This window comes from Pseudomonas citrullilanati (assembly GCF_030580855.1).
Lineage (GTDB): Bacteria > Pseudomonadota > Gammaproteobacteria > Pseudomonadales > Pseudomonadaceae > Aquipseudomonas > Aquipseudomonas citrulli.
Genome location: NZ_JAUQOP010000019.1, coordinates 1 through 98,245, shown reverse-complemented (window position 1 = coordinate 98,245; position 98,245 = coordinate 1). Strand labels below are relative to the sequence as shown.

Genomic DNA, 98,245 nt, shown 5'->3' with positions numbered 1-98,245 from the left:
CGTTTGTGGCTGCGGGATTGTGGGAGAAATGCTTGATCGCGACGGCAGCACCTCGGTCCATCAGAAGGACCGCGTTATCGTTCGTCGCGAGCAAGCTTTGCTCCCACAGAAAGCTATCGCTCCGACAGCAGGCTTGAGGAGAATCTGGAAATGCTGCAAGTCGACAAGCTGCACCAGTACTACGGCGGTAGCCACATCCTGCGGGGCCTGTCGTTCGACGTGAAGGTCGGCGAAGTGACCTGCCTGCTGGGTCGCAACGGCGTGGGCAAGACCACCCTGCTCAAATGCCTGATGGGCCTGTTGCCGGCCAGGGAAGGCGCGGTGAACTGGGAAGGCCAGGCCATCACCGCCTTCAAGCCGCACCAGCGGGTCCACGCCGGCATCGCCTACGTGCCCCAGGGCCGGGAGATTTTCGGCCGGCTGACGGTGGAAGAAAACCTGCTGATGGGCCTGTCGCGCTTTCCCGGTTCGCAGGCCAAGGAAGTGCCGGCGTTCATCTACGAACTGTTCCCGGTGCTGCTGCAGATGAAGCACCGCCGTGGCGGCGACCTGTCCGGCGGCCAGCAACAGCAGCTCGCCATCGGCCGGGCCCTGGCCAGCCGTCCGCGGCTGCTGATCCTCGACGAACCCACCGAAGGCATCCAGCCCTCGGTGATCAAGGAGATCGGCCTGGTCATCAAGAAACTGGCCGCCCGCGGCGACATGGCGATCTTGCTGGTGGAGCAGTTCTACGACTTCGCCGCCGAGCTGGCCGATCAGTACCTGGTGATGTCCCGGGGCGAAATCGTGCAGCAGGGGCGCGGAGAAAACATGGAGGCCGAGGGTGTGCGCGGGCTGGTTACGATCTAGTCTGTAGCCTCCTGACAATCATCAGAAATCATGAACCTACCCCTGTCCGCGACAAACCTGTTCACCCCCCGTTGGCACGCCGAGCTGGACCTTGGCTATGCCCGTTTCGGCGACAGTACACGCCCGGTCCAACGCCGCCATGCAGGCCCGTTGCGGGTACAGAAGCACCTCTACGCCGAAGGCCCCGAGGTGTGCCAGCACATCATCGTCCATCCGCCGGGCGGGATTGCCGGCGGTGACCGCCTGGACATCCGCGCCCACGTCGGCACGGGCGCCTGGGTGCAACTGACCAGCCCCGGCGCGGCCAAGTGGTACCGCGCCGCCAGCCCGGCGTACCAGCACCTGGCCCTGAGTGTCGACGCCGGGGCGACGCTGGAATGGCTGCCCCAGGAAACCATCGTCTTCAGCGCGGCCCAGGCCGAGCTGCGCACCACCGTCGACCTGCACGGCGACGGGCGCCTGTTTTACTGGGACATGGTCGCCCTCGGCCGGCCGGCCAGTGGCGAGCGCTTCGACCTGGGGCATTTCCAGTCGCACCTGGACATTCGCCGCGACGGACAGTTGCTGTGGCACGAACGCCAGCGCATTGTGGGCGGCGATGGCTTGCTCGACTCCCCGATCGGGTTGGGCGGCGACCCGGTATTCGCCACCTTGCTGGTGACCGGCGAAATCGATGGCGCATTGCTGGAGCAGTGCCGATCCCTGGGCCATGACGTTCGTGGCGACCTGACCCAATTGCCCGGCCTGGTCGTGGCGCGGTGTCTGGCGAGCGAAGCGTTGCTGGCGCGGGGATGGTTGATCGAATTGTGGCGCTTGCTCAGGCCGGCGTTGCTGGGGCGCGAAGCCGTGCCCCCGAGAATCTGGAGTACCTGAATGGCTTTGCTGTGGGATCAACACTGTGCAAGCAATGACTGTCTGTGGGAGCAAAGCTTGCTCGCGATAAACGATAACGCGGTCCTTCTGATGGACCCAGGTGCTGTCGCGAGCAAGCTTTGCTCCCACAGGCTTTGCTCTCACAGGTGTTGTTCCCACAGGTGTTGTTCCCACAGGGGTACCTGTTTTGAGCCCTAATTTTCTATCTGCCCTTATGGATTGCACATGGACCTGACCCCACGCGAAAAAGACAAGTTGCTGATCTTCACCGCCGGCCTCGTCGCCGAGCGGCGGTTGGCCCGTGGTCTGAAGCTCAATTATCCGGAGGCCATGGCCTACATTTCCGCGGCCCTGCTCGAAGGCGCCCGTGACGGCCAGACCGTGGCCGAGCTGATGCACTACGGCACCACGTTGCTGAGCCGCGAACAGGTGATGGAAGGCATCGCGGAGATGATCCCGGAGATCCAGGTCGAGGCCACATTTCCCGACGGCACCAAACTGGTCACCGTCCACCAGCCCATCGCCTGAGGTCGCACCATGACTTGCCACGTTCGTGATGCCCAACCCGCCGACCTGCCGGCGATCCGCGCCATCTACAACGACGCTGTGCTCAACACCACCGCGATCTGGAACGACCGGACCGTCGACCTGGACAATCGCCAGGCATGGTTCGCCGCCCGGCAAGCCCAGGGCTACCCGGTGCTCGTCGCCGTCGATGGCGAGGCGAATGTGCTCGGCTACGCTTCGTTCGGCGACTGGCGGCCGTTCGACGGTTTCCGCCACACCGTGGAGCACTCGGTGTACGTGCGCAGCGACCAGCGCGGCCAGGGTATCGGCCCGTTGTTGATGGGTGCCCTGATCGAACGCGCGAAGGCCGGCGGCAAGCACATCATGGTCGCCGCCATCGAAAGCGGTAACGCCGCCTCGATCCGCCTGCATGAGCGGGCCGGTTTCGTCATCACCGGGCAAATGCCCCAGGTGGGCACCAAGTTCGGCCAGTGGCTGGACCTGACCTTCATGCAGTTGAACCTCAACCCCGGAGCCCCCGCGCCGGCTGCCAACCAGGAGTGAACCCCGATGAACGCCGCCCAGTTGCGTCGAGTCCACGCTGAAAGCTTTGCGCATTATCGCCAGGGCCTGATCGACCTGTTGCTCGACGCCGTCGGCCATGGCGCCAGCGTGGGGTTCATGGCCGACCTCGACGCCGCCCAGGCCCGCGCCTACTTCGATGAGGTCCAGGCCAGTCTCAACCAGGGCAGCCTGTTGCTGTGGGTGGTGGTCAAGGACGAGCAGGTGCAGGCCAGTGTCCAACTCGCGCTGTGCCAGAAACCCAACGGGCTCAACCGCGCCGAGGTGCAGAAGCTGCTGGTACGCGGCGAGGCCCGGCGTCGCGGCCTCGGCCAACAGTTGATGAATGCCCTGGAGCTCGGCGCGCGCCAGTACAAGCGTGGCCTGTTGTACCTCGACACCGCGGCGGGCTCCGACGCCGAAGCCTTCTACCGCGCCATGGGCTACACCCGCGTCGGCGAGCTGCCCGATTACTGCCAGAACCCGGACGGAGCCTATTCGCCGACCGCCATCTACTTCAAGACGTTGGGACAACCACAATGATTCCAGGCCAATACCAGGTCCAGCCCGGCGACATCGAACTCAACGTCGGCCGCCGCACGCTGACCCTGACTGTCGCCAACAGCGGCGACCGGCCGATCCAGGTCGGCTCGCACTACCATTTTTTCGAAACCAATGACGCCCTGGCCTTCGACCGCGCCGCCAGCCGCGGCATGCGCCTGAACATCCCGGCCGGCACTGCCGTGCGCTTCGAACCGGGACAGAGCCGGGAGGTGGAGCTGGTGGACCTGGCCGGACATCGCCGGGTGTTCGGGTTTGCCGGGCGGATCATGGGCGATCTGTAAGTCATTGGGTGTCTGCACTGGCCTCATCGCGAGCGAGCTCGCTCCCACATTTGTCCGCGTTCTCCTGTGGGAGCGAGCTTGCTCGCGATGTGAGCAGAGCGAACAGTTCCGAAATCAATTGAATCTCAAGGCAAGCACATGAAAATCTCCCGCCAAGCCTACGCCGACATGTTCGGCCCCACCGTCGGCGACAAGGTCCGCCTGGCCGACACCGAGCTGTGGATCGAAGTGGAAAAGGACTTCACCACCTACGGTGAAGAAGTGAAGTTCGGCGGCGGCAAGGTGATTCGCGATGGCATGGGCCAGGGCCAGTTGCTGGCTGCCGAGGTGGTCGACACGCTGATCACCAACGCGCTGATCATCGACCACTGGGGCATCGTCAAGGCCGATGTCGGCCTCAAGGACGGGCGCATCGCGGCCATCGGCAAGGCCGGCAACCCGGACATCCAGCCCGACGTGACCATCGCCATCGGCGCCAGCACCGAAGTGATCGCCGGCGAAGGCATGATTCTCACGGCCGGCGGCATCGACACCCACATCCACTTCATCTGCCCCCAGCAGATCGAAGAAGCGCTGATGAGCGGCGTCACCACCATGATCGGCGGCGGCACGGGCCCGGCCACCGGGACCAACGCCACCACGTGCACCTCCGGCCCGTGGCACCTGGCGCGCATGCTCCAGGCCGCCGATGCCTTTCCGATGAACATGGGTTTCACCGGCAAGGGCAACGCCAGCCTGCCCGAGCCACTGGTGGAACAGGTCAAGGCCGGGGCCATCGGCCTGAAGCTGCACGAGGACTGGGGCACCACGCCGGCGGCCATCGACAACTGCCTGGGCGTGGCCGACCAGTACGACGTGCAAGTGGCGATCCACACCGACACCCTCAACGAATCGGGCTTCGTCGAAACCACCCTGGCCGCGTTCAAGGGCCGCACCATCCACACCTACCACACCGAAGGTGCCGGGGGCGGTCACGCGCCGGACATCATCAAGGCCTGTGGCTTTGCCAATGTGTTGCCCAGTTCCACCAACCCGACCCGGCCCTTCACCCGCAACACCATCGACGAACACCTGGACATGCTGATGGTCTGCCATCACCTGGACCCGAGCATCGCCGAGGACGTGGCGTTCGCCGAAAGCCGCATCCGCCGCGAGACCATCGCCGCCGAAGACATCCTCCACGACCTCGGCGCGTTCTCGATGATCAGCTCCGACAGCCAGGCCATGGGCCGCGTCGGCGAAGTCATCACCCGCACCTGGCAGACCGCCGACAAGATGAAGAAGCAACGCGGCGCGCTGCCCGGCGATGGCGAAGGCAACGACAACTTCCGCATCAAGCGCTACATCGCCAAGTACACCATCAACCCGGCGATCACCCACGGCATCAGCCATGAAGTGGGCTCCATCGAAGTGGGCAAGTGGGCCGACCTGGTGCTGTGGCGCCCGGCGTTCTTCGGCGTCAAGCCGACGCTGATCCTCAAGGGCGGGGCGATCGCCGCCAGCCTGATGGGCGACGCCAATGCCTCGATCCCGACGCCGCAGCCGGTGCATTACCGGCCGATGTTCGCCAGCTTCGGCGGCTCGCGCCATGCCACCTGCCTGACCTTCATCAGCCAGGCCGCCGCCGAGGCGGGACTGCCGGAGCAGTTGGGCTTGAAGAAGCAGATCGCCGTGGTCAAGGGTTGCCGCGATGTGCGCAAGACCGACCTGATCCACAACGACTACTTGCCGCGTATCGACGTCGACCCGCAGACCTACCAGGTCAAGGCCGACGGAGTCTTGCTGTGGTGCGAACCGGCCGAGGTGTTGCCGATGGCGCAGCGGTACTTCCTGTTCTGAGGTGAAATGGCGAGGGTGCGTGCTCCCTCGCCATGGGCCCTGGCGCTACAGGTCGGTGCTGTTCGCCAACGCGTCCAGCTCGGTTCGCGTCAACGACTGGATCAGCTCGGCCTCCTGGATCTTATGGTGCAGGTCCAACGCCTCGGACTGACCGACATAATCGGCTTCTTTCAAGAGGCCACCCGCCCTCGCCTCGTCCAGCTTGATCTGCTCGGCAATGAGGCTGTCCGTCAACGCCTGGAAGGACGGCCCGTGTTGCTGCTTCAAATAGTCGACCCAGAAATCCCGGCCCACCAGGGCCTGGAACTGCTGGGGTGAATCGTCCAGCGCCAGGATTCGAGCGGCCGCGGCGTCCAGTTCGCTACGCGCAACCTCCCCCAAGAGGGCAAAGTCCGCGCCCGATGGCTGCCCGGGCAGCGCCAAGCGTTCCTTGAGGCCCATCCGGTAAGCCAGGCGCACCTCGACTTCTTCTATCAGCGCCAGGTTTTCGAGCTTCTCCTGGCTTGAGAGATCGAGGCGAGCATTGATGGCGTCACGACGCCGCTGGATATCCTGCAGGGCAATCCGTTCCACTTCGTCGAGACGGAACAGCCCCTTGGCCAAGTCGACGAGGGCTGCCGCTTCATCCCGGCCGGACGCCAGGGCCTTGGCGTCGTGGATCATCAAGCGGATTTCCAGGTAGCTGAACGACAACGCGGCGCGATCCTCACAGGCTGGCCGTCCGGCCCAGTCGAACAACTCGCGCCGCAAGTCGGTGGAGCGCGCCGCCGCTTCGAGCATTCGCCAGACCCGGGCCTGGAGGTCCGGATAATCTTTCCGACCCTGGTAGGATTCGGCCAACCGGCTCAACAGTTCAAAGAACTCCTCCGACCCGGCGTCACCCGACAGGCTTAGCCATACAGCGATTCTGTCCGTCAGCACCGGGCCGGACAGGCCCCGGGTCCAAAACTGCACATTCGCCCGGCCGACCGACGCGGCATACCCAAAGGCGTCGGGCAAGCGCTGGAGGGCCCAGTCGGGATGCAACAGCGAAAGGCTTGCCCAGTAGTCGCTCAAGCGCGCCTGGGTCCTTTCGCTCAGCGGGTTGCCCTGCAACAGCGTGCCACGGTTGATCAACGCCCTGGCGTAGGCCTGCCCGGCCAGCGGGTCCAGCAGCTCATCCGGCACCTCTGTCAGGCGGTTATCGCGCAAGTCGAGTTGCTGCAGTGGCTGGTCGCCCAGGCCGCGGGGCCAGGTGTCGATCCCGGTTCGCCTGAGCCCCAGATGACGCAGCTCGCGCAAGGCGCTGAAATCCGGCAGCAGCGCCAGGGGGTTGCGCTCCAGAAACAGGATCTCCAAGCGGGTGAGATCTTGCAGGATTCCGGCACCGCCAGGGGTCAGGGTGATCGAGTTCGTTCCAAGGTTGAGCCGGGTCAGGCCGGTCATCCCCCGCAGTGCTTCGGGCACCTCGGTCAGCCGGTTACCGGTGAGGTCCAGCCAGCGAACGGACGGGAACAGGGCGAGAAAATGTTCCAGGCGACTCAGTGACAACCCCATGCCAGAAAGTCCCAGCACGCCCACATGACTGAAGTCGGCCGTCAGGTCCGGCAGTGTCCCGACGTTCAACCAAGTCAGGTCAAGTTCATAGCCGACGCTCTCACCCCCCTCCGCCAACAGGAACCTGGACTGGCGCCTCCAGCATTCCACGATCTGTTCAGCGACGACTTGCCTGGCCGTCCTTGGCACGTCTTCGCTGAAAGGGGGCTCGACGTCGCGCCGTGCCGGGGTAGCGACCCAACGGTCCAGGTCCCGACGCAGCATCTTCAGTTCGACCTTGCGGCGCTTGAGTTCCATGACCGCACCATCGCCCAGCGATTCCAGCAGCGCCCGGACCTGCTCGGTGGAATACCCCGGGTACAAGTCCCGGACCCGGCTCTCCGGCGATGGCCCCAGCCCCAGGCGTTCGCGCAGGCCGCCCATCGGGTAGCCGACCTTGCCCGACGCCAGGCGCATCGGTGACTTGAAGGTAGGCTTGAGCGCGGGCATCTCCAGCCGCTTCGCCAGTGCATCGCGGTCCAGTGGGGTTGCCCCCATGGCGTCTTTCAACAAACCGGCGTGATGAATCGAAGGCCGGCCCATGGCCTGGCGTTCGGCATCCGGCAGGGCGTGTTGCAGGGCCTCGTAGATATCGCGCCAATGGCTTAATTCATTACCCTTGTCGTCGAAGGCCTTGTAGTGATCGTCGTCCCGTACCACGAGCTTGACCTGCCGCGCGTCCCGCGGCCCGATGCTGTCGATCAGCGCGCCCGACACCGTGCCCTCGCGCAACTCGATACGTACCGTGTCGCTCCAGCCGGGCAAGGTTTGCAACGTCGCCAGCACCAGCCGAGGGGTATCCGCCGTGGCCAGCATGGGTTGGTACATGCCCTCGTAGGCCCGGTTCAGGCGCACCCCGCGCTGGTAATGGCGCAGTTCCTCGGCGATGCGCAGCGGAATGGGTTTGGTCTGGTGGGCGTCGGCAAAATCCCACGCTTCCATGTGCTGGCGTTCGTCCGGGCTGGCCAGGCCCAGGACCTGCTCGATGGCCGCCGTCGGCACCGAGGGAAAACGCGACTTGAGCAGCGCGACGTAGGGGTCGGTCGGCACCTTGCGCCGGGCGTAGAAATCGTTGAGCACCTGCACCTTGTCATTCGCCAACGCCTTGGCGAGTTCGCCACGCAACTGCCGGACGCGGGCGGCCATGTTCGTCTTCGCGATCGGCGGCCTCGTGGCGGCCAACACATCGACGCCCACGGCATCCGCAGCCTCGATCAGTCGTTCCAGGACCGACGCCGCCTGCAGGTCGCCTTCGGCCATGACTATCTCGCGCACCACCAGCGTTCCCTCGGAGGGACGGACATAGGTCCACCGGTCCCGGCCGGCCCCGTCGACCACCCTCAACTTCAGCCCCCGCGGCCACGGCCCGTAGCGCGTGAGCAGATACAGTTGGCCCATCGGGTCGGCCTGCCCATGACGCAGGGGCTCGTCGCCCTGCAATTGGCTGATGAACCGTTCGATCTTCCGACACAGGCCAAAGCGTTCGAGGGTGTCCGCCAACAGCACCGGCACCGGCTCGCCCTCGACATGCACGCGCCGCAGCACCGCCTCGGGCGTGGCACTGGCGAGGCGGATCTGTTCCAGTTCAATGTCGCTGAAGTCCTGGACCATCGGGCCCAGGCGCCGCATCAACGTGGTCCCTTCCCAGCCCAGCGGGCGCTCCAGTTCATGGTGCCAGGCGCCGCTGCCGTTGTGGGTCAGCTCGGGTTGGTAAGCCTGCGGATTGGAAGGATGGCGAATGCGATAGCGCAGGGTCTGCGGCTCGTACTCCACCTGGTAATAGCGTTCGTCCAACGACAGGAGCTGGCGATCGTCGACCCGGTACAAGCCTTGGGCGTCCGGGGACGCGTCCACCGGCGGCTCGATCTCACTGCGGTAGGGGTCGAGGTCAGGCCGCCAGAGACGCGATTCGCCATTGGCCAGTTGCACCGCTTGCAGCCCGTCCACGGTGCTCGACCACTGGATATGCGGCAGCACCGCGGCACCGGTGGCAATGAAGGCGGTGTTGAGGGCGACACTGGAGAAATGCGCCCACATTTCGCGGATCTCGCCTTGCTCGAACGCTTCGATGCCTTCGAAGGCTTCATCGAGCATTTGCACGGCCCCCACTGTCAGCATCAGCGGCCCCAACCCCGGCACCACGAACGCCGCCAGGTTGAACACGTCGACCACCGCATTCAGGTAACTGTCCAGGCGCGCCAGGCGGGCCTTGCGGTCTTCGTCGCCGGTCGGCACCGCCACCGCACGTGCGTCGGCCAGAATCTTCTGGGTCTGCCGCAGGCGCAGCGAGTCCCATAAATCCCCGGTCATGGCGGACGTATCGATGGGCAGGTGGCGCAACGGCGGTTTGAGCGGGTAATCGACCTGCTCACCGGGCTGGGCCGCAGGTTGGTAGAGCTGCTGGAACTGGCGGAAAAATATCCCCTGTTGCCGCAGCGGCAAGAAGCGGCTGAAGAAGCGGCGGTAGGCGATGCGGTGCAGGCGTTGCCGTAGCTCGGCCATGAACTCGCCACTGGACGCATATTCCTTGAGCGGGTGCTCGGGATCGCCCGGCAGATAGGCCACGAGCCGAACCACCCGACGACTGCGCTCACGGTCGGGACCGATCAACACAGGGCCGACCAGTTCGATGCCGAAGACGTTCAGGGTGGTGAAGGTAACGGCTTGCCCATCCAGGGTGATCGCGCCAGCGCCATCCATGACCTGTTGCAGCATCCGCCAGGCGCTCGGGCTGATGTCGCCCTTGGCCAGGGCGACCTGGATGTCCAGCGCCATCGCCTTGCGGTGGTACTCGCGCAATTGACGCTCCAGTCGTCGGCGTGTGGCGTCCTTCGGCTGCACGATCGCGGCGACGTGTTCCTGGTATTGGCGCCCCAGGTCGAGTTGGCGGCACAACCGGGCAAAGGCTTCGGGCGCGATCGGCAACGCCCCGGCGCGAAAGGCCTCGGCGGACGGCATGACGTCCCCCTGGGCAACGGGGCGCACCCGGGTAATGAGGCTGCAGTCGTCGCAGGCGGGCTTGAGCGTTTCGTCGGGCTCGAAGTTGGCCAGCGCCGCCTCCAGCAGCGAAGTACCGCGGTATTCGTAGCGATCGAAACGAGCGCCCTCGTCATCCAGCACCAGCGCGCCAAACAGGTCATCACGGGTCTTGCGCACGTATTTGCGGACGAAGTAGACCTCGTTGACATTCAACGAGCGCTTGAAGGCCTGCTGGATCGCCTGGTCGAGCAGCGGTTCGGCAAAGGCCCGGATATCCTGGATTTCGCTCAACCGGTTGTCGATAGCGCTCAAGCGATCGCGGTAGCGGGAGTGGCTGTCTTTCAGGCTGGCCCGGGTTTCGAGGGACGCTTTGGCGTACCAGTCGGGCAGTTCCAGGGAATGCGCGTCCAGCTCCTGCTGGCGCTGCGCGGTGGCCTGGTGGTACCAGGCGGGAATGCGGCTTCTGAGCAGATCGAGATGCCCGCCACGGGCGTCGGCGAGAGGGGGGGTGGGGCCAGGCATGAAGGGTCATCCTTTGATGGAAAACCCGAGCCTAACCAGCACCCTCCCGGTGAATGCGGTAACTATCTATGGCCTATGGCGCTGGCTGTCACTCCACCAACCGTCCCAACCGCTGCTTGAGCATGCGGTTTTCGCTGCGCAGTTGCTGCACCTCTTCCAGCAGGTCGAGCGCCAGGGCGACGCCTTCCCATTCCAGCTCCAGCTCGCGGCGCAATTTGGCCGCGCGGCGAGCCAGGACCAACTCGTAGTCGGTGAACCGCCAGTCCGTCGGCGCCGAACCGTGGGGTTCGAGGATGCCATGCTCGACGATCTCGATCACATGGACATCGGCCAACGCCGCGGCTTCGCAGAATTCCAGCAGGTTCAGTTCAATGATCGGGTTGTTCATGTTCTGCTTCTCCCAATACTTTCACTGTCGAGTCTAGTGGCCTGTGTGGCAGGTCAGAAATTCTCCCGCGGGTCGAACGCGGCCTTCTTCGCCAATTCCGCCCACAGCGCCTTGACCGATTCGTCGCTGGCCTTGGGCATCACGGCCTTGAGCTGCACGAACAGGTAGCCGCGCTCGCCGGCCTTGTTGCGCAGGCCGTGGCCCTTGGCGCGCATGCGCTGGCCATTCTGGCTGCCGGCCGGGACCTTGAGGTTGATCTTGCCGGTGAGGGTCGGGACCGCCACTTCCGTGCCCAGCGCCAGCTCCCACGGCGCCAGGGGCAAGGTGATGATCAGGTCCTGGCCCTCGACGTCGAACTTGGGATGCGGGGCGAAGCGAATGGTCAGGTACAAGTCGCCATTGGCGCCGCCACCGATGCCCGGTGCGCCCTGGCCCTTGAGGCGGATGCGTTCGCCGTCGGTCACCCCCAGCGGGATCTTCACGTTCAGGCTCTTGCTGGTGTTGCTCACGTGCTGGCCGGCCGCGTTGTATTGCGGCACCTGGAAACTGACTTTCTTCGAGTCGCTCGACAGGGTTTCTTCCAGGAAGATCGGTAATTCCATTTCCACGTCTTGCCCTCGACGGCCGGCGCTGCGACCTGATTGTCCGCCACCGAACCCTGAACCGCGATTGCCGAAGATCGAACTGAAGAAGTCCGAGAAGTCCCCGCTGTCCTGGCCACCGAAACCGCCACGGCTCTGCCAGCCCGGCGGGCCCTGGAACGGCTGGCCGTGCTGGCCATAGCGGCGCAGGTCGTCGTATTCGGCGCGCTTGTCGGCGCTCTTCAGCGCTTCATAGGCTTCGGAAACGTCCTTGAACTTGGTTTCGGCGTCCTTTTCCTTGCTCACATCCGGGTGGTACTTGCGCGCCAATTTGCGATAGGCGGCCTTGATCGTGGCGTCGTCCGCCGTCGGCTCCACACCCAGGATCTTGTAATAGTCTTTGAAGTCCATCTAAGCATCACCATCCGTTATCGATGTCGCACCGCCACGCACAGCCTGCCCGAATGAGCGGACAACGGTTTGACCGATCTCAAGATTGGGACCGGGCGGCGCATCAGAAGTTTATCGGCAGCCGGCGGCGGTTCTTGTACGCGCCCTGTGGCTACCAGGCCCATGCCAGCAAGTTTGGGGGTCATCGTCGGTCTTTCAAGGCCGGCGTCGGCAAATTAGCGGATAGCCGGCCTTCGAATCCGGGCCGCACTGGCATACACTGCGCGGCCGTTTTTTTAGCCGGAACCGCAAAGACATGAAAAACGCATCCCCAGCCCGTGCCTGCGGCATCGACTTCGGCACGTCCAACTCCACCGTCGGCTGGCTGCGCCCCGGCATGGAAACGTTGATCGCGCTGGAGGACGACAAGATCACCCTGCCGTCGGTGGTCTTTTTCAATCTCGAGGAACGCCGGCCGGTGTATGGCCGACTGGCCCTGCACGAGTACCTGGAAGGCTACGAAGGCCGGCTGATGCGCTCGCTCAAGAGCCTGCTGGGTTCCAAGCTGATTAAGCACGACACCAGCGTGCTGGGCACGGCGATGCCGTTCAAGGACCTGCTGGGGCTGTTCATCGGCCAGCTGAAGCAGCGCGCCGAAACCGCCGCCGGTCGGGCATTCGAAGAAGTGGTGCTGGGTCGCCCGGTGTTTTTCGTCGATGACGATGAACTGGCCGACCAGGACGCCGAGAACACCTTGGCGGACGTCGCCCGCGCCATCGGCTTCAAGGAAGTGTCGTTCCAGTACGAGCCCATCGCGGCCGCCTTCGATTATGAATCGACCATCACGAAGGAAGAGTTGGTGCTGATCGTCGACATCGGCGGCGGGACCTCGGACTTCTCCCTGGTGCGCCTGTCACCCCAGCGGCGCGCCCACGACAACCGCCACGACGACATCCTCGCCACCGGCGGCGTGCACATCGGCGGGACCGACTTCGACAAGCAATTGAGCCTGCAAGGCCTGATGCCGCTGTTCGGCTACGGCAGCCGGATGAAAAGCGGCGCCTACATGCCCACCAGCCACCACATGAACCTGGCGACCTGGCACACCATCAACGCGGTGTATGCGCAAAAATCCACCCTGGCCCTGAACAGCATGCGCTACGACATCGAGGACACCGGCGGCATCGACCGCCTGTTCAAGTTGATCGAACAGCGCGCCGGGCACTGGCTGGCCATGGAAGTCGAAGAAACCAAGATCCAGCTGACCCACACCGACCAGCGCCATGTGGCCCTGGACCGGATCGAGCCGGGCCTGAGCGTGGACCTGAGCCGGGCGCTGTTCGAATCGGCCATCGACGGCCTGCTGGAACGGGTGCGCGAAAGCGTCACGCAATTGCTCGGCGCGGCCAACGTCGGCGTCGACCAGGTCGATACGGTGTTCTTCACCGGCGGCTCCAGCGGCATCCCGGCGCTGCGCAACAGCGTCTCGGCGATGCTGCCCCGGGCCAAGCACGTCGAAGGCAACATCTTCGGCAGCATTGGCAGCGGCTTGGCGATCGAGGCGATGAAGCGCTACGGCACGCAGGACTGACCTGACACCGAGGCGCCTGTATCGCGAGCAAGCTCGCTCCCACAGCTGGCCGGGTTTCTTCAGAAGGAATGCGGTTGACTGTGGGAGCGAGCTTGCTCGCGATGGCGTCAGATCAGAAGCCACATCCACCGGATCAAACCATCCCCACCTGCTTCAACTCGCTCTTGAGATAGGCATAGTAGATCGGCCCCGCCACCACCCCCGGCAGGCCGAACGCGGCTTCGAACACCAGCATCGCCATGAGCAGTTCCCAGGACTTGGCGCTGATCTGGCCGCCCACGATCCGGGCGTTGAGGAAGTATTCGAGCTTGTGGATCACGATCAGGTAGCCCAGCGCCGCCACCGCGACCCAGATCGACAGCGACAGGCCGACGATGGTGATCAGGGTGTTGGACATCAGGTTGCCGATGACCGGCAGCAACCCCAGCAGGAACGTCATCACGATCAGGGTCTTGGTCAGCGGCAGCTTGATGCCGAACAACGGCAGCACCACCGCCAGGAAGATCCCGGTGAAGAAGGTGTTGAGCAGGGAAATCTTGATCTGGGCGAAGACGATGTTGCGAAACGCCTTGACCAGCAGGTTCAGGCGATCGAACAACGCGGCCGCCAGGGGCTTGCGCTTGGTCAGGTCGGGGATGCGCTGCAAGGCGACGATGGCCCCCAGCACCATGCCGATCAACAGCGTCACGAACATGTGGGCCGCGTCCTTGCCCACCAGTTGCAGTTCGCTCAGGTGCTTGCTCATCCAGGCGCCAATCGCCACCCGGAACTCGGCGGCGCTGGCCGGCAGGTAGGCGTCGATGAACGGCGGCAACTGCCCGCGGGCGCGGTCGACCACTGCCATGAACTTGTCCAGGGAGGCGCCCGGGTTTTCCGCTTCATGGAGCAGGAAACTGATGGCCCCGGCGAAGATCAACGTCAGCACGCTGACCACCAGCGTGCCCAGCAGCGCCACCGCCAGCCAGCGGGCCCGCCGGCCCTCGATCAGTCGTTGCAACTGCGGGGTGAGCATGTTCACCAACTCGAACACCAGCAAGCCGGCCAGCAGGCTCGGCAACAGGCGCAGCGGCAGCACCAGCAACAACCCACCGAAGATGATCACCCAACTGATCACCAACAACACATGACGCTGAGAAAACGTTGGCATACAGCCTCAAAGCAAAACGGCGTGAAAGGATCGGCAGTCTGCCAGCCTTCCGCCGACAGCACTAGGCATTGTATCGGCCGATCCGGGTCGCAATTCAGCGGTTTTTTTGCAGCTTTCGCCGTCCCCATCGCGAGCGATGCGCGCTCCCACAGTCGATCAGCGTTGCCAATCCCTCGTGGGAGCGAGCCTGCTCGCGACAAGGCCCATGGATTCAACGCCTATTTCTTCTTCAGGCATTCACTCATGAACGCCTTGCGGGCATCGCCCTTCAGGGCCTGGGTCGTGGCCGTGGCGTTGCAGGTTTTCATGCGTTGCTGCGGGGTGCTCGAATCGGCCTTCAGGCAGCTGCTCATGAAGGCCTTGCGCTCATCGCCCTTGAGCGCCTTGGCGGTGGCGTCGGCGTTGCAGGTGGTCATCCGGGTCTGCTGCGCCGTCGCGGCGAAGCCCTGGGAACACAGCAGCAAACCGATCATCAACAGAGGGACACGCAGCATCTTCATGACGTCTTCTCCTGAATGCCGCACGGGCGTGACGGCGATGAATCCAGTGTAGACAACCCAGGCGACTAGTGGCCTGTACGGTTAATTCGGGTACTCAAATTCGAGTGCCAGGGTTTGCCACGCAAGGCGCCATGACGAGTCGTAGCCAGCTACGGCGAGGAATGGCAACGCAGCGAGGCAAATTCTGGCGCCGAAGTTGAGTGCACGAATTAGCCACACAGGCCACTAGACGCCCGCCGCTTTCAAGCGCTCGGCATGCTCGACGAACAGGCGGATCGGCTCGGCGCCCTTGCCCACCAGCCCCAGCGATTGGTTGACGATGTCGAAGTGATCCAGCGGATAGTCATCGCGGATCACCGTGCCCAGGTGCGAACTGTAGCGCCCGACCATGCCATCGCATTGGCCCGCCTCGCGCACGAAGGTGCGGGCGAACAGGCGACAGCTGCGATGGGTGCCATCGAACAGGTTGCGGCCCCTGTCGGTCTTGCCCGGCTGCAAGGTCCCGGACCACGAGTAATAACGCACCCCATCGACTTCCTCCGGCCCGTGCCCGCCCCAGGTGGACGGCAGCCCCTGGGGATAAAGCTGGTTGAACCGCGCCACGCCCGCCGTCGTCAGGGAGTCATGGGAAGCCTGGATATCCACCGGCAGCCGAGGCCCGTGGTAGGCGGTGTCCAGCACGCTCATCAGGGCATTGACCAGCCTCAGCAAGGCGCTGAGCAAATGCCCCTTGGCGCTGTCGGCGGGGTAGTGGCGCTGCAGGTAATCGGCCAGCTCCGAGCCATGGTTGGGGCCCGCCACCGAGGTGACCGACGCCACCAGGTCCGGGCGCTTCGCGGCGGCATAGCGGGCCGTGAGGCTGCCCTGGCTGTGGCCGATCAGGTTGACCTTCTGCGCACCGGTCTGGCGCAGGATCTCGTCGATTCGCGCCAACAATTGCTCACCCCGCACCTGCGACGAATGCAGCGGCGACACCTTCACCGCCACCACCACGGCGCCTTCGCGACGCAACGCCGACACGATCCCATACCAATACGGATACAGCACCAGCCGGATGAACCCGAGCATGCCCGGGACCAGAACCAACGGGTAGCGCGTGGCACAGCGTTGCGACATGGGGGACATCCTTGTGGTCAGAGAGGGAGGACAAGGCCAGCTTAGGCGTCCTTCATGACGCCTCACCTTCATTGTAGGCGCTGGCACATTTCATAAAACTTTTGCGTCGCTCATCACTCCCAACCTTGTAAGCGATCACGCCCCGAGAGCGTGACGCTCCCCGACCGGATCAGCCTCCAGGAGAATGAGATGAGCGACATGCACTTATCCGATGTAACCACCCTGCGCGAACGTGCGCGACAGAACGTGCAGAACGGCGCCGTGACCGAGGGCTACAGCGCCGATCGACAAGAAGTCATCCGCCTGCTCAACGAAGCGCTGGCCACCGAACTGGTGTGCGTGCTGCGCTACAAGCGCCACTACTACATGGCCACCGGCCTCAAGGCGAGCCTGGCGGCCAGTGAGTTCCTCGAACACGCGAACCAGGAAGCCGAGCACGCCGACAAGCTGGCCGAGCGCATCGTGCAGCTGGGCGGCGAGCCGGAATTCAACCCCGACCTGTTGAGCCGCAACTCCCATGCCCAGTACGTCGCGGGCAACACCCTCAAGGAGATGGTCTACGAGGACCTGGTGGCCGAGCGTATCGCCATCGACAGCTACCGGGAAATCATCCAGTACATCGGCGAAAAAGACCCCACCACCCGGCGCATCTTCGAAGACATCCTGGCCCAGGAAGAAGAACACGCCGACGACATGGCCGACATTCTGGCCGATCTGTAATACACCTGAGGGCCCCTTCGCGAGCAAGCCCGCTCCCACACTTGAACCGCATTCTTTCTGAAAGAACTCGGTCAACTGTGGGAGCGGGCTTGCTCGCGAAAGGGCCCTAAGCCTCACAGCAATCTGTCTGCTAGCGCGTCGGCTTGACCGTCACCGGCGCCTTGCCCGCCTTCATCTGTTCCAGCAACGGCGCACACTGGTTCGGCTCGCCACCGCTGGGCGCCACCAGCGCCAGCAAACCGGCCGCCGGTGCGGCGATCACCCCCAGCGCCACCATGCCGGCGCCGCGCAACATCAGCGGCACCGCCTTGACGCCGGCGGAGGGCTTGGCAAAAGGGCCGCGCACATACAGCGGCGAGCGCAGGGAAATCAGGCGCCAGCCCTTGGATTCCGGCGAAATGGTCAGGTCCAGTTGTTCGGTGGCCATGTTCGCCGTGCCGTCGATGTAGATGATCGCGTTCTCGGTGTCGAACACGAACAGGCGGCTGGTCGCCAGGCCCGTCTTGATGTCGAAGTCGGCCGCCGCGCAATTGATCTTCACTTCCTTGTCGCCAAAGATTTTCCCCACCACGTAATTGCCGACGTTCAGCCCCGCCAGCTCCATCAGTTCCCGGCTGATGGCGCCATCGTTGATGAGCATTTTCAGCGTGCCGTTGGCGGTGCCCAGCAACGCCGCCACCGAATTGCCGCGCCCGCTGATATCGGCGTCGCCGTTCAGTTCGCCGAAGCTGGTCTTCATCGGCTCGAAGCCAGGAAACAATTGCTTGAGCTTGAAGCCTCGCGCGGTCAGCTTCGCCTGGCCTTCGAGCGGTTGGGTGTGGCCATTGAGGCGGATCTGGGCATCGAGCCGGCCACCAGCCACGCCAAAACGCAGGGGCTCCAGGCTCAACTGTCCATCAGTGAGCACCAGGTGGGTGTAGAGGTCGGTGAACGGCAATTGCGCGCTGTGGACAATGCGTTTGCCGGTGAACTCCACGTCGGCGTCCATTGCGCTCCAGCGCTCGGTGCGAAACGTTTCCACCGGCAAGACCTTGTCGGCCGGCTGTTTGCTGGCGCCGCCCCGGGCCTTTTGCTCGGCGTTGGAATCGGCGCCGATCAGCGGCGCCAGGTCGCTGAACAGCAGTTGGTTGGACACCAGCGCGCCGCTGAGCTTGGGCCGCGGCTGGCTGGCGACATAGGCGAGGTTGCCGTGGATGTCACTGTCACCGATCTTGCCGTTGAAATCCTCATAGCGAAACAGCGCCCCGCCCGGCTCATGGAGCTTGGCGACCAGGCGGCCGTCGGTGGCGTAGGGCGGCGAATCCGGCAGGGTCACGCCGGTCAGCGGATAGAGATGGGCGAGGCTCGTGCCGGACAGCTTCAAATGCAGGTCGAGGGCCCCCAGGTTCATCGGGTCGGTCAGCGTACCGGCCAGTTCGACGCGGGTGTCGGCGATCCTGGCCTGGGCCTGTAACGGGAAAGGCCGCGAGGCATCCTGCAACGCCAGCAGGCCACCGACCTTGCCCGAACCGTTGAGCGCCTGCCCGTGGTATTGGCCGTCGACCTTGAAGGCAAACGCGTAGTCCTGTGGCGCCGCCCCTTGCTCCTGGGCTTTTCTGGCGGCCTTGTCACCGACGATATCGCTGAACGCGATGGGCTTGCCCAACGGATCGATCAACAGGTCGAGCCGGGTCTTGAGCGTCTGGTCGTCGAGGCTGACGTGGCCCTTGTCGAAACCGATGGCGCCGATGTCCACCACCCAGCTGGATGGCTCGGCGTCCGGGTCTTTCGGGTCGAACTGGAATGTCCAGTTGGCGCGCCCATCGGCCAAGCGTTGCAGGCTGGCGTTGGGTTCAGTCAGGTCGATACGCGGGATGGCCACCCGCCGGCCCAGCAGGGCCAGGGGCGAAATCCGCAATTCGACACGCTTGAGCGTGGCCATCTGCGGGGTTTTCGACCAATCCGGGTTACCCAGGCTCAAGTCCTCGGCCACCACATGAGGCCAAGGCAGCCAGGCCCGCCAGCCCCCCTCCTCCAATTCGCGCCGCCAGACCACCGCCAGGTTACCGTTGATGGCGAAGGGTCGATGCAATTCCTCGGACACCTTGGCGTTGAGCGTGGGCTTGATGCGGTTCCAGTCGAAGAACACGATCACCAGCACCAACACGGCCAGCAGGACTACAAGGCTGGCAAAGCTCCAGGCGAGGATTTTCGAGGTGCGCGTCATGCACGAGGCTCCTGATACAAGTCGGCGTCCAGACGGCGGCGCCGGGAAAAAGGCGAGCCTGTTAACCGGCTCGTTATGAAAGGTCAGACTGGCAAAGCGGCCAACAGGTTTAACACCGTGGCCGCCGCCGGCCTAAAAAAATCTCGAATTGCTGACCGATCCGTCAGCAAACTGTTACCGCACCCGCACGTTCGTGACGCAGCAATGGGTACAAAATACCCACTGCGGTGCAAAACCGCACCTTGGAAACGCCCGTCCTAGAGCCCTCGCCCAGAACAATCAATTCCGTTGATTATTACCATTGCGTTTATGAACTTTTATATCGACTTATCGAGAGTAGCATTGCCCTCGTACCCACTTTATCGCCCTCCCAAGGAGCACTGATCATGAAACGCCAATTACTGATGAGCCTGTCCCTTTCCCTGCTGGCCTCGACTGCCTTCGCACTGCCAGCCTCCGAACAGGCCACCCCGCAAGTCAAGGACAGCCACTCCGTCTACAGCCAGACCGTTGCCGAAGGTGGCCGTGATCGCCTGGAAGAAAAAGGTCTGGTAGAAGGTGGTGGTGACCGGACGACGCAAGGCGCAAGCCTCGCTGAAAGCGGTGGTGACCGCACCCCGCAACAACAACGACGCGAAGGCCTGGCAGCCGACGGCTCCGACCGCACCCCACTGGGTGAAGCGCTGGCAGCCGACGGTGGTGACCGTGTGATCGAACGCAACGGCACTGTGAGCTAAGCCCATGGCGGCCTTGAAAAAAGCCCGATTCCTGCAATCGGGCTTTTGACTTTCCAGCCCCGCGTTTCCCCGCTTGATCCCCTTCTACCGTTCGACGTCGACAAAGCCGATTTGCTAGAGTGCGTCGCTCCCATGACTCGGAAGTCAGTCCTGCGATGCTGCCCCGCGCCGAACAGAAACAACAGACCCGAATAGCCCTGATGGACGCGGCCCGCCATTTGATGGAGTGCGGCCGGGGATTCGGCAGCCTGAGCCTGCGGGAAGTCGCCAGGACGGCGGGCATTGTCCCCACCGGGTTCTACCGGCACTTCGACGACATGGACCAGCTCGGCCTGGCACTGGTCAGCGAAGTCGGCCAGACCTTCCGCGAAACCATCCGCCTGGTGCGCCACAACGAATTCGTCATGGGCGGCATTATCGATGCGTCGGTGCGCATCTTCCTCGACGTGGTGCAGGCCAATCGCTCGCAATTCCTGTTCCTCGCCCGCGAGCAGTACGGCGGCTCCCTGCCGGTGCGCCAGGCCATTGCGCGACTGCGCGAAGGCATCAGTTCCGACCTGGCCGCCGACCTGGCCTTGATGCCCAAGCTGCAGCACCTGGACCTGGCGGCGTTGAGCGTCATGGCTGACCTGATCGTCAAGAGTGTGTTCGCTACGCTGCCCGACATCATCGATCCGCCGGCCCAGGCCTTGCCTGCGCACCTGACGCCCCAGGCGAAAATTACCCAGCAATTGCGGTTCATTTTCATCGGGCTCAAGCATTGGCAGGGCTTGGGCAGCACGGAGTAGCGTGCAGATAAAATTCCGCGAGCCGCATGCCCCTTGTGGGAGGGAGCCCGCTCGCGAAGACGCCCCACCACCCATCCCCCTGATGCACCGTTTTTCGCGCGGCATCGCGTTTGCTGACCACTCATCAACACCGCCAAGCCACAAAATGGTGCACCACCCCACCTTCACGCACCAACTCGAAACAAAACACCTCCCCCCACAAGAAACTTCGCACCGTTTTCGACGGCCATTTCCTACACCCACTTCGATTGGCAAGCCCCTTGCTCTAAACACAGCATTGCCCATTGCTGGAAGCCTTCCGATGTTGGTGATTCATCGCAGGATCGACCCTCAACCCCGCTGGGACGCCGAGCTGCACCTGACCTATGACGCCCGCAGCAAGAGTCGCCTGCGCTGTTTCAGTGCCGAGGGCGAGGACGTGGGACTGTTTCTGGAGCGTGGCCAGCCGCCGTTGTACGACGGTGAATACCTGCAGGCCGAGGACGGACGGGTCGTGCGCGTGTGTGCCCGGGACGAGCAGTTGCTCCACGTGACCTGCGCCAATGCCTTCGAATTGACCCGCGCCGCTTATCACCTGGGCAATCGGCATGTCGCCCTGCAAGTGGGCGATGGCTGGTTGCGTTTGCTGGACGATTACGTGCTCAAGGCGATGCTCGAACAACTGGGGGCCCGCGCCGAAGCCATCGAAGCGCCGTTCCAGCCGGAACATGGCGCCTATGGCGGCGGCCATCACCATTCCCGGCACGGCGAGGAAGCGTTCAATTATGCGCCGCGCCTGCATCAGTTCGGCGTGCGCACATGAACCCGGCCTGGGCGCTGTTGCGCCTGGCCAGCCCACAATTGCCCATCGGCGGCTACAGCTATTCCCAGGGCCTGGAGATGGCGGTGGAGAACGGCCAGGTCAACGATACCGACACCGCGCGGCGCTGGATCGCCGACCAGTTGCTGCTCAACCTCGCCCGCTTCGAAGCGCCGTTGCTGCTGGCCCACTGCACGGCGGCGGCCGGCGACGATTGGGCGGCCTTGCGGGGCAACGGCGAACGACACCGCGCCAGTCGCGAAACCCGCGAGCTGTATCAAGAGAGCCGGCAGATGGGCTACTCGTTGCGACAACTGCTCAACGGTTTGCCGGAACTCGATAACGCCGCCCGGGGCTTTCTCGACACCACCCCCGAACCGCACCTGGCCCTGTGCTGGGCCCTCGCTGCCCGCGCCTGGCAGATCACGCCCCAGGATGCGCTCGCCGCGTGGCTGTGGAGCTGGCTGGAGAACCAGCTGGCGGTGCTGATGAAAACCCTGCCGCTGGGCCAGCAGGCCGCCCAGCGCCTGACCAGCGAGCTGCTGCCGTTGCTGCAGCAGGCCCAGCGCACCGCTTCAAGCATCGACCCCGACCACCCTGGCAGCGCCGCGTTCGGCCTGTCCCTGGCGTGCATGGCCCATGAGCGCCAGTACAGCCGCCTGTTCCGTTCCTAGGAGAGACCCATGAACACACAACCCCTGCGCGTCGGTATCGGCGGCCCGGTGGGCTCCGGCAAGACCGCCCTGACCCTCGCCCTGTGCCTGGCGCTGCGCGAGCGCTACAACCTGGCGGTGGTCACCAACGACATCTATACCCGCGAAGACGCCGATTTCCTGGTGCGCAACGAAGCCCTGGCGCCGGAGCGGATCATCGGCGTGGAAACCGGCGGCTGCCCACACACGGCGATTCGCGAAGACGCGTCGATCAACCTGGAGGCCGTGGACCAATTGAACCGGCGCTTTCCGGGCCTGGACCTGATCCTGGTGGAGTCCGGCGGCGATAACCTCTCGGCGACCTTCAGCCCTGAGCTGTCGGACCTGACCCTCTATGTGATCGACGTTTCGGCCGGGGACAAACTGCCGCGCAAGGGCGGGCCGGGCATCTGCAAATCCGACCTGCTGGTGATCAACAAGATCGACCTGGCGCCGCTGGTGGGGGCGTCCCTGGAGATGATGGACAGCGACACCCGGCGGATGCGCAACGGCAACCCCTTCGTGTTCAGCAACCAGAAAACCGGCCAGGGCCTGGACGAAATCATCGCTTTCATCGAACGCCAAGGCCTGCTGACCAGTGCCTGATTTTTCGACATTTCAACAAGGAAGCCGCCCCATGACACTCAAACGCATCCTCGCCGCCTTCACCCTGCTGCTGGCGCCGACCCTGGCCTTCGCCCACCCCGGCCACGGCGACAATGGACTGATCGCCGGCCTCGGCCACCCCATCGGCGGGCTCGACCATCTGCTGGCGATGCTCGCGGTCGGCTTGTGGGCGGCCCAGCAACAGGGCGCCGCACGCTGGGCCCTGCCCTGCACTTTCGTCGGGGCCATGCTGGCCGGCGGCTTGCTGGGCTTCGAAGGTTTCGGCCTGCCGGCCCTGGAAGGGGGCATCGCCGCCTCGGTCCTGGCCCTCGGGCTGGCGGTGGCCCTGGCGGTGCGTCCGCCCCTGAGCCTGGCGATGGCGGCGACGGCGCTGTTTGCGCTGTTCCATGGCGTGGCCCATGGCTTGGAATTGCCGGACATGTCGAGCCCGTGGGCCTATGCGGCGGGCTTCGTCGCGGCGACGGCGGCGTTGCACGGTCTGGGGTTTGCCCTGGTGCGGGTGTTGCCGCGAGCGGCAGCGCCATGGGTTCGATTGGCCGGGGCAGCTTCGGCCGCGGCTGGGGTTTGGTTGCTGGCGGGCTGACTTATTAGCGCCTGCCGGGCCGCCATCGCGAGCAGGCTCGCTCCCACAACCTGTACAGCGTGGGAGCGAGCCTGCTCGCGATGACAGACTTGCAGGCGCTCGCTATCTGAAGCCGATCACTCTGCTACCATGTCGCGCAATCACCCCCCTGCCGTGACGACGCTCGCCAATGCCTGATGCTTCCCGCCCCGCTCCCCCGCCTGAATTGATCGCCCTGTTCGCCACGGTGCGCCGGCATTTTCACCAGGTGATCGTGCCGATGTGGCAAGGACCGGGCTGGAACGCCGCGCTGGCGCTGCCTTATGAATCCCTGGACGCCGACCATGCGCCGCTGCCGCCCCAGCGCTATCGCGCCATGGCTTGTGCACGGCAGCTGTATGTGTTCGCCAGCCTGATTGGCGAAGTCCCCCAGGCCGAGGAACGGGCCAGTGCATTGTTTCGCTCGCTGCAGCGGCATTTCCACGATGCCGAACACGGGGGCTGGTTCTACAGCATCGACCCGCAAGGGGCACCGCTGGACACCGGCAAGGACCTCTACACCCACGCCTTCATCCTGTTCGCCTGCGCCCACTACTGGGACAAGGTGCGCGAGCCGTTGGTGGAGTCGGTGCTCAATGCCGCCCTGGAAGTCATCGCCCGACGCTTCGCCACCGGCGACGGCCTCTACGAAGCCAGCCTCCAGCGCGATTGGTCGACCCAGGCATCGGGCCCGTTGCAAAACCCGTTGATGCACCTGGCCGAAGCCTTTCTCGCCACCCTCGCGGTTCGAGAAGACGCCCACGTCCAGCGAGCGCTGGTGAGCCTGTGCGATGGGATGCTCAAGCGTTTCATCGAGCCGACGCTGGGGGTGATGATGGAGAAACCGCTCAAGGCTGTGGATAACTGGTTCGAGCCGGGACACCAGTTCGAGTGGTATTTCCTGCTGGCGTCCTCGCCCCTGTTGCGCGATGGCGCGTTGCATGCCGCGTTGTCCCGAAGCTTTGGCTATACCGAGCAACAGGGCGTGAACCCGCAGTCCGGCGCGGTGTGCGCCATGCTCGCGCTGGCGCCCCACGCCACCGTGCGCGAAGCCACCCAGCGCATCTGGGCCCAGGCCGAGTACCTGCGCGCGCTGACCCAGCGTCCAGCCAGCCAGGAAGCCTTGCTGCGCCAGCTACAGGCCCTGCAACAGCACTTCCTGCATGTCGGGGGCTGGAACGAATGCCTGGACGCCCATGGCGTCGTCAGCCGCCGCGACATGCCCTCGACCACGCCGTATCACCTGCTGACCTGCTACCGCGGGTTGGCCGACTACCTGGCGTAAGCCCCACCGCCCAACCCGCCAGCGATCAAGCCTTGTTGCGCTCGATGGCGAACCCGGCCCAGGTCTGGCTCACCGGCATCAGCTCCAGGCTGTTGATGTTGATATGCGCCGGTGTGTTGAGCACCCAGTAGATCGTCTCGGCGATGTCTTCTGGCTGGATCGGCTCGGCGCCGGCGTAGGTCGCGTCATAGCGGGCCTGGTCACCGCCGAAGCGCACCAGCGAGAACTCGCTTTCGCACAGGCCCGGCTCGATATTGCTCACCCGCACGCCCGTGCCTTGCAGGTCGCAACGCAGGTTCAGGGAGAATTGTTTGACGAACGCCTTGCTCGCGCCATACACGTGGCTGCCCGGGTACGGGTAGTTGCCAGCGATGGAGCCCAGGTTGATGATCCCGGCGCCGCGGCCATGGGCGATCAGGCGCGGCAGCAACAGGCGCGTGCTGTAGAGCAGCCCCTTGACGTTGGTGTCGACCATGGTGTCCCAGTCATCGAGGTCGCACTTGGGGGCCGGATCGACGCCCAGGGCCAGGCCGGCGTTGTTGATCAGCCCACGCAACGTGGCGAAGGACGGTGGCAGGTTGGCGATGGCGTCTTCCATGGCCTTGCGGTCGCGCACGTCGAGCACCAGGCCGTGGACTTCGGTCTGCTTCGACAGCTCGGCGCAGAGGGCATTGAGGCGTTCTTCACGACGACCGGTCAGCACCAGTTTCCAGCCGGCCTCGGCGAAACGACGGGCGCAGGCTTCACCAAAACCGGACGTCGCGCCGGTGATAAACAGGGTGTTGGACATCGTGTTCTCCTTGCTTGGGCTTGAACCGCTCATTGAAATGAAAATCGGCCCACAGCATGCCCGGCCCGGCAGGGCCGGGGCAAGGCTTGTGAAAAGAGGATGCTCGCCCGTGATTGCTCATAAAACAACCAATCAACGCCAAGCCTTGCCCAACAAGGCCTGCAGCCGGTTGCGCGCACCTTATCCACAGGCACGTCCACAATAACCGGGGGCAACTGCAAAAGCGCCAGGCCGCTGTGCACAAGGCTTCGCGAGGTGTTTGGAATTTTTTTTCGCTTGACCCCGCAACGAAGGTTGTGCAGTTCGGGATCTCTGCTATAAGCCACCGCCCCACGAGGCGATGGCGCCAAGCCAGCAACCACGGCCTTCAGCGCGGTCTTTCCAGAGTTTAGTCACAGAGTTATCCACAGGCTTGCCCACACACTTTCACGCCTCAGGCCGAGCAGATAAAAATGTTGACAACCGCCGTCACCGCTCGCCTGAAAACCCCTGATCAAAAATCGATCACTGCCCTGCAGGCCACGGAATAAAAGGCTTGCAGCCAGCTACTCCCACGTTACCCACAGCCGGTTCCACAGCAAACGGGGACAAGTCAAAACTGTGACAAAACAACTGTTTGCGGCGACTTTATGTCGCGGTTTCGCAGGGGTCCGGGATTGTTGTCCACAATTCGGGCAGAGGCCGAAATCCCCTGTGGGAGCTGGCTTGCCCGCGAAGACGGGGTGTCAGTCGACTTCAATGAGTCTGATACACCGCTTTCGCGGGCAGGCCCGCTCCCACAGGGATCCGTGGCGGTAATAAAAAACCGGCGATCGCTCGCCGGTTTTTTATTACCGCAATCGCCTCAATGCCCGCCCAGGTACGCGTTGCGCACCTCTTCGTTGGCCAGCAGTTCCTTGCCGGTGCCGGTCAGGCGGATTTCGCCGTTGACCATCACGTAGGCCCGGTCCGACAGCCTGAGGGCGTGGTTGGCGTTCTGTTCCACCAGGAAGATGGTCATCCCCGTGGATGCCAGTTCCCGCAGAGTGGCGAAGATCTGCTTCACCACGATCGGCGCCAGCCCCAGGCTCGGCTCGTCGAGCAGCAACAACTTGGGCCGGCTCATCAATGCCCGGGCGATGGCGAGCATCTGCTGCTCGCCGCCGGACATGGTCATGGCCCGCTGGTTGCGCCGCTCCTTGAGCCGCGGGAACAGCTCGAACATGCGCTGCATGTCTTCGCTGGCATATTTGTCCCCGATGGGAATGGTGCCCATCAGCAGGTTTTCCTCGACGGTCATGTCGGGGAACACCCGCCGCCCTTCCGGCGACTGCGCAATGCCGTTGGAGGCGATGTAGTGGGACGATTTGTGGGTGATGTCCACGCCCTGGTAGATGATTTGCCCGCCGGCCGCACGCGGCTGGCCGAAGATCGACATCAGCAGCGTGGACTTGCCGGCACCGTTGGAGCCGATCAGGCTCACCGTCTCGCCTTCGCCAATGTGCATCGAGACTTTCTTCAGGGCCTGGATCGGCCCGTAGAACACGTCCAGCTCCTTGAGTTCGAGGATAGGTCCACTCATGCCAGTTCCTCTTCATCGGCGCCCAGGTAGGCCGCGATCACCTTCGGATCGTTGCGAATCGCCTCCGGACCGCCCTCGGCGATCACGTTGCCGTGGTCCAGCACCACGATGTGGTCGGAAATGCTCATTACCATGCCCATGTCGTGTTCGATCAGCACCACGGTCAGATCGTGCTCGTCGCGCAGCAGCCGGATCATCGTGCTCAGCGCTTCGGTTTCCTGGGGGTTGAGGCCGGCAGCCGGTTCGTCGAGGCAGATGACCTGCGGACGGGTGCACATGGCCCGGGCAATTTCCAGGCGCCGTTGCTGGCCGTAGGAAAGCTCACCCGCCAGGCGGTTGGCGCAATCCACCAGGTCCACCACTTCCAGCCAGTAGAAGGCATGGTCCAGGGCATCGCTTTCGGCCTTGCGGTAGCCCTTGGTGTTGAGGATGCCGGCCAACAAGTTGCGGTTGACCCACATGTGCTGGGCCACCAGCAGGTTTTCCAGCACCGACATTTCCTTGAACAGGCGAATGTTCTGGAAGGTACGGGCCAGGCCGGCGCGGTTCACCAGGTGGGTCCCGCCGAACATCTTGTAGTACAGCCGGCTGGCGAAGGAAGTCGGCGACACGAAATCGGTGGGCCGGAAGGCCTCGCCCAACAGCTTGATGACGTTGGTCCGTTCGCCCCGCACGTTGAGTTCGATCTTGCCGCCCGAGGCCTTGTAGAAACCGGTCAGGCAGTTGAACACCGTGGTCTTGCCCGCACCGTTGGGGCCGATCAGGGCGAAGATCGAATTGCGCTTGACCTGCAGGCTGACGTCACTGAGGGCCTTGATGCCACCGAATTGCATCATCAGGTTTTCAACGCTAAGCACTACGTCGCTCATGGCGCTACTCCTTTACGCGGCGTCACCCCGGTACGGCTGATACGGATCAGGCCGCGTGGGCGCCAGATCATCATCAACACCATCAACACGCCGAACAGCAGCACGCGGTACTCGGAGAAGCTGCGCAACAACTCCGGTGTAATGGTCAAGACGAAGGCGGCGATCACCACCCCCACCGTCGAGCCCATGCCGCCCAACACCACGATGGCCAAGATCAACGCCGACTCGAAGAAGGTGAACGACGCCGGATTGACGAAGCCCTGGTAGCTGGCGAAGAACACCCCGGCCAGGCCCGCCGTGGACGCGCCAATGGTGAAGGCCGAGAGCTTGACCAGCACATGGTTCAGGCCCATGGAGCGGCAGGCGATCTCGTCTTCGCGCAGGGCTTCCCAGGCACGCCCGACCGGCATGCGGGTCAGGCGGTGCTTGATGTAGAGCACCAGCAGCACGACGATGAACAGCACGATGTAGATGAACAAAAACTTCAGGTTCGGGTTGTAATCGATGCCGAAGAACTCATGGAAGGGGACACCGCCGTCCTTCGCCCTTCGCCCGAATTCCAGGCCGAAGATCGTCGGCGACGGCACTGGCATGCCATTCGGCCCGCCCGTGAACGACAGCCAGTTGTTGAGCACCAGCCGGATGATTTCCCCGAAGCCCAGGGTCACGATCGCCAGGTAGTCACCGTGCATTCGCAGCACGGGGAAACCCAATATGCAGCCGGCCATCGCCGCCGTGATCGCCGCCAGGGGCAGCACCGTCCAGAAACCCAGGCCCAGGTACTGGTAGCCCAACGCCAGGCCATAGGCGCCGATCGCATAGAACGCCACATAACCCAGGTCGAGCAGCCCCGCCAGGCCGACCACGATGTTCAGGCCCAGGCCGAGCAACACGTAGATCAGCCCGAGGATGACCACCGTGAGCACGTATTTGTTGGCGAAGAACGGGAACACGATGGCTATCACGATCAGCGCCGGGATGATCCAGCGCAGGCGCGACTTGTAGTCCGGTGGCAGGACGTGCACCCCGGCGCCGGGGCTTTCGAAACCCTGGAGCACTTTCAGGCCCCGGGGCGTTTGCAAGAACAGGCTCAAGGCAAAGCGCCCGATCATCACGATCGCCACCAGCCAGCCGACGCGGGCCGGTTGCAGGTTGAAGCTGTAGCCGTCGAGCACCACGCCGACAATCGGCCCGAACACGATCAGCGAGATCAGCCCGGCCAGGATCGCGTCGATGACGCTCTGTTTGATATCAATCGGTTTATTGGCAGCAGACATACTTACACCTTCGCCACGAGTGGGCGACCCAACAGGCCTTGGGGACGGAAAATCAGAATCAGCACCAGCAGCGAGAAACTGAACACGTCTTTGTAGTCGGAGTTGATCAGACCGGAGAACAGCGACTCGGAGATCCCGAGGATGATGCCGCCGAGCATGGCCCCGGGCAGGGAGCCAATGCCGCCGAGAACTGCCGCGGTGAACGCCTTGATGCCGATGATGAAGCCGGCATAGAAGTCGAACGTGCCGTAGTTCATGGTGATCAGCACGCCGGCCAGGGCCGCCATGGCCGCACCGATGATGAACACGTAGGAAATCACCCGGTCGGTGTTGATCCCCAGGATCGAGGCCATCTTGCGGTCTTGCTGGGTGGCACGGCACATGCGTCCCAGCTTGGTGTACTTGATGATGTAGGTCAGCAGGCCCATCCCGGCAAACGCCGCCACCAGGATGAAGATCTTGGTGTAGGTCAGTTGCACGAAACCACTGCCGATGTCGACGCGCATGGCGCCTTCGAGCAGCGTTGGCACGCCCTGTTGGCGGGCGCCCTGGCTGATCTGGGCATAGTTCTGCAGGATCAGCGAGATGCCGATGGCACTGATCAACGGTGCCAGGCGGGTGGAGTTGCGCAGGGGCTTGTAGGCGACGCGTTCGATGACCCAGCCGTAGACCCCGGTGACCACGACGGTGAACACCAGGGTGCCGAGGATCATAAGCGGGAAGGATTCAATACCGAAGTAAGCCAGCAGAGCCAGACTGATTGCCGCGAGGTAAGCGGAAATCATGTAAACCTCGCCGTGGGCGAAGTTGATCATGCCGATGATGCCGTAGACCATTGTGTAGCCGATGGCGATCAGACCATAGACCGACCCGAGGGTCAGGCCGTTGATCAGTTGCTGCAGGAAAATACCATCCATAACGCGATCTCACGCAGTGAGACAGCACATCCCCGGAGACGCGACGACCAGTCCGAAGCCCAGCGCCAGAAGGATGTGCGGCTCGTAGAAAAAAACAGACGGGCCTTTGGCCAATGCCAATCAGGACAGGGTGAGCACAGTCTCCGTGGCGAGGGAGCTTGCCCCCTCGCCACAGGCTAGTCATTCCCTCGAATTACTTCTGTTTTTCCAACTGGTGGTATTTGCCATCCTTGTCCCACTGGTAGACCACGTAGTCGGAGACCTTCAGGTCACCCTTGGCGTCCCATTCCTTCTTGCCCATGACGGTCTGCACCGGGTTGGCCTTGAGCCACTTGGCCGCGTCCTCGCCCTTGTTGGACTTGGCGCCGTTGAAACCGGCGGCCAGGGCCTGGACCGAAGCGTAGGCATACAGGGTGTAGCCTTCAGGCTCGACGCCCTGGGCACGGAACGCGTCCACCACGGCCTTGCTGTCCGGCAGCAGGCGCGGGTCGGCGCCGAAGGTCATGTACACGCCATCGACGTATTGCGCGCCGCCGGCGGTGGTGACCAGCTCGTCGGTGACGATGCCGTCGTCGGACATGAACTTCACGTCCTTGAGGCCTTGTTCACGCAATTGACGAACCAGCGGGCCGGCTTCCGGGTGCAGGCCGCCGAAATAGACCACATCGGCATCCTTCGAACGGATCTTGGTGACCACGGCGCTGAAGTCCTTTTCGCCACGGGTCAGGCCTTCATACAGCACGGGCGTCACGCCACGCTTCGCAAGCTGCGCCTTGGTGGCATCCGCCAGGCCCTGGCCGTAGGTGTCCTTGTCGTGCAGCACGACGACATTCTTGCCCTTGAGCACATCGACGATGTAGTCCCCGGCCACGATGCCCTGCTGGTCGTCCCGGCCGCACATGCGGAACATCGCGCTCAGGCCGCGCTCGGTGACCGCCGGGTTGGTGGAGCCCGGGGTGATCGCGATGACGCCGGCCTCGTCATAGACCTCGGAGGCCGGGATGGTGTTGGACGAGCAGAAGTGCCCGACCACGCCGATCACCTTGTCCTGGTCCACCAGGCGGTTGGCCACGGCCACGGCCTGCTTCGGTTCGCAGGCATCGTCGCCTGCGACCAGCACGATTTTTTCCCCGTTGACGCCGCCGGCCTTGTTGATGACATCGGCTGCCGCCTGGGCACCTTTCATGTATTGCTCGCCAAAGGCCGCGTTGGCACCGGTCATTGGCCCCGCCACACCGAATTTCACATCAGCCTGCGCAAACGCGGAAACACCCAGCGCAGCTGCCACTGCGAGGGCCAGGAAGCCTTTCTTGTAAAACGTCTGGGACATGAGGTGGTGCTCCAAGGTTTTTTTTAGTTGGCACTGCGACTTCATTTCACTGAGAAGCTCAGAGCAAGGGCCGTGCCATCGGTTTTTTATTCTGAAAAAAGTCGCTGCTTTATTGTTATTTCGACTGTTTCGGGCCCTTTTTCATGGGGCGTGCAACCGTCTAAATCGCGCAAGGTGCAACCATGCATTTATGTGGGTAAAACCCTCTATGAGCCATCATTGCAACCATCGCGCGAAACGACGTGCAACCACGCTGTAACATCCTGCGTCACCGAACTGCACACTGGCGGTGCGCAACTGCTACAACCCGCACCATAACAGGCTAGCCGTTGCGCCGGAAAACGCGGCGCCCGGTAACATTTTTCTACACTCAGATGACGATCCGCAGGCACTGGCCCGCGTGATACAGGGAAAATCCCGCCTCATACAGGCAACTGCGCAGGCCCACCCCGGCCAACGGCTGCATGGGCGCGAACGGGATCGGCAAGGCCTTCGCGTCGCCGTGGCAGAGGTAGTCGGCGAATGCCTTGCCGACCACCGTTCCGGTGGTGACCCCGCGACCGTTGTAGCCCGTCACGGCCACCAGCCCCGGCGCCGGCTCGAACAGGCGCATCAAGTGATCCGGGGTGAAGGCGATGCACCCGGTCCAGGTGCACTCCCATTCCACGGGCTTGAGGTAGGGGAAATAATGCCGCTGCACCCGATCGGCCCACGCCTTGAGGAACCAGGTCGGCTTGCGGTTGCCATTGCCCAGGCTGCCGAGCAACAAGCGACCGTCCTGGTCCCGGCGAATACTGCTCAATACCTGGCGAGTGTCCCACGAGCCCTGCCCGCCCGGCAGGATGCGCCGGGCCGCCTCGTCGGTCAGCGGGACCGAGGCAACCTGATAGTAATAGCCGGGGAAGAAATTGCGCCGCAGGTCGGTCCAATCGCCTTCGGTATAGGCGTTGGAAGCGATCACCACCTGCTCGGCCAGCACCGAGCCCTGGGCGGTTTGCACCGACCAGCGCTGGCCCTGGCGTTCCAGGCGGGTCACCGGGGAATGATCGAACAACTGGCCGCCGAGGTCCCTGGCCGTCTTGGCCAAACCGCTGGCGTAGGCCATGGGGTTGAGCGTGCCGGCACGCCGATCGAGCAAGGCGGCGGCGATCTTCGCGGTGCCCGTGGCCTCGACGCAGGCCTGGCCGGTGAGCAGTTCCACCGGCGCGCCACGACGCTTCCATTGGGCTTCGCGGCTGCGCAGGTCGGCTTCGCCCCGGGCGTTATGGGCCATGTGCAGGGTGCCTTCGCGGCGCAACTGGCAATCGATGTGGTACTTGTCGACCAGGCTGAACACCAATGCTGGCGCGGCCCCCAGCATGCGATTGAGCTGGCTGCCCACCGCTTCGCCAAACCCGGCCTCGATCTCGTCCGGTGGGATCCACAGGCCGGCGTTCACCAACCCGACGTTGCGCCCCGAGCCGCCATGCCCGGCCCGGTGGGCCTCCAGCAGCACCACGCGCCGGCCCTGCTCCAGCAAGTGCACGGCCGCCGAGAGGCCGGTGAAACCGGCGCCGATCACGCAGACATCGGCCGTGATCTCGTCAGTAAGCGAGCTGTTTTCAGGCCTTTGCGGCGTCAGTTTTTCCCACAGACATTCTTCGCGTAACGGCATTGCCAGACTCCGAAAAAGAAACCCAACCACTACCAATTCAACTGTGGGAGCGGGCTTGCTCGCGAAGGCGGACGGTCATTCAACATTGATGTCGACTGGTCCACCGCCTTCGCGAGCAAGCCCGCTCCCACATGGGGCCACCGCTTGGCTCAAGCCTTAATCAAAGGTGATCCCCTGCGCCAACGGCAGCTCCAGCGAATAGTTCACGGTATTGGTCTGGCGACGCATGTAGCCGCGCCAGGCGTCGGAGCCGGATTCGCGACCGCCGCCGGTTTCTTTCTCGCCCCCGAAGGCGCCGCCGATTTCCGCGCCGCTCGGGCCGATGTTGACGTTGGCGATACCGCAGTCGCTGCCCACCGCCGACATGAACTGCTCGGCCTCGCGCACATCGGTGGTGAAAATGCAGGACGACAGGCCCTGGGGCACGGCGTTGTTCAGGTGCAAGGCCTCGGCGAAGTCCTTGTAGCCGACCACGTAGAGGATCGGCGCGAAGGTTTCGTGGCGCACGACATCACTCTGTTCGGGCATCTCGACGATGGCCGGCGACACGTAGTAGGCATTCGGGAACTGGTCTTCGAGTTGGCGCTGGCCGCCGAACACCCGCCCGCCTTCGCTCAGCGCCTGCTCCAGCGCGTCCTGCATGCTGTCGAAGCTGTGCTTGTCGATCAGCGGCCCGACCAGGTTGCCTTCCAGCGGGTGGCCGATGCGCACTTTCGAATAGGCGGCCTTGAGGCGGGTGACGATTTCATCCTTCACCGACTCGTGGGCGATCAGCCGGCGCAACGTGGTGCAACGCTGGCCGGCGGTGCCGACGGCGCTGAACAGGATGGCGCGCACGGCCATGTCCAGGTCGGCGCTCGGGGCCAGGATCATGGCGTTGTTGCCGCCCAGTTCGAGGATGCTGCGGGCAAAGCGCGCGGCCACTTTCGGCGCGACTTCGCGGCCCATGCGGGTGCTGCCGGTGGCGCTGATCAACGCCACGCGAGGGTCGTCCACCAGCGCTTCACCGGCGTCGCGGCCGCCGATGATCACTTGGCTCAGGTAGGGCGGTGCATCGCTGAAGTTCTTCAGCACGCGCTCGAACAGGGCCTGGCAAGCCAGGGCGGTGAGGGGGGTCTTTTCCGACGGTTTCCAGATCACGGCATTGCCGCACACCAGCGCCAGGGTGGTGTTCCAGGCCCAGACCGCCACCGGGAAGTTGAAGGCACTGATGACCCCGACCACCCCCAGTGGATGCCAGGATTCACGCATGTGGTGGCCCGGGCGCTCGGAGGCGATGGTCAGGCCGTACAGCTGGCGGGACAGGCCGACGGCGAAGTCGCAGATGTCGATCATCTCTTGCACTTCGCCCAGGCCTTCCTGGGTGATCTTGCCGGCTTCCCACGACACCAGCTCGCCAAGGTCGGCCTTGTACTCGCGCAACAGGTCGCCGAACTGGCGCACCAGCTCGCCACGCCGCGGCGCCGGGACCTGGCGCCACAGGTCGAAGGCATGCTCGGCACGGCTGACCTGCTGCTCGACTTCAGCGGCGCCTTCCCAGTTCACGGCGCCGATGCGGCTGCCGTCGATGGGTGAATGCACCGCCTGGGTGCCGTTCAGGTACAGGGCCGAGTCGACGCCGAGACGATCAAGCAATGCAGCAACCATGGAAAACTCCTCACGCAAAAAGCCAATAAGTGGCAGCCGGACGATCACGGCTGATCAGGACTGTAGTTGTAGCTGGCGCGAGACTTGCCAACAAACGACCATTAAGCGAGATATCATTCCGTTTATTCATGCTGCCCAGACAGAGCGACCGGAAACAAGGCCCCCTCATGCTCAACAAACGCTATTTGCCATCGATCACGGCGCTGCAATGTTTCGAAGCGGTGACGCGGCACTTGAGTTTCACCCGCGCCGCCGAAGAACTGCACCTGACCCAGAGCGCCGTCAGCAAGCAGGTCGCGCAACTGGAAGAACTGCTGCAACACCTGCTGTTCCGGCGCGTGCGCCGGCGCCTGCAACTGACGCCGGCCGGGGAGCTGTACCTGGGTGAAGTACGAAAAATCCTCACGCAGGTAGAGATGTCTACCCATTACCTGCGCTCCTACGGCGGTGACACCGAAGTCCTGCGCGTCTCCACACCCCCGACCTTCGGTGCTCGCTGGCTGGTCCCACGCCTGAAGGGCTGGCGGCTGCGCCATCCGACGATTCACCTGGACCTGTGCAGCGAGCAGGAAGCCGATGACCTGCTGCAGGGGCGCAGCGACCTGGCCTTCTATTTCGGCCAGGGCTCGCGACCCGGCTCCGAATCCCTGAAATTGTTCGGCGAAGAACTGGTACCGGTCTGCGCGCCCGGCAGCTTGCCCGAGCGGCCCTTCAGCGACCCGACCCAACTGGCCGACCTGGTCCTGCTGCAAAACGCCTCGCGGCCCCAGGCCTGGCACGACTGGTTCGACAGCCAGGGCTACCACACCGAACACAGCTACCACGGGCCGCGCTTCGAGACCTTCTACATGTGCATCCGCGCGGCCCAGGTCGGCTGCGGCGTGGCGCTGCTGCCGCGGTTCCTGGTGGAAGAGGAACTGGCTGACGGCAAACTGGTCATCGCCTGGCAGCACGCGATGCCCAGCACCAGCGCCTATTACCTGGCGTACCCCGAGCATTCGGCGGAAGTGCCCAAGGTGAAGCTGTTCGTGGAGTGGATGTTGGAGCAGATCAGGAGCCCGGATATGCCGCAGCAATAAAAGCGACGACAAACGTGTGGCGAGGGGATTTATCCCCGATGGACGCGTAGCGTCCGTTCTTTTTGGGACTGCTGCGCAGTCCAACGGGGATAAATCCCCTCGCCACACGTAAAACGCCTCACTAGGCTCTGTCTGAAATGTGTCTGCGCGAAGGCCAGACAAGGCGAAACGGGGCGAGGAAGCGCAGTGTACTGGCGTACATGAGCATTCCGAGCCCCGTTTCAACGCAGTATGGGCGAGTGCAGACACATTTCAGACAGAGCCTAGAGGACACCGCCCCCAAAAATCACTGGCAATACCCACCCCGGTTATGCGCCACTAACCGCTTCACTAAAAACCGCCGCACCCGCTGCCCGCCGCAGCGGCCTGTCTGGAGATCCCGCCATGAGCGAGAGTGTGTTTGCCGATCGCATCGTGCAGAACCTGCTCGACACCGACTTCTACAAACTGACGATGATGCAGGCGGTGCTGCACAATTACCCCAACGTCGAAGTCGAGTGGGAGTTTCGTTGCCGCAACAGCGAAGACTTGCGCCCCTACCTGGCGGAGATCCGCTTCCAGATCGAGCGCCTGGCCGAGCTGAGCCTGAGTGCCGACCAGTTGGGGTTCCTCGAACGCATCAGTTTCCTGAAGCCGGACTTCCTGCGCTTCCTGGGCTTGTTTCGCTTCAACCTGCGCTATGTGCACACCGGCATCGACAACGGCGAGTTGTTCATCCGCCTGCGCGGCCCCTGGCTGCACGTGATCCTGTTCGAGGTGCCGTTGCTGGCCATCGTCAGCGAAGTGCGCAACCGCTATCGCTACCGGGAAGTGGTCCTGGAACAGGCGCGGGAGCAGTTGTACCGCAAGTTCGACTGGCTGAGCGCCAACGCCAGCGCCGATGAATTGTCCGAACTGCAAGTGGCGGACTTCGGCACCCGCCGGCGCTTTTCCTACCGCGTCCAGGAAGAAGTGGTGAACGTGCTCAAGCATGATTTCCCCGGGCGTTTCGTCGGCACCAGCAACGTGCACCTGTCCCGGGAACTGAACATGAAGCCCCTGGGCACCATGGCCCATGAATGGATCATGGCGCACCAACAACTGGGCCCGCGGCTGATCGACAGCCAGATTGCCGCCCTCGACTGCTGGGTGCGCGAATACCGGGGCCTGCTGGGGATCGCGTTGACCGATTGCATCACCATGGACGCGTTCCTGGCGGATTTCGACCTGTTCTTCGCCAAGCTGTTCGACGGCCTGCGCCACGACTCGGGCGACCCGGTGATCTGGGCGGAAAAAGCCATTGCCCACTACCACAAGCTGGGCATCGACCCGATGAGCAAGACCCTGGTGTTCTCCGACAGCCTGAACCTGCCCAAATGCCTGGAGATTTTCCGTGCGTTGCGTGGTCGCATTAATGTCAGCTTCGGTATTGGCACCAATCTGACCTGTGACATTGCAGGGGTGGAGCCCATGAGCATCGTGCTTAAAATGATCAGCTGCGATGGGCAACCCGTGGCCAAGATTTCCGACGAGGCCGGCAAGACCCACTGCAAGGACCCGAATTTCGTCGCCTACATGCGACATGTTTTCCAAGTACCTGCCGCCCTTCCCGACCCTTCTAGCAAGGAGTGAATCATGCAAGCCGTACAGCGTGAGATTGCCGAACAACTCAACGTCCAGCCACCGTTCGCCGACGACGCGGCCCTCAAGGCTGAAATCGCCCGGCGGGTGGGTTTCATCCAGGACTGCCTGGTCAATTCCGGGCTCAAGTCCCTCGTACTCGGCATCAGCGGCGGGGTCGATTCGTTGACCGCCGGCCTGCTGGCCCAACGCGCCGTGCGCGAACTGCGGGAGAAAACCGGCAACCCGGCCTACAAGTTCATCGCCGTGCGCCTGCCCTACGACACCCAGTTCGACGAGCACGAGGCCCAAGCCTGCCTGGACTTCATCGAGCCGGACGAGCGGCACACCGTCAACATCGGCCCGGCGGTCAAGGCGCTGGCCAAGGAAGTGTTGGCCTTCGAGGGCAAGGCGCCGGGCTCGCGGGATTTCGTGCTGGGCAATACCAAGGCGCGGATGCGCATGGTGGCGCAGTACACCATCGCCGGTGCCGAGCAAGGCCTGGTGATCGGCACCGACCACGCGGCCGAAGCGGTGATGGGGTTCTTCACCAAGTTCGGTGACGGCGCCTGCGACCTGGCGCCGCTGAGCGGCCTGGTGAAAAACCAGGTCAGGGCCATCGCCCGTGACTTCGGCGCGCCGCAATCGCTGGTGGAAAAAGTCCCCACCGCCGACCTCGAGGACCTGTCCCCCGGCAAACCCGACGAAGCCGCCCATGGCGTGACCTATGGCGAGATCGATGACTTCCTGCACGGCAAGGCCATTCGCGAAGAAGCGGCCCGGATCATCTGCGACACCTATCGCAAGACCGAGCACAAGCGGGTGCTGCCGTACGCACCGTAACCGGCAGCCCCTTGTAGGAGCGAGCCTGCTCGCGATGGCGGACAGGCTGGCCGACCTGCCGCTTTCGCGAGCAAGCTCGCTTCCACATCGGCCAAGGGGAATGGAACGGACACAAAAAAGCGCCCGGCAGGGGCGCTTTTTTCATGCCTGAAGATTACTTCAGGGTCACGGTGCCTTTCATCATCGAGATGTGGCCCGGAAAGGAGCAGAAGAAGCCGTATTTTTCGGCGGGATCGAGCTTCGACACGTCGAAGGTTACCGAGTCTTTCTCATTGGCGCCAATCACCTTGGTGTGGGCAATGACGCGCGCATCACCTTCCTTCAGGTAGTTCTTGTCGAGACCGGCGCTCAGGCCGTCGGTGGCGATCGGCTGCATGTCAGCCTCTTTGCTCAGGACCCAGTTATGGCCCATGACGTTTTTCGGCAGGCTGCCCGAGTGGGTCAGCTCAACGGTGAACGTCTTGCAGCTCTTGTCGATTTCGATGGCTTTGGTGCTGAAGGACATCTGGTCGGTCGAGTCGATCGTGGTCTTGCATTCCGCTGCCATCAGTTGGCTGCTGGCCAGCGTCAACAGGGATACTGCAACAAGTTTGGCAAACATCGTGGATCTCCAAGGCATGGTGAGAACGTCAAAAGGGAAGACTGCCTTAATTTCAGACAAGTTCCTATGACCTGAATCAAAAATTGTATACAACTTAAGGCTATCAGCCTGATGGACACAATCAACCAGCCAGACGCACCGGGCCACCCTATGATCGGCTCCATCACCCCCAGGAGCGTTCACCATGAACTTCAACAGCCTGTTATGCAGCTTGCTCGCCGCCTACGCCTGCGGCGCCAGTGGCACCTACGAGAAGCCCCGGCGCGAAGGTTGAGCCTTGCGCCTTTGCATGCCTGCGACGAGGCTTTACTCTGCAACGGTCATCGACCTACGGAGTATTCCATGTCCATCGCATCTGTTTGTGTATTCTGCGGCGCCAGCACCGGCGACAACCCTGCCTACCGTGAAGCGGCGCAGGCCCTGGGCAAGGCGTTGGCCGAGCGCAAGCTGACCCTGGTCTATGGGGGCGGCGCGGTGGGCCTGATGGGCATCGTTGCCGACGCGGCACTGGCGGCCGGCGGTGAAGTCATCGGCATCATCCCGCAAAGCCTGAAGGACAAGGAAATCGGCCACCCCGGCCTGACCCGCCTGGAGGTGGTGGACGGCATGCATGCCCGCAAGGCGCGCATGGCCGAACTCAGCGATGCCTTCATCGCCCTGCCCGGCGGCCTCGGCACCCTGGAAGAGTTGTTCGAGGTCTGGACCTGGGGCCAGCTCGGTTATCACGGCAAACCGCTGGGTCTGCTGGAAGTGAACGGTTTCTACAGCAAACTGACCGGTTTCCTCGACCATATCGTCGGTGAAGGCTTCGTCCGCGCGCCGCATCGTGACATGCTGCAAGTGAGCGAATCGGCCCATGACCTGCTCGATGCGCTGGATGAATGGCAGCCTTCGGTGCAGCCGAAGTGGGCCGAACAAAAACCCCGCTAACGGCTCGGCCCCGATACAGGGCAGAATACGCGCCGCTCTACCTCCCTTCGACCCAAGAGGAACGCCCATGGCCAAACCCAATTATTCCTTCGCCAAACGTCAGAGAGACCTGGCCAAGGAGCAGAAGAAAGAGGAAAAGCTCCAGCGCAAGAAAGCTTCGGCTGAAGAAGCGGCACTGAGCGGCGAGGTCGAAAGCGACCTGGCAGCCGACGAAGCAGGCGACACCCCGAAAGACCCGGCGCCGAACGCCTGACCCCTCGGGGCCCGCCCGGCCCTGCATCCTGGATCGGCAGCCGCGCTGCCGACCTCACGCACCCAGTGCCCTGGCAATCGACTGGCGAGCCCAGAGGCCGGCACACTCATCATCCCCGCACACAAGACCGGTGGGAGCGAGCCTGCTCGCGATGACGAACTGGCCGTCAAGCGGCTCATTGACTGACCTGTAGCTTTCGCGAGCAGGCTCGCTCCCACATGTTCTACATAGCGTTCACGCCTCCACCGGCATCACCGTCACCCGCACCTCGGGATCATGGCTGCCGCCGCCCAGGATCACCCCGCGCAACGGCGACACATCGGAAAAGTCCCGGCCCCAGGCCAGGGTGATGTGTTCGAGGGCCGGTTGCACGTTGTTGGTCGGGTCGAAATCCACCCAGCCCAGCACCGGGCAGTACACCGACACCCAGGCATGGGACGCATCGGCGCCGATCAGCCGTGGCTGGCCGGGCGGGGGCTGGGTCAAGAGGTAACCGCTGACGTAGCGCGCCGCCAGACCGCGCGAGCGCAGGCTGGCCAGCATCAGGTGGGCGAAGTCCTGGCACACGCCCCGTCGCCGCTCCAGCACTTCCACCAGCGGCGTCGCCACCTGGGTCGCCTCGGCATCGAAGGTGAACTCCTGGAAGATCTTTTCCATCAATGCCTGGACCCCCAGCATCAACGGCCGGCCGGGCGGGAAACAGCTGTCGGAAAACTCGACGAAACTGCGCTTGAGGTGCACGTAGGGCGACTCGAACCGGAACCGGCACGCTTCCAGCAACGGCGTCGAGAGCGGCCGGCCACTGTAGCTCAGTGCCTGGCAGGTCGATTCCCAGGCCGGGGACGCGGTGAAATCCAGCGGCGGCCGGGCCAGCACTTCGACGCTCAAGCGCGCGCTGACCTGCAATTGGTCGTGAGGCCGTTCGAAGGCCAGCCGGGTCAGCGGATTGCCGAATACGTCCTGCTCGTCGCGGCGGGTGGTCGGTTCCGGGCTGACCAGCAACTGCCGTTCGGTGCAGCGTTGCCACTCGCACGGCCTTGGCCACAGGTGCGCCAGTTGCTGGGCCAGGGACACCGGGCTGTCGTAGTGGTAATGGGTGTCGTGGAAAATCTGGTAACGGGCGCTCATCAGACGGACACCGTGCGCTGGCTGACGTCATCGACATGGGCAAAATGACGCAAGGCCAGGCGGTCGGACACCTGGCCGCTGGCATCGGCCACTTCCTGGAGCAGATCGGCCAACCCGTCGAGCGCCGCGCGCAGGCTGGTGTCGCCGAACAACGGGTTTTCCAGGCAGCGCAGGTCAAAGCGCGACAGGCGCATCACCAGGTCCGGCAAGGCGAGGTCGCGGGGCGCACCGAAGTCCTCGTTGAGGCGCTTGAGGGTCCGGGCCACCAGCTTCAACTGGAAGAGCACCGCGTGGGGGTTCTGCTCATCCAATAGCAGCAGGTCGAGCACCGGGATCAATTGGGCCACCGCCAGGTAGCGCGAGCGGTAGGTGATGCTGCTGTTGCCCAGCTCCAGCAACCCTTCCAACCCAGCCTGGTCGAACACGGCCTCGCCGCGCAGGAAGGCCGCCAGGCTGCTGCTGAGAAATTGCAGGCGCTCCAGGCGCCGGCCGATCATCAGAAAACGCCAGCCCTCGTCGCGGGTCATGTCGTCCAGGGCGAAACCGGACAACGCCGCCAGGGACATCACCAGCCGGTTGAGAAAATCCAGCAACTCGCCGAAATCCGGTTCGGCGGTGTCCAGTTCCATGGCCTCGCGCTGCAACTCCACCAACGCCTGCCAGTTCTCCCGGGACAATTTCCCACGCACCTGGGACGCCGCCCATTGCAGGCGCTGCAGGTTGGAGCGCAGGCTGAACGACCAGTCCTCGCCCAGCAGCGCCGCCAGCAGGCGCTCGGGCAATTCGCCCTCCTCGGGCAGCAGCATGAGGCTTTCGGCCAGGGCCACCGCCGATTGCAGGGCGTACGGATCATCGCCATCGACGTAGCGCGCCAGCATGATCCGCAGCAGGCGAGCGCTGTCGTCGCAACGCTCGCAGTAGCGGCCGAACCAGAACAGGTTTTCCACCACCCGCGACGGCAGGTACGGATCGCGCCGGACCAGGTCGTGGACCCCCACGGTCCGCTGGGCCGCCCACTGCTCGCCCTCCGGGGCCTGTTCCGCCAGCACCCAGGTGTCCTTGCTGGCGCCCCCGCGCTGCATCGACACCACTTCGGCGTCGGCCTCGGCGGCCACCCGGGTCAGGCCACCGGACAGCACCCGATAATCGCCCTTCCCGGCCACCGCATACACACGCATGCCAATGGCCCGGGCCTGGATCTGCTCATCCTCGGCCTGCCAGACCGGGGCCTGGGACAATTGCGCCAGTTCCTGGGCGACATACGCATAAGGCCGCGCCTGCATGCGCGCCGCCAGGCGAGCGCGCTGTTCCTCGCTCAAGTCACGACCCAACACCGGGCTGAAGCTCTGGGACGGGAACGCCGGCTTGATCAAAAGCTCCGGTAACTTCTCCAGGGCCTGGGCCAGCACCGGCGGCTCACCGCACCACCAGGTGGCGATCGATGGCAGCAGCAAGGCCTCGCCGAACAGGTATTCGTTGATCCGCGGCAAAAAGCCCAAGAGCCCGGGCGACTCCAGCACGCCGCTGCCCAGGGCATTGGCCACCAGCACCCGGCCCTGGCGCACCGCCTCCAGCAACCCCGGCACGCCCAGGGCCGAATCGGTGCGCAGCTCCAAGGGGTCGCAGAAATCATCGTCGAGCCGACGCATGATGGCGTGGACCCGCCGCAACCCGCTGAGGGTCTTCAGGTAGACCGTGGCGTCGCGCACGGTCAGGTCGCCGCCCTCCACCAGCGGATAGCCCAGCTGGCGCGCCAGGTAAAGATGCTCGAAATAACTTTCGTTGAACCGCCCCGGCGTCAGCAGCACCACCAGCGGCGGCTCGCCGTCGCTGGGCGCCTGGCGCGCCAGGGTTTCCTGCAAGGTGCGGAAGAAACCGGACAGGTGCCGCACCTTGAGGTCGCGGTACAACTCCGGAAAGGCGCGGGATACGATCATGCGGTTTTCCAGCGCGTAACCGGCCCCCGAAGGCGCCTGGGTCCGATCCGCCGTCACCCACCAGCGGCCATCGGGCGTACGTGCGAGGTCCACGGCGTACAGGTGCAGGAAGCTGGCGTCCGGTGGGGCAATGCCCTGGCAGGGCCAGAGGAAATGGTTGTGCCCGAACACCAGCTCCGCCGGCAACAGGCCTTCGCGGATCAGCCGCTGGGGCCCATACAGGTCCGCCAGGACCGCGTTGAGCAGGCGGGCCCGCTGGGCGATGCCGGCCGACAGGTGCTTCCATTCCCGGGCATCGATGATGTGGGGCAGCAGGTCCAGTTCCCACGGCCGATCCGCGCCCTTGGGATCGGCGTAGACGTTGTAGGTCACGCCGTTTTCCTGGATCTGCCGCGCCAGCAAGGCCTGCCGCTGGACCAACTGGGCCGGCGTGCTGCGTTGCAACTGGTCGAGCAACCGTCGCCAGTGCGGGCGTACCGTACCGCTGTCGTCCAGCAATTCGTGATAGGTGCCCGGCGTCAGCGGGTAACGGTCAAGCAGGTCAGGCATGGAAAGCTCGGCAGACAGCGATGAACGATGAGACTAGCGCAAGCGCATGACACCGGATAGGGGCTCTCGCCCCTAGAGGCGGTTACCGACCCGATGCGCCGTGAAACCGCCGCAGATCCAGCGTGAACGGGAACTCGTCAGCCATCGCCGACGTCGGTATCGGCAGTTTCCCGGGGGTGTGCCCGAGCCGGAAGAACCGCGCCATCCGCCGGCTCTCGGCTTCGTTGGCATTGACCGGCAGGCTCTCGTAGTTGCGCCCGCCCGGGTGCGCCACGTGATACTGGCAACCGCCCAGGGAACGTTGCGTCCAGGTGTCGAGCACGTCGAAGACCAGCGGTGCGTGCACCGGGATGGTCGGTTGCAGGCAGTTGGCCGGTTGCCAGGCGCGGAAACGCACCCCGGCGACGAACTCGCCGACCCGACCGGTGGCTTGCAACGGCACCGGCACGCCGTTGCAGGTCAGTACATAGCGCTGCGGCGCCAGGCCGTTGAGCTTGACCTGCAAGCGCTCCAGGGATGAATCCACGTAACGCACGGTGCCGCCTGCGGCGCCCTCTTCCCCCAGCACGTGCCAGGGTTCGAGGGCCTGGCGCAACTCCAACTCGATGCCATTGACCGCGTAATCGCCGACCTTGGGAAAGCGGAACTCCAGGTGAGCGGCGAACCATTCGGCGCGCAACGGATAGCCGGCGGCGTTCAGCTCATTGATGACGTCGGCAAAATCCTGCTCGATAAAGTGCGGCAACAGGAAACGGTCATGCAGCTCGGTGCCCCAGCGCGCCAGTTTCGCCGGTGCATAGGGCTCCCTCCAGAACCGCGCTACCAGTGCCCGCAACAACAATTGCTGGACCAGGCTCATGCGCGCATGGGGCGGCATCTCGAAGGCACGCAGTTCCAGCAGGCCAAGGCGCCCGGTGGGGCCGTCCGGGGAATAGAGCTTGTCGATGCAGAATTCGGCGCGATGGGTATTCCCGGTCACGTCGATCAACAGGTTGCGCAACAACCGGTCCACCAGCCACGGCGGGCATTCCTCTCCCGGCGGGGGCATCTGGGCGAAAGCGATTTCCAATTCGTACAACGCATCGTTGCGCGCCTCGTCCACCCGCGGCGCCTGGGACGTCGGGCCGATGAACAGTCCGGAAAACAGGTAGGACAATGACGGGTGGTTATGCCAGTAGCTGATCAGGCTGCGCAGCAGGTCAGGACGCCGCAGGAACGGTGAGTCAGGCGGGGTCGCGCCTCCCAGGACGAAATGGTTACCGCCGCCGGTACCGGTGTGCCGACCATCGATCATGAATTTTTCGGTGGTCAGGCGGGTCTGCCGCGCCTGCTCGTAGAGAAACTCGGTGCGCTCGACCAACTCATCCCAGGTGGCCGAGGGTTGCACGTTGACCTCGATCACACCGGGGTCGGGGGTGATGCGGAAATTGCCCAGGCGCGGATCGCTCGGCGGCTCATAGCCTTCCAGGAGTACCGGGCAATGCAGTTCCTGCGCGGTCGCCTCGATGGCGCTGACCAGTGCCAGGTAGTCCTCCACCCGTTCCAGCGGCGGCATGAACAGGTACAACCGACCGTTGCGAGCCTCGGCACAGAGCGCGGTGCGGGTCAGCCAATCCGCCGAGACGTCGACCGACGGGGCGCGATCCGCTTCGATGGCGGCCTCGCCGTGACGCGCCAACTGTTCGGTGCCGGGCAATTCGGGAAAATCCTGGTTCGGATCCGTAGGGTGGATAAAAGGGAACTCGGCGGCCTTGACCCAGGGTTGCGACGCCAACGGCAAGCGATAGCCCAGGGGCGAATCCCCCGGCACCAGCCGACAGTGGTCATCGCGCAGGTACCAGCGGCCGCTCTGCCATCGATCGCCCTTGGCGGTACGGGCCAGTGGCAGGACATGGCCGACCACCTGGTCCAGGCCCTGGCTGAAGACCTTGCGCAACCGCACCCGCTCCAGGGGATCGTCCAGGCGCGGGTCCTGGGCCGTGACATTCGACGGCAAGGCGCCTTCGCGCCACAGGTAATAGACATTGTCTTCGTAGGCCGGGAACACGAATCGTGCAGGCAGGTTCAGGCGTTCGGCGACGCGGGTCAGGAAGCGCCCGGCCGTTTCAGCGTCGGCCTGGTAGTCCTGCTGCTCGTCGGCGATCAGCGCACTGTCCTGCCAGATCGGTACGCCGTCTCGCCGCCAATAGGCATTGAGCGACCAGCGCGGCAGTTGTTCGCCGGGGTACCACTTGCCCTGGCCGAAATGCACCAGACCCTTGGGCGCATAGTGGTTGCGCATCCGCGTGAACAACTCGGCGGCCAGACGGCGTTTGTCCGCCCCGAGGGCCGCGGTGTTCCATTCGGCGCCATCCGGGTCATCGATGGACACGAAGGTCGGCTCGCCGCCCATGGTCAGGCGCACATCGCCCTCGTGCAAATCCAGGTCAATCCGCTGCCCCAGCGCCTGGATCGCCAGCCATTGCGCGTCGGTGTACGGCTTAGTCACCCGCGGCGCTTCCCAGACCCGCTCCACCGACATGGTGTGGCTGAAGGCGCATTCGCACGGCTCCACCAGGCCGCTGATCGGTGCCGCCGAGGACGGATCCGGGCTGCACGCCAGCGGAATATGCCCTTCGCCGGCGAACAACCCGGATGTCGCATCCAGGCCGATCCAACCCGCGCCGGGCAGGTAGACCTCGCACCAGGCGTGCAAGTCGGTGAAATCCACCTCGGTCCCCGACGGGCCGTCGAGGCTCTTCACATCGGCGGTCAGCTGGATCAGGTAGCCGGACACGAACCGCGCCGCCAGGCCGAGGTTGCGCAACAACTGCACCAGCAGCCAGGCCGAGTCGCGGCAGGAGCCGGAGGCCTGCTCCAGGGTGTGTTCCGGGCTCTGGACACCCGGCTCCATGCGGATCAGGTAGTTGATGTCTTCGCTCAAGCGCTGGTTGAGCGCCACCAGGAAATCCACCGCCGGCAGCGGCGTGCGGTCGATACCGTCCAGGTAAGCCTGGAACCTGGGCGTCAGCGGCAGGGTTTCCAGGTATGGCGCCAGTTCCTTGCGCTCATCGGCGGCATAACTGAAGGGGATTGTCTCGGCGTAGGGTTCGAGGAAAAAGTCGAACGGATTGAACACCGCCATTTCCGCCAGCAGGTCGACCTCGATCCGCAGTTCTTCGGTTTTCTCGGGGAACACCAGCCGCGCCAGGTAGTTGCCCTGGGGATCCTGCTGCCAATTGATGAAGTGCTGGTCGGGCGACACCTTCAATGCATAGGACAGGATCCGCGTACGGCTATGGGGCGCCGGGCGCAGGCGCACGATTTGCGGGCCGAGCTCGACAGCGCGGTCGTAGCGGTAATGCGTGACGTGATGCAAAGCGACATGGATCGACACGGCGTGTCTCCTGCGGGGCCTGGGCGTTATCGAAAGCGGCGCAAGTCTTATGCCATGCAGGCAGGCCGGACACTTTCTTCGTCTACCCAAGGCAGTAGAGCACTAAAACCGAACGTTGCCCGCTTTCCCGTGCAAAGGGCCGCACATAAATGTGGCGAGGGGGCGCTGGCGAACCGCCTCAGCGCCGGGAGCGCGAGGTCTTGGCGGCCTGGAGGATGCGCTCGCGCTGGCGACGAATCTCCACCAGTTTGCCGCGCATTTCCCGGTGGCGCTTGCTGTTGAGCAACAGCAGGCCCAACAGTGGCAGTAGCACGGCGAACAGGTAGACGCCTTGGTGCGGCCGGTAGGCGAACATCGGCACGACCGCGACCAGGCACGCCAGGAAATAACCGGCGACGCCCCAGACGGCCCAGGCTCGCCCACGGGCGATCAGGAAATTGCCCGCCACCAGGACGAGCACCAGGGCCAACGTGCCGAGCCCGACATAATCGGTCCTGGCCGACGGCTCCAGGGCGCGCCAGTATGTCGTCCCGGCCAGCACCAGCAGCATCGATCCGGAGAAACAGCCCAGCAGGACAGTGGCCATGAAGACCGGGAAGTAGCGGGCTAGAAAATGTTTAAGGGCCACATCACCGACCATGACATTATTCCCGGAACACCATTAACAACGAAGCCCCCCTGACAGGACGAGATGCCCGCAGCGGTACGCAGTCATGATCAAGAGCCACCCGCACCCGCCCTCTTTCTGCGGATAGCGACAAGCTCATTACGCATTTCCCGTTGCCTTTGGCTTTGCAGCAGTAATAGACCCAGCACCGGGAATGATGCGGCCGTTGCGTAGAGCCCCCGATGGAGGGCGTAACCAGCCATGGGAAGGACAAATGCCAGGCAGCCAACGAATATTCCAACCAACAACCATACCCAGCGAGGCCGCCCCCAGAGGACCATCAGGTTGCCATGCGCCACCAGAAGCGTAACCGCCGCGCCCCCTAGCATGATGTAAACGCCGCTCTCAGCCAGAGGATATGATCGAAAATAGGTTACGAAAGCCAGTGCGATGGCTAAGGCCACTGAAATGTAAGCGGCAAAAATACCGGCAATGAAGCCAAGAAAATGCTTTTGGAAGAAGCCTCGAAGTGTAAGTTCGTTGCTCATTCGTCGAACTCTTCGTACAAACCAATGGCGATGGTCTTTACGTTACCTGATAGGGCGCTCCCACTCAGCCCTATCGCTGCACCCAGCGAATCCTTGATTTGAGTGATGGTGCCATGCTTGAGCTCAGCGGCCGTGAACCGCTTGGGCAGCTCACCGGCCAATTGCTTCAACTTGAGCATTTTTGAGGTCAGCCGAGGATCGTTGATACTCAACAATTCCTTGGTCAGCTTAGCTCGTTCCTGTCGGTTCAACCCCCGCAGGACCTCTCGCAGGGTTTTACCAGTCGAAGCCTTGGCAACCCTGACCATCTTGATCGTCGTCAAAGCAGAGGCCCCGACGCCAACCAGCGAAGCGGCATCCAAGCCTATTGAAGCGTTTTGATACCAAGCCTCACTGTCCAGCCAGTCATTCGTTTGAGGGCTGGCAATTTCGAGGCTGGTTCGAACGAGTCCATTGACACACTGGAGACTGCTCGCTCCCGCAGCTGTCCAGGCAATCGCCACCATCACGCCACTGGCTCCGGCACTGAAAGGAACCAGGATCGTTCCACTGGCAATCACGACCCAGCTAATTACCGCTCCCGCACAAGACAGTGTCGTGTTCACTGCCTCAATGACTAGGCGCGACTCACGCGGATTATTCTGTACGTGCTGGGCAAATTGCTCCGGCGCAATATATTTCTGCGCCTCACGCAAAATGACCCGTTTGGGCTTGATGCTGCAAATCGGCTTGAACTCACGCAGGGTCACCACATTGAACTCAGCGTCGATGTACACCACCCCAGCGCCGACGATACCGGGATCCGCATCAATGGCGGCGAACAACCGCGGCAGGTTGATCTGGCTTTCGATGCGCTGACGGGCCATGGACTGGGAGAACGTGTTGTCCATGCCGAGGGTCGCTAACGGGGCGCTGCTCATATCGATCGTCCTTGAGAATCGGAAGTGGGTCTTTATCCACCACTGAACATGTGGCGAGGGGATTTATCCCCGTCGGGCTGCATGGCAGCCCCAAAAAAGGCTTAGCACATCGACCTGCCCTACCGAGGCGACGATTCCAGGCCTGCTGCGCAGGCCAGCGGGGATAAATCCCCTCGCCACAAGAGAGCGGTGCTCGGCCTGATGGGCATGGCCGGGCGCCACGATAACAAACAGCCAGCACCGTCGCTAGAAAGCAAAACGCCAGCACTCAAGGCTGGCGTTTTGGGGTGCGGCAAAGGGATCAGCGTGGCACGACAGGCTTGCGCGCCGGTTTCGGTCCCTTGCCCTTGGCCGCGTCCTTGCGCTCCTTGGCGGCCTGCTGGTTGCGGGCGAACGCGGCGGCCTTGGCCTGTTCGCGCTTGTCCCACGCGTTGCCGCCGTCGCTGGCGCGCGGTGGCAAGCCGGTGTGCTGGGTCAGGATCCGGGTGGTGTCCTTGCCCACCTTGTGGCTGCCCGCCGGCGTCGAGTTCTTGCGACGGGCGCTCTGGTAGCTGTCGGTGGCCGGCTGGTGCAGCGGGATCAACTGATGCTTGCCCGGCCCGATCAGGTCGGCCCGGCCCATGCGCGTCAGTGCTTCACGCAGCATCGGCCAGCCCTTGGGGTCGTGATAGCGCAGGAACGCCTTGTGCAGGCGGCGCTGCTCTTCGCTCTTGACGATGGTCACCCCGTCGCTCTTGTAGGTGACCTTGCGCAGCGGGTTCTTGCCCGAGTGATACATGGCCGTGGCGGTCGCCATCGGCGACGGGTAGAACGCCTGCACCTGGTCGGCACGGAAACCGTTGCCCTTGAGCCACAGCGCCAGGTTCATCATGTCTTCGTCGGTGGTGCCCGGGTGGGCGGCGATGAAGTACGGAATCAGGTACTGCTCCTTCCCGGCTTCCTTGGTGTACTTCTCGAACATCCGCTTGAAGCGGTCATAGGTGCCGATGCCCGGCTTCATCATCTGGTTGAGCGGGCCTTCCTCGGTGTGTTCCGGGGCGATCTTCAGGTAACCGCCAACGTGGTGGGTCACCAGCTCCTTGACGTACTCCGGCGACTCGACCGCCAGGTCGTAGCGCAGGCCGGACGCGATCAGGATCTTCTTCACCCCTGGCAAGGCCCGGGCGCTGCGGTACAGCTGGATCAGCGAGGAATGGTCGGTGTTCAGGTTCGGGCAGATGCCGGGGAACACGCAGGACGGCTTGCGGCACGCGGATTCGATCTCCGGGCTCTTGCAGGCAATGCGGTACATGTTCGCGGTCGGGCCGCCGAGGTCGGAAATCACCCCGGTGAAGCCCGGGACCTTGTCGCGGATCTCCTCGATCTCGCGAATGATCGACTCTTCGGAACGGTTCTGGATGATCCGCCCCTCGTGCTCGGTGATCGAGCAGAAGGTGCAGCCGCCAAAGCAACCGCGCATGATGTTCACCGAGAAACGGATCATCTCGTAGGCCGGGATCTTTTCCTTGCCGTACGCCGGGTGCGGGACACGGGCGTAAGGCATGCCGAACACGTAGTCCATTTCCTCGGTGGTCATCGGAATGGGCGGCGGGTTGAACCAGACATCCACGTCACCATGCTTCTGCACCAGGGCACGGGCGTTGCCCGGGTTGGTCTCCAGGTGAAGCACGCGGTTGGCGTGGGCGTAGAGCACCGCGTCGTTGCGCACTTTTTCCACCGACGGCAGGCGGATCACGGTCTTGTCGCGGGTCATTTTCGGGCTGGCCAGGATCTGCACGACCTTGGCTTCGCTCGGGTCCTCGACCGGTCCTTTTTCCTGCTCGATGGCGCAAGCAGCGGTGTCCTGGGTGTTCACGTACGGGTTGATGATCTTGTCGATCTTGCCCGGACGGTCGATGCGCGTGGAATCGACTTCGTACCAGTCCTTCGGCGTGTCGCGGCGGATGAACGCTGTGCCGCGCACATCGGTGATGTCTTCGATCTTGTGGCCGTAGGAAAGGCGCTGGGCGACTTCGACGATGGCCCGCTCGGCGTTGCCGTAGAGCAGGATGTCGGCGCAGGCGTCGATCAGGATCGAATTGCGCACCCGGTCCTGCCAGTAGTCATAGTGGGCGATGCGGCGCAGGGACGCCTCGATGCCGCCGAGCACGATGGGCACATGCTTGTATGCCTCCTTGCAACGCTGGCTGTAGACCAGGCTCGCACGGTCCGGCCGCTTGCCGGCCAGGCCACCCGGGGTGTAGGCGTCATCGGAGCGGATCTTCTTGTCGGCGGTGTAGCGGTTGATCATCGAGTCCATGTTGCCGGCCGCGACGCCGAAGAACAGATTGGGCTCGCCGAGCTTCATGAAGTCGTCCTTGGACTGCCAGTTCGGCTGGGCGATGATCCCGACGCGAAAACCTTGGGCCTCCAGCAAGCGGCCGATGATCGCCATGCCGAACGACGGGTGATCGACGTACGCATCACCGGTCACGATGATGATGTCGCACGAATCCCAGCCGAGCTGATCCATCTCCTCCCTGCTCATGGGCAGGAACGGCGCCGGGCCGAAACATTCGGCCCAGTACTTGGGATAGTCAAATAACGGCTTGGCTGCTTGCATGTCGATGACCGGTATGAAGGATGAAAAATCGCGGGCGCGGAATATAGCACAAAATTTGACCAATTCCGACGGCGATGGTCGGAAATTGCGCGACCCTTTGTGGGAGCGGGCTTGCTCGCGAAGGCGGTGTGTCAGGCAACCTCAGTGCCGTCTGACATACCGCCTTCGCGAGCAAGCCCGCTCCCACAGGTTATTCGTCGTCGTCAAAATTGTAGCTACCCGGCGCGAGGTTCTCGAACCGCGTGTACTTACCGATGAATGCCAGGCGGATAAAGCCGATCGGGCCGTTCCGCTGCTTGCCGATGATGATTTCGGCGATGCCCTTGTGCTCCGTCTCCGGGTGATACACCTCGTCGCGGTACACGAACATGATGACGTCGGCGTCCTGCTCGATCGCCCCGGATTCGCGCAAGTCGGAGTTCACCGGACGCTTGTTGGGACGTTGTTCCAGGGAACGGTTGAGCTGGGAAAGCGCCACCACCGGGCAGTTGAATTCCTTGGCCAGGGCCTTGAGGGAACGGGAGATCTCGGAAATCTCGTTGGTCCGGTTGTCGCCGCTGGAACCGGGAATCTGCATCAATTGCAGGTAGTCGATCATGATCAGCGCGATGTCACCGTGCTCGCGCACCAGGCGACGGGTCCGGGCGCGCATTTCCGACGGGCTGATGCCGGCGGTGTCGTCGATGAACAGCTTGCGGTCATTGAGCAGGTTGACCGCCGACGTCAGGCGCGGCCAGTCGTCGTCTTCCAACTGGCCGGAACGGACCTTGGTCTGGTCGATCCGCCCCAGGGACGAGAGCATACGCATGATCAGCGATTCACCTGGCATCTCGAGGGAGTACACCAGGACCGCCTTGTCGCTGCGCAACACGGCGTTTTCCACCAGGTTCATCGCGAAGGTGGTCTTGCCCATGGAAGGACGGCCGGCAACGATGATCAGGTCGGCCGGCTGCAAGCCGCTGGTCTTCTCGTCGAGGTCGGTATAGCCGGTGGACAACCCGGTGATGGCGTTGTCGGTGTTGAACAGGGTATCGATCCGGTCGATGGCCTTGGTCAGCAGGTCGTTGACGCTGACCGGACCGCCGGTCTTTGGCCGCGCCTCGGCGATCTGGAAGATCTGCCGCTCGGCCTCATCGAGGATCTCCTCGGCGGTGCGCCCTTCCGGGTTGAAGGCGCTGTCGGCGATCTCGTTGCTGATACCGATCAGTTGGCGCAGGGTCGCGCGCTGGCGGACGATCTGCGCATAGGCCTTGATGTTGGCGACAGACGGCGTGTTCTTCGCCAGTTCGCCGAGGTAACCGAGGCCACCGACCTGGGACGTCTGCCCTTCCTTGTCCAGTTGTTCGGCCAAGGTCACGACGTCGATCGGCATGTTCTGGTCGGCCAGCTTGGCGATCGCCCGGAAGATCAGGCGGTGGTCATGCCGGTAGAAATCGCCGTCGGAGACTTGATCGAGCACACGTTCCCAGGCGTTGTTGTCCAGCATCAAGCCACCGAGCACGGCCTGTTCGGCCTCGATGGAGTGCGGCGGCACCTTCAGGGCGGCGGTTTGCAGATCGTATTGCTCGGGAGCGGTGATTTCGTTCATGGCCACTTGATTCTTGGAAACGCAGGGGTGATGAAAATCCGGTCTTGCAGAAAGACAAAGGGCACGACCTGTAGACAGGATCGTGCCCGATGTTACCGGCTAGTACCCGAGGGTGCCAGCCGACAGGTATTGCTTAGGCTGCTACCACGACAACGCGTACGGTGGCTTCAACTTCAGCGTGCAGGTGCACGGCGACGTCGAATTCACCTACGTTGCGGATGGTGCCGTTCGGCAGACGAACTTCGCTTTTCGCGACTTCAACGCCGGAGGCGGTCAGTGCGTCAGCGATGTCGTGAGTACCGATCGAACCGAACAGCTTGCCTTCGTCGCCAGCGGTGGCAGTGATGGTCACTTCCAGCTCGGCCAGTTGGGCAGCACGGCTTTCAGCCGATGCCTTACGGTCTGCGGCGGCTTTTTCCAGCTCGGCGCGACGCTCTTCGAACGCAGCCAGGTTGGCAGCGGTCGCCGCGGTGGCCTTGCCGAAAGGCAGCAGGTAGTTACGACCGTAGCCGGCCTTAACGTTTACTTTGTCGCCCAGGTTGCCCAGGTTGGCGATTTTTTCCAGAAGGATCAGTTGCATGTGAAAATCCTCTAACTTTTAACCTTCACCGTTCGCGTTGTCGGCGTCTTTCGACGCCATACGACCGCGAAAATCAATCAGGCTGTCGACGATGGCCATGACCACGAGCAACGGACCGAGCAAGTGCATGAAAGGAAACAACGTCACGTACATCCCCACCAGCCAGAAACTGGCCAGTCGCTTCTGCGCCACCAGCCCATGAACCAGGGCCAGGCCGGCGAAGATCAGCGGCACACTGCACAGCGGCAACAGGATCAGTGCATGCAGCCCGAAGAACGGAGCCACACACATGACGGCCAGCAGTGACAGCGCCACGCCTTTGGGGAACCGGATGGCGCGAAACTCGCGGCCGAATCCCCCGGGGTTGTACAACGAAGCTTGCCAATAGCGCCCAAGTATCAGGCACAGCACGCTAAAGACCTGCAACGAAGACGCTATCGAAATGATCATCAGCGGAGCAGTCATGGCCGTGACAAACGCCTTCTGGTCTGCCGAGAATGTCTCGTAGACCCCACCCATCGCCAGCGGCAACACGTCCTTGAACGTCTGCGCCAGTGATTCGATGATGGAACTGAACACAGTTCCCAGGCTCACCGCACACAACAACCCCACGGCCACGCTGCACAGCAGCACGCGGTTCCAGGTATGCCCGGCGCGCAGAACCAACGCCAGGCCACAAGCCCCGAGCAACACCAGGAGTGTCGTCGGGTCCTTCAGGAAGTGCCAGCTCACCAACGCCGACAACAACCCGATACCCAGGACGCTCAAGGCGTCCGAACCGCGCCGCAGGAGCACAAGGGCTCCAGCGGCGGCACTCAACCAGAACAACAGCGGCAATGCCGCGGATCCGGCCACGACCAGCGTGGCCTGCACACGTCCCCGCATGATGAAGTCAGCTAAGGCGCGCATGCATTCAATCCCTTACTACTCGTCGACTGCCCGGTCTCAGCGGCCGTGGCTGTCGGTGTAGGCCAGCAGGGCCAGGAAGCGGGCGCGCTTGATAGCGGTGGCCAGCTGACGCTGATAACGAGCTTTGGTACCGGTGATACGGCTTGGAACGATTTTGCCGGTCTCGGATACGTAGGCTTTCAGGGTGTTGAGATCTTTGTAGTCGATCTCTTTCACGTCTTCAGCGGTGAAGCGGCAGAATTTACGACGACGGAAGAAACGTGCCATGTGATTGGCTCCTTAAAAGGTCCGTGGATTACTCGTCAGCGTTATCGCTGTTGTCGCTGTCGCTATCGCTGTCATCGCCATCGGCGCTGTCAGAGTGCTCAGGACGGTCGCGACGCTCACGGCGCTCACTGCGGTTTTCTTCAGCCTTGAGCATCTCGGATTGGCCGGTAACGGCTTCTTCGCGACGGATGACCAGGTTACGGATCACTGCATCGTTGTAGCGGAAGTTGTCTTCCAGCTCGGCCAGGGCCTTGCCGGTGCACTCAACGTTCAGCATCACGTAGTGAGCCTTGTGAACATTGTTGATTGCATAGGCCAGTTGACGACGGCCCCAGTCTTCCAGACGGTGGATTTTGCCGCCGTCTTCTTCGATCAGCTTGGTGTAACGCTCAACCATGCCGCCGACTTGCTCGCTTTGATCCGGGTGGACCAAAAAGATGATTTCGTAATGACGCATGAATGCTCCTTACGGGTTGTAGCCTGCCGCTCAAAAACGGTCAGACAAGGAGTGAATGACACTTATGGACTTGTGGACGCTAGACACATAAGTGCCTGCCATCACAGCAAGGGGCGCAATTGTAGAGAAGGGTCGGGGGCGGCGCAAGGCAATTGGTGATTATTTGAACAACCCAGCTTTCATCCCATACAAAACCAATGTGGGAGCGAGCTTGCTCGCGATAGCGGCGTGCCAGTCGACATCGCTGTCACTGATTCACCGTTATCGCGAGCAGGCTCGCTCCCACTGGGACTTGCCTGGAGCCTACTTCTTCGCAGCCGCCTTGACGCTACGCTGGCGCAGCGCTTCGAACAGGCACACGCCGGTCGCGACCGAGACGTTGAGGCTGCTGACGCTACCGGCCATCGGCAACTTCACCAGGTAGTCGCAATGCTCGCGGGTCAGCCGGCGCATGCCCTTGCCCTCGGCGCCCATGATCAGGATCGTCGGGCCGGTGAGGTCCTGCTGGTACAGGTCCTGCTCGGCCTCGCCCGCCGTACCGACCACCCACAGGCCACGCTGCTGGAGTTTCTCCAGGGTGCGTGCCAGGTTGGTCACGGCCACCAGCGGAATCACCTCCGCGGCGCCACAGGCGACTTTCCGTACCGCGGGGGTCAACGTGGCCGACTTGTCCTTGGGCACGATCACCGCCAGCGCCCCGGCCGCATCCGCCGAACGCAGGCAGGCGCCGAGGTTATGCGGGTCGGTCACGCCGTCCAGGACGAGCAACAGTGGCGCGCCCTCGGTGCGATCGAGCAGCTCTTCGAGCATCGCCTCGCCCCAGACCTGGCTCGGGCTGACCTCGGCTACCACGCCCTGGTGAACACCTTCGACCCAGGCGTCCATCTCGCGCCGCTCGGCCTGGCCGACCGCCACGCGGTTTTCGTTGGCCAGCTCGACCAGGGTCTGCACCCGGGGCTCGCTGCGGCTTTCCGCCAGCCAGATCTGCTTGACCCGCTTGGGGTGGTGACGCAACAGCGCTTCCACGGCATGCACGCCGTAGATCTTTTCCAACTGACTCATGACTTGGCCTTGGGTTTACGCGCCCCGCCGCTCTTGGCCGGGGCCGAGCCCGCTTTCGGCGGGCCTTTACGGTGCTTGCTCGGTTTGCTGGCGGCCTTGCCCGATGTCGCTTTACCGCCGCTCTTCGCTTCGGCCAGCAACGCCTGCTTCATTTCGCGACTTTTGCGCACCTCGGCATTCTTCGCCGCCGCATCGCTCGGACGATAGGCGTCGCTGGCTTTTTCCTTGGCCGAACCGCGCCCGGCCCTGGACGACGCCGGCTCGGCAGCCTTGGCGGCAGGCGCGGGCGTTTCGGCACCTCGCTTCTTGCGGCCGATCGGCGCGCTGATGGTTTTCTCGGCCATCTCGAAGTCGATCTTGCGCTCGTCGAGATCGACGCGCATGACCCGGACTTCGACCGTATCGCCCAGGCGGAAGCTGCGACCGGTGCGCTCGCCCGCCAGGCGGTGATGCACAGGGTCGAAGTGGTAGTAGTCGCCCGGCAGCGCGGTGACGTGCACCAGGCCCTCGACGTAGATATCGGTCAGCTCGACGAACAGGCCGAAACCGGTCACGGCAGTGATCACCCCCGGGAACGACTCGCCGACGCGATCCTTCATGTACTCGCACTTGAGCCAGTTCACCACGTCGCGGGTCGCTTCGTCGGCACGGCGCTCACTCATCGAGCATTGCTCGCCGAGCTGTTCGAGCGCCGCTTCGTCGTACGGATAGATGCGCGCCTTCGGAATCGTCATCGCACCGGCACGCTTGACGTGCGGGGTGTTCATCTTCGAATGGATCACGCTGCGGATGGCCCGGTGCGTAAGCAGGTCGGGGTAGCGGCGGATCGGCGAGGTGAAGTGGGTGTAGGCTTCGTAATTCAGGCCGAAGTGGCCCTGGTTATCGGCGCTGTACACCGCCTGGCTCAACGAACGCAGCATCACGGTCTGGATCAGGTGGAAATCCGGACGATCCTTGATGCTGGCCAGCAGGGCCTGGTAATCCTTCGGCGTCGGGCCTTCCTTGCCCTTGTGCAGGGACAGGCCGAGCTCACCGAGGAACGCCCGCAGCTTTTCCAGGCGCTCCGGCGGCGGGCCATCGTGGACCCGGTACAGCGCAGGAATCTCGTGCTTCTTCAGGAACTCGGCGGTGGCGACGTTGGCCGCCAGCATGCATTCCTCGATCAGCTTGTGCGCATCGTTGCGAACCGTCGGGCGGATTTCGGCGATCTTGCGCTCGGAACCGAAGATGATCCGGGTTTCCTGGGTCTCGAAATCGATCGCACCGCGCACGTGGCGCGCCGCCAGCAGCACCTTGTACAACGCATAGAGCTGCTTGAGGTCCGGCAGTACCTCGCTGTATTCGCCACGCAGCTTGCGCGATTCGGCCAGCTTCGGTGTCTCCAGCATCGCGCTGACCTTGTTGTAGGTCAGGCGCGCGTGAGAATGGATCACCGCTTCGTAGAAGCAGTAGTCGGTCATTTCGCCGGACTTGGAGATGGTCATCTCGCAGACCATGGCCAGGCGATCGACGTGCGGGTTGAGCGAGCACAGGCCGTTGGACAACTGCTCAGGCAACATCGGCACGACGCGTTCCGGGAAGTACACCGAGTTGCCGCGTACCTGGGCTTCGGCGTCCAGCGCCGAACCGAGCTTCACGTAGCTGGAAACGTCGGCGATCGCCACGTACAGCTTCCAGCCGCCGGAGAACAGGCGCAGCTTGCCGGGCCGGGCTTCGCAGTAGACCGCGTCGTCGAAGTCCCGGGCATCCTCGCCGTCGATGGTGACGAACGGCAGGTGGCGCAGGTCGATGCGCTTTTCCTTGTCCTTCTCCTCGACTTCCGGCTTGAGCTTGGCAGCTTCCTTCATGACCGCATCGGGCCAGACGTGCGGGATGTCATAGGTACGCAGGGCGACATCGATCTCCATGCCCGGCGCCATGTAGTTGCCGACCACTTCCACCACGTCCCCTTGGGGCTGGAAGCGCGGGGTTGGCCAGTGGGTGATCTTCACCTCGACGAACTGGCCGACCTTGGCGTCGGCATTGCGGCCCGGGGTGACCAGCACTTCCTGCTGGATTTTCGGGTTGTCCGCGACGACGAAACCGATGCCGCCTTCCTCGAAATAGCGGCCGACGATGCTTTCGTGGGCACGGGAGACCACCTCGACGATCACGCCTTCACGACGACCACGCCGATCCAGGCCGGACACCCGGGCCAGGGCCCGATCGCCGTCGAACACTAGGCGCATCTGCGCAGGGCTCATGAACAGGTCGTCGCTGCCGTCGTCCGGGATCAGGAAGCCGAAGCCATCGCGGTGACCGGCAATGCGCCCCAGGATCAGGTCGAGCTTGTCCACCGGCGCGTAAGTGCCGCGGCGGGTGTAGATCAGCTGGGCGTCGCGCTCCATGGCGCGCAAGCGACGGCGCAGGGCTTCGAGCTGGTCCTCGGTGGTCAGGCCGAATTCTTCGACCAATTGCTCGCGGCTGGCGGGCGAGCCCCGATCGGCGAGGTGCGCCAGGATCAGTTCGCGGCTAGGAATAGGGTTTTCATATTTTTCCGCTTCACGAGCGGCCTCGGGATCGAGGGACTGCCAATCGGCCATTAGAGAGTTTTCACCTTGTCTATATGCGGGTTAGTTTGGCATAGGCTTAATGAAACGGGAAATTTCAGGCAACTGAATCCTGTTTCCGAAGTCGTTAGACCCTCCACCGGAGCCCTGGATCGCGCCGCTCGTGAAATTTCCAGGTTTTTTTACCAAGAGGGGTTTACAGTTAAAAACACGCTCCGTATAGTGCGCGCCATCGACGACGCACACACGTTGCCGATACTGCCCAGATGGTGAAATTGGTAGACACGCCAGCTTCAGGTGCTGGTGACCGCAAGGTCGTGGAAGTTCGAGTCTTCTTCTGGGCACCAATTTCAAGCAGCCGATCAACGATCTGCCAGCTTTACAGAAACCCGCGAAAGCGGGTTTTTGCATTTCTGCGCCCCAGAAAATTCACCAGGCAATTACTAAAACAAAAACAGGGGTTTACAGATCAAAACGCGCTCCGTATAGTGCGCCACATCAACAGCGGCAACGCTGAAGATGCTGCCCAGATGGTGAAATTGGTAGACACGCCAGCTTCAGGTGCTGGTGACCGCAAGGTCGTGGAAGTTCGAGTCTTCTTCTGGGCACCAATTCAAGATTCAAGGTTGAAGACCTTGGACCTCACAAAAACCCGCGAAAGCGGGTTTTTGCGTTTCGGCCCTGGACATATCCGAGTCGCTGGAATCGCTATCGTGCGCAGGCTCGCCCCCACGGTGGAACGCTGTTCGATGCGATCCATGTGGGAGCGAGCCTGCTCGCGATCAGGTCAACCCAGCCGCCCGATCAGGCTCGGAACTGCCCCAGGCTGGCCTTCAACTGCGCCGCCAGGCTGTCCAACACCTTGCCACTGGCCGTCGTCTCGACCACCGCCTGGGCCGCTTTCTCAGCCTGGACGTGAATGGTCTCCACCCGCCCGCGCACCGCCTGCGCCCCCTGGGCCTGATGAGCCGCCGCCTGGGTCGCCAGGCCAATCGCCGCATGCACCTGCTCCACCGACGTCTGCACCGTCTGCTGCAAGCGCGCACTGTCACGCAGGACCAGCAAACCCTCGCTGGCCTGGCGCCCCGCCAGGCCAATCGCCGCCACGGCCTCGCGAGCGCCCTGCTGGAGGGCCACGATGTGCGCCTGGATGTCCCCCGTCGAACTCTGGGTCTTGCTCGCCAACGCCCGCACTTCATCCGCCACCACCGCAAACCCGCGCCCGGTCTCGCCGGCTCGCGCCGCTTCGATGGCGGCGTTCAAGGCCAGCAGGTTGGTCTGCTCGGCAATGCCATGGATCACGGTCAGCACCACTTCGATCTGCTCGCTCTGCTGCGCCAGCCGCTCGATCACTTTCGCGCCGGTGTCCACTTGCCCGGCCAGCGCCTCGATCAAGCCACTGACCTTGGCCGACGTGCGCGTGGTTTCGTCCGTGGCCTGGCGAATCTCCGCCACCTGCTGCAAGGCTGCCTGCATCGCCTGGCTTTCCGATTGGGCTTCGTCGGCCATTTGCGACAGCGCCCGCAGACTCTCGGCCACTTCATCACGCTGCATCCCGGCGGCCGCATCGGCGCCGGAGTTGCGCAAGGTCATCGCGCCGATTTCCACGCCGGTTCGCTGGGCAACATCTCCCGCCTCCCGCACGATGGGTTGCAACTTGTCCACGAAGCGATTGACCGCCGAGGCCATGTCGCCGATCTCGTCCTTGCTGTTGATTTGCACGCGCTTGGTCAGGTCGCCCTCGCCCGCCGCCAGGTCGTTCATCGCCGCGATCAGCAGCTTCAGGCGATTGACCACCCGACGCCCCAGCACCACGGCCAACAGCAACAGGACGCCAGCGCCCACCAGGGCCAGGCCGAGGCCGATGCGCCAGCGCAAGGTGCCCGCCGCCTCCTGCACGGCGCCGGACGTGTTGGTCTGCATTTGCGTGGCCGTGGCCTGCGCCGATTGCAGGCGACCGCGCATCGCGCTCGCACTGTCGGCGGCAGCCCCCTTGAGGCTGTCGCCCACCAACTGGTCGCTGCTGGCGATCAACGCCGAGAAGCGCTGGTCCAGGGCCTTGAGGTCGGTTTCAACCGAAGCGGTGGAAACCCCCATCAATACCTTGCCGATTTCCACGCCATTGGGGTTGATCGAAGCTTCGAGGTAATAAACCGATGGATCGTTCTTCGCCGCATCCAGGACCTTGTCCAGCGCCCGCTCACCCTTGCCTTTTTCCAGCAACGCCTTGTTGACCGGGTTTTCCCGGTTCAGATAGCGCGTCAGGTGCTCACCGGCGGCGTCGTCATAGATGACGAACAGCACATTGGGATTGCGCTGGGCCCGACGGGCGAATTCGGAAAGGGTCGGCACGTCACTGTCCCACATGGCGCGGGGCGCGACGGAAGCCAGCAGTTGCGCCATATCATTGGCGGAATCGCGCAAGTCTTTCTCCAGCGCCCCACGCAACTGGGCCTGCTCGTCCTTCAGCCGCGCGGACAAGCCGGCATTCAGCCGCTGCCGCGTGCTGGCGGACAGGCTATCCAGGCTCGACGTGACTTCACGCCCGGCCTGCTCCAGCTCTGCCGAAAGTTTCTGGCTGTCTGCACCCAAACGCGCACCGAGATCGGCTTCCAGCGCCGTGACAGTGCTTCGAGTCAGCGCGACGGCCACCAGCACCTGCACCAAAAGGGCGATACCGAGGGTAACGAACACGGGCCGTAATAAACGGCTTTGTAACAGTGAGAGAACGGCCGACACGTGAAATCCCTCTACCAAACGCCATTAAATTGATGGCACTCGTCAAGAGTTGCCTGTAATGGAGTTGCGTAGCAAGTGTCATGCCGCTCGGCAGCCGAAACGACAAAGGACCCAAATGAGGGTCCTTTGCTTTTTACATCAACGACTTATCAGCCGAACGGGTGACGCAGGACGATGGTTTCGTTGCGGTCAGGCCCTGTCGAAATAATGTCGATCGGGGCGCCGACCAGCTCTTCGACGCGCTTGATGTAGTTACGGGCCGCCGCTGGCAGCTCTTCCAAGGTCTTGGCGCCCACGGTCGATTCAGCCCAGCCTGGCATCTGCTCGTACACGGGCTCCAGGCCGATGTAGCTGTCGGCATCGGTCGGAGCGTCGATGACAGCGCCGTCCTGATTCTTGTAGCCCACGCAGATGTTGATGGTTTCCAGCCCGTCCAGCACGTCCAGCTTGGTCAGGCACAGGCCCGAGATGCTGTTGACGTCGATGGCGCGGCGCAGGATGACGGCATCGAACCAGCCACAGCGACGGGCACGACCGGTGGTCGCACCGAACTCATGGCCACGCTTGGCCAGGAAGGCGCCGACGTCGTCGAACAGTTCGGTCGGGAACGGACCCGAGCCGACACGGGTGGTGTAGGCCTTGGTGATACCCAGGATGTAGTCCACGTACATCGGGCCGAAACCCGAACCGGTGGCAATACCGCCGGCAGTGGTGTTGGAGCTGGTGACATACGGGTAGGTGCCGTGGTCGATGTCCAGCAGCGAACCCTGGGCCCCCTCGAACATGATGTCCTTGCCGGCGCGACGCAGCTCGTGCAGCTCGGCGGTGACATCGAGCATCATCGGCTTGAGCAGCTCGGCGTACTCCATGCACTCATCCAGGGTTTTCTGGAAGTCGATGGCCGGCTCTTTGTAGTAATTGACCAGGACAAAGTTGTGGTAGTCCAGCAACTCGCCCAGCTTGGCGGCGAAGCGCTCGCGATGGAACAGGTCACCGATGCGCAGGCCGCGACGAGCCACCTTGTCTTCGTAGGCCGGGCCGATACCGCGACCGGTGGTGCCGATCTTCAGTTCGCCACGGGCCTTTTCACGGGCCTGGTCCAACGCGACGTGATAGGACAGGATCAGCGGGCAGGACGGGCTGATACGCAGGCGCTCGCGCACCGGTACGCCTTTCTCTTCCAGCTTGATGATTTCCCGCAGCAAGGCGTCGGGCGCAACCACCACGCCGTTGCCGATCAGGCACTGGACGCCTTCGCGCAGCACGCCCGAGGGAATCAGGTGCAGGACGGTCTTCTCACCGTCGATCACCAAGGTGTGGCCTGCGTTGTGACCACCCTGGTAGCGCACTACGGCGGCAGCATGTTCGGTCAGCAGATCAACGATCTTGCCTTTGCCCTCATCACCCCACTGGGTGCCCAGGACTACGACATTCTTACCCATAACACTTGTCCTCATTCGCGCAAACTTGGTGCCGGCCGCGGCCGGCGGGAAAACTCAAGAAGCCAGCGGCAATACTTGCCAAAGCCCATTCTGCTGAATCAATTGCCGGTCGCAGTCCGCTTCACGGGCGGCGGCCACAGGTTGCCCAGGCAAGGCCTGGACGACACGCTGACCCTCGCCGCGCAACTGGCAGACCAACTGCCAGAGTGCCGCATCCGTACTGTCAGGCATCCAGATACCGCCAGACGGTAGCTCGACTTCAGCACGCCCCAGGGTCACCAGGGTTTTCAAATCGGTAGAGAAACCGGTCGCCGGACGGGCACGACCGAAGTCGGCACCGATGTCGTCGTAGCGACCGCCCTGGGCGATGGACTGGCCGACGCCCGGTACGAATACGGCGAACACGACGCCGGTGTGGTAGTGATAACCGCGCAACTCACCCAGGTCGAAATACAGGGGCAGGTCCGGGAAACGCACCGACAAGCGCTCGGCAATCGCCAGCAGGTCGTCCAGCGCCGCCAGTACCGGTGCCGGCGCATGGGCCAGGCGCTCGCGGGCAGCCGCCAATACTTCTCGCCCCCCGCACAAGTCCACCAGTGCCCGCAGCATGCCGGACAGGTCGGCAGGCAGGCCTTCGGTCAGGCTGATGACCTCGTCGATGGCCTTGCGTTGCAGCGCGTCGAACAGCTGCTGCTCCACTTCGCCGGACAAACCGGCCGCACGGGCCAGGCCGCGGTAGATGCCGACATGCCCCAGGTCCATGTGGACATCCGGTACGTCGGCCAGTTGCAGCATGGCCAACATCAGGCTGATGACTTCCACGTCGCTGCTCGGGCTGGCGTCGCCATACAACTCGGCGCCCAACTGGATCGGGCTGCGCGAGGATGACAGGGCCCGTGGCTGGGCGTGCAGTACGCTACCGGCGTAGCACAGGCGGCTCGGCCCTTCACGACGCAGGGTGTGGGCATCGATGCGCGCCACTTGCGGCGTGATGTCGGCGCGAAAGCCCATCTGCCGGCCCGATTGCGGGTCGATGACCTTGAAGGTGCGCAGGTCCAGGTCCTGGCCCGCGCCGGTCAGCAGGGATTCCAGGTACTCGATATGCGGGGTGACGACGAACTCGTAACCCCAGCTCTGGAACAGATCCAACACCTGCCGACGCGCTACTTCGATACGCGCAGCTTCCGGTGGCAGTACTTCTTCGATGCCATCTGGCAGCAGCCAGCGGTCTACCGTTGCCATTACGCCATTCCCCTATGGTCCGGGCGGCCAGCCCTCGGGCAAGCCTTGAGTGAAGCAGAAAATGCCAGGCCGCTGCACAAACAACGCGCAAGGGCGACGTGACGAATGACCCTTGAATCGGCCTCGTCCGGCACTTTCCTCGAAAAACCTGTCGGGTCGTTCAACCCGACGCCTGCACTGGAAACCGCAATCGAACGTGCAGACGCAAAAAAGCCGGGAATTTCCCGGCTGCCGCATCATACACACGTTTTCCCAAAGGATCACCCCGCCCGACGCTTTAGCCGCCGGGCGGAGCACTCCAGGTCAACGTCGTATCAAGGCTTGGCCCTTTCCAGGTAGTGGAAGAAGTCGCTGCTTGGGTCCAGGACCATGACGTCGGATTTGTTCGCGAAGCTTTCACGGTAGGCACGCAGGCTACGATAGAACCCGTAGAACTCCTGGTCCTGGCCGTAGGCCTTGGCGTAGATCGCCGCCGCCTGGGCGTCGCCATCACCGCGAACCTCTTCCGATTCACGATAGGCTTCGGCCAGCAGCACGCGGCGCTGGCGATCGGCGTCGGCACGGATACCTTCCGCCAACTCGTTACCCTTGGCACGGTGCTCACGGGCTTCGCGCTCACGCTCGGTGCTCATCCGCTCGAACACGCTGCGGTTCACTTCCTTCGGCAGGTCGATGGCCTTGACCCGGACATCGATCACCTCGATCCCCAGCTCCTTTTCCGCCATCGAGTTCAGCGAACGGGTGATGTCGGCCATGAGCGCATCACGCTCGCCGGACACCACTTCATGCAGCGTGCGCTTGCCGAACTGGTCACGCAGGCCCGATTCCAGGCGACGGGACAGGCGCTCGTCGGCGATCTGCTTCAGGCCCGAGGTCGCAGTGTAGAAGCGCTCGGCATCCTTCACCCGCCACTTGGCGTAGGCATCCACCATCACGGCTTTCTTTTCCAGCGTCAGGAAACGTTGCGTCGGCGCATCCAGCGTCATCAGGCGAGCGTCGAACTTGCGCACCTTGTTGACGTACGGCACTTTCACATGCAGCCCCGGCTGGACATCAGCCTGGACCACGCGGCCGAATTGCAGCAACACCGCACGCTCGGTCTGAGCCACGATGTAGAAGCAGTTCCAGGCAGCGATCGCCACGACGACACCGACAATAAGGGCGATCAGCGATTTATTGCTCATCAGCGACTCTCCCTGGTACGTGCTTGCTGTTGCTGCAGGTCCGCCGCCGCACGGGCGTTGGCTTCATTGCTGGCGGCCGACGTGCTGCCGACAGGCGGCGTGGCGGTGTTGCGACCGCCTTCGACCATCTTGTCCAGCGGCAGGTACAGCAGGTTGCTCTGGCCGTTCTTGTTGCCGGTCACGAGGACCTTGCTGGTGTTGCTGAAGACTTCCTGCATGGTGTCCAGGTACAGGCGCTGACGGGTCACCTCGGGAGCCTTGCGGTACTCGGCCACCAGCTTGGTGAAGCGATCGGCCTCACCCTTGGCGCGGGACACCACTTCGTCGCGGTAGCCGTTGGCATCCTCGATGATGCGCTGGGCCTGGCCGCGTGCCTCCGGCACGACGCCGTTGGCATAGGTCTCGGCCTGGTTGCGCGAACGCTGCTCGTCTTCACGGGCACGGATCACGTCATCGAAGGCTTCCTGCACTTCACGCGGTGCCGCCGCGCTCTGTACGTTCACCTGGGTCACGGTGATGCCGGTACGATAGGTGTCGAGGAACCGTTGCAGGCGTTCCTTGATCTCGCTGGCCATCAGCTCGCGGCCTTCGGTCAGCACCTGGTCCATGGCGGTGGAACCCACCACGTGGCGCAGGGCACTTTCGGTCGCGTGCTGCAGGCTCACTTCCGGCTGGTCGACGTTCAGCACGAAGTCCTGCAGGTTGGTGATCTTGTACTGCACGGTCAGCGGCACCTCGACGATGTTCTCGTCCTCGGTGAGCATCTGGCCCTGCTTGCTGTACGCCCGCTCGCGCGTGACGTTTTCGAGGTACTTCTGGTCGATCGGCGGGAAATAGATATTCAGGCCCGGGCCGACGGTCTCGTAGTACTTGCCGAAGCGCAGCACCACGGCCTGCTCCTGCTCGTCCACGACATAGACCGCGCTGTAAAGCCAGACAGCCGCCAACACGACGAGCCCGATGCCGAGCAGGCCGAAACCGCCGCCCTTGCCCGGACGGCCGCCGCCATCGTCACCGCGTTTCTTACCACCACCGAACAAACCGTTCAGGCTTTCCTGCAGCTTTCGGAAGGCCTCGTCGAGATCCGGCGGGCCCTTGCGGTCGCCGTTGTTACGACGCTTGCCACCCCAGGGATCCTGATTGTTCGAGTTGCCACCCGGCTCATTCCAAGCCATAGCGCTCTCCATCTGATAAAGCAAAGACGCACCCACGGCGCGCCGACCAATGCTACAGAATGCCTGACACCGCTTTCTCAGGCTTTTATTGCAAAGTGTGTTGCTCGATGAATTCCATCGGTTGCAGCCCTTCGCGACTGACCAGACGGTTCAGCTCCGATCGAGGCAGGCGCACTGCCAGCAGGCAGGTACCTTCTTCGTCGTGTTCTTCTTTCTGCACCGCACCCAGCTCGAAGAACTGGGCACGCAGCCGGGCAAAACGTTGCGGCAACTTCAGGGTCCCCACGAACAGGTCGTCCCCCAGCAGCTCGGCCACCGCCTGCTTGAGCAGGTCCAGGCCGGTGCCGTCGCGGGCCGACAGCCAGACCCGTTGCGGCTTGCCATCGGCATCGCGCTGGATCTGCGGTTCCACGCCTTCGAGCAAATCGAGTTTGTTGTATACCTCGAGGATCGGCAAGTCCTGGGCCCCGATCTCGCCCAGCACCACCATCACCTGCTCGATCTGCAGCATCCGGTCCGGTTCGGCGGCATCGATCACGTGCAGCAGCAGGTCGGAGTTGCTCGACTCTTCGAGCGTAGCCCGGAAAGCCTCGACCAGTTTGTGCGGCAGGTGACGGATGAAGCCCACGGTGTCGGCCAGCACGATCGGCCCGAGGTCGTCCAGGTCGAGCCGGCGCAGGGTCGGGTCGAGCGTGGCGAACAGCTGGTCGGCGGCGTAGACGTCGGATTGGGTGACGTTGTTGAACAGGGTCGATTTGCCGGCGTTGGTATAGCCCACCAGTGAAACCGTCGGGATCTCCGCGCGCTTGCGACCGCGGCGCGATTGCTCGCGCTGGCTGCGGACCTTCTCCAGGCGCCCCTTGATCTGGCGCAGGCGAACCCGCAGCAGGCGCCGGTCGGTCTCCAGCTGGGTTTCACCCGGGCCGCGCAGGCCGATACCACCCTTTTGCCGCTCAAGGTGAGTCCAGCCACGAACCAGCCGCGTACTCATGTGCTCAAGCTGGGCCAGTTCGACCTGGAGCTTGCCTTCATGGGTGCGGGCGCGTTGGGCGAATATATCGAGGATCAGCCCGGTCCGGTCGATCACGCGACACTCGAAGACACGTTCGAGGTTGCGCTCCTGACTGGGCGTGAGGATGTGATTGAAAATCACCAGGTCGACGTGCTCGGCCTTGACCAGGTCGCGCAACTCCTCGACCTTGCCACTGCCGATCAGGAACTTGGCGGTTGGCCGATGACGCGGCACGTTGAAGAACGCGACGGTCTCGGCGCCGGCCGAAAGTGCCAATTCCTGAAACTCCTGCGGATCTTCGCGCGCCTCAGGGTCCTGTCCATCCAGGTGAACGAGAACGGTCCGTTCACCACCACCGTGGCGCTCAAAGAACAAAGGAGGCTCCTATCAGGCGTTACCCGGTTCAGCGTCGCCGCCTTCGGATTCGGTTGCGCTAGGCAGGCGAATTGGACGGACTGGCACGACGGTGGAGATCGCGTGCTTGTAGACCATCTGGCTGACGGTGTTTTTCAGAAGGATGACGAACTGGTCGAACGACTCGATCGTGCCTTGCAGTTTGATCCCGTTGACGAGATAGATGGACACCCCAACTTTTTCTTTACGTAAAGTGTTCAAGTAAGGGTCTTGTAGCGAATGCCCTTTTGACATGTGCCGCACTCCTTTAAGGATCAATAATAAAAATCGGAATCAGATGGCTTGGGCCGTCACACCCCCAAGGATAGACGGCTATTGCAAGGACTCAGCTCAATATGGAGATGGTCCCGAGGTATTTCAAGGCGCGTGGCAGATTGTCGCAATCGAGACTGTCGAGCCAATGCAGGTCAGTCCAGCTGCGCAGCCAGGTGAACTGGCGTTTCGCCAATTGGCGCGTGGCAATGATCCCACGCTCCCGCATCTCGGCTGACGTCAGCTTGCCGTCAAGGTAATCCCAGACCTGGCGGTAACCCACAGCACGTATAGACGGCAACCCGGCGTGCAGGTCACTTCGCTTACGCAGGGCTACGACCTCGTCGATGAATCCCTGTTCCAACATTAATGTGAATCTTTGTTCAATTCGCTGGTGCAGCACTTGCCGGTTCGCCGGGGCGATGGCCAGATTCGCGACAGTATAGGGCAATTGTTGCAGTCCCGAAGCGGCTGCTTCAGTACTTTGCGCAGATTGTCGCTGGCGCAGGGCGGTCATGCTCTGGCCGCTGACCCGATAAACCTCCAGCGCCCGGCTGAGCCGCTGCGGATCGTTGGGATGAATGCGCGCGGCCGATTCCGGGTCGATGACCGCCAATTGCTCGTGCAGGGCCTGCCAGCCAAGGCGCGCGGCCTCTTCTTCGATCCCGGCGCGAACCTCGGGATCGGCCGCCGGCATGTCCGCCAGGCCATCGACCAGGGCCTTGTAATACAGCATGGTGCCGCCCACCAGCAGGGGAATCTTGCCGCGGGCGGTGATCTCGGCCATGGCCTGGAGGGCGTCGCGACGAAAATCCGCCGCCGAATAGGCCTCGGCCGGATCGAGGATATCGATCAAGCGGTGGGGAAATTCGGCCAGCAGCGCCTTGGACGGCTTGGCGGTGCCGATGTCCATGCCCCGGTAGACCAGCGCCGAATCGACGCTGATCAGCTCGCAGGGCAGGACCTTGGTCAGTTCGATGGCCAGGTCGGTCTTGCCGGCGGCCGTCGGCCCCATCAGGAAAATCGCGGGTGGCAACTGGCTCATCAACGACCGCGCAAGAACAGTTTGTCCAGGTCGTCCAGGCCCAATTGGGTCCAGGTCGGCCGGCCATGGTTGCACTGGCCGCTGCGCTCGGTGTTTTCCATGTCCCGCAGCAGGCCATTCATTTCCGGCAGGGCCAGGCGCCGGTTGGCGCGGATCGCGCCGTGGCAGGCCATGGTGCCGAGCAGTTCGTTCAGGTGCGCCTGGATGCGGTCGCTGGTGCCGTATTCCATCAGGTCGGCCAGTACGTCGCTGACCAGCCGATTGGCTTCGGCCTGTTTCAACAGGGCCGGGATCTGGCGGATCGCCAGGGTTTCCGGGCCCAGGCGTTGCAACTCGAAGCCCAGGCGCTGGAACCAGCCCACGTGTTCTTCGGCGCAATCGGCTTCACGCTGGCTGACCGCCAGGGATTCGGGCACCAGCAACGGCTGCCCGCTGAGGCCTTCGCTAGCCATGGCGATTTTCAGCCGCTCGTACATGATCCGTTCGTGGGCGGCATGCATGTCCACCAGGACCAGGCCCTGGGCATTTTCCGAGAGGATGTAGATACCCTTGAGCTGCGCCAGGGCATAACCCAACGGCGGAATGTCGCCCTGGCCGTCGGGCAGGGCCGTGGCGCCGGCTTCCGGCAGCGGCTTGAAAAACTCGCGGTAGGCCGCCTGGGCCTCGGCCGCCGGCACGTTCGATTGCGGGCGCGGCGTGTATTGATACTGATAGCCGCTGCCGGCACCGGTCCCGGCCGGGTTGTAGCTCGGCTGGGGCTGGGGTTGTTCCAGCAACGCGTTGGCCGCCAGGCGCATTTCGCCCTGGGGACCGAACTCGCCAGCCTCCAGCCCCGTGGGCCGGACCATCGCGCCCACCGCGGCTGGCGCCGCGAGCTGGTCTTCCGGACGCACATCGCCCAGGGCGCGGTGCAGGGTGCCGTAGAGGAAATCGTGGACCATGCGCCCATCGCGGAAACGCACTTCGTGCTTGGTCGGGTGCACGTTGACGTCCACCACCGCCGGGTCGACCTCGAAAAACAGCACGAACGTCGGATGCCGGCCGTTGAACAGCACATCGCGATACGCCTGGCGCACGGCGTGGGCCACCAGTTTGTCGCGTACCGCCCGGCCGTTCACGTAGAAATACTGCAAGTCGGCCTGGCTGCGGGAGAAGGTCGGCAACCCGACCCAACCCCATAGCCGCAGGCCATTGCGCTCCACCTCGATGGGCAATGCCTGTTCGAGGAAACCCGCGCCGCACACCGCCCCCACGCGCCGGGCACGGGCCGCCTCGTCATGGGCCTCGTGCAGGCTGAGGATGGTTTTGCCGTTGTGGCGCAAATGAAATGCCACGTCAAAACGCGCCAGGGCCAGGCGCTTGATGACTTCCTGCAGATGATCGAATTCGGTTTTCTCGGCCTTGAGGAACTTGCGCCGGGCCGGGGTGTTGAAGAACAGGTCGCGCACTTCCACCGAGGTGCCCACCGGGTGGGCGGCCGGCTGGACCCGGGAGGCCATGTCCCGGCCTTCGGTCTCGACCTGCCAGGCCTGGTCGGCATCGCGGGTGCGCGAGGTGAGAGTCAGGCGCGACACCGAACTGATGGACGCCAGCGCCTCGCCACGAAACCCCAGGCTCATGACCCGCTCCAGGTCTTCCAGGTCGCGGATCTTGCTGGTGGCATGACGCGCCAGGGCCAGCGGCAGGTCGTCGGAAGAAATGCCGCCGCCGTCATCGCGCACCCGCAACAGCTTGACCCCGCCCTGCTCGACGTCCACGTCGATCCGCTTGGCCCCCGAATCGAGGCTGTTCTCCAGCAATTCCTTGATCACCGATGCCGGGCGCTCGACCACCTCACCGGCGGCGATCTGGTTCGCCAGCCGCGGGCTGAGCAGTTCGATGCGGGCGCTGCCGCCGATCACTTCATCGCTCATTGCTTGGACGCCACTTCGTTGCCGGGAATGGTCAGGGTCTGGCCGATCTTCAGCTCGTCACTCTTGAGGTTGTTGGCACTGCGCAGCGTGGCCGGCGATACCTGGTAGCGCACCGCGATCATCGCCAGGGTCTCGCCCGGGCTGACTCGATGGTCCCGCGGGCCTTGGGCGATCTTGCCGGAGTCACGCAACCAGGCGATGTAGGTGCCCGGGGGCGGGTTCTGCTGGAAAAACTGCCGCACGCCGCTGCTGATGGAACGGGCCAGCGCCTGTTGGTGGCTGGACGACGACAGCTTGGACGCTTCGTTGGCATTGGAGATGAAGCCGGTTTCAACCAGGATCGACGGAATATCCGGGGACTTGAGCACCATGAAGCCGGCCTGTTCCACCCGCTGCTTGTGCAGTGGCGTGACGCGGCCGATGTTGCTCAGGACCTTCTGGCCGACGTTCAAGCTGGAGGTCAACGAAGCGGTCATCGAGAGGTCGAGCAACACGCCGGCAAGCATTCGGTCCTTGTCGTCGAGGCTGACGTTGCCGGCGCCACCGATCAGGTCGGAACGGTTTTCACTGTCGGCCAGCCAGCGGGCGGTCTCGGACGTCGCACCGCGGTCGGACAGGGCGAACACCGAGGCGCCGAAGGCCGCCGCGGAAGGCGCGGCGTCGGCGTGGATGGAGACGAACAGGTCGGCGCCTTTCTTGCGGGCGATCTCGGTACGCCCACGCAATGGGATGAAGTAGTCCCCGGTGCGCGTCAGTTCGGCGCGGAAGCCCTTCATGCCGTTGACCTGGCGTTGCAGCTCACGGGCGATGGACAGCACCACGTCTTTTTCACGCTGCCCGCGGGAGCCCGAGGCCCCCGGGTCTTCGCCGCCGTGACCGGCGTCGATCACGACGATGATGTCGCGCTTGCCGGCCGGCGCCGGTGGCAGCTTGATCGCAGGCTCGGCCGGGGTCACCGGCACTGCGGGTACCGTGGCGACATTGGTCGGTGGCGGGGGTGGCGGCGCGGCGTCGGCCGGGTTGTCGAACAGATCCACCACCAACCGGTTGCCGTACTGGGCGTTGGGGGCGAGCGTGAAGCTCTTCGGGGTCACGGCCTTTTTCAGGTCGATGACCACCCGCAGGTCGGTTGGCGTGCGCTGGGCCGAACGCATCGCGGTAATCGGCGTGTTGGCGGTGGCGACGTTCAGCGGCGCGCCCAGGGAGGCGCCGTTGATGTCGATCACCAGGCGGTCGGGGGCGGTCAGGGTGAACACGCTGTGCTGCACCGGGCCCGTCAGGTCGAACACCAGTCGAGTGTTATCCGGCGCCCGCCAGAGGCGAACGCTGTTGACCTTTGTCTCGGCCACAGCATCGACGGCCAGTGCCGTAAGCAACAGTCCTACGACAGCAACCACCGCGCGAAAGCGCATACCAAACCCCATCATCAATAGTTTTCCAATGCCAACGCGGCACACCACGACTCGCCACGCGAGCCTTGCGGCGTCAGTTTCAGCGAACGCCCGCCATTCTGCGCGCCAATGGTAATGGTCAGGTCAGGCTTTGGCAAAAAGCCTGCACCCTTGTCAGGCCATTCGATCAGGCACAAGGCGTCATCTTCGAAATAATCGCGGATACCGAGGAATTCCAGCTCTTCGGGATCCACCAAGCGGTACAGGTCGAAATGAAACGCGCGGATATCACCGATCTCGTAGGGCTCGACCAATGTGAACGTGGGGCTTTTTACCGAGCCTACGTGGCCGAGGCCACGAATGATGCCACGGGACAAGGTGGTTTTTCCGGCACCGAGGTCGCCTTCAAGAAAAATCAGGCCATGGCCGGCCGTGGTGCGGGCGATGCGCGCACCTAATTCCGTCATGGCGTGTTCATCCGCCACGTACAGGGTTACTTCAGACACGGTGAATGCTCCTCCAACAACTGACGAATGGCCGGGATCAGGTCGGTCGCCGCCAACCCCCGGCCCGACCGACCGGCTTGGGTACCGGCATTGGCATGCAGCCACACGGCCAGGCAGGCGGCCTCGAAGCCTTCCAGGCCCTGGGCCAGCAACGCGCCGACCACCCCGGCCAGGACATCCCCCAGGCCAGCGGTGGCCATGGCCGGATGCCCCTGGCTGCACACCGCCAGGCGACCATCCGGGCTGGCAACCAGGCTGCCGGCACCCTTGAGGATCACCGTGGCTGTATATTTCTTGCTCAATGCATGGGCTGCCGCCGGGCGGTCCGCCTGCACCTGGGCCGTGGAGATTCCCAGCAGCCGCGCCGCCTCCCCCGGGTGCGGCGTGAGGACACAAGCCTCGGGCAGACTGACAGCGCCGCTGCCCAGCAGGTTCAGCGCATCGGCGTCCCAGACCTGCGGCAGCGGCGCATTGGCCGCCGCCGACAGCAGGCTGCGACCCCATGCGGCCTGGCCCAGGCCCGGCCCGACCACCACGACGCTGGCCTGCTTGAGCAACCCCATCAACTGGTTGGCCGAATGACTGCCCTGCACCATGACTTCCGGCAAGCGCGTCAACGCTGCGGCGACGTGCTCGCTGCGGGTGGCCATCGACACCATGCCCGCGCCGCACCGCAGGGCACTTTCGGCGCTCATCTGGATCGCGCCGCCGAAACCCCGGTCGCCGCCGATCAACAGCACATGGCCGAACCTGCCCTTGTGGGCGGTGGCGGCGCGCGGCGCCAGGCGCGGCAGATTGCGCGCCGAGAGCAATCGGGCGCTGGTCGGCGCCGCCTCGACGAGGTCCGGGTCGGCCTGCAGGTCGTTGAACACCCGCTCACCGACCCGGTCCGCCGCCTCGCCCGTGAACAGCCCGAGCTTCAGGCCGATGAAGGTGACGGTCAGGTCAGCCGTCACCGCCGTGCCCAGCACCCGTCCGGTGTCGGCGCACAAGCCCGAGGGGATATCCACCGCCGCGACCGGCAGGCCGCTGACGTTGATGGTGTCGATGGCGCGAATATAAGGCTCGCGAACGTCGCCGCTCAGGCCGGTGCCGAGCAACGCGTCCAGCAACACGCCGCGCAATTCGGCGTCGTCCGACCAGGGCTCCACCGGCACGCCCACGGCAATGGCTTCGGCGTGGGCATTGGCGGCGTCGCCCTGCAAGCGCCGCGGCTCACCCACCGCCAGCACCCGCACCGACCAGCCCGCACGACGGGCCAGGGTCGCGACCAGGTAGCCGTCGCCAGCGTTGTTGCCGTGGCCGGCGAGCACGGTCAGTTCATTGGCATCGGGCCAGCGCCGGACAATCGCCCGCCAAGTGGCGCGGGCCGCACGCTGCATCAATTCGAAGCCGCTGGTGCCGGCCGCGATCAGTTGTGCGTCGAGGGCCCGGACTTGCGCAGCGCTGTACAGCGCGTCGGGAAAATCATCTTTAGTGTGCGGCATGCGTCTTCGGGCTCCGATGTCTGGCAGAATTATACGCATCTCAGCTCCGGTTTCTCTCGCCTCATGCCCGTCATTCCTACAGACCTGCCCGCCCTCGCCCAGTCCATCAAGGAGTGGGGCCGCCAGCTGGGTTTCCAGCAGGTCGGCATCAGCGGCCTGGACCTTGCCGAGCATGAGCAACACCTGCAACGCTGGCTCGACGCGGGCTACCACGGCGAAATGGACTACATGGGCGCCCACGGCAGCAAGCGCTCCCATCCGGAAGAACTGGTGCCCGGCACCCTACGGGTGGTGTCCCTGCGCATGGACTACCTGCCCGGCGACACCCAAATGGCGCATAGGCTCGGCCAACCGGAAAAAGCCTACGTCTCGCGCTATGCATTGGGCCGCGATTACCACAAATTGATCCGTAAGCGCGTGCAACAACTGGCCGAAAAAATCCAGGCGGTCATCGGCCCCTTCGGTTATCGCGCCTTCGTCGACAGCGCGCCGGTCCTGGAAAAGGCCATCGCCGAACAGGCCGGGCTTGGCTGGATCGGTAAAAACACCCTGGTGCTGAACCGCAAGGCCGGCAGCTATTTCTTCCTGAGCGAGCTGTTCGTCGACTTGCCACTGCCGACAGATCCACCCCACGCCAGTGAACATTGTGGAAAATGCACCGCCTGCCTGGACATTTGCCCGACGAACGCCTTCGTCGGGCCCTACGTGCTGGACGCCCGTCGCTGCATTTCCTACCTGACCATCGAGTTGAAGAACGCCATCCCGGAAGACCTGCGCCCGTTGATCGGCAACCGGGTGTTCGGGTGTGACGACTGCCAGATCGTCTGTCCCTGGAACCGCTTCGCCCGCCCCTCCGGGGAAAGCGACTTCAAACCGCGGCACAACCTCGACAACGCCGGGCTGGCCGAACTGTTCCTGTGGGACGAGGAAACGTTCCTGCGCAGCACCGAAGGCTCGCCCCTACGCCGGGCCGGCTACGAACGCTGGCTGCGCAACCTGGCGGTGGGCCTGGGCAATGCGCCTTCGACCATCCCGGTGCTGCAAGCATTGGAGGCGCGGCGCGACTATCCGTCGGAACTGGTGCGCGAGCATGTCGAATGGGCGCTGCGCCAGCACGCCGAGCGTCAGACCTCGTCGTTGTAGACGAACTTCGGCATTTCCCAGTGAAAGCGGATCGCCAGGAGCCGCAGCAGGAACCCGCCGAACAAGGTGATGAGGATCGCCTGTTCGCTGGGCAATTGCAGGTAGACGCAGAGCAGATAGCACCACGCCGCCGCAAACGAAACGCTGGCGTACAGCTCGCGGCGGAAGATCAGCGGGATGTCGTTGCAGAAGATGTCCCGCAGGATCCCGCCAAACACCCCGGTGATGACTCCGCTGACCGAGGCCACCAGCATGCCGTGGCCCATTTCCAGGGCCGTCATGCAGCCGATCAGGGTGAACGCCACCAGGCCCAGGGCATCGAGCACCAGGAACAGCGAGCGCAGGTGACGCATCCAGCGCGCCAGGAACACCGTCAGCATCGCCGCGGCGGTGGTCAGCACCAGGTATTCCGGGTGCTTGACCCAGGTGAGCGGGTAATGCCCGAGCAACACGTCGCGCACCGAACCGCCACCCAGCGCGGTGACGCAGGCGATCAGCACCACGCCGAACCAGTCCATGCCGCGACGCCCGGCAGAAAGGGCGCCGGTCATGGCTTCGGCGGTGATGGCGATCAGATAAAGCATCAACAACATGGTGGCGGTCCTTGCAGGAGGGCGCGCAGTCTAGCCATTTCGGGCAGGCACCAAAAGAGGGCGGCGCCAGCCTGTCCACCACAGAACCCGTGGCGAGGGGATCTGTGGGAGCAAGGCTTGCCCGCGATGAAGGCGATGCGGCCTTTCAGGGACCGAGTCGCCTGTTTCGCGAGCAAGCTCTTCTCCCACATGCCTTGCCCTCACAAGCCCCCTCGCCACAAGAGCGCTGTGCTGGATCAGAACTTGATGAAATGCTTGCGGTAATGCTGCAGCTCGGCGATGGATTCGCGGATGTCGTCCAGGGCCAGGTGGCTGCCGCCTTTCTGGAAGCTGTCACGCACCTCCGGCGCCCAGCGCGCGGCCAGTTCCTTGAGGGTGGAGACGTCCAGGTTGCGGTAATGGAAGTAGCTTTCCAGGGCCTTCATGTGGGTATAGAGGAAGCGACGGTCCTGGCAGATGCTGTTGCCACAGATCGGCGACTTGCCCTTCGGCACCCACTGTTCCAGGAAAGCGATGGTCTGGGCCTCGGCCTCGGCCATGCTGATCTTGCTCTCGCGCACGCGTTGGGTCAGGCCCGAGCCGCCATGCTGGCGGGTGTTCCATTCGTCCATGCCGGCGAGGATTTCGTCACTGTGATGGATCGCGATCACCGGGCCTTCGGCCAGGGTATTGAGGTCGCTGTCGGTGACGATGGTGGCCATTTCGATGATGACGTCGGTGTCAGGGTTCAGACCGGTCATTTCCAGGTCGATCCAGATCAGGTTCTGCGGATTTTGCATGGGGGGCTCCTCGGCGTAGCCAAGCAGTTTAGCCTAGGCCGGCCCTCGGGCGTGCTAAACTCGCGGCCGTTTTACCTAATCGCTGCATTTCTTCATACGGAACACCCATGGCCAAACGCCAACTCAATCGTCGTCAGAACTGGCGCATCGAAAAGATCCAGGGCGAGCGCGCTGCCCGCGCCGCCAAACGCGAATCCAGCGCTGTCGAGGCCCTGGAGGGTGGTGACCTGGGTCCTGAACAGACCGGCCTGGTGATCGCGCATTTCGGTGTGCAAGTGGAGGTCGAGGCCCGCGAAGGCGAGTTGGCCGGCCAGGTGTTCCGCTGCCACCTGCGGGCCAACCTGCCAGCGCTGGTCACCGGCGACCAGGTGGTCTGGCGCGCCGGCAACCAGGGCATCGGCGTGATCGTGGCGCAATTGCCGCGCCACACCGAACTGTGCCGGCCGGACAGTCGCGGCCAGCTCAAGCCCGTGGCGGCCAACGTCGACATGATCGTCATCGTGTTCGCGCCGCTGCCCGAGCCCCACGCCAACCTGATCGACCGCTACCTGGTGGCCGCCGAGCACGCCGGCATCCGGCCTTTGCTGCTGCTGAACAAATTCGACCTGATCGACGAACACAACGCCCCGGCACTGAACGCCCTGCTGTCGGTCTACCGGGACCTGGGTTATCCGGTGCTGGAAGTCTCGGCCCACCACGGCAACGGCATGGAGCAGTTGCAACGGCAACTGGACGGGCGCATCAGCGTGTTCGTCGGCCAGTCCGGCGTCGGCAAGTCGTCGCTGGTCAACAGCCTGTTGCCGGACGTCGAGACCCGTGTCGGGCCGCTGTCCGAACTGTCCGGCCAGGGTACCCACACCACCACCACCGCCCGCTTGTTCCACTTCCCGGGCGGCGGCGAACTGATCGACTCGCCGGGCATCCGCGAATTCGGCCTGGGCCATGTCAGCCGGGCCGACGTGGAGGCCGGCTTCATCGAGTTCAACGAACTGATCGGCACCTGCCGCTTCCGCGACTGCAAGCACGACCGCGAACCCGGCTGCGCCCTGCTCAAGGCCCTGGAAGAAGGCCGCGTGCACCAGCAACGGATGAACAGCTACCGCTCGATCATCGCCAGCTTGCCGGAAAGCAGCTACTAGCCACCTGTTGAAGAAGCTGTTGTGGCGAGGGGATTTATCCCCGCTGGGCTGCGAAGCAGCCCCCTGTATTTATCTGTTATCCAGGATACGAAGGGGTCGCTTCGCGCCCAGCGGGGATAAATCCCCTCGCCACAGGTCCGTCGACAAACCTCAGGTCACTGCCCAGGCGTCGCTGGCGGTTTCGGCGCAGCATCGTCGAACAGGTTCAACCGTTCGCGCAGCTCGTGGGCCTGCACCGGTTGCTGGTCCGCCGGCAATGCGTTCGGGTCCGCCGCCGCGCCGGGTGGCGTTGCCGGGACCTCGCCCGGGGCGCCCTGGCCCGGAGCGGGGTCTGGCGCCGGGTCGTTGGTTTGCGAACCTTCGATGGCTTTTTGAGCCTTGCGGGTCAGCACCACGATATCGATACGCCGGTTGACCGGGTTGAACGGGTCCTGGCGATCGAACAACGCCGAGGAGGCATAGCCGACCACCCGCGCCACCTGCTCGTCCGGATAGCTGCCGGCCACCAGGGCGCGACGCGCCGCGTTGGCACGGTTGGCGGAGAGCTCCCAGTTACCGAAGTCACCCTTGCCACTGTACGGCTTGGCGTCGGTGTGACCGCTGATGCTGATCTTGTTCGGCACCGCCTTGATGGTGTCGGCCATGGCCAGCAGGATGTCTTCGAAATACGGTTTCAGGCGCGCGCTGCCGGAATCGAACATCGGCCGGTTCTCGGCATCGGTGATCTGGATGCGCAGGCCGTTCGGCGTGATTTCGAACAGGATCTGGTCCTTGAATTTCTGCAGCTGCGGGTTCTCATCCACCTTGTTCTGCAATTCCTGCAACAGCAATTCCAGGCGTTCGCGCTCGACCTGCTCGGCCATGCCCTCGACCTGCTCGGAATCCACCGTCACCTTGTCGGGCTGCGGCTGGGACTTGACCTCAGGGTTGAGGGTGTTTTCCGGCGCCAGGGTCGGCGAACCGCCCAGGTCGATGATGTAGGGCGTGCCGCTTTCGGAGAAGCCGACCGGGTCCTTGAAATAACCGGCGATGGCGATCTTCTGTTCCGGCGTGGCCGTGGACAGCAGCCACAGCACCAGGAAGAACGCCATCATCGCCGTCGCGAAGTCGGCGAAGGCGATTTTCCAGGCGCCCCCGTGGTGTCCAGCGGCTATGCGCTTGACACGCTTGATGATGATCGGCTGGTTGTTCTCCATGGCTTAGCGACCGCGCACCGCTTGTTCCAGCTCGGCGAAGCTCGGACGGTGCGCCGGGTACAGGACCTTGCGGCCGAACTCCACCGCCAGCGACGGCGGCATGCCCGAGGCCGAGGCCACCAGGGAAGCCTTGATGGCCTCGTACACGTTCAGTTCTTCCTTGGCGTCATGGGACAGGGAAGTGGCCAGGGGGCCGAAGAAACCATACGCGGCCAGGATACCGAAGAAGGTCCCCACCAACGCCGCACCCACGTGCAGGCCGATGGACTTCTGGTCGCCGTCGCCCAGGGACGCCATGGTCACCACGATACCCAGTACCGCCGCGACGATACCGAAGCCCGGCATGGCGTCGGCGACGCCGGTGACCGCATGGGACGGATGCTCCAGGTCTTCCTTGAGGCTGTACAGTTCCATGTCGAACAGGCCTTCCAGCTCATGGGGGGCCATGTTGCCGGACGACATGATGCGCAGGTAATCACAGATGAACGCCGTCATGCGGGCGTCCTTGAGCACCGCCGGGTACTTGGCGAAAATCGGGCTGGCGGCGGCATCCTCGATGTCGCCTTCGATCGCCATCATGCCTTCGCGGCGGCTTTTGTTGAGGATCTCGTACACCAGCCCCAGCACCTCCAGGTAGAAGGTGTGGCTGAAGCGCGAGCTGAACATGCTCAGGGATTTCTTGACCACGTGCATGGTCATGTAGCCGGGGTTGGCCTGCAAGAATGCGCCAAGGGCCGCGCCACCGATGATCATCACCTCGAAAGGCTGGATCAGGGCGGCAATCTTGCCATGGGAAAGCACGTATCCGCCGAGCACGCTCGCGAACACGACAATGATGCCGATAATTTTAGCCATAGATAGAAAGTACTTATTTAAGTCGGGTTCAAGGTCATATTCGGAAGCTGGAAAATCTCTTCTTCTACTTATCGGCAAAACTGCGCCAGACTATAGCCAGTTCCGGCGAAAAGCCAATTTGCCCCGTTCCGGGCGTAGATAATTCATGTGAAGATCGCGTCCAACCATGGCTAATGTAACGAACGTCCCAACTCCAAGACCGACCACCCTCGAAGGCTGGGTCAAGCTGCTCCAGGGGGTCCACCTGCCGGTACCCCAGGCCAGCCACGACCTGGTGTGCAAGGCGCTGGGCGACAGCCGTCGCTCGCTGCGCGACATCGCCGAGCTGATGCAGGAAAGCCCTGCCCTGGCCCTGAGCGTCATCCGCGAAGCCAACCATCATGCCCATGGCAGCCTCGCCGAAGCGGCGGAAAACCTCGAAGTCGCCCTCAACCGCCTCGGCCTCAAGCGCACCGAGGAACTGCTCGCGCGCCTGCCCTCGCTGCCCGAGCAGCAGATCCCCGCGACCCTGCGCCAGTTGCAACTGATCAGCCAGCACGCCACGCAACAGGCCAACGGTTTTTTCTCCAGCCGCCTGGCGCGGTTGTGGCAGGACATACACTGGGGCAGCCTGTTGTTCCTGTCGCCGCTCTGGCCCCTGGCCCTGACGCACCCGCGCCTGCTCGGGGAGTGGGAGCTGCGGGTGATCCACAAAGGCCAGTCGGCCAGCAAGGTCGAGCGCGAACTGTTCGGCGTCGGCCTGCTGGAGATCTGCCTGGGCGTGGTGGAAGCCTGGCGCCTGCCCATCTGGGTGGCGCAAGGCTACCGCCTGCTGCTCAACGAGCGCCGCGAACTGGTAAAGGTGCTGCGCATCGCCCGGGACAGCGCGCACCCGTTGCGCCAGCAGAATCGCCTGGACGACGACCCGACCTTGCGGCGCTGGCTCAATCAGCCGGCCAACACCGTGCTGCTGGCCAACGGCCTGGCCCTTTCCGCGCACCAGGCCTGGGACTCGCCCCACCTGTTCCGTTGGCAGTACCTCACCAGTTTGTATCTGCAGATGTCGATGGATGAGGTCCAACAGCAACTGCACCAACAAGCCGCCAACAGCGCCCGCCAGCATGCCATGCCCGACCTCTGGCATCCGGCCGAGGCCCTGATCTGGCCCTGGGGCAGCCGCCGCGTGCAGCCCGGCCAGTCGTCGGCGAGCCCGTCCAGCGCCGTGGACCTGAGCCAGTGGCGCAAGCAATGCTCGGCGTTGCTGGTGGAGCCGAGCCCGTTCAGCAACGCCATGCACCTGACCACCTCGGCGCGCGACGTGCTGGTGGCCTGCGGCATGCGCCGGGTGATGATCCTGATGGCCGACCGCAGCCAGACCAGCGTACGCGTGCACCAGACCGCCGGCCTGCCGAAAGACGTCGCGGCGATGAGTTTTCCCATCGCCCAGAGCAAGGTCCTGCAACGATTGCTGGCCCAACAGGCCCAGGTTCGCCTCAACCCGGACAACAACGCGCAGTTTTCCGCATTGCTGCCGCCGGGCTTGCGCGCCCTGTTCAAGGGCGAGCACCTGCTGTTGCGCTCGCTGACCTGCAACGGCCGGGTGATCATGCTCGTCGTGGTGGACCAGGGTGGCGGCCCCTTCTCGGACGTCACCGTGCAAGCCTTCGGCAAAACCGTGCAATGCATCGAAAGGGCCCTGCATACCTTTACCAACCGGGGCCGTTGAACTTGCTACAATCCTTTCCCTTTGCGCCCCTGGAGACCTCACATGCCTGACTTCTCTGGCTTGCCGCTGGTGATCGAGCCGAGCGAGCTGCTGGCTCGCCTCGATGCCCGCGAACTGATCCTGGTGGACCTGACCAGCGCCGCCCGCTACAGCACCGGACACATTCCCGGCGCCCGCTTCGTCGACCCCAAGCGCACGCAGCTGGGCCAGCCACCGGCGCCGGGCCTGTTGCCGGCCAAGGCCGACCTGGAAGCCCTGTTCAGCGAACTCGGGCACAACCCGGACGCGGTGTACGTGGTCTACGACGACGAAGGCGGCGGCTGGGCCGGGCGGTTCATCTGGCTGCTGGACGTGATCGGCCACAACCGCTACCACTACCTCGACGGCGGCCTGCTGGCATGGCTGGACGAAGGCCTGCCGGTGTCCACTGAAACGCCCGCGCCCGTCGCCGACCGGGTGAGCCTGACGCTGCACGACGGCCCAACCGCCACCCGCGAGTACCTGCAAAGTCGCCTCGGGGCCGTCGACCTGGCCATCTGGGACGCCCGCGGCCCGCTGGAGTACTCCGGCGAGAAAGTCGTCGCGGCCAGGGGCGGGCATATTCCCGGCGCGGTCAATTTCGAATGGACGGCCGGCATGGACCCGGCGCGCAGCCTGCGCATCCGCAAGGACATGCCGCAGGTCCTCGAACGACTGGGCATCACGCCCGACAAGGAAATCATCACCCACTGCCAGACCCACCATCGTTCTGGCTTCACCTATCTGGTGGCCAAGGCGCTCGGTTATCCGCGGGTCAAAGGCTATGCCGGTTCCTGGGGCGAATGGGGCAACCACCCCAACACGCCCATCGAACGTTGAAGGTTCTTAAGGACAGTTAATGAAAAACCGTTTGTTCATCCTCTCTCAGTACCTGCTGCCCCACCACCTGCTGTCGCGGTTGGCCGGCTGCATCGCCGAATGCCGCGTGCGCTGGTTCAAGAATGCTTTCACCGCATGGTTCGCCAAGCGCTATCAAGTGGACATGTCCCAGGCCCTGGTGGAAGACCTGACCGCCTACGAACACTTCAACGCGTTCTTCACCCGCGCCCTGAAGGACGGCGCGCGGCCGCTGGACGACACCCCCGGCGCGATCCTCTGCCCGGCCGATGGCGCCGTCAGCCAGCTTGGCCCGATCGAGCATGGCCGGGTGTTCCAGGCCAAGGGCCACAGCTTCAGCGTGCTGGAACTGCTGGGCGGTGACGCGGCCAATGCCGCGCCGTTCATGGGCGGCGATTTCGCCACGATCTACCTGTCCCCGAAAGACTACCACCGCGTGCACATGCCACTGGCCGGCACCCTGCGGGAGATGGTGTACATTCCCGGGCGGATTTTCTCGGTGAACCAGACCACCGCCGAAAACGTCCCGGAACTGTTCGCCCGCAACGAGCGCGTGGCGTGCATCTTCGACACCGAACGCGGGCCGATGGCCGTGGTGCTGGTGGGTGCGATGATCGTCGCCTCGATCGAAACCGTCTGGGCCGGCCTGGTCACACCGCCCAAGCGTGAGCTGAAGACGTTCCGCTACGATGAAGCGGCCCGTGCCCCGATCCATCTGGAAAAAGGCGCCGAACTGGGGCGCTTCAAGCTGGGTTCCACCGCCATCGTGCTGTTCGGGCCGAACCAGGTGAAATGGGCCGAGTCACTCGTGGCCGGCTCGCCGGTACAGATGGGCCAGGGCCTGGCGCTGCCGAAAGCCTGATTCATCGCTTGCTCGTTGAAGCAGGCCTGTAGTGCAAGTCTTGTGGGAGCAAGGCTTGCTCGCGATGAACGATAACGCGATCTGAAAATCGCGGCGCCTGCATCGCGAGCACGCTTTGCTCCCACACCACATTCAGGGCAACACGCCTGCCTCTCAACTGCTAGAGTTGGACACATCCTTTTCATTTCCCGCCGGAGCCCGACCACGGCATGAATGAGACCAGCCCTCTCCAGCTGTTGCGCGTACTGACCCCGACGCAACCACGCCTGTCGTTCTGCGAGGCCACGCCGCGGGACCTCAAGCGCTGGATCGCCAACCTGCCCAAGGCCAACATCGGCGAAACCGCCCGCCTGCTCTACCAGGCCCTCGGCGAACTCAACCAGTTGCTCACCCCCAGCGACAATCGCCTGCAATTGCTCGAACTGTTGCGGCCCGAGGTGTATTACGTCTGCAAGCACCTGGAGCGACACTTCCTGCAACAGGCCATCGTGCTGGATGACCGCTCGCGCAAGATCGTCAACCTGTGCCAGGCCCTGCAAACCCACCTGGCGATGGGCTACAAGCAGATCGTGGCGCGCATTGCGTCGAAGTACACCAAGGACCGGGCCCGCCTGCTCAGCACCGCGTTGCAACGCGCCATGCATGCCCTCGACGGCCCGCTGATCCGCGCCAGCCAACTCTACAGCCCGGTGCCCGAAGGCTTGTGGCTCGATTTGCACCAGCTGTACCGGATCGCCTGCCAACACCGCTTGCAGCAGCAAAGCGTGAGCGACGAACTGGCCAGCCAGGTCCATCAATTGAGCCCTGAGCAAACCTACATCGTCGCCCTGTTGCTGGGCGCCTCGCGCAGCAATCAGCTGCGCCAGGGCCAGATCGCGCGCCTGGCCGAGGTCCTGGAAGCGTGGAGCCCGTGGGTCAGGCTCGACCCTGCCAGCACAGGCACCAGCCTGTTCGCCGTCGCGCCGGAACTGGATGTCGGGCCGCGCTACCGCTCCAAGTTCCGCGCCGAGCAGCAGCCGACGCTGCAGGGCTTCGATCCGCAACCGCTGGTGCGCATGATCGCCACCCACCTGGAGCAACCGGCCGACCAGGCCCTCCCGGTGCCGTCCGGCATGAACACCGACACCTTGAACCACCTGCAAGCCGCCTGGGGCGAAGCCGCCGAGCGCAGCTTCCAGCGCATGGAAGGCAACGGGACATTGACGCTGTGCGTGGGCATGAGCGCGCTGCACTACTACCTGGGCGGCGAGCGTTCGTTCAGCGAGATCCTGAAGAAGCCCACCACGCGCAAGGCTCGATTCGAAGCGTCGCCAACCAAAAGCAACGATACCTGGGGCCAGGCCTTCGATGCCGCGCCCACGGGCGACAACGACATGCTGCCCTACGAGGAAATCGAGTACCCGGCCAATCCGTCCGACGACGACGGCAACAGCTCCGACCGCCAGCAAGACTTCCCCACCTACGACCTGCCCATCATCAACCACAGCCCGGGTGGCTACTGCCTGGGGTGGCCGAAAGAGGTGCCGGAGCAGTTGCAAGCCGGGGAAATGATCGGCATCCGGGACGCCAGCGACCAATCCTGGAGCATCGCGGTCGTGCGCTGGATCCGCCAGGTGCGCAACGGCGCCATGCAGATGGGGATCGAACTGGTCGCACCTTATGCCCAGCCCTGCGGGTTGCAATTGGTGCGCGAAGAGAACGAGCACGGCCACTACCTGCGGGGGCTGCTGCTCCCGGAGATCAGCGCCATCGATCTGCCGCCGACCATGATCGCCCCGCGCCTGCCCTTCCAGGAGGGCCAGCGCGTGCTGATCAACACCAACGGCCAGGAACGCCGCGCCGGCCTGGACCGGCGCGTGACCAGCACCCACAGCTTCAATCAGTTTTCATATCACCCCGAAGACTCGGCCGAGGCCGGGGATGGCGGGGATCAGGAAGGGGATTTCGATTCGTTGTGGAAGTCGCTTTAAACAGCCAACGCGGAACCCTTTGTGAAGAGAGAACGCTCTGTGGGAGCAAATGTGAAGAGAGACTCTCTGTGGGGGCAAATGTGAAGAGAGACTCTCTGTGGGAGCAAATGTGAATAGAGACTCTCTGTGGGAGCAAAGCTTGCTCGCGATGCAGGCACCGCGTTTTCTATAGACCGCGTTATCGTTTATCGCGGGCAAGCCTTGCTCCCACAGCTAGCGCCACAAAGATTGCGACAGACTCAGAGCTGCCCGTCGCGATCCCTGAAGCCCAGCAGGTACAGCACCCCATCCAGCCCCAAGGTCGAGATGGCCTGGCGGGCCGACTGCTTGACCAGCGGCTTGGCGCGGAACGCCACGCCCAGGCCCGCGATCGCCAGCATCGGCAGGTCGTTGGCGCCGTCGCCCACGGCGATGGTCTGTTCCAGGCGCAAGCCTTCCTTGTGCGCCAGCTCACGCAGCAGGTCGGCCTTGCGCTGGGCGTCGACGATCGGCTCGACGGCCACGCCGGTCACCTTGCCGTCCACCACTTCCAGCTCGTTGGCGAACACGTAGTCGATGCCGAGCTTGGCCTGCAATTGCTTGGCGAAGTAAGTGAAGCCGCCGGACAGGATGGCGGTCTTGTAGCCCAGGCGCTTGAGTTCGGCGAACAGGGTCTCGGCGCCTTCGGTCAGGCGCAGGGAGGCCCCGATGGCGTCCAGCACGCTGACATCCAGGCCTTGCAGCAGCGCCAGGCGTTCCTTGAAGCTGGCGCGAAAATCCAGCTCGCCGGCCATCGCCCGTTCGGTGATGGCCGAGACCTTGTCGCCCACGCCAGCGGCCTTGGCCAGCTCATCGATGACCTCGGCCTCGATCAGCGTCGAGTCCATGTCGAACACCGCCAGGCGACGGTTGCGGCGGAACAGCGAATCTTCCTGGAAGGCGATGTCGACATTCAGCTCCTGGGCCACGCTGAGGAACTCGGCCCGCAGCGCCTGGGGATCGGCCGGTTCGCCGCGCACGGAAAACTCGATGCAGCCCTTGCCCTTGTCGGCCGGGGTGTCCAATGGCATGCGCCCGGACAGGCGGTCGATATGGTCGATGTTCAGCCCATATTGGGCGGTGATCGAGCTGACGCGTTGCAATTGCTCGGCGGTGACCTTGCGGGTCAGCAGGGTCACGATGTGGCGCTTCTTGCCCTGGCCGGCGACCCAATGCTGGTAGTCGGCCTCGGAAACCGGGGTGAAACGGACCTGCTGGTCAAGCTTGTGGGCGGTGAACAGGATGTCCTTGAGCACCGACTTGCTGTGTTCGGCGTCCGGGATTTCAACCAGGATGCCGAACGACAGGGTGTCGTGGATCACCGCCTGACCGATGTCGAGAATGTTCACACCACCTTGGGCCAGGACGCCGGTAATGGCCGCAGTCAGACCCGGACGGTCGCTGCCAGTGATGTTTATCAGGACGATTTCGCGCAAGGCGCACCCCCGCAGGTGGAAAAAAACCGCATTCTACCCACATTCAGTGACCATCGGGCACCGCCAGTGCTTTGCCGGTCATGGGCCTGTCGCTATACTGCGCGTCAATTTCACGGACAAAGAGCCGAGCTCAGTGAACCGGCCCACGCCAGTCAAAACCGACAACTTCTTCCTGCTGATCTTCCGTGCACTGCGCCACCGTCGCGTGCCGATCGCATTGCGCATCGCCAGCCATAACGTGATCCTGGTCGCACTGGCCCTGGTCATCTATGCCTGCGTGATGGGCCTGCAGTTCAAGCAGGCGATGCACGAGCAGGCCGATGCCCTGGGTGAAAGCCTGACCACCCAGACCGCCACGTCCGCCACCGAGCTGCTGGTGTCCAACGACATCCTCAGCCTCAACGTGCTGCTCAACAACCTGACCAAGAACAAGCTGGTGGCCCACGCGGCCATCTACAGCGTCGACAACCGCATCCTCGCCGAGGCCGGCCAGCGGCCCAAGCCGGGCCTGCTGGGCGAGTCCGGCGGCATGTACCAGAGCAAGATCACCTTCCAGGACGTGACGGCCGGGCAACTGCGCATCAGCCTGGACATGGACCAGTTCCAGCAGCCGATGACCATCAGCCTGCAAAGCATGGGCATCCTCAGCGCGATCCTGCTGGCGCTGGCGCTGGCCTTGAGCCTGCGCCTGGGCCGCCATATCTCCACGCCGCTGTTGCAATTGCGGGTGTGGCTGCGGGACATCGACGAACACACCCCGGCCACCCAGCGCCAGGACGAGATCGGCGACCTGGCCCGGCAACTGCACGCCAGCTTCGCCCCGGAACCGGCCCCCGTGCCCGAGCCCGAAGAGCTCGACTACATCGACGAAGACGAGGCCGAGCCGGGCTTCGAAGTGCGCAACCTGCGCGATCCCGGCTTCGACGAAAGCCCGCCGATGCCCGCCGCCAGGCCGACGCCCCGTCATGTGGTGCGCACGGTGGAAGACGACGAGGACGACGACGCCTTCGCCGACCTGCGCGACGAGTCGATCGGCAGCGAAGCAAAGCCGCTCGCCAGGCCTGTCGTTGCGAACCAGCCCCAGCACAGCGCCGTACTGGCCGTGCAATTGGGCGCCCAGGACCAACTGCGACGCCTGCCCCAGGCACGCCTGAAGGAATTGCTCGAACGCTACCGCGACTGCCTCGACCAGGCCGCGTCGCTCTACCAGGGCGAACTGCACACCTTGAACGATGGCAGCACGCTGATGCTGTTCCACACCGAGGACAGCGGCGACGACTACCTGACCAACGCCATTTGCTGTGGCGAGTTGCTGCGGGCGCTGGGCCACCAGTTGCAGATCGAGGTCGCCGACAGCGGCATCACCCTGCAACTGCAATTGGGCCTGACCCTGGGCGATGGCCTGTTCGGCCTTAGCCAGATCGACCTGCTGCTGACCGAAACCGCCCAGGACGCCCTGGCGTTGTCGCAACACAGCCGCAACCTGTTGCTGGTGGAGCGCAAGATCAACGACGACGCGCTGATCCGCCAACGCGCCCGCATCCGCCCCATCGCCAGCCCTGAAGGCGCATGCTGCGTGGAGCGTTTGATGGAGCCTTATCCGTCGATGCTGGAGCGGCAACTGGCGCGGATGCACGAGCGCCAGGCCTGAGTCCCGGCCACTGAAATGACGAAGCCCGCAGACGAGTGATTGTCTGCGGGCTTTTTTGTAGCCTTCAGCGCCGCTATCGCGAGCAAGCTCGCTCCCACATTGGGATCTGTGGCGTACAAATATTCTGTGGGAGCGAGCTTGATCGCGATAGGGGCGGCCCAGCCCCCGGAAATCCAACGGGTAGAAACAACAAAGCCCGCATCAACGCGGGCTTTGCTTCACATCGGTGCAGCCGTCAAAACCTGAACACTTCCATGTCCGTGCGGATCGGCAGGGCCATCGGGATCTTCGGCGATTTTTCCGGTGCGGCGGGCTTGGCCTGGGTCGGTGCGGTCTTGCGCGGCGACTCGACGATGGGAGGCTGGTTGGCCAACGGCTTGAGGGACGTCGACAATTGCTCGGCCAGGCGTTGCAGCAGCACGCCCTGGGCCTGGACCTGCGCCGCCGTTGTCCCGGCATGCTGCTCTTGCAGGTGCACGATGCGGTTCTCGCGAACCTTGCCCCGACGGTCGATCAAGCGCCACTGGGCATCGAGCACCGCCGGCTGGGTCTTGCCCGAGTCCAGGCGAGTGATCGACAGCAGCACCTGGACGTCCGGGGTGAAGCCCTGGGTGGCTGGCGCCAGCACGACGCGCTGGCTGTCCAGTTGCCCGGCGACCTGGCGCAGCAGCAACTGGTCGATGTCCGACGACAGGCTGCCGGCCCAGCGACCGTCCGTGGCAGCCTGCAGGCTGCCGTCCGGCTGGCGTTGCAACAGGGTTTCGCGTTGCAGGTAATCGGCAATCAAAACCGGCCCCAACAATACCGCCATGCCTGTGCTTTGCGCGGGCTGGGCGGGGGTCCCGCTGTCGAGTTGATACAGCGACACCGGCTGATGGACGCTGCAACCCGCCAGGCCAAGCAGGCCGGCGAGCCATAAAATAGGAAGGCGCAGAGCAGTCATCGTTCCATCCAGGTGGCAGCCACAAGGCTTGCCACAGTGAAAAAGTACTCGGTCATTATGAAGAACGCTCGGCCACGCCGGCGCTTGAAAGGGCCTATCATCCGTGAATATGCGTTCCGACTCCAGCGCGAAAGCATCGGCCTGCGGCTTTTAATCGCAGACCGAGCCCTCTAGCACGCCTAATTCAAGTTTTCGACGAGCAGTGCATCGACTCGCTGGAAACCCCTCGGAAGCTTGTTGCCCCGCCGACCGCGTTCACCCTTGTAATGCTCAAGATCGTCTGCTTTCAACGAGAGCGTACGCTTTCCAGCCTGCAGCACAAGCGTGGCGCCCTCCGGCAACACTGCAATATCCGTGACATATTCCTCACGGCTCGCCACCCGTTCGCCGGAAATCCCGATGATCTTATTACCTTTGCCTTTACCCAATTGTGGCAAGTCGCTGATCTTGAAGACCAACAACCGGCCTTCGGTGGTCACCGACGCCAACCAGTTGTTCTCGCGATCGGCCACCGGGCGCGGCGCAATCACCTTGGCGTTGTTCGGCAGGCTCAACAATGCCTTGCCCGCCTTGTTCTTGGCTTGCAGGTCCTCGCCCTTGACCACGAAGCCGTAGCCTGCGTCCGACGCAATCACGTACAGCCCATCATCATCAGGCATCAGCACGCATTCAAAAGTTGCACCCGGCGGTGGCGTTAATCGTCCGGTCAGCGGCTCGCCCTGGCCACGGGCCGAAGGCAGCGTGTGGGCGGGTACCGAATAACTGCGCCCGGTGGAATCGATAAACACCGCGAACTGGTTGGAACGCCCAGCGGCCAAGGCCTTGAAACCATCCCCGGCCTTGTAGGAAAGCCCCGTCGCATCGATATCATGGCCCTTGGCGGAGCGGACCCAACCTTTTTCCGACAGCACGACGGTCACTTTCTCGTTCGGCAGCAGATCGTGTTCGGTCAATGCCTTGGCTTCGGCACGCTCGACGATAGGCGAACGGCGGTCGTCGCCGTAGGTCTCGGCGTCCTTGAGCAATTCGGCGCGCACCAGCTTCTTGAGCTTGGCTTCGCTGCCCAGCAGGGCTTGCAGCTTGGCCTGCTCCTTGAGCAACTCGTCCTGCTCGGCCCGCAGCTTCATCTCTTCCAGCCGCGCCAACTGCCGCAGGCGGGTGTCGAGGATGTAGTCGGCCTGGATCTCGCTCAGGTCGAAGCGTGCGATCAGGCTGGCCTTCGGATGCTCCTCGGTGCGGATGATGTGGATCACCTCGTCCAGGTTGAGGTAAGCGATCAGCAAGCCATCCAACAGGTGCAGGCGCCGCTCGACCTTGTCCAGGCGAAATTGCAGGCGTCGGCGCACGGTCTTGACCCGGAACTCCAGCCATTCCACCAGCAGCGCCCGCAGGTTCTTCAACTGCGGCTTGCCATCCAGGCCAATGATGTTGATGTTGACCCGATAGCTGGTCTCCAGGTCGGTGCTGGCGAACAGGTGCTGCATCAACGCCTCATGGTCGACCCGGCTGTTGACCGGGATGATCACGATACGGCAAGGGTTTTCGTGGTCGGACTCGTCGCGCAGGTCGGCCACTTGCGGCGCTTTCGACGGTTTTGCCTGCATCATCGCGGCAATCTGCTCCAGCACCTTGGCGCCGGAGACCTGGTGCGGCAGTGCGGTGACGATGATGTCGCCGTCCTCGATGTGGTACACGGCGCGCATGCGCACCGAACCGCGACCGGTTTCGTAGATTTTCACCAGGTCGGCGCGCGGGGTGATGATCTCCGCTTCGGTCGGGTAGTCCGGGCCCTGGATATGTTCGCAGAGCTGCTCCACCGTGGCTTTCGGCTCGTCGAGCAGGCGCACGCAGGCCGTGGCGACTTCCCGCAGGTTGTGCGGCGGCACGTCCGTGGCCATGCCGACGGCGATGCCGGTGGTGCCATTGAGAAGGATGTTCGGCAAACGTGCCGGCAACACCAGGGGTTCGTCGAGGGTGCCGTCGAAGTTCGGGCCCCAGTCCGCGGTGCCCTGGCCCAGTTCGCTGAGCAGCACTTCGGAATAGCGCGACAACCGCGCCTCGGTGTAGCGCATCGCCGCGAACGACTTGGGATCGTCCGGCGCCCCCCAGTTGCCCTGCCCGTCCACCAATGTGTAGCGATAGCTGAACGGCTGGGCCATCAGCACCATGGCCTCGTAGCAGGCCGAGTCGCCGTGGGGGTGGAACTTGCCGAGCACGTCACCGACGGTGCGCGCCGACTTCTTGTGCTTGGAATCGGCGTCCAGCCCCAGCTCGCTCATGGCATAGACGATCCGCCGCTGGACTGGCTTCAGGCCGTCGCCGATGTGCGGCAAGGCACGGTCCATGATCACGTACATGGAGTAATTGAGGTAGGCATTTTCGGTGAAGTCAGCCAGCGACCGGCGTTCCACGCCGTCTAAGCTGTCTGCAAGAATGTCGCTCATGCGGGCCTCATCAGTTCGTTGTCTGGCGCAGCAGCATGGTGCCGTCGCGCTGGGTAAATTCAAGTTTGTTCAGGGCGCTCATGCCCAGCAGCACCTGCGTGCCACCCAGGCCTGGGGCCACCAGGGCACGGACATCGCGCAAGACGATGTCGCCCAATTGCAACCGGTCGAGGCGAGTGCGATAGCCCTCGCTCAAACCGTTGGCGGTACTCAACGTCACGCCGAATCCTTTTTCCAGCTTCAGGCGCTCGGCCAGCTCCACAGGAATCGCCACGTCCGTGGCGCCGGTGTCGAGCATGAAATCCACCGGTTGGCCATTGATATGGCCGCTGGCGACGAAATGCCCCTGGGCATTGCCCACCAGCTTCACCTCGATGAAGCCTTCGCCCCGTTGCGAATACACTTGCGTATTGGGGTTCTGCTGGCGCTGCTCCACCACGGCAAAGAAGCGTGTCGCCAGGAACAGGGCCGCGCACCAGGCCAGGATCATCAGCACCCGCCCGGCGCGCTTGCCCGGCGCCTGCTGGCTCATGGCGCGGCACTCCAGCCACCGTCCGGCGCGGCGAAGCGCCAGATGATCGGTCGTCGCTCGCCATCAACCCGTGCACCGTCGTTGTTGTCCAGACCGATCCACGCCCCCTCGGCGTCCACCACCAGGGCTTCGGCCAGCCCGTAGGCCTGGGCGTAGCGGCGCTTGTCCTGCAACGCTTCGGCGGCGAAGGACCAGCAGCGCTCGACCTTGGCGGTCTGGGCATCCCGCCGGCAGACCTGGAACGCATTGCGCTCCAGGGTGAACAGCTTGCCATTGAACAGCGACAGGTCGGCGAAATCCCGCGACACGGCCTTGGCATCGGGGAACTGCGGCGGCTGCATCTCTTGCCCCGCTTCGCTCAACAACACGCAATTGCCGTCGCAATCCCACACCGTTTGCTGACGCTTGATCAGCACCAGGCCACGCCGCTCACGCTCGGCCGCCAACCACAACTGGTCCCCCGCCGGGTTGATCGCCAGGCCTTCGAACAGCGCATTGAAATGCAACAACATGCCACTGGCCCGGGCCTGGCGAATCATCGTCGGGGCAATCTTCAACCAGGAGGGAGCGCCCGACACCGGCACCTGCAAGACGGCGGCATGGGACTCGCTGACCACGTAGCGATTGCCGGCGCTGTCGCAACTGATGCCTTCGAAATCCAGTTCGCCGCCGCGCAGGAACGACGCCGCCCAGGTGCGCGAGCTCAAGCCCCAGGGCAAGCCGCTGTCCGGTACCGGCGGCACCTCGATGTCGACCACCTCGGCCGGCCAGACGGCCGCCGCCGAAGGCGTAAGGCGATAGATCCGGTCATCGTCGCGGTCGGACACCGCCCACAGGTCGCCAGCGCACAACGCCAGCCCGGACAGATTGCCACCACGCATGCCGTCGACGACATGCTCGGAGAGCAATTTCAGCTCCGGTGCCGGCCCGGCGACAACCACCCCCGCCCACAGCCACAACGCCAGGGCGAACCCGTTGCGCATCAGGCCAGCACCTCGGCCAGGTCACCTTTGGATTCGAGCCAGGACTTGCGATCACCGGCGCGTTTCTTCGCCAGCAACATGTCCATGATTTCCGTCGTCGCGGCGAAATCGTCCAGGGTCAATTGCACCAGGCGACGAGTGTTCGGGTCCATGGTGGTTTCGCGCAGCTGCGGCGGGTTCATCTCGCCCAGGCCCTTGAATCGGGTGACCTGTGGCTTGCCGCGCTTCTTCTCGGCCACCAGGCGATCGAGGATGCCGTCGCGCTCGGCTTCGTCCAGGGCGTAATAGATGTCCTTGCCCAGGTCGATCCGGTACAGCGGCGGCATCGCGACGTAGACATGGCCGGCGTCCACCAGCGGGCGGAAATGCTGGACGAACAGCGCGCACAGCAAGGTGGCGATGTGCAGGCCGTCGGAGTCGGCGTCGGCGAGGATGCAGATCTTGCCGTAGCGCAGCTGGCTCATGTCCTCGGCGCCCGGATCGACGCCGATGGCCACGGAGATGTTGTGCACCTCCTGGCTGGCCAGCACTTCACTGCCGTCCACTTCCCAGGTGTTGAGGATCTTGCCCCGCAGCGGCAGGATCGCCTGGAATTCCTTGTCCCGCGCCTGCTTGGCCGAACCGCCGGCGGAATCACCTTCCACCAGGAACAGCTCGGAACGCATCGGGTCCTGCCCGGCGCAGTCGGCGAGCTTGCCCGGCAATGCCGGCCCCTGGGTGATGCGCTTGCGCTCGACCTTCTTGCTGGCCTTGAGGCGCCGACCGGCGTTGCTGATCGCCAGCTCCGCCAGCGCCAGGCCGGTTTCCGGGTTGGCGTTGAGCCACAGGCTGAACGCGTCCTTGACCACCCCGGAGACAAACGCCGCCGCTTCGCGGGACGACAGGCGCTCCTTGGTCTGGCCGGAGAACTGCGGTTCCTGCATCTTCATCGACAAGACGAACGCGATGCGCTCCCAGACGTCTTCCGGCGCCAGCTTCACGCCACGGGGCAGCAGGTTGCGGAACTCGCAGAACTCGCGCATCGCATCCAGCAGGCCCTGGCGCAGGCCGTTGACGTGGGTCCCGCCCTGGGCGGTGGGGATCAGGTTGACGTAGCTTTCCTGGACACTCTCGCCGCCCTCGGGCAACCACAGCAGCGCCCAGTCCACGGCTTCCTTGTTACCCGCCAGGCTGCCGCAGAACGGCTCGTCGGGCAGGCGTTCGAAACCGTTGACCGCGTCCACCAGGTAAGAGCGCAGGCCGTCTTCGTAATGCCACTCGACTTTCTCGCCGCTGCCCTTGTCCTCGAAGCTGACCAACAGCCCCGGGCACAACACGGCCTTGGCCTTGAGCACGTGCTTGAGGCGGCTGACGGAAAACTTCGGCGAATCGAAATACTTCGGGTCCGGGGCGAAATACACGCTGGTCCCGGTGTTGCGCTTGCCGACACTGCCGACCACTTCCAGCTCGGTGGCCTTGAAGCCATCGGCGAACGTCATCTGGTATTCGTTACCGTCACGCTTGACCCGTACCCGGACCTGGGTCGACAAGGCGTTGACCACGGAAATACCCACCCCGTGCAGGCCGCCGGAGAACTGGTAGTTCTTGTTGGAGAACTTGCCGCCGGCATGCAGCTTGGTGAGGATCAGCTCGACGCCCGAGACGCCCTCTTCCGGGTGGATGTCCACCGGCATGCCGCGTCCGTCGTCGGACACTTCCAGGGAATGGTCGGCGTGCAGGATCACCTGCACCGACTTGGCATGCCCGGCCAAGGCTTCGTCGACACTGTTGTCGATGACTTCCTGGGCGAGGTGGTTCGGCCGACTGGTGTCGGTGTACATGCCGGGGCGCTTGCGCACCGGGTCGAGGCCCGAGAGGACTTCGATGGCGTCTGCGTTATAAGAGCTAGCGCTGGGATTGGCCATGGGGTCTCGTCGTCAGTGTTCAAATGAAAAAGGGGCGATGGCTTACAGCGACGTGAAGTCGATCGCCTGGTACAAATCGGCGCCAATGCCGGCAAAACTCAACAACGCCGGCAACTGCCGGGCAAACCCTTGGAAACCGTGGTCGCCGCCGGCCTGGATGCGCAACGCACAGGCCCGGTAATACTGCTGGGCGTGGCGATAATCCAGCGTTTCATCACCGGTTTGCAACCACACCTGATACCGCTGCGGATCCTGCGGCGCCGGCACTTCCAGCTCGGCCAGGGCCGTGACGTGGTCGTGGGTCAGCTCCCAGGTCTCGTCGGTGTACAGATTCTTCTGCGTGCCCAGGTAGCCGTCGAACATCCGATGGGGGCTGACGGCCGGGTTGATCAACAGGGCCTTGAGGCCGTGGCGCTCGGCCAAGTGAGTCGCATAGTAGCCGCCGAGCGAGCTGCCGACCAGCAGCGGCCGCCCCAGTTGCACAATCGCCTGCTCCAACTGGGCCAGGGCTTCGCGGGGGTGATGATGCAGCGCTGGCACTTGCAACCGGTCGCCCAGGCCCAGGCGCGCCATGACGTCGATGAGTTGACGGGCCTTGGTCGAGGCGGGGGCGCTGTTGAAGCCGTGGATATATAGGATAGAACCCGACATTGCCGACTCCCTGGGTGCTGGGCAAAGGCCGGAGTTTACAGGGAGTTTGTGGGGGTTTGGGGGATTTGACGGTCTTGCTGTTGCTGATGATCAGTCGATCACGGTACCTGTGGTGCCAATGATCAGTCGATCACAGTACCTGTGGTGCCGATGATCAGTCGATCACAGTACCTGTGGGAGCAAAGCTTGCTCGCGAGGCGATCTGATAGCCGGCCGGGATCTTTTTACGGGGTACATATCCATTGCTGCGGTAACGGCGGCTTAGGGTTCCGCCCTTATGGCGGGTCACTTTTGGAAAAGGCCCGGAATGCCGGCCAGCCAAAAATAACCAAAAACGCCTTGCCCCACCACTGGGCACCTCGCCTGCGGCGCGGTGTTCCCGAACGCCGGCATTGCTCCGTGGGCCCGCCGCGAAGGGCCATCCATGGCCCAGCGCGGCTATCCCGGCATCCATGCCGGGATACCCACTGCGCAACACCGGCGTTCGGCCCTTGTGGTTAACGGGGCTTTCAAGATCAAAAGCAAAGCAAAGCAAAGCAGATCAACGGCAAAAGCGAGGTGGCCTTGCGGCCGACTTCTCTTTTCTGGCTGCCCCGCGATCCAATTGTAGGAAGGAGCCTGCTCGCGATAGCTCGCGAAGAGGCCGACACGTCCAACACCAGGCAAGCTGACCGACCGCTTTCGCGAGCAAGCCCGCTCCCACAGGGGGGCTGTGCCGAACATAAATTTTCTGCCCGCTGAAGATCCAGCGTGGGAGCTGAGCTTGCTCGCGATGGCGGTGGATAGGCTTGCATCAATGCTCAATGTGCCACCGCCTTCGCGAGCAGGCTCGCTCCCACAGTGGTTCTATGTGCGCATATGAATATGTGCCCGCCCTGGCTTTGGCTTTGGCTTTGGCTTTTGATCTTAAAGCCCCATTAACCACAAGGGCCGAACGCAGGCGTTGCGCAGTGGGCATCCCGGCATGGAGGCCGGGATAGCCGCGCTGGGCCATGGATGGCCCTTCGCGGCGGGCCCACGGAGCAATGCCGGAGTGAGGGAACACCGAGCCGCAGGCGAGGTGCCCGGTGGTGGGGCAAGCCTTTTTTGCTTACTTTTTTTGGCGTTTGAAAAAAAGTGAGCCGCCGTAAGGGCGGAACCCTAAGCAGCCGTTACCGCAGCAATGGATATGCACTCAATCCAAAACCGCCATCGCGAGCAAGCTCGCTCCCACAGTGGTTCTATGTGCGCATATGAATATGTGCCCGCCCTGGCTTTAGCTTTAGCTTTGGCTTTGGCTTTAGCTTTGGCTTTGGCTTTGGCTTTGGCTTTTGATCTTAAAGCCCCATTAACCACAAGGGCCGAACGCAGGCATTGCGCAGTGGGCATCCCGGCATGGAGGCCGGGATAGCCGCGCTGGGCCATGGATGGCCCTTCGCGGCGGGCCCACGGAGCAATGCCGGAGTGAGGGAACACCGAGCCGCAGGCGAGGTGCCCGGTGGTGGGGCAATGTACGGGACAACCACATGGGTTACAAAAAAGTGCATTCACATAGGTGACACTTTGATTGAAACATAGCCGTTTTTAGCGTCCCTGGCGTTGACGTGGCCTAGGATCACCGGACCAAAGATCACATT

81 protein-coding genes and 2 tRNA genes are annotated in these 98,245 nt (G+C 63.7%); 30 read left to right on the top strand and 53 right to left on the bottom strand.

The window, feature by feature from the left end; genetic code table 11:
* The first annotated feature begins 150 nt into the window (after positions 1-150).
* The 7 genes from urtE (at position 151) to ureC (ending at position 5,474) form a co-directional block, all read left to right on the top strand.
* The gene (urtE, locus tag Q6A48_RS14610; protein WP_304554820.1) at positions 151-849 is read left to right on the top strand and encodes an urea ABC transporter ATP-binding subunit UrtE; all 699 of its coding nucleotides are present in this window, start codon (positions 151-153) and stop codon (positions 847-849) included.
* 30 nt (positions 850-879) lie between these two features.
* Entirely contained in the window at positions 880-1,722 is an 843-nt protein-coding gene (locus Q6A48_RS14605) for an urease accessory protein UreD (RefSeq protein WP_304554819.1), read from the top strand.
* Between the two features lie 225 nt (positions 1,723-1,947).
* Positions 1,948-2,250: an urease subunit gamma gene (ureA, locus tag Q6A48_RS14600; protein WP_304554818.1), complete on the top strand. Its 303-nt coding sequence runs from the start codon at positions 1,948-1,950 to the stop codon at positions 2,248-2,250.
* A gap of 9 nt (positions 2,251-2,259) precedes the next feature.
* Positions 2,260-2,793: a GNAT family N-acetyltransferase gene (locus tag Q6A48_RS14595; protein WP_304554817.1), complete on the top strand. Its 534-nt coding sequence runs from the start codon at positions 2,260-2,262 to the stop codon at positions 2,791-2,793.
* Between the two features lie 6 nt (positions 2,794-2,799).
* Positions 2,800-3,333, top strand: coding sequence for a GNAT family N-acetyltransferase (locus Q6A48_RS14590; RefSeq protein ID WP_304554816.1), 534 nt, complete (start codon positions 2,800-2,802; stop codon positions 3,331-3,333).
* Positions 3,330-3,635, top strand: a complete 306-nt coding sequence (locus Q6A48_RS14585; RefSeq protein WP_304554815.1) for an urease subunit beta — start codon at positions 3,330-3,332, stop codon at positions 3,633-3,635. The genes Q6A48_RS14590 and Q6A48_RS14585 overlap by 4 nt, the downstream gene beginning before the upstream one ends.
* A 138-nt stretch (positions 3,636-3,773) precedes the next feature.
* Entirely contained in the window at positions 3,774-5,474 is a 1,701-nt protein-coding gene (gene ureC / locus Q6A48_RS14580; protein WP_304554814.1) for an urease subunit alpha, read from the top strand.
* A 45-nt stretch (positions 5,475-5,519) separates the two neighbouring features.
* Here ureC and Q6A48_RS14575 read toward each other — a convergent pair whose 3' ends face one another.
* From Q6A48_RS14575 to Q6A48_RS14565, 3 genes are all read right to left on the bottom strand, one after another.
* On the bottom strand, positions 5,520-10,550 hold the full coding sequence (locus tag Q6A48_RS14575) for an NEL-type E3 ubiquitin ligase domain-containing protein (protein ID WP_304554813.1): 5,031 nt from the start codon (positions 10,548-10,550) through the stop codon (positions 5,520-5,522).
* 88 nt (positions 10,551-10,638) lie between these two features.
* The gene (locus Q6A48_RS14570; RefSeq protein ID WP_304554812.1) at positions 10,639-10,938 is read right to left on the bottom strand and encodes a chaperone modulator CbpM; all 300 of its coding nucleotides are present in this window, start codon (positions 10,936-10,938) and stop codon (positions 10,639-10,641) included.
* Between the two features lie 53 nt (positions 10,939-10,991).
* The gene (locus tag Q6A48_RS14565) at positions 10,992-11,930 is read right to left on the bottom strand and encodes a DnaJ C-terminal domain-containing protein (RefSeq protein ID WP_304554811.1); all 939 of its coding nucleotides are present in this window, start codon (positions 11,928-11,930) and stop codon (positions 10,992-10,994) included.
* A gap of 295 nt (positions 11,931-12,225) precedes the next feature.
* Here Q6A48_RS14565 and Q6A48_RS14560 point away from each other — a divergent pair, with 295 nt between their 5' ends.
* Entirely contained in the window at positions 12,226-13,500 is a 1,275-nt protein-coding gene (locus Q6A48_RS14560) for an Hsp70 family protein (protein ID WP_304554810.1), read from the top strand.
* A gap of 133 nt (positions 13,501-13,633) precedes the next feature.
* On the opposite strand, the gene Q6A48_RS14555 is transcribed toward Q6A48_RS14560, so the two are convergent.
* From Q6A48_RS14555 to Q6A48_RS14545, 3 genes are all read right to left on the bottom strand, one after another.
* On the bottom strand, positions 13,634-14,647 hold the full coding sequence (locus Q6A48_RS14555) for an AI-2E family transporter (protein WP_304554809.1): 1,014 nt from the start codon (positions 14,645-14,647) through the stop codon (positions 13,634-13,636).
* 218 nt (positions 14,648-14,865) lie between these two features.
* Positions 14,866-15,147, bottom strand: a complete 282-nt coding sequence (locus Q6A48_RS14550; protein ID WP_304554808.1) for a PsiF family protein — start codon at positions 15,145-15,147, stop codon at positions 14,866-14,868.
* Between the two features lie 225 nt (positions 15,148-15,372).
* Positions 15,373-16,263, bottom strand: a complete 891-nt coding sequence (locus tag Q6A48_RS14545) for an esterase/lipase family protein (protein WP_304554807.1) — start codon at positions 16,261-16,263, stop codon at positions 15,373-15,375.
* Positions 16,264-16,452: 189 nt separating this feature from the next.
* Here Q6A48_RS14545 and Q6A48_RS14540 point away from each other — a divergent pair, with 189 nt between their 5' ends.
* Positions 16,453-16,983, top strand: a complete 531-nt coding sequence (locus tag Q6A48_RS14540; RefSeq protein WP_304554806.1) for a ferritin-like domain-containing protein — start codon at positions 16,453-16,455, stop codon at positions 16,981-16,983.
* Positions 16,984-17,113: 130 nt separating this feature from the next.
* Here the strand turns inward: Q6A48_RS14540 and Q6A48_RS14535 are convergent, their stop codons facing one another.
* Positions 17,114-19,189, bottom strand: coding sequence for an AsmA family protein (locus Q6A48_RS14535; RefSeq protein WP_304554805.1), 2,076 nt, complete (start codon positions 19,187-19,189; stop codon positions 17,114-17,116).
* A 386-nt stretch (positions 19,190-19,575) separates the two neighbouring features.
* On the opposite strand from Q6A48_RS14535, the gene Q6A48_RS14530 reads away from it, so the two are divergent.
* The 7 genes from Q6A48_RS14530 to Q6A48_RS14500 all read left to right on the top strand — a co-directional run bounded on the left by Q6A48_RS14530 (position 19,576) and on the right by Q6A48_RS14500 (position 24,718).
* A complete protein-coding gene (locus Q6A48_RS14530; RefSeq protein ID WP_304554804.1) occupies positions 19,576-19,926 on the top strand; it encodes a hypothetical protein in 351 nt (116 codons plus the stop codon).
* Positions 19,927-20,081: 155 nt separating this feature from the next.
* Positions 20,082-20,714, top strand: coding sequence for a TetR family transcriptional regulator (locus Q6A48_RS14525; protein WP_304554823.1), 633 nt, complete (start codon positions 20,082-20,084; stop codon positions 20,712-20,714).
* A 301-nt stretch (positions 20,715-21,015) separates the two neighbouring features.
* Positions 21,016-21,516, top strand: a complete 501-nt coding sequence (gene ureE / locus Q6A48_RS14520; RefSeq protein WP_304554803.1) for an urease accessory protein UreE — start codon at positions 21,016-21,018, stop codon at positions 21,514-21,516.
* Positions 21,513-22,187: an urease accessory protein UreF gene (locus tag Q6A48_RS14515; RefSeq protein ID WP_304554802.1), complete on the top strand. Its 675-nt coding sequence runs from the start codon at positions 21,513-21,515 to the stop codon at positions 22,185-22,187. Before ureE ends, Q6A48_RS14515 begins: the two co-directional genes overlap by 4 nt.
* A 9-nt stretch (positions 22,188-22,196) precedes the next feature.
* Positions 22,197-22,811 (top strand): urease accessory protein UreG, encoded by a 615-nt coding sequence (gene ureG / locus Q6A48_RS14510; protein WP_304554801.1) that lies wholly within the window; start codon positions 22,197-22,199, stop codon positions 22,809-22,811.
* A gap of 31 nt (positions 22,812-22,842) precedes the next feature.
* Positions 22,843-23,415, top strand: a complete 573-nt coding sequence (locus Q6A48_RS14505; protein ID WP_304554800.1) for a HupE/UreJ family protein — start codon at positions 22,843-22,845, stop codon at positions 23,413-23,415.
* 169 nt (positions 23,416-23,584) lie between these two features.
* Positions 23,585-24,718, top strand: a complete 1,134-nt coding sequence (locus tag Q6A48_RS14500) for an AGE family epimerase/isomerase (protein ID WP_304554799.1) — start codon at positions 23,585-23,587, stop codon at positions 24,716-24,718.
* A gap of 25 nt (positions 24,719-24,743) precedes the next feature.
* On the opposite strand, the gene Q6A48_RS14495 is transcribed toward Q6A48_RS14500, so the two are convergent.
* From Q6A48_RS14495 to amaB, 8 genes are all read right to left on the bottom strand, one after another.
* Positions 24,744-25,508, bottom strand: coding sequence for an SDR family oxidoreductase (locus tag Q6A48_RS14495; RefSeq protein WP_304554798.1), 765 nt, complete (start codon positions 25,506-25,508; stop codon positions 24,744-24,746).
* 844 nt (positions 25,509-26,352) lie between these two features.
* Positions 26,353-27,069 (bottom strand): ABC transporter ATP-binding protein, encoded by a 717-nt coding sequence (locus Q6A48_RS14490; RefSeq protein ID WP_018606262.1) that lies wholly within the window; start codon positions 27,067-27,069, stop codon positions 26,353-26,355.
* Positions 27,066-27,938, bottom strand: a complete 873-nt coding sequence (locus Q6A48_RS14485) for an ABC transporter ATP-binding protein (RefSeq protein WP_304554795.1) — start codon at positions 27,936-27,938, stop codon at positions 27,066-27,068. The genes Q6A48_RS14490 and Q6A48_RS14485 overlap by 4 nt, the downstream gene beginning before the upstream one ends.
* The gene (gene livM, locus Q6A48_RS14480) at positions 27,935-29,215 is read right to left on the bottom strand and encodes a high-affinity branched-chain amino acid ABC transporter permease LivM (RefSeq protein ID WP_304554794.1); all 1,281 of its coding nucleotides are present in this window, start codon (positions 29,213-29,215) and stop codon (positions 27,935-27,937) included. Before livM ends, Q6A48_RS14485 begins: the two co-directional genes overlap by 4 nt.
* Before the next feature lie 2 nt (positions 29,216-29,217).
* Positions 29,218-30,132 (bottom strand): ABC transporter permease subunit, encoded by a 915-nt coding sequence (locus Q6A48_RS14475; protein ID WP_304554793.1) that lies wholly within the window; start codon positions 30,130-30,132, stop codon positions 29,218-29,220.
* Between the two features lie 193 nt (positions 30,133-30,325).
* Positions 30,326-31,462: a branched-chain amino acid ABC transporter substrate-binding protein gene (locus Q6A48_RS14470; protein WP_304554791.1), complete on the bottom strand. Its 1,137-nt coding sequence runs from the start codon at positions 31,460-31,462 to the stop codon at positions 30,326-30,328.
* A gap of 370 nt (positions 31,463-31,832) precedes the next feature.
* Positions 31,833-33,116, bottom strand: coding sequence for an L-pipecolate oxidase (amaA, locus tag Q6A48_RS14465; RefSeq protein WP_304554789.1), 1,284 nt, complete (start codon positions 33,114-33,116; stop codon positions 31,833-31,835).
* Between the two features lie 156 nt (positions 33,117-33,272).
* Positions 33,273-34,763: an L-piperidine-6-carboxylate dehydrogenase gene (amaB, locus tag Q6A48_RS14460; protein WP_304554787.1), complete on the bottom strand. Its 1,491-nt coding sequence runs from the start codon at positions 34,761-34,763 to the stop codon at positions 33,273-33,275.
* A 167-nt stretch (positions 34,764-34,930) separates the two neighbouring features.
* On the opposite strand from amaB, the gene Q6A48_RS14455 reads away from it, so the two are divergent.
* The 3 genes from Q6A48_RS14455 (at position 34,931) to nadE (ending at position 38,284) form a co-directional block, all read left to right on the top strand.
* Positions 34,931-35,842 carry a LysR family transcriptional regulator gene (locus Q6A48_RS14455; RefSeq protein WP_304554786.1) on the top strand — a complete coding sequence of 304 codons (912 nt, stop codon included), beginning with the start codon at positions 34,931-34,933 and terminating at the stop codon, positions 35,840-35,842.
* Between the two features lie 384 nt (positions 35,843-36,226).
* Complete coding sequence (gene pncB, locus Q6A48_RS14450; RefSeq protein ID WP_304554785.1) at positions 36,227-37,453, top strand: nicotinate phosphoribosyltransferase; 1,227 nt, start codon at positions 36,227-36,229, stop codon at positions 37,451-37,453.
* A 3-nt stretch (positions 37,454-37,456) separates the two neighbouring features.
* Entirely contained in the window at positions 37,457-38,284 is an 828-nt protein-coding gene (nadE, locus tag Q6A48_RS14445) for an NAD(+) synthase (RefSeq protein WP_304554784.1), read from the top strand.
* A 154-nt stretch (positions 38,285-38,438) separates the two neighbouring features.
* Here the strand turns inward: nadE and azu are convergent, their stop codons facing one another.
* Complete coding sequence (gene azu, locus Q6A48_RS14440; RefSeq protein WP_304554822.1) at positions 38,439-38,885, bottom strand: azurin; 447 nt, start codon at positions 38,883-38,885, stop codon at positions 38,439-38,441.
* A gap of 342 nt (positions 38,886-39,227) precedes the next feature.
* Here azu and Q6A48_RS14435 point away from each other — a divergent pair, with 342 nt between their 5' ends.
* Together Q6A48_RS14435 and Q6A48_RS14430 are read left to right on the top strand one after the other, a co-directional pair.
* Positions 39,228-39,815 carry a cytokinin riboside 5'-monophosphate phosphoribohydrolase gene (locus Q6A48_RS14435; protein ID WP_304554783.1) on the top strand — a complete coding sequence of 196 codons (588 nt, stop codon included), beginning with the start codon at positions 39,228-39,230 and terminating at the stop codon, positions 39,813-39,815.
* Positions 39,816-39,882: 67 nt separating this feature from the next.
* Positions 39,883-40,068 carry a hypothetical protein gene (locus Q6A48_RS14430; RefSeq protein ID WP_304554782.1) on the top strand — a complete coding sequence of 62 codons (186 nt, stop codon included), beginning with the start codon at positions 39,883-39,885 and terminating at the stop codon, positions 40,066-40,068.
* A 234-nt stretch (positions 40,069-40,302) separates the two neighbouring features.
* Here Q6A48_RS14430 and Q6A48_RS14425 read toward each other — a convergent pair whose 3' ends face one another.
* The 14 genes from Q6A48_RS14425 to rnr all read right to left on the bottom strand — a co-directional run bounded on the left by Q6A48_RS14425 (position 40,303) and on the right by rnr (position 59,180).
* Positions 40,303-41,196: a transglutaminase family protein gene (locus tag Q6A48_RS14425; protein ID WP_304554781.1), complete on the bottom strand. Its 894-nt coding sequence runs from the start codon at positions 41,194-41,196 to the stop codon at positions 40,303-40,305.
* The gene (locus Q6A48_RS14420; RefSeq protein ID WP_304554780.1) at positions 41,196-43,682 is read right to left on the bottom strand and encodes a circularly permuted type 2 ATP-grasp protein; all 2,487 of its coding nucleotides are present in this window, start codon (positions 43,680-43,682) and stop codon (positions 41,196-41,198) included. Before Q6A48_RS14420 ends, Q6A48_RS14425 begins: the two co-directional genes overlap by 1 nt.
* 82 nt (positions 43,683-43,764) lie before the next feature.
* Positions 43,765-47,058 (bottom strand): transglutaminase family protein, encoded by a 3,294-nt coding sequence (locus tag Q6A48_RS14415; protein ID WP_304554779.1) that lies wholly within the window; start codon positions 47,056-47,058, stop codon positions 43,765-43,767.
* A 178-nt stretch (positions 47,059-47,236) separates the two neighbouring features.
* A complete protein-coding gene (locus Q6A48_RS14410) occupies positions 47,237-47,698 on the bottom strand; it encodes a hypothetical protein (RefSeq protein ID WP_304554778.1) in 462 nt (153 codons plus the stop codon).
* A 77-nt stretch (positions 47,699-47,775) separates the two neighbouring features.
* The gene (locus Q6A48_RS14405; protein WP_304554777.1) at positions 47,776-48,213 is read right to left on the bottom strand and encodes a hypothetical protein; all 438 of its coding nucleotides are present in this window, start codon (positions 48,211-48,213) and stop codon (positions 47,776-47,778) included.
* Positions 48,210-49,133 (bottom strand): Ssp4 family T6SS effector, encoded by a 924-nt coding sequence (gene ssp4, locus Q6A48_RS14400; RefSeq protein WP_304554775.1) that lies wholly within the window; start codon positions 49,131-49,133, stop codon positions 48,210-48,212. Before ssp4 ends, Q6A48_RS14405 begins: the two co-directional genes overlap by 4 nt.
* A gap of 301 nt (positions 49,134-49,434) precedes the next feature.
* On the bottom strand, positions 49,435-51,735 hold the full coding sequence (locus Q6A48_RS14395; protein ID WP_304554774.1) for a YgiQ family radical SAM protein: 2,301 nt from the start codon (positions 51,733-51,735) through the stop codon (positions 49,435-49,437).
* Between the two features lie 190 nt (positions 51,736-51,925).
* Complete coding sequence (dnaB, locus tag Q6A48_RS14390; RefSeq protein WP_053148344.1) at positions 51,926-53,323, bottom strand: replicative DNA helicase; 1,398 nt, start codon at positions 53,321-53,323, stop codon at positions 51,926-51,928.
* Positions 53,324-53,456: 133 nt separating this feature from the next.
* Complete coding sequence (gene rplI / locus Q6A48_RS14385; protein ID WP_003186385.1) at positions 53,457-53,903, bottom strand: 50S ribosomal protein L9; 447 nt, start codon at positions 53,901-53,903, stop codon at positions 53,457-53,459.
* Positions 53,904-53,921: 18 nt separating this feature from the next.
* The gene (locus tag Q6A48_RS14380; protein ID WP_304554771.1) at positions 53,922-54,812 is read right to left on the bottom strand and encodes a YybS family protein; all 891 of its coding nucleotides are present in this window, start codon (positions 54,810-54,812) and stop codon (positions 53,922-53,924) included.
* A 36-nt stretch (positions 54,813-54,848) separates the two neighbouring features.
* Entirely contained in the window at positions 54,849-55,079 is a 231-nt protein-coding gene (gene rpsR / locus Q6A48_RS14375; protein WP_002551829.1) for a 30S ribosomal protein S18, read from the bottom strand.
* A 28-nt stretch (positions 55,080-55,107) separates the two neighbouring features.
* Positions 55,108-55,536 (bottom strand): 30S ribosomal protein S6, encoded by a 429-nt coding sequence (gene rpsF / locus Q6A48_RS14370; protein ID WP_003186395.1) that lies wholly within the window; start codon positions 55,534-55,536, stop codon positions 55,108-55,110.
* A gap of 303 nt (positions 55,537-55,839) precedes the next feature.
* Positions 55,840-56,598 (bottom strand): 23S rRNA (guanosine(2251)-2'-O)-methyltransferase RlmB, encoded by a 759-nt coding sequence (gene rlmB, locus Q6A48_RS14365; RefSeq protein ID WP_041024061.1) that lies wholly within the window; start codon positions 56,596-56,598, stop codon positions 55,840-55,842.
* Positions 56,595-59,180, bottom strand: coding sequence for a ribonuclease R (gene rnr / locus Q6A48_RS14360; protein ID WP_304554770.1), 2,586 nt, complete (start codon positions 59,178-59,180; stop codon positions 56,595-56,597). The genes rlmB and rnr overlap by 4 nt, the downstream gene beginning before the upstream one ends.
* A gap of 227 nt (positions 59,181-59,407) precedes the next feature.
* Between rnr and Q6A48_RS14355 the strand changes: the two genes are divergently transcribed.
* Together Q6A48_RS14355 and Q6A48_RS14350 are read left to right on the top strand one after the other, a co-directional pair.
* Positions 59,408-59,494 (top strand) — tRNA-Leu (locus tag Q6A48_RS14355).
* Positions 59,495-59,671: 177 nt separating this feature from the next.
* Positions 59,672-59,758, top strand: a tRNA-Leu gene (locus Q6A48_RS14350).
* A gap of 193 nt (positions 59,759-59,951) precedes the next feature.
* Here Q6A48_RS14350 and Q6A48_RS14345 read toward each other — a convergent pair.
* From Q6A48_RS14345 to Q6A48_RS14290, 12 genes are all read right to left on the bottom strand, one after another.
* Positions 59,952-61,886, bottom strand: coding sequence for a methyl-accepting chemotaxis protein (locus Q6A48_RS14345; RefSeq protein WP_304554769.1), 1,935 nt, complete (start codon positions 61,884-61,886; stop codon positions 59,952-59,954).
* Between the two features lie 149 nt (positions 61,887-62,035).
* Positions 62,036-63,328 (bottom strand): adenylosuccinate synthase, encoded by a 1,293-nt coding sequence (locus Q6A48_RS14340; RefSeq protein WP_042729519.1) that lies wholly within the window; start codon positions 63,326-63,328, stop codon positions 62,036-62,038.
* Between the two features lie 54 nt (positions 63,329-63,382).
* On the bottom strand, positions 63,383-64,570 hold the full coding sequence (locus Q6A48_RS14335) for an ATP phosphoribosyltransferase regulatory subunit (RefSeq protein WP_304554768.1): 1,188 nt from the start codon (positions 64,568-64,570) through the stop codon (positions 63,383-63,385).
* A 314-nt stretch (positions 64,571-64,884) separates the two neighbouring features.
* Positions 64,885-65,754, bottom strand: a complete 870-nt coding sequence (hflC, locus tag Q6A48_RS14330; protein ID WP_304554767.1) for a protease modulator HflC — start codon at positions 65,752-65,754, stop codon at positions 64,885-64,887.
* Complete coding sequence (hflK, locus tag Q6A48_RS14325) at positions 65,754-66,929, bottom strand: FtsH protease activity modulator HflK (protein WP_304554766.1); 1,176 nt, start codon at positions 66,927-66,929, stop codon at positions 65,754-65,756. The genes hflC and hflK overlap by 1 nt, the downstream gene beginning before the upstream one ends.
* Before the next feature lie 85 nt (positions 66,930-67,014).
* A complete protein-coding gene (hflX, locus tag Q6A48_RS14320) occupies positions 67,015-68,316 on the bottom strand; it encodes a ribosome rescue GTPase HflX (RefSeq protein ID WP_304554765.1) in 1,302 nt (433 codons plus the stop codon).
* Positions 68,317-68,328: 12 nt separating this feature from the next.
* Entirely contained in the window at positions 68,329-68,589 is a 261-nt protein-coding gene (hfq, locus tag Q6A48_RS14315) for an RNA chaperone Hfq (protein ID WP_003186419.1), read from the bottom strand.
* Positions 68,590-68,680: 91 nt separating this feature from the next.
* On the bottom strand, positions 68,681-69,652 hold the full coding sequence (miaA, locus tag Q6A48_RS14310) for a tRNA (adenosine(37)-N6)-dimethylallyltransferase MiaA (protein WP_304554763.1): 972 nt from the start codon (positions 69,650-69,652) through the stop codon (positions 68,681-68,683).
* Positions 69,652-71,565 (bottom strand): DNA mismatch repair endonuclease MutL, encoded by a 1,914-nt coding sequence (gene mutL, locus Q6A48_RS14305; protein WP_369811703.1) that lies wholly within the window; start codon positions 71,563-71,565, stop codon positions 69,652-69,654. Before mutL ends, miaA begins: the two co-directional genes overlap by 1 nt.
* Positions 71,562-72,992: an N-acetylmuramoyl-L-alanine amidase gene (locus tag Q6A48_RS14300; protein ID WP_304554762.1), complete on the bottom strand. Its 1,431-nt coding sequence runs from the start codon at positions 72,990-72,992 to the stop codon at positions 71,562-71,564. Before Q6A48_RS14300 ends, mutL begins: the two co-directional genes overlap by 4 nt.
* Entirely contained in the window at positions 72,992-73,462 is a 471-nt protein-coding gene (gene tsaE, locus Q6A48_RS14295) for a tRNA (adenosine(37)-N6)-threonylcarbamoyltransferase complex ATPase subunit type 1 TsaE (protein ID WP_304554761.1), read from the bottom strand. The genes Q6A48_RS14300 and tsaE overlap by 1 nt, the downstream gene beginning before the upstream one ends.
* A complete protein-coding gene (locus Q6A48_RS14290) occupies positions 73,450-74,949 on the bottom strand; it encodes an NAD(P)H-hydrate dehydratase (RefSeq protein WP_304554759.1) in 1,500 nt (499 codons plus the stop codon). The genes tsaE and Q6A48_RS14290 overlap by 13 nt, the downstream gene beginning before the upstream one ends.
* Before the next feature lie 63 nt (positions 74,950-75,012).
* On the opposite strand from Q6A48_RS14290, the gene queG reads away from it, so the two are divergent.
* On the top strand, positions 75,013-76,092 hold the full coding sequence (queG, locus tag Q6A48_RS14285) for a tRNA epoxyqueuosine(34) reductase QueG (protein ID WP_304554758.1): 1,080 nt from the start codon (positions 75,013-75,015) through the stop codon (positions 76,090-76,092).
* On the opposite strand, the gene Q6A48_RS14280 is transcribed toward queG, so the two are convergent.
* The gene (locus Q6A48_RS14280; protein WP_042732966.1) at positions 76,074-76,685 is read right to left on the bottom strand and encodes a trimeric intracellular cation channel family protein; all 612 of its coding nucleotides are present in this window, start codon (positions 76,683-76,685) and stop codon (positions 76,074-76,076) included. The genes queG and Q6A48_RS14280 overlap by 19 nt on opposite strands.
* Before the next feature lie 236 nt (positions 76,686-76,921).
* Positions 76,922-77,464, bottom strand: coding sequence for an oligoribonuclease (gene orn, locus Q6A48_RS14275; RefSeq protein ID WP_304554755.1), 543 nt, complete (start codon positions 77,462-77,464; stop codon positions 76,922-76,924).
* Between the two features lie 107 nt (positions 77,465-77,571).
* Between orn and rsgA the strand changes: the two genes are divergently transcribed.
* Complete coding sequence (gene rsgA, locus Q6A48_RS14270) at positions 77,572-78,603, top strand: small ribosomal subunit biogenesis GTPase RsgA (RefSeq protein WP_304554754.1); 1,032 nt, start codon at positions 77,572-77,574, stop codon at positions 78,601-78,603.
* Between the two features lie 155 nt (positions 78,604-78,758).
* On the opposite strand, the gene motB is transcribed toward rsgA, so the two are convergent.
* Both motB and motA read right to left on the bottom strand, forming a co-directional pair.
* Entirely contained in the window at positions 78,759-79,799 is a 1,041-nt protein-coding gene (gene motB, locus Q6A48_RS14265; protein WP_304554753.1) for a flagellar motor protein MotB, read from the bottom strand.
* Positions 79,800-79,802: 3 nt separating this feature from the next.
* Complete coding sequence (gene motA / locus Q6A48_RS14260; protein WP_304554752.1) at positions 79,803-80,654, bottom strand: flagellar motor stator protein MotA; 852 nt, start codon at positions 80,652-80,654, stop codon at positions 79,803-79,805.
* A 166-nt stretch (positions 80,655-80,820) separates the two neighbouring features.
* On the opposite strand from motA, the gene Q6A48_RS14255 reads away from it, so the two are divergent.
* The 4 genes from Q6A48_RS14255 to Q6A48_RS14240 all read left to right on the top strand — a co-directional run bounded on the left by Q6A48_RS14255 (position 80,821) and on the right by Q6A48_RS14240 (position 86,067).
* The gene (locus tag Q6A48_RS14255) at positions 80,821-82,359 is read left to right on the top strand and encodes an HDOD domain-containing protein (RefSeq protein WP_304554751.1); all 1,539 of its coding nucleotides are present in this window, start codon (positions 80,821-80,823) and stop codon (positions 82,357-82,359) included.
* Between the two features lie 42 nt (positions 82,360-82,401).
* Entirely contained in the window at positions 82,402-83,217 is an 816-nt protein-coding gene (locus tag Q6A48_RS14250; RefSeq protein ID WP_304554750.1) for a rhodanese-like domain-containing protein, read from the top strand.
* 19 nt (positions 83,218-83,236) lie between these two features.
* Complete coding sequence (gene asd, locus Q6A48_RS14245; RefSeq protein WP_304554749.1) at positions 83,237-84,097, top strand: archaetidylserine decarboxylase; 861 nt, start codon at positions 83,237-83,239, stop codon at positions 84,095-84,097.
* A gap of 209 nt (positions 84,098-84,306) precedes the next feature.
* Positions 84,307-86,067: a cyclic-di-GMP receptor FimW-related protein gene (locus Q6A48_RS14240; protein ID WP_304554748.1), complete on the top strand. Its 1,761-nt coding sequence runs from the start codon at positions 84,307-84,309 to the stop codon at positions 86,065-86,067.
* A 239-nt stretch (positions 86,068-86,306) separates the two neighbouring features.
* On the opposite strand, the gene serB is transcribed toward Q6A48_RS14240, so the two are convergent.
* The gene (serB, locus tag Q6A48_RS14235) at positions 86,307-87,521 is read right to left on the bottom strand and encodes a phosphoserine phosphatase SerB (RefSeq protein WP_304554747.1); all 1,215 of its coding nucleotides are present in this window, start codon (positions 87,519-87,521) and stop codon (positions 86,307-86,309) included.
* 133 nt (positions 87,522-87,654) lie between these two features.
* On the opposite strand from serB, the gene Q6A48_RS14230 reads away from it, so the two are divergent.
* Positions 87,655-89,172 (top strand): AhpA/YtjB family protein, encoded by a 1,518-nt coding sequence (locus Q6A48_RS14230; RefSeq protein ID WP_304554746.1) that lies wholly within the window; start codon positions 87,655-87,657, stop codon positions 89,170-89,172.
* A gap of 235 nt (positions 89,173-89,407) precedes the next feature.
* Here Q6A48_RS14230 and Q6A48_RS14225 read toward each other — a convergent pair whose 3' ends face one another.
* From Q6A48_RS14225 to Q6A48_RS14200, 6 genes are all read right to left on the bottom strand, one after another.
* Positions 89,408-90,115, bottom strand: coding sequence for a PqiC family protein (locus Q6A48_RS14225; protein ID WP_304554745.1), 708 nt, complete (start codon positions 90,113-90,115; stop codon positions 89,408-89,410).
* A 179-nt stretch (positions 90,116-90,294) separates the two neighbouring features.
* Positions 90,295-92,559 (bottom strand): DNA topoisomerase IV subunit A, encoded by a 2,265-nt coding sequence (gene parC, locus Q6A48_RS14220; protein ID WP_304554744.1) that lies wholly within the window; start codon positions 92,557-92,559, stop codon positions 90,295-90,297.
* A 10-nt stretch (positions 92,560-92,569) separates the two neighbouring features.
* Positions 92,570-93,091 carry a retropepsin-like aspartic protease family protein gene (locus Q6A48_RS14215; RefSeq protein ID WP_304554743.1) on the bottom strand — a complete coding sequence of 174 codons (522 nt, stop codon included), beginning with the start codon at positions 93,089-93,091 and terminating at the stop codon, positions 92,570-92,572.
* A complete protein-coding gene (locus tag Q6A48_RS14210; RefSeq protein ID WP_304554742.1) occupies positions 93,088-94,074 on the bottom strand; it encodes an esterase-like activity of phytase family protein in 987 nt (328 codons plus the stop codon). Before Q6A48_RS14210 ends, Q6A48_RS14215 begins: the two co-directional genes overlap by 4 nt.
* Positions 94,074-95,978: a DNA topoisomerase IV subunit B gene (gene parE, locus Q6A48_RS14205; RefSeq protein ID WP_304554741.1), complete on the bottom strand. Its 1,905-nt coding sequence runs from the start codon at positions 95,976-95,978 to the stop codon at positions 94,074-94,076. Before parE ends, Q6A48_RS14210 begins: the two co-directional genes overlap by 1 nt.
* 42 nt (positions 95,979-96,020) lie before the next feature.
* The gene (locus tag Q6A48_RS14200) at positions 96,021-96,629 is read right to left on the bottom strand and encodes a YqiA/YcfP family alpha/beta fold hydrolase (RefSeq protein WP_304554740.1); all 609 of its coding nucleotides are present in this window, start codon (positions 96,627-96,629) and stop codon (positions 96,021-96,023) included.
* Positions 96,630-98,245 lie beyond the last annotated feature (1,616 nt).

Bases quoted from the DNA above. Each gene is read 5' to 3' on its own strand.
- urtE (WP_304554820.1), top strand. From the start codon at position 151: ATGCTGCAAGTCGACAAGCTGCACCAGTACTACGGCGGTAGCCACATC.
- Q6A48_RS14605 (WP_304554819.1), top strand. From the start codon at position 880: ATGAACCTACCCCTGTCCGCGACAAACCTGTTCACCCCCCGTTGGCAC.
- ureA (WP_304554818.1), top strand. From the start codon at position 1,948: ATGGACCTGACCCCACGCGAAAAAGACAAGTTGCTGATCTTCACCGCC.
- Q6A48_RS14595 (WP_304554817.1), top strand. From the start codon at position 2,260: ATGACTTGCCACGTTCGTGATGCCCAACCCGCCGACCTGCCGGCGATC.
- Q6A48_RS14590 (WP_304554816.1), top strand. From the start codon at position 2,800: ATGAACGCCGCCCAGTTGCGTCGAGTCCACGCTGAAAGCTTTGCGCAT.
- Q6A48_RS14585 (WP_304554815.1), top strand. From the start codon at position 3,330: ATGATTCCAGGCCAATACCAGGTCCAGCCCGGCGACATCGAACTCAAC.
- ureC (WP_304554814.1), top strand. From the start codon at position 3,774: ATGAAAATCTCCCGCCAAGCCTACGCCGACATGTTCGGCCCCACCGTC.
- Q6A48_RS14575 (WP_304554813.1), bottom strand. From the start codon at position 10,550: ATGCCTGGCCCCACCCCCCCTCTCGCCGACGCCCGTGGCGGGCATCTC.
- Q6A48_RS14570 (WP_304554812.1), bottom strand. From the start codon at position 10,938: ATGAACAACCCGATCATTGAACTGAACCTGCTGGAATTCTGCGAAGCC.
- Q6A48_RS14565 (WP_304554811.1), bottom strand. From the start codon at position 11,930: ATGGACTTCAAAGACTATTACAAGATCCTGGGTGTGGAGCCGACGGCG.
- Q6A48_RS14560 (WP_304554810.1), top strand. From the start codon at position 12,226: ATGAAAAACGCATCCCCAGCCCGTGCCTGCGGCATCGACTTCGGCACG.
- Q6A48_RS14555 (WP_304554809.1), bottom strand. From the start codon at position 14,647: ATGCCAACGTTTTCTCAGCGTCATGTGTTGTTGGTGATCAGTTGGGTG.
- Q6A48_RS14550 (WP_304554808.1), bottom strand. From the start codon at position 15,147: ATGAAGATGCTGCGTGTCCCTCTGTTGATGATCGGTTTGCTGCTGTGT.
- Q6A48_RS14545 (WP_304554807.1), bottom strand. From the start codon at position 16,263: ATGTCGCAACGCTGTGCCACGCGCTACCCGTTGGTTCTGGTCCCGGGC.
- Q6A48_RS14540 (WP_304554806.1), top strand. From the start codon at position 16,453: ATGAGCGACATGCACTTATCCGATGTAACCACCCTGCGCGAACGTGCG.
- Q6A48_RS14535 (WP_304554805.1), bottom strand. From the start codon at position 19,189: ATGACGCGCACCTCGAAAATCCTCGCCTGGAGCTTTGCCAGCCTTGTA.
- Q6A48_RS14530 (WP_304554804.1), top strand. From the start codon at position 19,576: ATGAAACGCCAATTACTGATGAGCCTGTCCCTTTCCCTGCTGGCCTCG.
- Q6A48_RS14525 (WP_304554823.1), top strand. From the start codon at position 20,082: ATGCTGCCCCGCGCCGAACAGAAACAACAGACCCGAATAGCCCTGATG.
- ureE (WP_304554803.1), top strand. From the start codon at position 21,016: ATGTTGGTGATTCATCGCAGGATCGACCCTCAACCCCGCTGGGACGCC.
- Q6A48_RS14515 (WP_304554802.1), top strand. From the start codon at position 21,513: ATGAACCCGGCCTGGGCGCTGTTGCGCCTGGCCAGCCCACAATTGCCC.
- ureG (WP_304554801.1), top strand. From the start codon at position 22,197: ATGAACACACAACCCCTGCGCGTCGGTATCGGCGGCCCGGTGGGCTCC.
- Q6A48_RS14505 (WP_304554800.1), top strand. From the start codon at position 22,843: ATGACACTCAAACGCATCCTCGCCGCCTTCACCCTGCTGCTGGCGCCG.
- Q6A48_RS14500 (WP_304554799.1), top strand. From the start codon at position 23,585: ATGCCTGATGCTTCCCGCCCCGCTCCCCCGCCTGAATTGATCGCCCTG.
- Q6A48_RS14495 (WP_304554798.1), bottom strand. From the start codon at position 25,508: ATGTCCAACACCCTGTTTATCACCGGCGCGACGTCCGGTTTTGGTGAA.
- Q6A48_RS14490 (WP_018606262.1), bottom strand. From the start codon at position 27,069: ATGAGTGGACCTATCCTCGAACTCAAGGAGCTGGACGTGTTCTACGGG.
- Q6A48_RS14485 (WP_304554795.1), bottom strand. From the start codon at position 27,938: ATGAGCGACGTAGTGCTTAGCGTTGAAAACCTGATGATGCAATTCGGT.
- livM (WP_304554794.1), bottom strand. From the start codon at position 29,215: ATGTCTGCTGCCAATAAACCGATTGATATCAAACAGAGCGTCATCGAC.
- Q6A48_RS14475 (WP_304554793.1), bottom strand. From the start codon at position 30,132: ATGGATGGTATTTTCCTGCAGCAACTGATCAACGGCCTGACCCTCGGG.
- Q6A48_RS14470 (WP_304554791.1), bottom strand. From the start codon at position 31,462: ATGTCCCAGACGTTTTACAAGAAAGGCTTCCTGGCCCTCGCAGTGGCA.
- amaA (WP_304554789.1), bottom strand. From the start codon at position 33,116: ATGCCGTTACGCGAAGAATGTCTGTGGGAAAAACTGACGCCGCAAAGG.
- amaB (WP_304554787.1), bottom strand. From the start codon at position 34,763: ATGGTTGCTGCATTGCTTGATCGTCTCGGCGTCGACTCGGCCCTGTAC.
- Q6A48_RS14455 (WP_304554786.1), top strand. From the start codon at position 34,931: ATGCTCAACAAACGCTATTTGCCATCGATCACGGCGCTGCAATGTTTC.
- pncB (WP_304554785.1), top strand. From the start codon at position 36,227: ATGAGCGAGAGTGTGTTTGCCGATCGCATCGTGCAGAACCTGCTCGAC.
- nadE (WP_304554784.1), top strand. From the start codon at position 37,457: ATGCAAGCCGTACAGCGTGAGATTGCCGAACAACTCAACGTCCAGCCA.
- azu (WP_304554822.1), bottom strand. From the start codon at position 38,885: ATGTTTGCCAAACTTGTTGCAGTATCCCTGTTGACGCTGGCCAGCAGC.
- Q6A48_RS14435 (WP_304554783.1), top strand. From the start codon at position 39,228: ATGTCCATCGCATCTGTTTGTGTATTCTGCGGCGCCAGCACCGGCGAC.
- Q6A48_RS14430 (WP_304554782.1), top strand. From the start codon at position 39,883: ATGGCCAAACCCAATTATTCCTTCGCCAAACGTCAGAGAGACCTGGCC.
- Q6A48_RS14425 (WP_304554781.1), bottom strand. From the start codon at position 41,196: ATGAGCGCCCGTTACCAGATTTTCCACGACACCCATTACCACTACGAC.
- Q6A48_RS14420 (WP_304554780.1), bottom strand. From the start codon at position 43,682: ATGCCTGACCTGCTTGACCGTTACCCGCTGACGCCGGGCACCTATCAC.
- Q6A48_RS14410 (WP_304554778.1), bottom strand. From the start codon at position 47,698: ATGGTCGGTGATGTGGCCCTTAAACATTTTCTAGCCCGCTACTTCCCG.
- Q6A48_RS14405 (WP_304554777.1), bottom strand. From the start codon at position 48,213: ATGAGCAACGAACTTACACTTCGAGGCTTCTTCCAAAAGCATTTTCTT.
- ssp4 (WP_304554775.1), bottom strand. From the start codon at position 49,133: ATGAGCAGCGCCCCGTTAGCGACCCTCGGCATGGACAACACGTTCTCC.
- Q6A48_RS14395 (WP_304554774.1), bottom strand. From the start codon at position 51,735: ATGCAAGCAGCCAAGCCGTTATTTGACTATCCCAAGTACTGGGCCGAA.
- dnaB (WP_053148344.1), bottom strand. From the start codon at position 53,323: ATGAACGAAATCACCGCTCCCGAGCAATACGATCTGCAAACCGCCGCC.
- rplI (WP_003186385.1), bottom strand. From the start codon at position 53,903: ATGCAACTGATCCTTCTGGAAAAAATCGCCAACCTGGGCAACCTGGGC.
- Q6A48_RS14380 (WP_304554771.1), bottom strand. From the start codon at position 54,812: ATGCGCGCCTTAGCTGACTTCATCATGCGGGGACGTGTGCAGGCCACG.
- rpsR (WP_002551829.1), bottom strand. From the start codon at position 55,079: ATGGCACGTTTCTTCCGTCGTCGTAAATTCTGCCGCTTCACCGCTGAA.
- rpsF (WP_003186395.1), bottom strand. From the start codon at position 55,536: ATGCGTCATTACGAAATCATCTTTTTGGTCCACCCGGATCAAAGCGAG.
- rlmB (WP_041024061.1), bottom strand. From the start codon at position 56,598: ATGAGTCAGTTGGAAAAGATCTACGGCGTGCATGCCGTGGAAGCGCTG.
- rnr (WP_304554770.1), bottom strand. From the start codon at position 59,180: ATGGCCGATTGGCAGTCCCTCGATCCCGAGGCCGCTCGTGAAGCGGAA.
- Q6A48_RS14340 (WP_042729519.1), bottom strand. From the start codon at position 63,328: ATGGGTAAGAATGTCGTAGTCCTGGGCACCCAGTGGGGTGATGAGGGC.
- Q6A48_RS14335 (WP_304554768.1), bottom strand. From the start codon at position 64,570: ATGGCAACGGTAGACCGCTGGCTGCTGCCAGATGGCATCGAAGAAGTA.
- hflC (WP_304554767.1), bottom strand. From the start codon at position 65,754: ATGAGCAATAAATCGCTGATCGCCCTTATTGTCGGTGTCGTCGTGGCG.
- hflK (WP_304554766.1), bottom strand. From the start codon at position 66,929: ATGGCTTGGAATGAGCCGGGTGGCAACTCGAACAATCAGGATCCCTGG.
- hfq (WP_003186419.1), bottom strand. From the start codon at position 68,589: ATGTCAAAAGGGCATTCGCTACAAGACCCTTACTTGAACACTTTACGT.
- miaA (WP_304554763.1), bottom strand. From the start codon at position 69,652: ATGAGCCAGTTGCCACCCGCGATTTTCCTGATGGGGCCGACGGCCGCC.
- mutL (WP_369811703.1), bottom strand. From the start codon at position 71,565: ATGAGCGATGAAGTGATCGGCGGCAGCGCCCGCATCGAACTGCTCAGC.
- Q6A48_RS14300 (WP_304554762.1), bottom strand. From the start codon at position 72,992: ATGATGGGGTTTGGTATGCGCTTTCGCGCGGTGGTTGCTGTCGTAGGA.
- Q6A48_RS14290 (WP_304554759.1), bottom strand. From the start codon at position 74,949: ATGCCGCACACTAAAGATGATTTTCCCGACGCGCTGTACAGCGCTGCG.
- queG (WP_304554758.1), top strand. From the start codon at position 75,013: ATGCCCGTCATTCCTACAGACCTGCCCGCCCTCGCCCAGTCCATCAAG.
- Q6A48_RS14280 (WP_042732966.1), bottom strand. From the start codon at position 76,685: ATGTTGTTGATGCTTTATCTGATCGCCATCACCGCCGAAGCCATGACC.
- orn (WP_304554755.1), bottom strand. From the start codon at position 77,464: ATGCAAAATCCGCAGAACCTGATCTGGATCGACCTGGAAATGACCGGT.
- rsgA (WP_304554754.1), top strand. From the start codon at position 77,572: ATGGCCAAACGCCAACTCAATCGTCGTCAGAACTGGCGCATCGAAAAG.
- motB (WP_304554753.1), bottom strand. From the start codon at position 79,799: ATGGAGAACAACCAGCCGATCATCATCAAGCGTGTCAAGCGCATAGCC.
- motA (WP_304554752.1), bottom strand. From the start codon at position 80,654: ATGGCTAAAATTATCGGCATCATTGTCGTGTTCGCGAGCGTGCTCGGC.
- Q6A48_RS14255 (WP_304554751.1), top strand. From the start codon at position 80,821: ATGGCTAATGTAACGAACGTCCCAACTCCAAGACCGACCACCCTCGAA.
- Q6A48_RS14250 (WP_304554750.1), top strand. From the start codon at position 82,402: ATGCCTGACTTCTCTGGCTTGCCGCTGGTGATCGAGCCGAGCGAGCTG.
- asd (WP_304554749.1), top strand. From the start codon at position 83,237: ATGAAAAACCGTTTGTTCATCCTCTCTCAGTACCTGCTGCCCCACCAC.
- Q6A48_RS14240 (WP_304554748.1), top strand. From the start codon at position 84,307: ATGAATGAGACCAGCCCTCTCCAGCTGTTGCGCGTACTGACCCCGACG.
- Q6A48_RS14225 (WP_304554745.1), bottom strand. From the start codon at position 90,115: ATGACTGCTCTGCGCCTTCCTATTTTATGGCTCGCCGGCCTGCTTGGC.
- parC (WP_304554744.1), bottom strand. From the start codon at position 92,559: ATGAGCGACATTCTTGCAGACAGCTTAGACGGCGTGGAACGCCGGTCG.
- Q6A48_RS14215 (WP_304554743.1), bottom strand. From the start codon at position 93,091: ATGAGCCAGCAGGCGCCGGGCAAGCGCGCCGGGCGGGTGCTGATGATC.
- Q6A48_RS14210 (WP_304554742.1), bottom strand. From the start codon at position 94,074: ATGCGCAACGGGTTCGCCCTGGCGTTGTGGCTGTGGGCGGGGGTGGTT.
- parE (WP_304554741.1), bottom strand. From the start codon at position 95,978: ATGGCCAATCCCAGCGCTAGCTCTTATAACGCAGACGCCATCGAAGTC.
- Q6A48_RS14200 (WP_304554740.1), bottom strand. From the start codon at position 96,629: ATGTCGGGTTCTATCCTATATATCCACGGCTTCAACAGCGCCCCCGCC.